This is a genomic window from Dysosmobacter sp. Sow4_B12 (assembly GCF_052116665.1).
Taxonomy (GTDB): Bacteria; Bacillota; Clostridia; order Oscillospirales; family Oscillospiraceae; genus Oscillibacter.
The window spans coordinates 54683-165352 of record NZ_JBQKKR010000002.1 but is presented as its reverse complement, the minus strand read 5'-3'; the positions used below and the strand labels follow the sequence as shown (position 1 = coordinate 165352).

Annotated in this window: 118 protein-coding genes, 5 tRNA genes and 1 riboswitch (1 of these 124 running past the window's edge); of the genes, 50 read left to right on the top strand and 73 right to left on the bottom strand. The window is 54.4% G+C overall.

Annotated features, from left to right (window positions below; all coding sequences use genetic code 11):
• Together ACTQ4R_RS04775 and ACTQ4R_RS04770 are read right to left on the bottom strand one after the other, a co-directional pair.
• Nucleotides 1-2138: the 5' portion of an AAA family ATPase gene (locus ACTQ4R_RS04775; RefSeq protein WP_441626348.1), read on the bottom strand. It extends 625 nt beyond the left edge of the window; only the first 2138 of its 2763 coding nucleotides appear in the window; the start codon lies at nucleotides 2136-2138; its stop codon lies beyond the left edge, outside the window.
• A complete protein-coding gene (locus ACTQ4R_RS04770; RefSeq protein WP_441626346.1) occupies nucleotides 2135-3271 on the bottom strand; it encodes an exonuclease SbcCD subunit D in 1137 nt (378 codons plus the stop codon). The genes ACTQ4R_RS04775 and ACTQ4R_RS04770 overlap by 4 nt, the downstream gene beginning before the upstream one ends.
• A gap of 410 nt (nucleotides 3272-3681) precedes the next feature.
• Here ACTQ4R_RS04770 and ACTQ4R_RS04765 point away from each other — a divergent pair, with 410 nt between their 5' ends.
• The 3 genes from ACTQ4R_RS04765 to ACTQ4R_RS04755 all read left to right on the top strand — a co-directional run bounded on the left by ACTQ4R_RS04765 (nucleotide 3682) and on the right by ACTQ4R_RS04755 (nucleotide 4605).
• Nucleotides 3682-3912 (top strand): hypothetical protein, encoded by a 231-nt coding sequence (locus ACTQ4R_RS04765; protein WP_302633640.1) that lies wholly within the window; start codon nucleotides 3682-3684, stop codon nucleotides 3910-3912.
• The gene (locus tag ACTQ4R_RS04760) at nucleotides 3905-4276 is read left to right on the top strand and encodes a hypothetical protein (RefSeq protein WP_298024256.1); all 372 of its coding nucleotides are present in this window, start codon (nucleotides 3905-3907) and stop codon (nucleotides 4274-4276) included. Before ACTQ4R_RS04765 ends, ACTQ4R_RS04760 begins: the two co-directional genes overlap by 8 nt.
• A gap of 107 nt (nucleotides 4277-4383) precedes the next feature.
• Nucleotides 4384-4605, top strand: coding sequence for a helix-turn-helix domain-containing protein (locus ACTQ4R_RS04755; protein ID WP_298024254.1), 222 nt, complete (start codon nucleotides 4384-4386; stop codon nucleotides 4603-4605).
• A gap of 397 nt (nucleotides 4606-5002) precedes the next feature.
• Here ACTQ4R_RS04755 and rpsI read toward each other — a convergent pair whose 3' ends face one another.
• From rpsI to ACTQ4R_RS04735, 4 genes are all read right to left on the bottom strand, one after another.
• Nucleotides 5003-5407: a 30S ribosomal protein S9 gene (rpsI, locus tag ACTQ4R_RS04750; RefSeq protein WP_441626344.1), complete on the bottom strand. Its 405-nt coding sequence runs from the start codon at nucleotides 5405-5407 to the stop codon at nucleotides 5003-5005.
• A 17-nt stretch (nucleotides 5408-5424) separates the two neighbouring features.
• On the bottom strand, nucleotides 5425-5853 hold the full coding sequence (gene rplM / locus ACTQ4R_RS04745) for a 50S ribosomal protein L13 (protein ID WP_441626342.1): 429 nt from the start codon (nucleotides 5851-5853) through the stop codon (nucleotides 5425-5427).
• 228 nt (nucleotides 5854-6081) lie between these two features.
• The gene (locus ACTQ4R_RS04740) at nucleotides 6082-6345 is read right to left on the bottom strand and encodes a pro-sigmaK processing inhibitor BofA family protein (RefSeq protein WP_441626341.1); all 264 of its coding nucleotides are present in this window, start codon (nucleotides 6343-6345) and stop codon (nucleotides 6082-6084) included.
• A complete protein-coding gene (locus ACTQ4R_RS04735) occupies nucleotides 6336-6638 on the bottom strand; it encodes a DUF2508 family protein (RefSeq protein WP_441626339.1) in 303 nt (100 codons plus the stop codon). Before ACTQ4R_RS04735 ends, ACTQ4R_RS04740 begins: the two co-directional genes overlap by 10 nt.
• A 78-nt stretch (nucleotides 6639-6716) precedes the next feature.
• Here ACTQ4R_RS04735 and ACTQ4R_RS04730 point away from each other — a divergent pair, with 78 nt between their 5' ends.
• Nucleotides 6717-7178, top strand: coding sequence for a nucleoside deaminase (locus ACTQ4R_RS04730; protein ID WP_441626338.1), 462 nt, complete (start codon nucleotides 6717-6719; stop codon nucleotides 7176-7178).
• Nucleotides 7179-7405: 227 nt separating this feature from the next.
• Here the strand turns inward: ACTQ4R_RS04730 and ACTQ4R_RS04725 are convergent, their stop codons facing one another.
• Nucleotides 7406-8221 (bottom strand): hypothetical protein, encoded by an 816-nt coding sequence (locus ACTQ4R_RS04725; RefSeq protein ID WP_441626336.1) that lies wholly within the window; start codon nucleotides 8219-8221, stop codon nucleotides 7406-7408.
• Between the two features lie 151 nt (nucleotides 8222-8372).
• Between ACTQ4R_RS04725 and spoIID the strand changes: the two genes are divergently transcribed.
• The 6 genes from spoIID (at nucleotide 8373) to ACTQ4R_RS04695 (ending at nucleotide 15331) form a co-directional block, all read left to right on the top strand.
• Entirely contained in the window at nucleotides 8373-9419 is a 1047-nt protein-coding gene (gene spoIID / locus ACTQ4R_RS04720) for a stage II sporulation protein D (RefSeq protein ID WP_441626334.1), read from the top strand.
• Between the two features lie 48 nt (nucleotides 9420-9467).
• Nucleotides 9468-10622, top strand: a complete 1155-nt coding sequence (locus ACTQ4R_RS04715; protein ID WP_441626332.1) for a polysaccharide deacetylase family protein — start codon at nucleotides 9468-9470, stop codon at nucleotides 10620-10622.
• A 94-nt stretch (nucleotides 10623-10716) separates the two neighbouring features.
• Nucleotides 10717-11433, top strand: coding sequence for a response regulator (locus tag ACTQ4R_RS04710; protein WP_441626330.1), 717 nt, complete (start codon nucleotides 10717-10719; stop codon nucleotides 11431-11433).
• Entirely contained in the window at nucleotides 11430-12884 is a 1455-nt protein-coding gene (locus ACTQ4R_RS04705; RefSeq protein ID WP_441626328.1) for an ATP-binding protein, read from the top strand. Before ACTQ4R_RS04710 ends, ACTQ4R_RS04705 begins: the two co-directional genes overlap by 4 nt.
• Before the next feature lie 7 nt (nucleotides 12885-12891).
• The gene (locus ACTQ4R_RS04700; RefSeq protein ID WP_441626326.1) at nucleotides 12892-14190 is read left to right on the top strand and encodes a S1C family serine protease; all 1299 of its coding nucleotides are present in this window, start codon (nucleotides 12892-12894) and stop codon (nucleotides 14188-14190) included.
• A gap of 31 nt (nucleotides 14191-14221) precedes the next feature.
• Nucleotides 14222-15331: a glycerol dehydrogenase gene (locus tag ACTQ4R_RS04695; protein ID WP_441626461.1), complete on the top strand. Its 1110-nt coding sequence runs from the start codon at nucleotides 14222-14224 to the stop codon at nucleotides 15329-15331.
• Between the two features lie 34 nt (nucleotides 15332-15365).
• Here the strand turns inward: ACTQ4R_RS04695 and ACTQ4R_RS04690 are convergent, their stop codons facing one another.
• From ACTQ4R_RS04690 to ACTQ4R_RS04665, 6 genes are all read right to left on the bottom strand, one after another.
• Nucleotides 15366-15728, bottom strand: coding sequence for a TSUP family transporter (locus ACTQ4R_RS04690; protein ID WP_441626324.1), 363 nt, complete (start codon nucleotides 15726-15728; stop codon nucleotides 15366-15368).
• Nucleotides 15725-16078: a TSUP family transporter gene (locus ACTQ4R_RS04685; protein ID WP_441626322.1), complete on the bottom strand. Its 354-nt coding sequence runs from the start codon at nucleotides 16076-16078 to the stop codon at nucleotides 15725-15727. The genes ACTQ4R_RS04690 and ACTQ4R_RS04685 overlap by 4 nt, the downstream gene beginning before the upstream one ends.
• A gap of 47 nt (nucleotides 16079-16125) precedes the next feature.
• The gene (locus ACTQ4R_RS04680; protein ID WP_441626320.1) at nucleotides 16126-16317 is read right to left on the bottom strand and encodes a DUF1540 domain-containing protein; all 192 of its coding nucleotides are present in this window, start codon (nucleotides 16315-16317) and stop codon (nucleotides 16126-16128) included.
• A 129-nt stretch (nucleotides 16318-16446) separates the two neighbouring features.
• Nucleotides 16447-16791, bottom strand: a complete 345-nt coding sequence (locus tag ACTQ4R_RS04675; RefSeq protein WP_441626318.1) for a DUF1294 domain-containing protein — start codon at nucleotides 16789-16791, stop codon at nucleotides 16447-16449.
• 70 nt (nucleotides 16792-16861) lie between these two features.
• Nucleotides 16862-17791, bottom strand: a complete 930-nt coding sequence (locus ACTQ4R_RS04670; protein WP_441626316.1) for a pseudouridine-5'-phosphate glycosidase — start codon at nucleotides 17789-17791, stop codon at nucleotides 16862-16864.
• A 57-nt stretch (nucleotides 17792-17848) separates the two neighbouring features.
• Nucleotides 17849-18928: a PfkB family carbohydrate kinase gene (locus ACTQ4R_RS04665; protein WP_441626315.1), complete on the bottom strand. Its 1080-nt coding sequence runs from the start codon at nucleotides 18926-18928 to the stop codon at nucleotides 17849-17851.
• A gap of 148 nt (nucleotides 18929-19076) precedes the next feature.
• Here ACTQ4R_RS04665 and ACTQ4R_RS04660 point away from each other — a divergent pair, with 148 nt between their 5' ends.
• Complete coding sequence (locus ACTQ4R_RS04660) at nucleotides 19077-19862, top strand: hypothetical protein (protein WP_441626313.1); 786 nt, start codon at nucleotides 19077-19079, stop codon at nucleotides 19860-19862.
• A 54-nt stretch (nucleotides 19863-19916) separates the two neighbouring features.
• Here ACTQ4R_RS04660 and ACTQ4R_RS04655 read toward each other — a convergent pair whose 3' ends face one another.
• Nucleotides 19917-20330: an EamA family transporter gene (locus tag ACTQ4R_RS04655; RefSeq protein WP_441626311.1), complete on the bottom strand. Its 414-nt coding sequence runs from the start codon at nucleotides 20328-20330 to the stop codon at nucleotides 19917-19919.
• Between the two features lie 272 nt (nucleotides 20331-20602).
• Between ACTQ4R_RS04655 and asnS the strand changes: the two genes are divergently transcribed.
• Nucleotides 20603-21997, top strand: a complete 1395-nt coding sequence (asnS, locus tag ACTQ4R_RS04650) for an asparagine--tRNA ligase (protein ID WP_441626309.1) — start codon at nucleotides 20603-20605, stop codon at nucleotides 21995-21997.
• Nucleotides 21998-22023: 26 nt separating this feature from the next.
• Here the strand turns inward: asnS and ACTQ4R_RS04645 are convergent, their stop codons facing one another.
• Entirely contained in the window at nucleotides 22024-22191 is a 168-nt protein-coding gene (locus ACTQ4R_RS04645) for a ribbon-helix-helix domain-containing protein (RefSeq protein WP_441626307.1), read from the bottom strand.
• A gap of 839 nt (nucleotides 22192-23030) precedes the next feature.
• Between ACTQ4R_RS04645 and ACTQ4R_RS04640 the strand changes: the two genes are divergently transcribed.
• Both ACTQ4R_RS04640 and ACTQ4R_RS04635 read left to right on the top strand, forming a co-directional pair.
• The gene (locus tag ACTQ4R_RS04640) at nucleotides 23031-23828 is read left to right on the top strand and encodes a ZIP family metal transporter (protein ID WP_441626459.1); all 798 of its coding nucleotides are present in this window, start codon (nucleotides 23031-23033) and stop codon (nucleotides 23826-23828) included.
• Between the two features lie 83 nt (nucleotides 23829-23911).
• Nucleotides 23912-25186 carry an L-cysteine desulfidase family protein gene (locus ACTQ4R_RS04635; RefSeq protein ID WP_441626305.1) on the top strand — a complete coding sequence of 425 codons (1275 nt, stop codon included), beginning with the start codon at nucleotides 23912-23914 and terminating at the stop codon, nucleotides 25184-25186.
• A gap of 40 nt (nucleotides 25187-25226) precedes the next feature.
• On the opposite strand, the gene ACTQ4R_RS04630 is transcribed toward ACTQ4R_RS04635, so the two are convergent.
• On the bottom strand, nucleotides 25227-25874 hold the full coding sequence (locus ACTQ4R_RS04630) for a DUF624 domain-containing protein (RefSeq protein WP_441626303.1): 648 nt from the start codon (nucleotides 25872-25874) through the stop codon (nucleotides 25227-25229).
• 284 nt (nucleotides 25875-26158) lie between these two features.
• Between ACTQ4R_RS04630 and ACTQ4R_RS04625 the strand changes: the two genes are divergently transcribed.
• From ACTQ4R_RS04625 to ACTQ4R_RS04570, 12 genes are all read left to right on the top strand, one after another.
• On the top strand, nucleotides 26159-27148 hold the full coding sequence (locus ACTQ4R_RS04625; protein ID WP_441626301.1) for a LacI family DNA-binding transcriptional regulator: 990 nt from the start codon (nucleotides 26159-26161) through the stop codon (nucleotides 27146-27148).
• Nucleotides 27149-27271: 123 nt separating this feature from the next.
• On the top strand, nucleotides 27272-28111 hold the full coding sequence (locus tag ACTQ4R_RS04620) for a carbohydrate ABC transporter permease (protein ID WP_441626300.1): 840 nt from the start codon (nucleotides 27272-27274) through the stop codon (nucleotides 28109-28111).
• Nucleotides 28112-28174: 63 nt separating this feature from the next.
• Nucleotides 28175-29425, top strand: a complete 1251-nt coding sequence (locus tag ACTQ4R_RS04615) for an extracellular solute-binding protein (protein WP_441626298.1) — start codon at nucleotides 28175-28177, stop codon at nucleotides 29423-29425.
• 88 nt (nucleotides 29426-29513) lie between these two features.
• Nucleotides 29514-30458 carry a carbohydrate ABC transporter permease gene (locus ACTQ4R_RS04610; RefSeq protein WP_441626296.1) on the top strand — a complete coding sequence of 315 codons (945 nt, stop codon included), beginning with the start codon at nucleotides 29514-29516 and terminating at the stop codon, nucleotides 30456-30458.
• Between the two features lie 6 nt (nucleotides 30459-30464).
• The gene (locus ACTQ4R_RS04605) at nucleotides 30465-31460 is read left to right on the top strand and encodes a ComEC/Rec2 family competence protein (RefSeq protein ID WP_441626294.1); all 996 of its coding nucleotides are present in this window, start codon (nucleotides 30465-30467) and stop codon (nucleotides 31458-31460) included.
• Between the two features lie 339 nt (nucleotides 31461-31799).
• The gene (locus ACTQ4R_RS04600; protein ID WP_441626292.1) at nucleotides 31800-32525 is read left to right on the top strand and encodes an MgtC/SapB family protein; all 726 of its coding nucleotides are present in this window, start codon (nucleotides 31800-31802) and stop codon (nucleotides 32523-32525) included.
• Nucleotides 32526-32543: 18 nt separating this feature from the next.
• Nucleotides 32544-33236, top strand: coding sequence for an MgtC/SapB family protein (locus ACTQ4R_RS04595; protein ID WP_441626290.1), 693 nt, complete (start codon nucleotides 32544-32546; stop codon nucleotides 33234-33236).
• A gap of 85 nt (nucleotides 33237-33321) precedes the next feature.
• Entirely contained in the window at nucleotides 33322-34203 is an 882-nt protein-coding gene (locus tag ACTQ4R_RS04590) for a PfkB family carbohydrate kinase (protein WP_441626289.1), read from the top strand.
• 255 nt (nucleotides 34204-34458) lie between these two features.
• Nucleotides 34459-34551, top strand: a riboswitch (glycine riboswitch).
• A gap of 94 nt (nucleotides 34552-34645) precedes the next feature.
• Nucleotides 34646-36052 (top strand): alanine/glycine:cation symporter family protein, encoded by a 1407-nt coding sequence (locus ACTQ4R_RS04585; RefSeq protein WP_441626287.1) that lies wholly within the window; start codon nucleotides 34646-34648, stop codon nucleotides 36050-36052.
• Nucleotides 36053-36270: 218 nt separating this feature from the next.
• Nucleotides 36271-36750, top strand: coding sequence for an NADH-quinone oxidoreductase subunit NuoE family protein (locus tag ACTQ4R_RS04580; protein WP_441626285.1), 480 nt, complete (start codon nucleotides 36271-36273; stop codon nucleotides 36748-36750).
• Entirely contained in the window at nucleotides 36747-38651 is a 1905-nt protein-coding gene (locus ACTQ4R_RS04575; protein WP_441626284.1) for an NADH-ubiquinone oxidoreductase-F iron-sulfur binding region domain-containing protein, read from the top strand. Before ACTQ4R_RS04580 ends, ACTQ4R_RS04575 begins: the two co-directional genes overlap by 4 nt.
• A gap of 3 nt (nucleotides 38652-38654) precedes the next feature.
• On the top strand, nucleotides 38655-40358 hold the full coding sequence (locus ACTQ4R_RS04570; RefSeq protein WP_441626282.1) for a [FeFe] hydrogenase, group A: 1704 nt from the start codon (nucleotides 38655-38657) through the stop codon (nucleotides 40356-40358).
• 43 nt (nucleotides 40359-40401) lie between these two features.
• On the opposite strand, the gene ACTQ4R_RS04565 is transcribed toward ACTQ4R_RS04570, so the two are convergent.
• A complete protein-coding gene (locus tag ACTQ4R_RS04565; protein ID WP_441626280.1) occupies nucleotides 40402-41097 on the bottom strand; it encodes an RsiV family protein in 696 nt (231 codons plus the stop codon).
• A gap of 205 nt (nucleotides 41098-41302) precedes the next feature.
• Between ACTQ4R_RS04565 and ACTQ4R_RS04560 the strand changes: the two genes are divergently transcribed.
• The 8 genes from ACTQ4R_RS04560 to ACTQ4R_RS04525 all read left to right on the top strand — a co-directional run bounded on the left by ACTQ4R_RS04560 (nucleotide 41303) and on the right by ACTQ4R_RS04525 (nucleotide 43908).
• The gene (locus tag ACTQ4R_RS04560; protein ID WP_441626278.1) at nucleotides 41303-41599 is read left to right on the top strand and encodes a YerC/YecD family TrpR-related protein; all 297 of its coding nucleotides are present in this window, start codon (nucleotides 41303-41305) and stop codon (nucleotides 41597-41599) included.
• Nucleotides 41596-42351 (top strand): class I SAM-dependent DNA methyltransferase, encoded by a 756-nt coding sequence (locus ACTQ4R_RS04555; RefSeq protein WP_441626276.1) that lies wholly within the window; start codon nucleotides 41596-41598, stop codon nucleotides 42349-42351. Before ACTQ4R_RS04560 ends, ACTQ4R_RS04555 begins: the two co-directional genes overlap by 4 nt.
• 17 nt (nucleotides 42352-42368) lie before the next feature.
• A complete protein-coding gene (gene hslO, locus ACTQ4R_RS04550) occupies nucleotides 42369-43259 on the top strand; it encodes an Hsp33 family molecular chaperone HslO (RefSeq protein ID WP_441626274.1) in 891 nt (296 codons plus the stop codon).
• Between the two features lie 77 nt (nucleotides 43260-43336).
• Nucleotides 43337-43413: transfer RNA gene (locus ACTQ4R_RS04545), tRNA-Val, on the top strand.
• A gap of 11 nt (nucleotides 43414-43424) precedes the next feature.
• A tRNA-Asp gene (locus ACTQ4R_RS04540) sits at nucleotides 43425-43501 on the top strand.
• Between the two features lie 86 nt (nucleotides 43502-43587).
• Nucleotides 43588-43663: transfer RNA gene (locus ACTQ4R_RS04535), tRNA-Phe, on the top strand.
• 3 nt (nucleotides 43664-43666) lie between these two features.
• Nucleotides 43667-43742 (top strand) — tRNA-Gly (locus ACTQ4R_RS04530).
• A gap of 91 nt (nucleotides 43743-43833) precedes the next feature.
• Nucleotides 43834-43908, top strand: a tRNA-Cys gene (locus tag ACTQ4R_RS04525).
• A gap of 133 nt (nucleotides 43909-44041) precedes the next feature.
• Here the strand turns inward: ACTQ4R_RS04525 and ACTQ4R_RS04520 are convergent.
• The gene (locus tag ACTQ4R_RS04520; RefSeq protein ID WP_441626272.1) at nucleotides 44042-45256 is read right to left on the bottom strand and encodes a tyrosine-type recombinase/integrase; all 1215 of its coding nucleotides are present in this window, start codon (nucleotides 45254-45256) and stop codon (nucleotides 44042-44044) included.
• A 33-nt stretch (nucleotides 45257-45289) separates the two neighbouring features.
• Nucleotides 45290-45784 carry a hypothetical protein gene (locus ACTQ4R_RS04515; RefSeq protein ID WP_441626270.1) on the bottom strand — a complete coding sequence of 165 codons (495 nt, stop codon included), beginning with the start codon at nucleotides 45782-45784 and terminating at the stop codon, nucleotides 45290-45292.
• A 225-nt stretch (nucleotides 45785-46009) separates the two neighbouring features.
• Between ACTQ4R_RS04515 and ACTQ4R_RS04510 the strand changes: the two genes are divergently transcribed.
• From ACTQ4R_RS04510 to ACTQ4R_RS04500, 3 genes are all read left to right on the top strand, one after another.
• Nucleotides 46010-46324, top strand: coding sequence for a hypothetical protein (locus tag ACTQ4R_RS04510; RefSeq protein ID WP_441626268.1), 315 nt, complete (start codon nucleotides 46010-46012; stop codon nucleotides 46322-46324).
• A 138-nt stretch (nucleotides 46325-46462) separates the two neighbouring features.
• On the top strand, nucleotides 46463-46717 hold the full coding sequence (locus tag ACTQ4R_RS04505; protein ID WP_441626266.1) for an HK97 gp10 family phage protein: 255 nt from the start codon (nucleotides 46463-46465) through the stop codon (nucleotides 46715-46717).
• Nucleotides 46614-47969, top strand: coding sequence for a phage tail protein (locus ACTQ4R_RS04500; RefSeq protein ID WP_441626465.1), 1356 nt, complete (start codon nucleotides 46614-46616; stop codon nucleotides 47967-47969). The genes ACTQ4R_RS04505 and ACTQ4R_RS04500 overlap by 104 nt, the downstream gene beginning before the upstream one ends.
• Nucleotides 47970-48309: 340 nt before the next feature.
• Here the strand turns inward: ACTQ4R_RS04500 and ACTQ4R_RS04495 are convergent, their stop codons facing one another.
• The gene (locus ACTQ4R_RS04495; RefSeq protein WP_441626264.1) at nucleotides 48310-48525 is read right to left on the bottom strand and encodes a hypothetical protein; all 216 of its coding nucleotides are present in this window, start codon (nucleotides 48523-48525) and stop codon (nucleotides 48310-48312) included.
• 194 nt (nucleotides 48526-48719) lie between these two features.
• On the opposite strand from ACTQ4R_RS04495, the gene ACTQ4R_RS04490 reads away from it, so the two are divergent.
• Nucleotides 48720-48929 carry a hypothetical protein gene (locus ACTQ4R_RS04490; protein WP_441626263.1) on the top strand — a complete coding sequence of 70 codons (210 nt, stop codon included), beginning with the start codon at nucleotides 48720-48722 and terminating at the stop codon, nucleotides 48927-48929.
• 174 nt (nucleotides 48930-49103) lie between these two features.
• Nucleotides 49104-50087: an Abi family protein gene (locus ACTQ4R_RS04485; protein ID WP_441626261.1), complete on the top strand. Its 984-nt coding sequence runs from the start codon at nucleotides 49104-49106 to the stop codon at nucleotides 50085-50087.
• Between the two features lie 720 nt (nucleotides 50088-50807).
• On the opposite strand, the gene ACTQ4R_RS04480 is transcribed toward ACTQ4R_RS04485, so the two are convergent.
• The 5 genes from ACTQ4R_RS04480 to ACTQ4R_RS04460 all read right to left on the bottom strand — a co-directional run bounded on the left by ACTQ4R_RS04480 (nucleotide 50808) and on the right by ACTQ4R_RS04460 (nucleotide 54636).
• Nucleotides 50808-52319: a recombinase family protein gene (locus tag ACTQ4R_RS04480; protein ID WP_002575864.1), complete on the bottom strand. Its 1512-nt coding sequence runs from the start codon at nucleotides 52317-52319 to the stop codon at nucleotides 50808-50810.
• 94 nt (nucleotides 52320-52413) lie between these two features.
• Nucleotides 52414-52605 carry a hypothetical protein gene (locus tag ACTQ4R_RS04475; protein ID WP_321118048.1) on the bottom strand — a complete coding sequence of 64 codons (192 nt, stop codon included), beginning with the start codon at nucleotides 52603-52605 and terminating at the stop codon, nucleotides 52414-52416.
• Between the two features lie 4 nt (nucleotides 52606-52609).
• Nucleotides 52610-53554, bottom strand: coding sequence for a MobV family relaxase (gene mobV / locus ACTQ4R_RS04470; protein ID WP_002575862.1), 945 nt, complete (start codon nucleotides 53552-53554; stop codon nucleotides 52610-52612).
• A gap of 173 nt (nucleotides 53555-53727) precedes the next feature.
• Nucleotides 53728-54123, bottom strand: coding sequence for a replication initiator protein A (locus ACTQ4R_RS04465; RefSeq protein WP_002575861.1), 396 nt, complete (start codon nucleotides 54121-54123; stop codon nucleotides 53728-53730).
• A gap of 99 nt (nucleotides 54124-54222) precedes the next feature.
• Nucleotides 54223-54636: a cysteine-rich VLP domain-containing protein gene (locus tag ACTQ4R_RS04460; RefSeq protein ID WP_002575860.1), complete on the bottom strand. Its 414-nt coding sequence runs from the start codon at nucleotides 54634-54636 to the stop codon at nucleotides 54223-54225.
• Nucleotides 54637-54864: 228 nt separating this feature from the next.
• On the opposite strand from ACTQ4R_RS04460, the gene ACTQ4R_RS04455 reads away from it, so the two are divergent.
• Together ACTQ4R_RS04455 and ACTQ4R_RS04450 are read left to right on the top strand one after the other, a co-directional pair.
• Complete coding sequence (locus ACTQ4R_RS04455) at nucleotides 54865-55128, top strand: hypothetical protein (protein WP_002575859.1); 264 nt, start codon at nucleotides 54865-54867, stop codon at nucleotides 55126-55128.
• A gap of 78 nt (nucleotides 55129-55206) precedes the next feature.
• Nucleotides 55207-56007: a helix-turn-helix domain-containing protein gene (locus ACTQ4R_RS04450; RefSeq protein ID WP_002575858.1), complete on the top strand. Its 801-nt coding sequence runs from the start codon at nucleotides 55207-55209 to the stop codon at nucleotides 56005-56007.
• Between the two features lie 80 nt (nucleotides 56008-56087).
• Here the strand turns inward: ACTQ4R_RS04450 and ACTQ4R_RS04445 are convergent, their stop codons facing one another.
• The 3 genes from ACTQ4R_RS04445 to ACTQ4R_RS04435 form a co-directional block, all read right to left on the bottom strand.
• Nucleotides 56088-57308 carry an MFS transporter gene (locus tag ACTQ4R_RS04445; protein WP_002584949.1) on the bottom strand — a complete coding sequence of 407 codons (1221 nt, stop codon included), beginning with the start codon at nucleotides 57306-57308 and terminating at the stop codon, nucleotides 56088-56090.
• 375 nt (nucleotides 57309-57683) lie between these two features.
• On the bottom strand, nucleotides 57684-57920 hold the full coding sequence (locus ACTQ4R_RS04440) for a hypothetical protein (RefSeq protein ID WP_014080336.1): 237 nt from the start codon (nucleotides 57918-57920) through the stop codon (nucleotides 57684-57686).
• Nucleotides 57921-58504: 584 nt separating this feature from the next.
• Nucleotides 58505-59269, bottom strand: coding sequence for a hypothetical protein (locus ACTQ4R_RS04435; RefSeq protein WP_441626256.1), 765 nt, complete (start codon nucleotides 59267-59269; stop codon nucleotides 58505-58507).
• A 219-nt stretch (nucleotides 59270-59488) separates the two neighbouring features.
• On the opposite strand from ACTQ4R_RS04435, the gene ACTQ4R_RS04430 reads away from it, so the two are divergent.
• From ACTQ4R_RS04430 to ACTQ4R_RS04410, 5 genes are read left to right on the top strand one after another with little or no spacing between them, the layout of a single operon-like run.
• Nucleotides 59489-60544: an FAD:protein FMN transferase gene (locus tag ACTQ4R_RS04430; protein ID WP_441626255.1), complete on the top strand. Its 1056-nt coding sequence runs from the start codon at nucleotides 59489-59491 to the stop codon at nucleotides 60542-60544.
• On the top strand, nucleotides 60528-60923 hold the full coding sequence (locus ACTQ4R_RS04425) for a NusG domain II-containing protein (protein ID WP_441626253.1): 396 nt from the start codon (nucleotides 60528-60530) through the stop codon (nucleotides 60921-60923). The genes ACTQ4R_RS04430 and ACTQ4R_RS04425 overlap by 17 nt, the downstream gene beginning before the upstream one ends.
• A 12-nt stretch (nucleotides 60924-60935) precedes the next feature.
• Complete coding sequence (locus ACTQ4R_RS04420; RefSeq protein WP_441626251.1) at nucleotides 60936-61451, top strand: Gx transporter family protein; 516 nt, start codon at nucleotides 60936-60938, stop codon at nucleotides 61449-61451.
• A gap of 4 nt (nucleotides 61452-61455) precedes the next feature.
• The gene (locus ACTQ4R_RS04415) at nucleotides 61456-62541 is read left to right on the top strand and encodes an AAA family ATPase (protein WP_441626249.1); all 1086 of its coding nucleotides are present in this window, start codon (nucleotides 61456-61458) and stop codon (nucleotides 62539-62541) included.
• A gap of 2 nt (nucleotides 62542-62543) precedes the next feature.
• Nucleotides 62544-63533 carry a 2-hydroxyacid dehydrogenase gene (locus tag ACTQ4R_RS04410; RefSeq protein ID WP_441626247.1) on the top strand — a complete coding sequence of 330 codons (990 nt, stop codon included), beginning with the start codon at nucleotides 62544-62546 and terminating at the stop codon, nucleotides 63531-63533.
• Between the two features lie 44 nt (nucleotides 63534-63577).
• Here the strand turns inward: ACTQ4R_RS04410 and ACTQ4R_RS04405 are convergent, their stop codons facing one another.
• Nucleotides 63578-64285: a hypothetical protein gene (locus ACTQ4R_RS04405; protein WP_441626245.1), complete on the bottom strand. Its 708-nt coding sequence runs from the start codon at nucleotides 64283-64285 to the stop codon at nucleotides 63578-63580.
• 4 nt (nucleotides 64286-64289) lie between these two features.
• On the opposite strand from ACTQ4R_RS04405, the gene ACTQ4R_RS04400 reads away from it, so the two are divergent.
• On the top strand, nucleotides 64290-65060 hold the full coding sequence (locus ACTQ4R_RS04400; protein ID WP_441626243.1) for a formate/nitrite transporter family protein: 771 nt from the start codon (nucleotides 64290-64292) through the stop codon (nucleotides 65058-65060).
• Nucleotides 65061-65094: 34 nt separating this feature from the next.
• Here ACTQ4R_RS04400 and ACTQ4R_RS04395 read toward each other — a convergent pair whose 3' ends face one another.
• The 9 genes from ACTQ4R_RS04395 to ACTQ4R_RS04355 form a co-directional block, all read right to left on the bottom strand.
• Nucleotides 65095-65556 carry a glycosyl hydrolase family 18 protein gene (locus ACTQ4R_RS04395; protein WP_441626241.1) on the bottom strand — a complete coding sequence of 154 codons (462 nt, stop codon included), beginning with the start codon at nucleotides 65554-65556 and terminating at the stop codon, nucleotides 65095-65097.
• 74 nt (nucleotides 65557-65630) lie between these two features.
• Nucleotides 65631-67316 carry a recombinase family protein gene (locus tag ACTQ4R_RS04390; protein WP_441626239.1) on the bottom strand — a complete coding sequence of 562 codons (1686 nt, stop codon included), beginning with the start codon at nucleotides 67314-67316 and terminating at the stop codon, nucleotides 65631-65633.
• 79 nt (nucleotides 67317-67395) lie between these two features.
• On the bottom strand, nucleotides 67396-67548 hold the full coding sequence (locus ACTQ4R_RS04385) for a hypothetical protein (protein WP_441626237.1): 153 nt from the start codon (nucleotides 67546-67548) through the stop codon (nucleotides 67396-67398).
• A 440-nt stretch (nucleotides 67549-67988) separates the two neighbouring features.
• On the bottom strand, nucleotides 67989-68318 hold the full coding sequence (locus ACTQ4R_RS04380) for a sporulation initiation factor Spo0A C-terminal domain-containing protein (protein WP_441626235.1): 330 nt from the start codon (nucleotides 68316-68318) through the stop codon (nucleotides 67989-67991).
• Nucleotides 68319-68322: 4 nt separating this feature from the next.
• Nucleotides 68323-68583, bottom strand: coding sequence for a DUF6514 family protein (locus ACTQ4R_RS04375; RefSeq protein ID WP_441626233.1), 261 nt, complete (start codon nucleotides 68581-68583; stop codon nucleotides 68323-68325).
• 52 nt (nucleotides 68584-68635) lie between these two features.
• Entirely contained in the window at nucleotides 68636-69061 is a 426-nt protein-coding gene (locus ACTQ4R_RS04370; protein ID WP_441626231.1) for a sigma-70 family RNA polymerase sigma factor, read from the bottom strand.
• Between the two features lie 431 nt (nucleotides 69062-69492).
• Nucleotides 69493-69765: an HPr family phosphocarrier protein gene (locus ACTQ4R_RS04365; protein WP_441626229.1), complete on the bottom strand. Its 273-nt coding sequence runs from the start codon at nucleotides 69763-69765 to the stop codon at nucleotides 69493-69495.
• 27 nt (nucleotides 69766-69792) lie between these two features.
• Nucleotides 69793-71508, bottom strand: a complete 1716-nt coding sequence (gene ptsP, locus ACTQ4R_RS04360; protein ID WP_441626227.1) for a phosphoenolpyruvate--protein phosphotransferase — start codon at nucleotides 71506-71508, stop codon at nucleotides 69793-69795.
• Between the two features lie 64 nt (nucleotides 71509-71572).
• Nucleotides 71573-72448: an aldose 1-epimerase family protein gene (locus tag ACTQ4R_RS04355; protein ID WP_441626225.1), complete on the bottom strand. Its 876-nt coding sequence runs from the start codon at nucleotides 72446-72448 to the stop codon at nucleotides 71573-71575.
• 112 nt (nucleotides 72449-72560) lie between these two features.
• Between ACTQ4R_RS04355 and ACTQ4R_RS04350 the strand changes: the two genes are divergently transcribed.
• Nucleotides 72561-73280: a GntR family transcriptional regulator gene (locus tag ACTQ4R_RS04350; RefSeq protein ID WP_441626223.1), complete on the top strand. Its 720-nt coding sequence runs from the start codon at nucleotides 72561-72563 to the stop codon at nucleotides 73278-73280.
• Between the two features lie 46 nt (nucleotides 73281-73326).
• Here ACTQ4R_RS04350 and ACTQ4R_RS04345 read toward each other — a convergent pair whose 3' ends face one another.
• The 7 genes from ACTQ4R_RS04345 to ACTQ4R_RS04315 all read right to left on the bottom strand — a co-directional run bounded on the left by ACTQ4R_RS04345 (nucleotide 73327) and on the right by ACTQ4R_RS04315 (nucleotide 78151).
• Complete coding sequence (locus ACTQ4R_RS04345) at nucleotides 73327-73734, bottom strand: transcriptional regulator GutM (RefSeq protein ID WP_441626221.1); 408 nt, start codon at nucleotides 73732-73734, stop codon at nucleotides 73327-73329.
• Nucleotides 73735-73747: 13 nt separating this feature from the next.
• Nucleotides 73748-74110, bottom strand: a complete 363-nt coding sequence (locus ACTQ4R_RS04340) for a PTS glucitol/sorbitol transporter subunit IIA (protein WP_441626219.1) — start codon at nucleotides 74108-74110, stop codon at nucleotides 73748-73750.
• A gap of 18 nt (nucleotides 74111-74128) precedes the next feature.
• Complete coding sequence (locus tag ACTQ4R_RS04335; RefSeq protein ID WP_441626217.1) at nucleotides 74129-74665, bottom strand: PTS sorbitol transporter subunit IIB; 537 nt, start codon at nucleotides 74663-74665, stop codon at nucleotides 74129-74131.
• Nucleotides 74666-74677: 12 nt separating this feature from the next.
• Nucleotides 74678-75046, bottom strand: coding sequence for a PTS sorbose transporter subunit IIB (locus ACTQ4R_RS04330; protein ID WP_441626215.1), 369 nt, complete (start codon nucleotides 75044-75046; stop codon nucleotides 74678-74680).
• Nucleotides 75047-75087: 41 nt separating this feature from the next.
• Complete coding sequence (gene srlA / locus ACTQ4R_RS04325; RefSeq protein WP_441626213.1) at nucleotides 75088-75672, bottom strand: PTS glucitol/sorbitol transporter subunit IIC; 585 nt, start codon at nucleotides 75670-75672, stop codon at nucleotides 75088-75090.
• 165 nt (nucleotides 75673-75837) lie between these two features.
• Nucleotides 75838-77400 carry a hypothetical protein gene (locus ACTQ4R_RS04320; RefSeq protein ID WP_441626211.1) on the bottom strand — a complete coding sequence of 521 codons (1563 nt, stop codon included), beginning with the start codon at nucleotides 77398-77400 and terminating at the stop codon, nucleotides 75838-75840.
• Between the two features lie 4 nt (nucleotides 77401-77404).
• The gene (locus ACTQ4R_RS04315) at nucleotides 77405-78151 is read right to left on the bottom strand and encodes a glucosamine-6-phosphate deaminase (RefSeq protein ID WP_441626209.1); all 747 of its coding nucleotides are present in this window, start codon (nucleotides 78149-78151) and stop codon (nucleotides 77405-77407) included.
• Nucleotides 78152-78604: 453 nt separating this feature from the next.
• Between ACTQ4R_RS04315 and ACTQ4R_RS04310 the strand changes: the two genes are divergently transcribed.
• A complete protein-coding gene (locus ACTQ4R_RS04310; protein ID WP_441626207.1) occupies nucleotides 78605-79267 on the top strand; it encodes an HAD family hydrolase in 663 nt (220 codons plus the stop codon).
• 84 nt (nucleotides 79268-79351) lie between these two features.
• Here the strand turns inward: ACTQ4R_RS04310 and ACTQ4R_RS04305 are convergent, their stop codons facing one another.
• The 3 genes from ACTQ4R_RS04305 to ACTQ4R_RS04295 form a co-directional block, all read right to left on the bottom strand.
• Entirely contained in the window at nucleotides 79352-80137 is a 786-nt protein-coding gene (locus ACTQ4R_RS04305) for a hypothetical protein (protein ID WP_441626205.1), read from the bottom strand.
• Between the two features lie 169 nt (nucleotides 80138-80306).
• Nucleotides 80307-81398 carry an S-layer homology domain-containing protein gene (locus ACTQ4R_RS04300; protein WP_441626203.1) on the bottom strand — a complete coding sequence of 364 codons (1092 nt, stop codon included), beginning with the start codon at nucleotides 81396-81398 and terminating at the stop codon, nucleotides 80307-80309.
• Between the two features lie 57 nt (nucleotides 81399-81455).
• A complete protein-coding gene (locus ACTQ4R_RS04295; protein WP_441626201.1) occupies nucleotides 81456-82742 on the bottom strand; it encodes a C40 family peptidase in 1287 nt (428 codons plus the stop codon).
• Nucleotides 82743-82874: 132 nt separating this feature from the next.
• Here ACTQ4R_RS04295 and ACTQ4R_RS04290 point away from each other — a divergent pair, with 132 nt between their 5' ends.
• Nucleotides 82875-83456 (top strand): hypothetical protein, encoded by a 582-nt coding sequence (locus tag ACTQ4R_RS04290; protein WP_441626199.1) that lies wholly within the window; start codon nucleotides 82875-82877, stop codon nucleotides 83454-83456.
• On the opposite strand, the gene ACTQ4R_RS04285 is transcribed toward ACTQ4R_RS04290, so the two are convergent.
• The 25 genes from ACTQ4R_RS04285 to ACTQ4R_RS04165 all read right to left on the bottom strand — a co-directional run bounded on the left by ACTQ4R_RS04285 (nucleotide 83427) and on the right by ACTQ4R_RS04165 (nucleotide 110645).
• Nucleotides 83427-85754, bottom strand: coding sequence for a VirB4-like conjugal transfer ATPase, CD1110 family (locus tag ACTQ4R_RS04285; RefSeq protein WP_441626197.1), 2328 nt, complete (start codon nucleotides 85752-85754; stop codon nucleotides 83427-83429). The two genes, ACTQ4R_RS04290 and ACTQ4R_RS04285, sit on opposite strands and share 30 nt — an antisense overlap.
• Complete coding sequence (locus ACTQ4R_RS04280; RefSeq protein ID WP_441626195.1) at nucleotides 85747-86091, bottom strand: PrgI family protein; 345 nt, start codon at nucleotides 86089-86091, stop codon at nucleotides 85747-85749. The genes ACTQ4R_RS04285 and ACTQ4R_RS04280 overlap by 8 nt, the downstream gene beginning before the upstream one ends.
• 20 nt (nucleotides 86092-86111) lie before the next feature.
• On the bottom strand, nucleotides 86112-86951 hold the full coding sequence (locus tag ACTQ4R_RS04275) for a hypothetical protein (protein WP_441626193.1): 840 nt from the start codon (nucleotides 86949-86951) through the stop codon (nucleotides 86112-86114).
• Between the two features lie 104 nt (nucleotides 86952-87055).
• A complete protein-coding gene (locus tag ACTQ4R_RS04270; protein WP_441626191.1) occupies nucleotides 87056-87400 on the bottom strand; it encodes a glutamyl-tRNA amidotransferase in 345 nt (114 codons plus the stop codon).
• The gene (locus tag ACTQ4R_RS04265) at nucleotides 87397-88176 is read right to left on the bottom strand and encodes a type IV secretory system conjugative DNA transfer family protein (protein ID WP_441626457.1); all 780 of its coding nucleotides are present in this window, start codon (nucleotides 88174-88176) and stop codon (nucleotides 87397-87399) included. The genes ACTQ4R_RS04270 and ACTQ4R_RS04265 overlap by 4 nt, the downstream gene beginning before the upstream one ends.
• Nucleotides 88177-88262: 86 nt before the next feature.
• Nucleotides 88263-88427 (bottom strand): transposon-encoded TnpW family protein, encoded by a 165-nt coding sequence (locus ACTQ4R_RS04260; RefSeq protein ID WP_441626189.1) that lies wholly within the window; start codon nucleotides 88425-88427, stop codon nucleotides 88263-88265.
• Nucleotides 88428-88680: 253 nt separating this feature from the next.
• On the bottom strand, nucleotides 88681-90030 hold the full coding sequence (locus tag ACTQ4R_RS04255) for a VapE domain-containing protein (RefSeq protein ID WP_441626187.1): 1350 nt from the start codon (nucleotides 90028-90030) through the stop codon (nucleotides 88681-88683).
• Entirely contained in the window at nucleotides 89963-90580 is a 618-nt protein-coding gene (locus tag ACTQ4R_RS04250) for a CHC2 zinc finger domain-containing protein (protein WP_441626185.1), read from the bottom strand. Before ACTQ4R_RS04250 ends, ACTQ4R_RS04255 begins: the two co-directional genes overlap by 68 nt.
• Before the next feature lie 66 nt (nucleotides 90581-90646).
• Nucleotides 90647-92242, bottom strand: a complete 1596-nt coding sequence (mobQ, locus tag ACTQ4R_RS04245; RefSeq protein WP_441626183.1) for a MobQ family relaxase — start codon at nucleotides 92240-92242, stop codon at nucleotides 90647-90649.
• A 297-nt stretch (nucleotides 92243-92539) separates the two neighbouring features.
• Nucleotides 92540-92845, bottom strand: a complete 306-nt coding sequence (locus ACTQ4R_RS04240) for a DUF3847 domain-containing protein (protein ID WP_441626182.1) — start codon at nucleotides 92843-92845, stop codon at nucleotides 92540-92542.
• Nucleotides 92846-92929: 84 nt separating this feature from the next.
• Nucleotides 92930-94795, bottom strand: coding sequence for a hypothetical protein (locus ACTQ4R_RS04235; RefSeq protein ID WP_441626180.1), 1866 nt, complete (start codon nucleotides 94793-94795; stop codon nucleotides 92930-92932).
• A gap of 2 nt (nucleotides 94796-94797) precedes the next feature.
• Nucleotides 94798-96375, bottom strand: a complete 1578-nt coding sequence (locus tag ACTQ4R_RS04230; RefSeq protein WP_441626178.1) for an ATP-binding protein — start codon at nucleotides 96373-96375, stop codon at nucleotides 94798-94800.
• Nucleotides 96376-96390: 15 nt separating this feature from the next.
• The gene (locus tag ACTQ4R_RS04225; protein ID WP_441626176.1) at nucleotides 96391-98088 is read right to left on the bottom strand and encodes an ATP-binding protein; all 1698 of its coding nucleotides are present in this window, start codon (nucleotides 98086-98088) and stop codon (nucleotides 96391-96393) included.
• Nucleotides 98089-98100: 12 nt separating this feature from the next.
• Nucleotides 98101-99261, bottom strand: coding sequence for a hypothetical protein (locus tag ACTQ4R_RS04220; RefSeq protein ID WP_441626174.1), 1161 nt, complete (start codon nucleotides 99259-99261; stop codon nucleotides 98101-98103).
• A gap of 16 nt (nucleotides 99262-99277) precedes the next feature.
• Nucleotides 99278-99484, bottom strand: a complete 207-nt coding sequence (locus tag ACTQ4R_RS04215; protein ID WP_227148691.1) for a helix-turn-helix domain-containing protein — start codon at nucleotides 99482-99484, stop codon at nucleotides 99278-99280.
• A gap of 298 nt (nucleotides 99485-99782) precedes the next feature.
• Complete coding sequence (locus ACTQ4R_RS04210; protein WP_441626172.1) at nucleotides 99783-100067, bottom strand: ferredoxin; 285 nt, start codon at nucleotides 100065-100067, stop codon at nucleotides 99783-99785.
• Between the two features lie 13 nt (nucleotides 100068-100080).
• On the bottom strand, nucleotides 100081-100377 hold the full coding sequence (locus tag ACTQ4R_RS04205) for a molecular chaperone (protein WP_441626170.1): 297 nt from the start codon (nucleotides 100375-100377) through the stop codon (nucleotides 100081-100083).
• Nucleotides 100355-100654 (bottom strand): ferredoxin, encoded by a 300-nt coding sequence (locus ACTQ4R_RS04200; protein ID WP_441626168.1) that lies wholly within the window; start codon nucleotides 100652-100654, stop codon nucleotides 100355-100357. The genes ACTQ4R_RS04205 and ACTQ4R_RS04200 overlap by 23 nt, the downstream gene beginning before the upstream one ends.
• Nucleotides 100655-100747: 93 nt before the next feature.
• Nucleotides 100748-101047, bottom strand: coding sequence for a hypothetical protein (locus ACTQ4R_RS04195; protein ID WP_441626166.1), 300 nt, complete (start codon nucleotides 101045-101047; stop codon nucleotides 100748-100750).
• A gap of 10 nt (nucleotides 101048-101057) precedes the next feature.
• On the bottom strand, nucleotides 101058-101339 hold the full coding sequence (locus ACTQ4R_RS04190; protein WP_441626164.1) for a DUF6809 family protein: 282 nt from the start codon (nucleotides 101337-101339) through the stop codon (nucleotides 101058-101060).
• Between the two features lie 14 nt (nucleotides 101340-101353).
• Nucleotides 101354-101701 carry a TnpV protein gene (locus ACTQ4R_RS04185; protein WP_441626163.1) on the bottom strand — a complete coding sequence of 116 codons (348 nt, stop codon included), beginning with the start codon at nucleotides 101699-101701 and terminating at the stop codon, nucleotides 101354-101356.
• Nucleotides 101702-101703: 2 nt separating this feature from the next.
• Nucleotides 101704-103575, bottom strand: a complete 1872-nt coding sequence (locus ACTQ4R_RS04180) for a DUF4368 domain-containing protein (protein ID WP_441626161.1) — start codon at nucleotides 103573-103575, stop codon at nucleotides 101704-101706.
• Nucleotides 103576-103595: 20 nt separating this feature from the next.
• Nucleotides 103596-104594: a type IV secretory system conjugative DNA transfer family protein gene (locus ACTQ4R_RS04175; RefSeq protein ID WP_441626159.1), complete on the bottom strand. Its 999-nt coding sequence runs from the start codon at nucleotides 104592-104594 to the stop codon at nucleotides 103596-103598.
• Between the two features lie 56 nt (nucleotides 104595-104650).
• A complete protein-coding gene (locus tag ACTQ4R_RS04170; RefSeq protein ID WP_441626157.1) occupies nucleotides 104651-109627 on the bottom strand; it encodes an MSCRAMM family protein in 4977 nt (1658 codons plus the stop codon).
• A gap of 268 nt (nucleotides 109628-109895) precedes the next feature.
• A complete protein-coding gene (locus ACTQ4R_RS04165) occupies nucleotides 109896-110645 on the bottom strand; it encodes a CAP domain-containing protein (protein ID WP_441626155.1) in 750 nt (249 codons plus the stop codon).
• Nucleotides 110646-110670 lie beyond the last annotated feature (25 nt).

Sequence of the window (110670 nt, the reverse complement as noted above, 5' to 3'; positions counted from 1 at the left end):
TGGAGGTCCTTCTGGGCTTTCGTAATATCATTTTTTCGGGCGATGAGGTCCGCTTTCCGGGCTTCCAGGACCTCCGCGTCCGCCTCCGGTTCCGCGGCCAGCTGGCCCCGCAGCTGCTCCATGGCGGCGCGGATACCCGCCAGCTCCTCTTTGCAGGCGCTGTGGGCGGCCTCGGCGGCGGTCAGCGCGGCTTTCAGCCCGCTCCGCTGCTTCTCCAGCGCGGCCTTCTCCGTTAGGGCGGCGGCTTTGTCCGGGAAGGGCAGCCTGGAGCGCAGTGTGCCGATCTGGGCGTTCAGCTCCGAAAGGGAGGCGGAGAGCCCGGCAAGCTGCGCCTTGGCGTTGGTAAGGGCTGTGTCCAAGGTGAGCAAGGCTGCTTCCTTTTGCGGGATGAGACCGTCCAATTGGGCTTTGCGGGACGCCTGCCGCCGCAAAAAGGCCAGCTTCTGCTCCACGTCCGTGATCTCCCCGGTGAGTGCGGCTTCCTGGGCCTTGGCGGCAGCCTGCGCATCCTCCAAGGGCATTTCTCCCAGCAGCGGCACAATGGCCTTTCGGATGGCGTCCTCGGCGGAATTCACGATGCCCCGCTGGGTGCTGGCATTTCCGCTGGCCTGCTCGGTTTCTCTCTGGGCTTTTTCGTAAGCGGCCTTCGCGGCTTTCACCTGGGCTTCCGTGGGCGCGTCCTCTGAGAGGACCGCCAGGTGGGGGTGCTCCGTGGAGCCGCACACCGGGCAGGGCATCCCGACAGACAGGGAGGAGGCGATGATGCCGGCCTGCTCATCCAAAAACGCCTTGTTCTGGGCGTCGTAGTCCCGGCGAAGCCGGGAGGACCTGGCTTCCGCTGCCAAGTACGCCTTTTGCAGCCGATTCAGTTCCGCCTTCTGGCGGCGCAGCGCATCCATGTCCGCCGCCAGGCCCCGGAACGTTTCCCTGCGGTCCAGAAGGGTCTGCTTTTGCCCCTGGAGCTTTTCCTGTTCGGCACTGACGGACTCCAGCCCTTTGCGCTCTTCCTTGAGGGCGGCGATTTCGGCGGTCAGCGCGGCGCTGCGCCGCTGGGCATCCTCCTGGGCCGCGGCGGTGTCCGACAGGGCTTTTTCCTTTTTTGCCAGCTCCCCGGTCTTGGCGTTCAGCTCATCATAGGACGGCAGCAGAAGCTCCATGGATGTGATCTGCTTTGCGATGGCTTCCTGCTCCGGTACTGTGGCCTGGGCGGCAGCCAATGAGGCTGCCAGCTGCTCCAAAGACGCGGCTCTTTCCGCTTCCTGGAGGGCTTTTTCGGCCAAGGAACGCTTCGCGGTCCGGTACGCCGCGGCTTTTGCCAGCTGCGCCACCGCCGTTTCCAGCTGCCCGTCCAACTGGGAGAGCTGCCCGCTGAGTGCCTCCTGGGCGGCGGTATCCTCCTTCAAAAGCCGCTCCAAAAGACCTTGGATCTCTGTGATGGGCAGGCCGTTTTCCTTGGCCTTCTTCACATCGGCGGCCAGCAGGGAGTCCTCATGGCAGGCGATGCCCTCCACATACTGGCGGATGCTGACATCCGCCTGCTCCCGCTGGATTTTCAGCTCCGTGGCCTTGGCCTTCAGCTGTTCCTGCAGCGTCACATACAGACCTGTGCCGAAGATGTCCCGGAAGATTTTTTGCCGCTCCCGGGTGTCCGCCTGCAGCAGCTTGCGGAATTCCCCCTGGGAGATCATGGCCACCTGGGAAAACTGCTCCCGGGTTAGGCCAATGATGCCCTGGACCGCCTGGTCCACCTCTTTCGTTTTGGTGACGGAATGGCCGTCCGGGTAGGTCAGCTGGGCGCTGGCCGGCTGTTTGGTGGTGCCGGTGCCTTTCGCCTTGGCCCGCTCGTATTCGGGGTTCCGGCGGACGGTGTACGTTTTGCCGCCGTAGGCGAAGGTCAGCTCTACGAAGGTGGGGTCCTCGTCCCGGGCGTATTTGGACCGCAGCATGTCCGCGCTGCGGCTATCGCCGCTGGCCTCCCCAAAGAGGGCGAAGGTGATGGCGTCGAAAATGGTGGTTTTTCCGGCGCCGGTGTCGCCGGTGATGAGGTACAGGCCCCGGTGGCCCAGGACCGCAAAATCCAGCTCCTGTTTTCCCGCGTAGGGGCCGAAGCCGGCAATGGTCAGTTTCAGCGGTCTCATACGTTCCCCTCCTGGATAGACTCGATGAGCTCTTGAGTAAAGGCTCGCTGCTCCCCGCTCATGGGCTGGTTGTTCTGCAGCGCGTACAGCTCCTCAAACAGCTCCAGCGGTGACTTGCTTTTCACGTTCTCCGCGCTTCCCACCACCTGGTCAGTACGGGTACGGGTGTTGTCGTAGCTGAGCTTCATAAGGTTGGGATAGATCACCCGCAGCCGGCCCACAGCCTCCGCCACATCCTCCTCATCGGTGAGGATGATGTGAAGATAGTCCTCCGTGCCGGCGGTGGAATAGAAAGCCTTGTCCGTCAGCTCCGCGAAGGTGCCCGTGATCTCCCGCAGGTCATGCCGGGGCGTTAGGGGAACGGTGCGCAGCCGCAGGTCGTTCTTTTCTCCCAACTCCACCACGGTCACGCTTTTATAGTGGCCTGCCTCGGAGAAGGAGTATTTCAAGGGGGTGCCGCAGTAGCGGACGCGGCTGGAGCCGACGTTCTGGGGACCGTGGAGGTGGCCCAGGGCCACATAGTCGAACCCGTCGAACACGGAGATGTCCACATTGTCGGAGCCGCCCACGCTGATCTCCTCGGATTCGCAGGTGGCGGCGCCGGTGACGAACTGGTGGGTCACCAGTACGTTCCGGCCGGTGAAGTCCACGCCCATGTGCTCGACCGCGGTGCGGAGGGCGTCCGTGCAGCTTTCAATGCCGGCGTCGGGGAAGCAGTGCTTCACATGGACGGGCTTTATGAAGGGCAGCAGCCAAAAGCGGACGTCGCCGTGGCTGTCGGAGAGGGTGACCGGCTCCACTATGCCGTCATAGACGGGGGCAAGGTGGATGCCCGACCCTGCCATGAGCCGGCCGCCGAAGGCCAGCCGCTCCGGGGAGTCGTGGTTGCCGCTGATGATGAGCACGGGGAGACTCCGTTTTGCCAAGCGGCAGAGAAAGTCGTCAAACAGCGTTACCGCCTCGGCGGGAGGGATGGATTTGTCGTAGACATCCCCGGCGATGACCACCGCGTCGGGGCGTTCCCCGTCGATGATGCGGATGATTTGGGTCAGAATATATGCTTGATCCTCGATCATGGAGATCTCGTTGACCCGTTTGCCAATGTGCAGGTCAGACAGATGGATGAACTTCATAGGGCGGCCTCCCAAAGGTTTTCGTTGCTACCATTATAGAGATATTTCCGAAAATGGGCAATGATAAAAGCATGGCGGGCGCTTCAAACGAATGAAAAAGAGCCATCCCACTTGGGATGGCTCTTTTGAAAAGGCTCGCAGCAAAAATCAGCGCTTGCTGAACTGGGGAGCACGACGGGCGGCCTTCAGACCGTACTGCGCCGGCCCACAAACTCGTATCCATTGTGCCGCAACGGTTTCAGGACTTAAAAATGTTTCCCACCGCAAATTTAACCTCAAACAAAGGGGGGGATCAAAGAGGGCATCCTCGCGACCTGCCGCACAATTACGCATACACCATAGAATGAGAGAAAAATGGGGCTTCATGATCTGGATTCTCTCTGGTATAATAATATCAGATTTTTAGCCAAATGTTTGAAATCTACTTTTCTGACCTGACACCGGAGGCACAAGAGCGTTTCTTGGCCTCCTGTGGCCTTTCCAGCGCTGCTGAGGGCAATTATGATGTGTTCCCGATAACAGCCATCCCCACTCCGGAAATGGACAGGGAGAGCGCAGGAACAAGCGAAAACGGGGCCTGTAATGAGGAATCTACCAAAGCCTCAGATATTGTGGAATGGGAGGAACCCTGGCATGAATGAAGTCAAACACGAGCGATTTCGGCGTATTGTCGAAAAGAGAATGACGGGCATCATCAAGGATCTAAAGAAACTCGGGAATTGCGCTGAGCCAGCATCGTATGAGTACACGGAAAGAGAAGCAGAGCAAATAATTGCGGAGCTTGAATTACAGATTTTTCACCTCCGGGAGCGGTTCGCCGGCAGAAAGCGGTTCTCGTTGAGAAACGAGGACAATACAGCCAACGACACACCAGATAACGCGGCTTCCTTTGAAGTTGATTGCGGGGTTGGCGTTATTGTAGTTGATGAACTCCTGAGCGGCCCCCATCCTGGAGTAAGAGTATTCTTCAAACTCCCTGATTGTAACCGTCCCGAAGAAAACTAATTTGAACTTATTTGCCATTAGGGGGTTTCATTTGCCCCACCTTTTTCTCCATTTATAGTGAAGGGGCATTTGCCCACAAATCCATTTTTTTGAAGGAGCAAATTACGATGGAACTGTTTAACCGAAGAGAGACGGCAGCCATTCTTGGAGTATCGCTAACTACCTTGGATAAAATGCGTGAGAACAAGAAAATCGGATACTATCAGTCCTGCCCAGGCGGTAAGGTTCAGTTTACCAGAAAACACATTGAACAATACTGGGAGCGGATTGAGAGTGAGCCGCGAGAGAAGTATGCGAGGAAGCCTAAGAAGGCAAAACTGATTTTTTAATGGAGTGGGCCGTTGCAGAATGCCAAATTCTGCAACGGCCCTTTTTCTGCGCTCAAATTCTGTTTTCAGATGGGGGACGATCATTCGAGATTCAGAGCGAAGAACAAACCATTGCTCATTATCCATAGAACGCAGGATGAAGAAAAACAGAGTCGTGATTAGATGTGCGGATACCAATTTCTGGGCGGTTTTCCCACCGCAAATTTAACCTCAAACCCTCAAAAAAAGGCTTCCCACCGCAAATTTAACCTCAAAAATTGTGCTATAAAAGGTTACGCACCACAATATATTGTGGTGCGCTTTTTGAAAAAATAGACCCCTTAGATTTAGGTATCGTAACTTTTGACATAAGAAAACCCCGGAAAACCGAAGTTTTCCGGGGTAACTGATAACAAAATCAGCGCTTGGAGAACTGGGGAGCACGACGGGCGGCTTTCAGGCCGTATTTCTTGCGCTCCTTCATACGAGGATCGCGGGTCAGGAAACCGGCCTTCTTCAAAATGGCGCGGTTGTCCTCGCTGGCCAGCAGCAGGGCGCGGGAGATGCCGTGACGCAGGGCGCCGGCCTGGCCGGAAACGCCGCCGCCGGCGACGGTGGCAACGATATCCATCTTGCCGGTGTTGCCGGTCAGCTCCAGGGGCTGACGGACGACCATCTTCAGAGTATCCAGGCCGAAGTAATCGTCGATGTCACGGCCGTTGATGGTGATGGAGCCGGTGCCGTTGGGGAACAGATGGACGCGGGCCACGGAGGACTTCCGACGGCCGGTGCCATACAGGTAAGGCTTCTTAGACTGATACATTCTCTTAATCCTCCTTATTAAACTTCCAGAGCCACGGGCTTCTGCGCCTGCTGCTCGTAGTTCGCGTCAGCATAGATGTGCAGACGCTTCAGAGAATCCTTGGAGACGGTGTTCTTGGGCATCATGCCGCGGATAGCCACCCGCATGGCGACTTCGGGCTTCTCCTGCATCAGAATGCGGTAGGGAGTCTCCTTCAAGCCGCCGACCCAACCGGAGTGGGTCCGGTAGATCTTCTGGGTGCCCTTGTTGCCGGTCAGGACAGCCTTGCCGGCGTTGATGATGATGACGTTGTCGCCGCAGTCGGCGTGGGGAGTGTAGGTGGGCTTGGTCTTGCCGCGCAGCAGGTCGGCAGCCCGGACAGCGGTCTTGCCCAGGGGCTTACCGGCGGCGTCCAGGATGTACCACTTACGCTCGATGTTGGCCTTGTTTGCCATAAAAGTGGACATGGTGTTTCCTCCGTACATATATAATTTGCTTCGCTTTACAAATCAAGAGCTCCGGGTTAAAATCGGAGCAAGGATATTTATAACACAGGGAGCGGAACGTGTCAACAAAAAAATGATTTATCTCTGTGAAATCTTTGATTTTCTTTGAATAGCTCCTAATAGCTCTTGAAATCTCATATTCGATTTTCAAAAAGAAACCGCGGAGAGGGCGAGACTCCGCGGATATGGCTATAATACCCATTGTGTAAGCAGCAGCAGCACCAGTCCCGGCACCCCCAAAATGCCCACCACCAGGGCGTTCCAGAGGTTGACGCCCAGGGCGATGCCGGTGATGCCGGCAGTGGCGTGGACGGCCCACAGGGCCGCGAAGCCCAGCAGTGTGTTCACCGCCAGGCGAAAGGCCAGCCGCAGCGGCGCCCGGAATACCCGCAGCAGGGCGATGAGGAGAAAGCCGCCCACCAGGGCGGCGATGATTTTCTGATTCAAGTCCACAGGGCGTCCTCCTCGTCAGATGCAAAGGCGCTGCGCTGCTGGCTGCCGGTCCGCGGTTCGCCAGCTGCGCCGCGCTGGGGGGTGCGTTCCTTGATGACACGGATGAGATAGTCGCACCGGGCCTTGGCGGCGCTGATCTGGTAGATGCAGCACTCCACCAGCTCCGGCGCCAGAGCCTGGTCGAACTGCTGGTAGGCGAAGGCCAGCTCCCCCTGGGCGGCCAGCAGCTCCGCCTTTAGGACCGGGAGCTCCGGGTCCGGCTGGGGCTTTTTTGCGATCAAAGCGGTTTTCATGGCGTTGTCCCTCCTGGTTCATAACTATGGAGAGTTTGGACAAATATGCCAGCTTTCATGCGGACAAGGAGGAAAAACATGCCACAAAAACAGGAAGTGTACATGCGCCAGGCCCTGGAGCTGGCCCGGGAGGCCGCTGCCGCCGGAGAGGTGCCGGTGGGCTGCGTCATCGTTCGGGGGGACGTGGTGGTGGGCCGGGGCCGCAACCGCCGGGAGGAAAAACGCGCCACTGCCTCCCACGCGGAGATGGAGGCCATCGCCCAGGCCAACGAGACCCTGGGCACCTGGCGGCTGGACGAATGCGAACTGTACGTGACCCTGGAGCCCTGCCCCATGTGCGCCGGAGCGATCCTCAACGCCCGGGTCCGCCGGGTGTGGTACGGGGCCAGGGACCCGGCCATGGGGGCCTGCGGCGGTGTGACCAACCTGTTCATGGAGGATTTTCCAAACCGGCCGGCCCTGGTGGGCGGCATTCTGGGGGAGGAGTGCCGGCAGGAGCTGGCGTCGTTTTTCGCCGCCCTGCGGGAGAAAAAGAGTTGACATAAAAATATTCTCGGATTTAAGACTTTTGTAACAATTCTTGCTGGTTTGGTTAACAACTCTTTTGTAGAGTGATACTTGCAAGAGACAAAACTTCTTTTCATCCAATCTTCCAAACAATACGGAACAGGGCCAGCCGCAAGGCTGACCCTGTTCCGTATTGTTGTAAAAAAGAGGACCTCCGTCGAAAAGTCTTTTTTCGGCGGAGGTCTTGTGGTAAACTGTCATCAATTGCTCCGGGAGAGGGCGCGGCTGTCCAGCCGCAGCAGCAAAAAGCCCAGAACGGTCACACCGGCGCCGGCGAAAAACAGGGTGTCATACAAGGGACGGCTGTCCGCCAGCGCTGCCAGGCACAGTACCACGGCGGGGACGGCGTACAGCAGGAACCGCCGGGTCTGGCCGGCCCGAAAGGCGAAAGAGGACAGGCGGTAAAAGGCCAGCGTCAAAAAAACCAGGGCCAAAATATCGATATAGTAGGCCTCCAGCGCCGGATTGGTGGAGTCCGTCCGGTAGGCTATCACCAACCGGACTACCAGCATGGCCACGACCACCAGCAGGAAATTGCCGTTGGCATCGTGGCGGACGGACGGAGCGGCCTCCCGGGCGCCGCTGCGGCGGCAGGCGGGGAGGACCGAGAGGAGGCACACGGCGGAGGCGAGGGTCAGCGCTCCCTGGAGAAGGCCCAGGCGCCCGGCGGGGCCCTGGATCAGACCCAGCGCGGCGGCCACCTCCAAAAGACCGGAGAGGGCCAGCAGGAACATGCCGGCCGTCAAGAGCATCAGAAGAAAGGAACTCTGGGTGGCCAGGGCGGCGGAAAGCGAGGAGAACGCGTCCTCTTTTTCCGCAGGCAGCTTTCGGGACAGTAAAAAGCAGGCAAGCCCCATCAGCACCAGCAGACCCACCAGCAGGCGTCCCCACAGGTTTCCGGCCATCGGCAGGCCGGTGGCGGATTCAAACCCCGTGCGGTCCTGGGCCAGGCGCAGGGCGAAAGCGGCTCCGCCGCCGGCCAGGGCCAGGGCGGGAAATACGGCATGATTTTTCATACAGGCGCTCCCTTCCTCAGGAGGATTCATTCAGCTTGCCCCAGTATACCACGGACCGGGCTGTTTGTCCATTGACGGCGGCGTATCTTTCCGCTTCCCGCCGCATACAGTGAAGGGACAACCTGTTGCGGCGCAAAAGAGGAGGCAGTCCATGAAACGAAGATCGCAAATCCGGCAGAGCATCGCGGTGTCCGCGGTGCTGATGGTGCTGCTGTTCGCCCTGCCCTTGGCGGTGATCGTCCCTTTCCGGGAGGAGCTGTTCGGCGGAGAGCGGGCGGCGGACGAGACGGAGGGGGAGCCCTTCGTCCCCGGCGAAGCAGACGGCGGCGTGACGCTGCGGGTGCTGGATGGGGAAGAGGTGCGGGAGATGACCCTGGGGGAATACCTGGTGGGCGTGGTCCGGGCGGAAATGCCGGCGTCCTTCCAGCAGGAGGCCCTGAAGGCCCAGGCGGTGGCGGCCCGGACCTATACCCTGTATAAGATGGAGACCGGCGGCAATCACGGCTCCGCCGCCGACATCTGCACGGACCCCACCTGCTGCCAGGCCTATAGCTCCGAGGAGCGGGCCAGGGCCAACTGGGGCGAGGAGGCCGGCGCCAACGAGGAAAAGGTGGAAACGGCGGTCCGGGATACCGACGGCCAGGTCATCCAGTACGATGGGGAGCCGATCCTGGCGGTGTTCCACTCCTGTTCGGCGGGACAGACCCGGGCGGCGGGGGAGGTGTGGCTCCACGACCTGCCCTACCTGCAGTCGGTCTCCTCCCCGGAGGACACGGAGGCCATCCCCAACTATTACAGCCGGGCGGAGTTCACAGCGGAGGAGTTTAGGACCCGGGTCCTGGCGGTCCGGCCGGAGGCGGACCTCTCCGGCCCTATGAGCGGCTGGCTGCAAAGCGCCGTCACCGACAGCGCCGGCAGTGTGGAGACCGTGACGGTGGGCGGCACCGCCATGAAGGGCAGCACCCTGCGCAGTGCCCTGGGCCTGCGGTCCGCCTGCTTCACCTGGGAGGTCCAGGGGGAAAAGCTGGTGTTTTTCGTCACCGGCTACGGCCACGGCGTGGGCATGAGCCAGTACGGCGCCGACCGCATGGCCCGGGAGGGGGCGGACTTCCGGGAGATCTTGACCCACTATTATACCGGCGTCACCGTGGGCCCCTGGAAGGGGCTGGACAGCTTTACAAACCGGGCGGAACCGTGATAAAATAATACAATTGATAATTGATCTGAGGGGAAAGGAGGAGCCCGGATGAAGAAAAGGTGGACGGCCCTGGTGCTGGCACTGGCGCTGCTGGCGCAGATGGCCGTTGTGCAGGCCGGCGCCGTCAAAAACGTGTATTTCACCGCCATCAACGACAATGTCCTGCCTGTGAGCGACGACACCATGCCCTTCTGGTCCGGCGGCTACCTCTATATTCCCGGCTCCGTGTTCACCGGCTATGTCCGGGAGGATTCCGGCATCGCCTATACCTACAACGCCTCCAAGAAAATGGCGGCGCTGTACGAGGCGGGCAAGTCGGGGAGATCCCTGGCCTTTGATTTGACCAAGACCTATGCCCAGGACAACCAGGGCAATACCTATTATCCCACGGCCATCCGAAAGGGAGATGTGGTATTCGTGCCGGCGGCTCTGGTGGCGGAGGTGTTCGGACTTAGCTATTCCACCATCAGCCTCACCGGCTCCAACGCCGTTACCGGCAGTGACAAGGGCTGGCTGGTGTGGCTGCGGGACGCGGACTATGTGCTGCAGGCCGGCCAGTTTGCCGATGCCGCCAAGTCCCAGATGAGCGCCCGGTATGAGCAATACCTCAAGAGCAAGGAGCCTTCCGCCCAGACACCGGAGGCGGGGCAGGCGGAGGAGAGCTTCGACGGCAAGAGCGTGTACCTGTGTTTCCGGGCCACAGAGCCGGAGACGGTCTCCGCCCTGCTGGACGCCCTGGACCGGCAGAACTGCCAGGCGGCGTTTTTCTGCACCGTGGAGTTTCTGGAGAAGCAGGGCGACCTGCTGCGGCGGATGACGGCCACGGGACAGGCCGTGGGCATTTTGGCGGAGGGAACGGACGGCGAGGCCATCCGCCGGCAGCTGGAGCAGGGCAACGCCGCGCTGTACAGAGCCACCTGTGGCCAAAGCAGGCTGGTGTACCTTCCGGAGGCGGATGCCCCCACGGCGGCGGAGCTGGAGCGCCAGGGCTGGTGCTGCCTGGACGCTGACATTGACCGCACCGGCTACAGCCTGCGGGGCAGCAGCAATGCGTCCGCCCTGCTGCAGAAGGTGTCCTCCCGCCGGGGGGACCTGTCCGTCTGGCTGGACGGGGATGTCAGCGGCGCGGGGCTTGGCGCCTTTTTGACTGCGGCGAAGAACGCCGAGGACCGGTGCCTGGCTTTGACAGAGCCGGCTGCGTGAGATACGTATGCCGGGAATTTACAGAAAATTCAACACCCCGGTCCATGAGCGGGTATAATGTAGATAACCAAATGCAAAAACGGGAGGGAGCGCCATGGGACGCAATATTTTGGTGGTCGAGGACGACCGTAATATCTCGGAACTGATCCAAATGTACCTGGTGAAGGAGGGCTTCGACGTGCGGGCCGCCGGGGACGGCGGACGGGCCATCGAGGAGTTCCAGAAGCAGGAGCCGGACTTGATCCTCCTGGACATCATGCTGCCGGTCATGGACGGCTGGGCCGTCTGTGCCAAGATCCGGGAGACCTCCAAGGTCCCCATTATTATGCTGACGGCCAAGAGCGAGGTCTTTGACCGCATCCAGGGCCTGGAGATGGGCGCTGACGACTATATCGTCAAGCCCTTTGAGATGAAGGAGCTCATCGCCCGCATCAACGCGGTGCTGCGGCGGACGGAGATCCCCAACGACACCTCCAAAAAGCTGACGTTTGATAAGCTGGTCATCAACCTGGATTCCTACGAGCTCATTGTTGACGGCAAGAAGATCGACACGCCCCCCAAGGAGCTGGAGCTTTTATACCACCTGGCCTCCACCCCCAACCGGGTGTACACCCGCAACCAGCTGCTGGACGAGGTGTGGGGCTTTGACTACTTCGGCGACAGCCGTACCGTGGATGTGCACATCAAGCGCCTGCGGGAGAAGGTGGAGAACGTATCCGACCAGTGGGCACTGAAGACCGTCTGGGGCGTGGGCTACAAGTTTGAGCTGCTGGGTGCCGCCCAGCAGACGGAAAAGAGCGGGAAAGCATGAGCAAGCTACGCAAGCAATTCCACGGCCTCTACTGGCGGCAGATGTTCGTCACCGCCGGCATGGTGCTTTTGACGCTGCTTCTGCTGGGCGCCTCGTTCTTTTCTCTGAGCTATAACTATGCCCGGGGCCAGAAGAGCGAGGAGATCATGACCAAGGCACGGGTCATGAGCCAGCTGTCCATCAACTACCTGGAAAACGGCCGCTACATGGACATCGAGGACCTGCGCAGCGACCCGGACTTCCAGCAGCTGGCCTCCTTTGCCGCCATCGTCTCCGACGTGCACTTCATGATCTGCGACACGGAGGGCCACGTTCTCCTCACCACGGACCAGAGCCTGGAGGGGAAGGTGGTCACCATGCCGGAGTCCATGAGCCGGGAGATCCTGGAAAAGGGCGCCTCCGCCCGGCGGGACAGCCTGGGCGGACTGTATGAGACCCGGCGCTTCGTGGTGGGCGTGCCCGCTGTGAATCCGGAGACCCAGGAGGTGGTGGGCGAGGTATACGGCGTGTCCACGACGACCTCCCTGGACTCCATGTGGCAGGGCTTTATCGGGCTGTTCTTCATGACGGCCTTTGTGGTGCTGATGATCTCCTTCATGGCCTCCTCCATTACCACCATGCGCCAGGTGCAGCCTATCCGGGAGATGGTGCAGGCCACCCGGCGCTACGCCGAGGGAGACTTTGACATCCGCATGAACGACTACGGCCGGGACGATGAGATCGGCGAGCTGGCGGCGTCCTTCAACGCCATGGCGGAATCCCTCCAGCAGACGGAGCGCCAGCGGCGGGAGTTTATTGCCAACATTTCCCACGAGCTGAAGACCCCCATGACCACCATCGCCGGCTACACCGACGGTATTCTGGACGGCACCATTCCTCCGGAGCGGGAGAAGCAGTACCTGCAGATCATCTCCGATGAGAGCCGCCGCCTTTCCCGCATGGTGCGGCGGATGCTGGACGTGAGCCAGCTGCAGGCCATCGACCCCTTGAAGTCCGGCAGCCACTTTGACATCTGCGAGAGCATGCGCCGGGTGCTGATCTCCATGGAAAAGAAGATCACGGACCGGAATCTGGATGTGGAAGCGGACATTCCCGAGGAGCCGATCCTGGTGCTGGGGGACAACGACATGATCACCCAGGTCATTTACAACCTGCTGGAAAACGCCACCAAGTTCGCCCGCACCGGCTCCACGCTGTACCTGGGCGTCACCACCATCGACGGCAAGGCCCGGGTGACCGTGCGGAACCTGGGGGACACCATCCCGGCGGAGGAGCTGCCGCTGCTGTTCGAACGGTTCCACAAGAGCGACAAGTCCCGCAGCGAGGACAAGGACGGCGTGGGCCTGGGGTTGTACATCGTCAAGACCATTTTGGAGCAGCACAAGGAAAAGATCAATGTGACCAGTGAGAACGGCGTGACCACGTTCACCTTCTCCCTGGCCATGGAATGAGGACCGCATGGACGAGAGAAAAACGACCGGCCGGGAGGAAAACACCCTCCCGGCCGAAGTGGTGGAGACCTACCGCCAGCCCCGGTGGAACGAGGTGGTGGAGACGTATGCCCGCCCCCTGCCTCGGCGGATGGCGCCGCAGACGCCAAGGGAAGAAACACAGAGGCCTTACCGCCGGAAAGGCCGGAAGGGCCTTTGGATATTCCTGGCCTGCCTGATGGTGATCGTGGCGGTGGCCGGCGGCACCTGGCTGTGGAACCGGAGCCAGGCGGACTACTGGGACCCCTTCGACTATTATTATGACGAACCGGACAGCCAGCCCTCCCGGGAGATCACCATCCCCACCTATCCTTACGGCCAGGGCGCTGCTTTGACGGTGGAGGAGGGCCACGGCGCCCCGCTGACGGCCCAGGAGGTCTACCGCCAGGTGAACCCGTCCGTGGTGACGGTGATGGTGCAGCTGGGGAAGGAGAGCGCCAGCATGGGCACCGGCGTCATCTTCTCGGAGGACGGCTATATCCTCACCAACTACCATGTGCTGGAGGGCGGCAGCGACTGCACCATTTACCTGGAAAATGACCACGGCTACGCCGCCTGCTATGTGGCCGGCGACGCTGACAGCGACCTGGCGGTTTTGAAGGTGGACAGGACCGGCCTGCCCGCCGCCCGGTTCGGCGATTCGGAAAAGCTGACGGTGGGAGATAAGGTGTACGCCATCGGCAACCCCCTGGGTTATGAGCTGCGGGGCACGCTGACGGATGGCATCGTCTCCGCCATCAACCGGGACGTGTGGGTGGATGGCCGGACCATGACCCTCATCCAGACCAACGCCGCCTTGAACTCCGGCAACTCCGGCGGTCCCCTCATCAACGAATACGGCCAGGTGGTGGGCATCAACACCATCAAAATGAGCTCCTCTTACTCCAATGTCGAGGGCCTGGGCTTTGCCATTCCCGCCTCCACCATCCGGCGGCTGGTGAATGACCTCTTGACCAGCGGCCAGGTCCAGCCGGAGCCGGTACTGGGCGTCACGGTGATGAGCTTGGGCACCCAGCTGGGAGAGGAGCTGTGGGGCGTGGAGGTCCAGTCCGTGACCCCCGGCTCCGCCGCGGAACAGGCCGGCGTCCAGGTGGGCGACTTCGTGGTGGCCGCCGGCGGTATCGATGTCGTCGCCAGCCGGGACCTGCTGCGTGCCCGGCGGCAGTACCACGTGGGCGACGAGATGCCCATGACCCTCTGGCGGGACGGCACACTGGTGGAAGTGACGCTGGTGCTGGAGCAGGCCGACGGCGAAAATACGCCTTGAGGGACCCGGTTAGAACGATGGAGGAAGCATGATGAGCAAAGTGTTGAAAAGTCCGTCCAAATATGTGCAGGGCCCAGGTGTGCTGGGGGAATTTGACCAGTATCTGCGGGGAATGGGCCGGCGGCTGCTGGTCATCATCAGCAGGTCCGGCGTCCAGCGAATCTGCCCTACTCTGGAGACCTGCTTCGCGGGAAAGGATTACCAGCTCCACTATGAGATCTTTTCCGGCGAGTGCAGCCAGAGCCAGATCGACCGCCTGACGGCGGCTGCGGCGGAGCAGCAGGCCACGGCGGTGGTGGGCATCGGCGGCGGCAAGATCCTGGATACCGCCAAGGCCGTGGCCCACGAGACCGGGCTGCCGGTGGTCATTGTGCCCACGGTGGCTTCCACGGATTCTCCCTGCAGCTCTCTCAGCGTCATTTACCGGGACAGCGGGGAGTTTGAGCGATACCTGTTTTTGGACGCGTGTCCCGATATGGTGCTGGTGGACACGGCGGTCATTGCCAAGGCCCCTGTCTCTCTGCTGGTGGCAGGCATGGGCGACGCCATGGCCACCTGGTTCGAGGCCAGGGCCTGCCGGGCTTCCGGCAGCAACAACCAGACCGGTGGCAAGCCCACACGGGCGGCCACGGGCCTTGCCGCCATGTGCTGGGAGTACCTGCGGCGGGACGGCCTGCGGGCCAAGCAGGCTGTGGAGGCCGGCGCCTGCACGGAGGCGGTGGAGACCATTGTGGAGGTGAACACCTATCTCTCCAGCGTGGGCTTTGAAAGCGGCGGACTGGCCGCCGCCCACGCCATCCAGAAGGGCTTCACATTCATTCCGGAACTTCACGACCTCTACCACGGCTGCAAGGTGGCTTTCTGCACCCTAGCCCAGCTGGTCATGGAGGACGCCCCCCGGACGGAAGTGGAGGAAGTGCTGGACTTCTGCTGCCAGGTGGGTCTGCCGGTATGCTTTGCGGACATGGGCTGGCCGGACATCGACCACGGCCTGCTGTGCCTGGCGGCGGAAAAGGCCTGCGTGCCCGGCGCCACCATCCATCATATGCCCTTCCCGGTGACGCCGGATATGGTGTACAACGCCCTGCTGGCGGCGGACGCCATGGGCCGGGCTTGGCACCGGCGCGAAGAAAGGAAATAAAAGGAACTGACCGCTGCGGACAGATCCGCGGCGGTCAGTTTTTTCTTGGCCAGAGGAGGCTCACACCGGACAGCAGCAGGTAGACGCCAAAGGGCCTGCGCAGCACCGCCACGTCCACCGCCGTGGCGGCCCAGGCCCCAATCGCCGCGCAGACCACGGCCGGCGGTACGGCGGCGCGGAGGGTGGGCTTGTCCAGGTAGCCGCCCCGGATGTGGCACACCAGGGCGCTGAGGGCGGTGGGCAGGAAGAATAGCAGGTTGATGCCCTGGGCGGTCCGCTGGTCCACCCCCAAAAACAGCGTCATTACCAACAGCAGCAGCGTTCCGCCGCCCACGCCCCAGGCGGAGATGACGCTGGCACCCAGCCCGCAGAGAAAGGGAAGCACCCAGTCCGTCACAGCAGGTATTTCACCCCCGCGTAAAAGAGAAAGGCGGCGAACAGCCACTTCAAAAGCTTCGTGGAGACCCGGCCGTACAGCTTGCCGCCGAGAAAGCCGCCCACCAGCCCGCCGGCCAGGTAGGGCACCGCCTGGGAAAGGGGCACGCCGCCCCGGACGAGGTACACCCCGGCGGACACCAGGCACACCGGAAAGATAACGCCCACGCAGGTGGCGTACAGCTTCCGCTGACTGAGACCTCCCCACCGGGAGAGAATAGGCAGAAATACCATGCCGCCTCCGCCGCCAAAGCAGCCGTTGGCCAGGCCGGCCGCGCCGCCAGCCAGCCGGGCCGCCCACTTGTTTTCCATGCCGCCACCTCCTATGTACCGGGGGAGGCCCCCCGGCGGCTGGGATGTTACTTCAGCTTGAAGCTTTCGCAGTCGGTGCATTTGATCTCGGTGGGGTTGGCCTCGTGGGTGCCCACGGTGATGCTGTCCAGACCGCAGTAGTTGCTGTCCTGGCAGTGGTGGGCACAGTTGTTGACCGTGCATTTGATGCTCTGGTTGGGGGTGCAGGCGCAGCCGCTGTTGGTGCAATCCTTGTTCATGAGATACATCCTCCTGCAAGAAATAAGTTGGCTTTCGCCGAGGCATAGTGTGCACCGCCTGGGAAAAGCTATGCGCGCAGGCGGAAAAAAGAGCGAAAAAAAGATTCCCGCCGGTCAGCGGGAACCCTTTTACCGAAAGACGCGGAAATACAAAAACAGCCCCAAAGCCAGCAGCAACTGGCAGAGGAAAATGGCGGGAATGCCGAAGCGGAAAGACTTGTGCAGCGTTTTGTGGCGCCAGACCTTCATGCCCAGCCACGCGCCGACGCTGCCGCCGACGATGGCGGTCAAAAACAAATTCCGCTCCGGGATGCGGCGGGCGCCGGGGCGCTTGGCCTTCCACTTGTCCACACCGAACATTACAAAGGCCGCCAGATTGATGACTGCCAGCCACAGCGCCAAAAGGCCCCAGGGATTTCCCACCACCGCGAACAGCGTCACCGCGGTGCCCTCCGGCTGATACAGTGCTTTCATAGCCGCGCCTCCTTCCAATTTCAAAAAGACTGGCCGGGATTTTTCCGGCCAGTCCAGTTTAGCAGAAAGCTCAGCCCTTGGCAAGAGCGCACAGCTCACCGGCGGTCTTGGCGGCCAGCCGGGCATTGTTGTACACCAGCTGGATGTTGCTGGCCAGGGAGTCGCCGCCGGTCAGGTCCTTGATCTTGGCCAGCAGGAAGGGCGTGGTCTCCTTGCCGTGGATGCCCAGCCGGTTGGCCTCGGCCACGGCCTCGTCGATGGCCTTGTTGATGACGTCCGCGTCCATGGAGAACGCCTCGGGGATGGGATTGGTCACCAGCATGCCGCCGCCCAGGCCCATGTCCTGCTTAACATAGAAGGCCTTGGCCAGGTCCGCGGGGGTGTCGATGCGGTAGTCCACCTTGAAGCCGGACTTGCGGGTATAGAAGGCGGGCAGCTCCTCGGTGCCGTAGCCGATGACAGGCACGCCGTGGGTCTCCAGATACTCCAGGGTCAGCCCCAGGTCCAGGATGGACTTGGCACCGGCGCAGACCACCATGACGGGAGTGTGGGCCAGCTCCTCCAGGTCGGCGGAGATGTCCATGGTGGTCTCAGCGCCCCGGTGGACACCGCCGATGCCGCCGGTGGCGAACACCTGGATGCCCGCCATGTGGGCGATGATCATGGTGGTGGTGACGGTGGTGGCACCGTCCCGGCCCTGGGCCACCAGCACCGGCAGGTCCCGGCGGCTGGCCTTGGCCACGGCGGTGCCGGTCTTGCCCAGATAGTCGATCTCCTCGGCGCTGAGGCCGGCCTTCAGGCGGCCCCTAATGACGGCGATGGTGGCGGGCACGGCGCCGTTGTCCCGGATGATCTTTTCCACGTTCAAAGCGGTCTCCACGTTCTGGGGATAGGGCATGCCGTGGGAGATGATGGTGGACTCCAGCGCCACCACGGGGCGGCCCTCCTCCAGGGCCTTGCGTACTTCGGGAGCAATGTCGAGATACTTGTTCAAAGCCATGATAAATTCCTCCAAATGATAAATATATTGATAGTTTTAACTTTTATATTAGATAATTTACAGGCCGGCCCGCGTTGTTAGAGCTTGAACACTCAAAGCGGGATTGATGGTTTCGCTTCCCTCCATGGCAATGGCGGAAGCGGCGAGGCCCGCCATGGCGGTGTCCCGCAGGTCCGTGCCCCGTAGGTATGCCCAGGCGATGGCGGCCATGAAGGCGTCGCCGCAGCCGGTGGTGTTGCGCATCTGGGCGGGCAGCACCGGCAGGCGGAGCCGGGCGTTGTGGTCGGCGGCGAACACGCCGTCGCTCCCCAGGGAGATGAACACCCGCCGCAGTCCCGTGGCCAGCAGGGCGTCCGTCGCCCGGTTGAGGCTTGCTTCGTCGGTGATGGGCACGCCGGAGAGGAGCTCCGCCTCCATGCGGTTGGGCTTTAAGGTGTGGAGCCGGCCCAGCACCCCTTTCAGCTTCACGGCCTTGGCGGTGGACACCGGGTCCGCGAACAGGGGCACGGTGCTGTTTTCCGCCAGCCAGCGGATGCTCTCCTCGGGAATGTTGGTGTCCAGCACGATGACCTGGCTGCCCATCAGCAGCTTCTGCCGAGCCGAGAGCGCCTGGGGCGTCAGGTGGCGGTAGATGTCCATGTCGCTGACGGCCAGGGCCATGTCGCCCTTTTCATCGTTGATGAAAAGGTACGTGCTGGTCCGTCCGCCGGGGACCACCGGGGATTGGGAGATATCAATGCCCAGCTCCCCGCAGCTGGCGGCGATCTTCTGGGCGTTGGCGTCGTCGCCGAACACGGTCAAAAGCCGCACATCCAACTCTAAAAGGCTCATGTTGTGGGCGATGTTCCGGCCCACGCCCCCCAGGCTCATGGACACGGTGCCGGGGTTGGAGTCCTGGGGTACCAGGGCGCGGTCCGAGCGGCCGCCGATGTCCATGTTCACCCCGCCCACCACCGTCACATACGGCGCGGTGCGGACAATGTAGCCCTTCCCGGTGATATACCCCTTTTTCATGAGGTTGGAGATGTGCACCGCCACGGAGGAACGGGTGATGCCCGCCTTGTCCGCCAGCTCCTGCTGGGAGATGAGGGGATTTTCCTCGATCCAGTTCAAAAGCTGCCGTTCCCGCTGGGTCATGGGGCCACCTTCTTTCTAAGCAAAAATTAAAACACTAATCTATTGCTTATAATACGGATATTTCCGCAAATGTCAATACGGAATTTTAGAAGGGATGGAACCAAACGGCCGGCGCAGCCGTCCGAATAGGCAAAGGGAGGCGTTTTCCATGAAAAAGTGGTGTCTGTTTTTAAGCGTGTACCTATGCCTGTGCGTCCTGGCGGCCTGCGGTGCCGCGGGAAGCGGCGCTCCCGTCCCCGGCGGCACGCCCTCCGGGGAAGCGCAGGCCGGCGGCGAGACAGCGCAGCCCGCGGCCGTTACCGTCACCTGCCGGGTGGTCGCGGCGGAGGACGGGCAGCTCCTGCTGGCGGGACAAGGCGACGATACCAATATATACACCCTGTTCCGGGAGGAGGATGACTTGCACCCCGGCGAAGTGGTGAAGGTGTGTTACAGCGGCGGGCTTTTGGAGACCTGGCCTGTCCAGTTTGGCGGCGTGGCTTCTGCGGAAGTCTGCCCCGGCGGCTTCGACGACCTGTGCGTCCTGTACCTGCGGGTGCTGGAAGACCTGTGGACCGTGGACCCGGGACTGAACGGAGAGGGTCTGACCTACATCGGCGTGGACCTCTCCGACACCAGCCTTTCGGACAGCGAGCAGGCGGCGGTGGCCTGGACTTTTGCCGCCCGCCACGGCGGAGAGCCAGTCACCGGCACCTGGGAGGAGCTGGCGGACCAGGGCTATATTGACAAAGAGCACCTGCAATGGGAGGATGGCTGCCTGTTCACCATTACGGAAAAGCCCGTGGTGGGCAGCTACGACCTGCGGCCCATCGCCTTTGACGCCCAGAAGTGGCGCAGCGGCACGGGGGCCTATTTCTTCAGCAGCTGCACCGCCACCCAGTCCGCTGACGGACATTGGGGCGATTATTCCGTGGGCAGCGAGGCCATTTCGTAAATGTAAAATGTAGATGGAAAACGCCCGCCGTGGAAGCCCACGGCGGGCGTTTGGTTACAGGACCATAATGAGGGTGCCGGCGGTGATGAGGACGGCGCCCACGGCGGATTTGACGGTGAACCGCTCATGCAGGAACACAAAGGCCAGCACCAGGGTGATGACGACGCTGAGCTTGTCGATAGGCACCACCTTGGAGGCCTCGCCGATCTGCAGAGCCCGGTAGTAGCACAGCCACGAGGCGCCGGTGGCCAGACCTGACAGAATGAGGAACAGCCAGCTCTTTTGGCTGATGGAGGAGATGCCGCCCTGGACATTGGTCAGAAATACCATGCCCCAGGACATAGCCAGCACCACGCAGGTGCGGATGGCAGTGGCCAGGGTGGAGTTGACTCCTTCAATTCCCACTTTGGCCAGGATGGAAGTCAACGCGGCGAACAAGGCGGACAGCAGCGCGAATACGAACCACATGAAAAGGCCCCCTGTCAATGAAAATATCGGTGTCTATATATAGTAGCACGAACGCGGCGGGAGTCAATGCCCTTGGGCGGTGAAACGGGAAAAAATGTAAAAAAAAGGCGAAAGTGTGGAAAAAGTGGAGGCAAGAGCCGGTTTTCCTCTTGTAAAGCAAGGGAAAATGCGGTACAATACAACTTAATTATGCGCCATACCGTCCGCTTGCGGAGAGGACCCGTGCCTTTTTCACCGGCGGATGATCAAAACAGGAAAACAGGTGAATTTCTATGAGCTACACAAAAATCGCGGCGATTTACGCCGACAGCGAGACCCTGTCCGGCCAGACGGTCACCGTGGGCGGCTGGGCCCGCACCATCCGGGACATGAAGAACTTCGGCTTCATTGAGCTGAACGACGGCTCCTGCTTCAAAAACCTGCAGGTGGTCATGGAGGCCGGCACGCTGGAAAATTATAAGGAGATCGCCTCCCAGAACGTGGGCGCGGCCCTCATCGTCACCGGCACCGTGGTGCTGACGCCGGAGGCCAAGCAGCCGCTGGAGCTGAAGGCCACCGCCATCGAGGTGGAGGGCACCTCCTCTCCCGACTATCCCCTGCAGAAAAAGCGCCACAGCGTGGAGTTTTTGCGGACCATCCAGCACCTGCGTCCCCGGACCAACCTGTTCTCCGCCGCCTTCCGGGTGCGGAGCGTGGCGGCCTACGCCATCCACCAGTTCTTCCAGGAGCAGGGCTTCGTCTATGTCCACACCCCCATCATCACCGGCAGCGACTGCGAGGGTGCCGGCGAGATGTTCCAGGTGACCACCCTGGATTTGAACAATGTGCCCAAGACCGAGGACGGCCAGGTGGACTGGTCCCAGGACTTCTTCGGCAAAAAGACCAGCCTCACCGTGTCCGGCCAGCTCAACTGCGAGAACTTCGCCATGGCCTTCGGCAATGTGTACACCTTCGGCCCCACCTTCCGGGCGGAGAACTCCAACACCCAGCGCCACGCCGCCGAGTTCTGGATGATCGAGCCGGAGATGGCCTTCTGCGATCTGAAGGGCTACATGGACGTGGCCGAGGCCATGATCAAGTTCGTCATTAAAGAGGTCATGCGCAAGTGCCCCGATGAGATGGCCTTCTTCAACAGCTTCGTGGACAAGGGCCTTATCGACCGCTTGACCCACGTGGCAAACTCCGACTTCGGCCGGGTGAGCTACACCGAGGCCGTGGAGATCCTGGAGAAGAACAACGACAAGTTCGACTACAAGGTGTTCTGGGGCTGCGACCTGCAGACGGAGCACGAGCGCTATCTCACCGAGCAGGTGTACAAGCGCCCTGTGTTCGTCACGGACTATCCCAAGGAGATCAAGGCCTTCTACATGCGCCTCAACGACGACGGCAAGACCGTGGCGGCGGCGGACTGCCTGGTGCCCGGCATCGGCGAGATCATCGGCGGCAGCCAGCGTGAGGAGCGCATCGACATTCTGGAGGGCCGCATCAAGGAGCTGGGCATGAATCCCCAGGATTACTGGTGGTACTGCGACCTGCGCCGCTACGGCAGCTGCAAGCACGCCGGCTACGGCCTGGGCTTCGAGCGGATGGTCATGTATCTCACGGGTATCAACAACATCCGGGATGTGGAGCTGCATCCCCGCACCGTGGGCAATGCGGAGTTCTAAAAGGAATGAAAAAAGAACGGCTGGGATCAGCCGTTCTTTTTTTCGTACTTTTTTAGAAGGTCCTCGATGGCTTCGTCCAGCAAGCGGGACTTGGGGACACGGGTCTGCTTGGACAGCATATCAAAAGGCTCCACCAGCTCATTTGCCAGAGAAGAGACAAATTTTTTCCGATTGACCAAAACGGCTTCTCCCATATGACGCCTCCACATACTGTCTATGTATGTACTATATCATCTCCATTTTTTCTTGACTAGTGGTACATATATAGTATATATATGGTATATATGGAGGTGAAAAAATGGAAGTAACCTGCGGTATGTGCAAGCATTTCCGGCGGCATTACGTCAAGTGCGGGTGGCGGTATGAGCCCATTGACGACGGACATTGCGTCAAGCCCAGGTGCAAGATGCGCAGGGCAAAGACTCCGGCGTGCGGGTATTTTCAAAAAAGAGAGGAGGCATCCTCTCAGGATGGGGGACAGCCATGATGATGGCTGGGCATGTGCGCCCCCCATTTTCTCCCCGTGGAGAAAACGGGCCGCGCCCGGTCCAAAAGACACGCCAGGAGGGGGATTTCGGTCTCCCCCTCCTGGACCTCCCCTTCAAACGACACAAAGAGGGGGCTGCGGCCCCCTCTTTGGAAACTCCCCCCACGGAGCGGCAGCGGGAAGAGAAGCTGGACGCATTGACAAGCACCCTGGAATGAGATATTACGTCGCAGCTTGCGGCATAAACGTGGGTGGACAGGAGCGTTACAGCGCACCTGGATGGAGCTGGGCAAATCTGCGGAAAGCTGGCTATCAGCCGTTCGCATCCCCAAACTTGCCCGGATGGGCAAGTTTGGACGAAAAGCGTTTTTCTTTTGGACCGTGCACGGCCCGTTTTCTTTGGCAAGACCAAAGAAAATGGGGGGTGCATCTCTCCAGCGCAAGTCTGCGCTGTCCCCGTCCATGGCAATGGACACCCCTCCCCAAAAATCCCTCTGGAAAAATCCGTCCGGACAGGGTATGATGGACCTATCGGGAAAGGAGTGCATGATGCTGTATCGAGAATTGTTATACGCGGCCCTGGGCACCGGCTTCACCTGCCTTGCCACCGTCCTGGGCGCCGCCATGGTATTTTTCTTCAAAAAGGACCTGTCCCACACGACCCAAAAGGTGTTTCTGGGCTTTGCCGCCGGCGTGATGATCGCCGCGTCGGTGTGGTCGCTGCTCATTCCCGCCATGGAGATGGCGGAGGGCGCGGGAAAGGGGATCTTGCTGCCGGTGGGCGGCGGATTCGTCCTGGGCGGCGCCGCGCTGATGCTGCTGGACGGCCTGCTGCCCCATCTTCACATCGGCAGTGATCAGGCGGAGGGCCTGCCGGCCCACTGGAAGCGCACCACCATGATCGTCCTGGCGGTGACCCTCCACAACATCCCGGAGGGCATGGCCGTGGGTCTGAGCTTTTCCGTGGCGGCCATGGACACCGCCCCCGGCGCCCTGGCCGGCGCTGTTGCCCTGGCCCTGGGCATGGGCCTGCAGAACTTCCCGGAGGGCGCCGCCGTGTCCCTGCCCATGAAGTCCCAGGGAGTGGGCCGGACGAAGGCCTTCCTCTGCGGCGCCGCCTCCGGCGTGGTGGAGCCCATTTTCGGCCTTTTGACAGTACTGGTGGCCGGCAGCATCACCGGCGTCATGCCCTGGGTGCTGTCCTTTGCCGCAGGCGCCATGATCTACGTGGTGGTGGAGGAGCTGATCCCGGAGGCCCAACTGGGAGAGCACTCCCATGCGGGCACCATCAGCGTGATGGCGGGCTTTCTCGTCATGATGCTGCTGGATGTGGTTCTGGGCTGAAACGCGCCCGGCCCTTGTACCGCCGGGCAAAGAAGCATATCATCGAAGGTGGAGACCAATCCGCCGTATAAGGAGGAGGACGTATGGAAAAAACGCCCCATTATGACAGCTATGTGAAGATCCTGGAGGAGGAGCTCATCCCCGCTATGGGCTGTACGGAGCCCATCGCCATCGCACTGGCCGCCGCCAAAGCGCGGGAGACCCTGGGCTCCATGCCCCTGGCCTGCCGGGTGGAGGTCAGCGGCAACATCATCAAAAACGTGAAGGCGGTGACGGTGCCCAACACCGGTGGTCTGAAGGGCATCGAGGCCGCTGCCGCCGCCGGCATCGTGGCGGGAAAGGCGGAGCTGGAGCTGGAGGTCCTCTCCCAGGTGACGGCGGAGGAGATCGCCGCCATGGCGGAATTTTTGAAGGACTGCGAAATGACCGTGGTGCCGGCCCTGGGAGACCGGGTGTTTTACATCTGCGTCACCGCCGAGGGCGGCGGCCACAGCGCCAGCTGTGAGATCGTGGATTACCACACCAACATCACCTGCATCCAGAAGGATGGTAAGGTGGTCTTTCAGTCCCAGGGCGGCAGCGGGGAAAAGCAGGAGCAGACGGACCGCTCCGTCCTCAGCGTGGAGGAGATCATCCGGTTCGCCGACTGTCTGGATACCGCCGACGTGGCGGAGGTCATCCGCCGGCAGGTGGCCTACAACAGCGCCATCTCCGCCGAGGGACTGAAGGGCGGCTGGGGAGCCGAGGTGGGCAAGACCATCCGCGATGTCTACGGCGACGATGTAGCCGTCCGGGCCAAGGCGGCGGCCGCCGCCGGCTCCGACGCCCGTATGAGCGGCTGTGAGCTGCCGGTGGTCATCGTCTCCGGCAGCGGCAATCAAGGTATGACCACATCCCTGCCGGTCATCGAATACGCCAGGGACATGGGGGTGGACGAGGACGCCCTCATCCGGGCCCTGGTGGTGGCGGACCTGGTGACCATCCATCAAAAGACCGGCATCGGCCGCCTGTCCGCCTTCTGCGGCGCGGTCAGCGCCGGCTGCGGCGCCGCCTCCGGCGTGGCCTATCTGAAGGGCGGCCGATACCGGGAGGTGGCCCATACCATTGCCAACGCCCTGGCCATCTGCTCCGGCATGATCTGTGACGGGGCCAAGCCCTCCTGCGCGGCCAAGATCGCCGCCGCTGTGGACGCGGGCCTTATGGGCTACCACATGTTCATGAGCGGCCACCAATTCGTGGACGGCGAGGGCATCATCAAAAAGGGCGTGGAGAACACCATCGGCAACGTGGGGCGCCTGGCCCGGGAGGGCATGCGCCGGACGGACGAGGAGATCCTCCACATCATGGTGGGCCAGTGAGATGAAAAAGACATCCGATGCACCGCACCGGATGTCTTTTTTACGGCTTTTTTCGAAAAACGGGCTCCTGGAGCGCCATGATCAGCCGGGCCGCCAGGGCGAAGTACACCAGCAGCCACAGCGGCGCAAGACGCAGGAATGTCCGGGCATAGAACAGGAATACAATACCGGGGAGCACCCACAGCGCCAACGCCGCCAGGGAGCGCCACAGCTCGCCCAGCCCCAGCAGGAAAGCGGAGCGGAGGACCTGTCCGATGGTGCCGCCCCGCCGGACCAGAACAGGAAGCAGCCACACCAGCGTCACGCCCCACAGGGCGGCGGCCAGCAGCAGAGGCGTCAGCAGCAGGACGCTGTTCATCATCTGCCGCAGCAGAAGCAGCCGCAGGTCCAGGGCCAGCAGGATGCCCAGCATCAAAAAGGGCAGCCACAGCACCGTGGCCTCCCGGGCCCGAATCCGGAAAGCCCGGAAAAACGCGAAGGGCGCGGAGAGGTAAGAATACTCCTCCGACTGCAAAACCGCGTACAGCGCGGCGGTGGAGGCCCCCGCCGTCACCACCGGCAGGCAGAGCGCCAGCCAGCACACGTTCAGCACCACCAGCAGGGCCCCTTTGCCCACCAGGGTCATAAACGGGGAGGAATCTCCGAAAAAATCCAGAATATGCTGCTTCAAGGGCTTCTTTTCCTTCAAAAAACGCACTCCTTTCTGAAAGGGGAACACCTTCAGTATAGGCGGGGCGGCAGGCCTTGTCAACGGGAAGGGTACGCTGCGGCAAAATGCAAACGCTTACATTAAAACTGTGAAAATGACCAATTAAAAGCGAATAAAATTATAATAACTATATAATTTTACGAAAACTCTTGATTTTTTAAACGAACGATGGTAAATTCTAACTAGAAAAGCGTTGCGGGAAACTGCGGCGCTTGTATCATTTCAAGAGTTTGAAACCGCTTACATGCAGGGAGGACAGAGTCTTGAACCCCACGATCTACGATGTTTCCCGCCTGTCCGGCGTGTCCACCGCCACCATTTCCCGGGCCTTTTCCAACCCGGAGCTGGTGCGGGAGTCCACCCGGCGGAAGGTGTTTGAGGCAGCGGAGGTGCTCCACTATTACCCCAACGCCATCGCCCGGGCCATGGCCCGCCAGCGGACGGACAAGATCGCCTTCCTCATCTGCAAAAAGGACGCCACCATCCTGGACGAGTTTTACGCCGGCATCTGTGAGGGCATCATGCGGGAGACCAACAAATCGGTCCACCAGCTGGTGATCTCCACCGCCGCGGACTGGGGCGCCATGCCCAGCACCGCCCAGAACAAGCAGGTGGAGGGCGTCATCCTGGGAGGCAACGCACCGGCGGATATGGTGACGGATTTTCAAAGCCGCGGCATCGCCGTGGTGCTGGTGAACAACCGGGTGGCCGGCATGGAGCTGCCCTGCGTCATCTCCGACGAGTACGAGGGCGTGCGCCTGGCGGTAGAGCATCTCATCAGCCGCGGTCACCGGAACATCGCCATGATCGCCGGCCGCTTTTCACCCTACATCGTGGGGGAGCGGTACAGCGCCTTCTTGGCCGTCACCCGGGAGCACGGCATCCGGGTGGACGCCCAGCATGTAAAAATGTGCGACGCCGCCGTGGAGAGCGCCGCCCAGGCCGCCATGGACCTGCTGCGCAGAAAGGACCGGCCCACCGCTGTGTTCGGCGCCAACGACGTCATCGCCGTGGGCGTCATGAAGGCGGCCCGCCGCCTGGGAATGCGCATCCCGGAGGATGTGTCCGTGGTGGGCTTTGACGATTCCTCCGTGTGCACCATGCTGGAGCCCGAGCTGACCAGTGTCCACATCAACTGCCGCCGCATGGGCGAGCTGAGCGTGGAGCGGCTGCAGGCGTTGCTGTCGGGAAAGGGAGAGTGCCAGATGACCACGGTGGTGCCTACGGAGCTGCGGGTCCGGGGCAGTACCTGAATGTAAAATCCCGCTTTACGCGGTTTTGCGGAAACCTTGATAGATTGCCGGGAAAAAACCCGGTATACTCGGATGGTCAAAAGCTTTTGAATGACCACCCTGGGAACGCGAGGAGGCGTGCGTATGAAACGGAAGATGAAAGCCAGCACCGTTGTCAAGGGCGTTGTCTGCGCCGTGCTGCTGCTGGTGGCCCTGTTTCCCATTTACTGGCTGGTGGCCATGGCCATCCGGCCTACCAGCGAGATGACGGGACACATCTCCGTCATCCCGGCGTCGCTGACCATGGAGCATTTCCGGCAGCTTTTCACCGCCAAGGGCTTCGGCAAGGCCATCGTCAACAGTTTGCAGACCACGCTCGTTTCCACGGCGCTGTCGCTGATGATCGGCCTGTGCGCGGCGTACATCATCGCCCGGAGCCGGTTCCGCCTGCGGGTGAAAAAGCCCCTCACATACTGGATCCTGCTGGTTCGCGTGCTGCCGCCGGTGGCCTTTACCATCCCGCTGTACGGCATGTTCTCCAAGCTGGGCGTGCTGTACACAAAGATCCCCGTGGTCCTGGCCTGCATCCTTATCAATATCCCCCTCATCATCTGGTTTATGATCAGCTTCTTCCAGGATCTGCCGGAGGATATTGAGGAGTCCGCCCAGATCGACGGTGCCACGGAATGGCAGCTGTTCCGCAAGATCGTGCTGCCCCTGGTGGCGCCCGGCATCGCGGCCATCGCCATGCTGAGCTTCATGTACGCCTGGAACGAGTACACGTACAGCATCATTTTCGTCCAGTCTCCCAGCAACTACACGGTGCCGCTGGCGCTGGCCGTGCTGAACACGGAGGACAATCTCACCAACTTCGGCCTGGTGGCCGCGGGCGGCGTCATCTCCGTGATCCCAATTACCTTGTTTGTGATCTTTGCACAGAACTACTTGATCTCCGGATTGTCAAGCGGCGCTGTCAAGGAGTAACAAAATCGGAAGAACATACAGAGAGCACCATCAACAAGATCTGCAAGATTAGGAGGAAAAGAAATGAAAAAACTGTTCGCGCTGATCCTGACCCTGGCAATGGTCCTGTCTCTGGCCGCCTGCGGCGGGAAAAAAGAGGAGCAGAAGCCTGCCGAGGGCGATGCCCAGACTTCCGGCGAGCCCACGAAGATGACCCTCATCCTGCGGGGCGGCACCTACGGCGAGGTCATTAAGGCCGCTCTGCCCGCTTTCGAGAAAGAACACAACGTCACCTGCGAGGTCCTGGACCTGAGCTTTGACGACCTGCACACCAAGATCGCCCTGAATGCCCCCAATCCCAAGGGCGAGTATGACCTGTGCATGGTGGACGGCTCCTGGATGGCTGAGTTCACCGCCAACAACGTGCTGGCCAACCTCAGCGAGATGGGCTACAGCTTTGACGACGACATCATCCCCGCCACCACCGACATTTGCATGGTGGACGGCGACATCTACCTGGCCCCCTACTTCGGCAACGTGACCGTCATGCTGTACAACAAGCAGCTCATCGCCGACGCCGGCTATGCCCCCGAGGACATCGACACCTTCGCTGATCTGAAGGACATTGCTGAAAAGACCAACGCCGCCGGCAAGAAGGGCTTCCTCATCCGCGGCGGCTCCGGCGACAACATCGTCTCCGACTTCATCCCCCACCTGTTGGTCCACGGCGGCTGGGTCGTGGATGAGAACAACCAGCCCACCGTGAATACCCCCGAGTTCAAGGCCGCTTTCCAGAACTACATCGACCTGTACAAGCTGGGCGACACCATGGACAAGGATGACATCGTGGCCGCCATCGACAACGGCGACGCAGCCCTGGGCCAGGGCTGGCCCGGCTGGTACGTCCCCACCGCCGACTCCAATGCCAACTACACCGTCATCCCCACCAAGCTGGACGACAATGACACCCCCAAGAACACCTCCATGTACGGCGTGTGGACCATCGGCGTCTGCGAGAACAGCCCCAACAAGGAGTTGGCTCTGGAACTGTTGAAGTATTTGATGGACCCCGAGGTCCAGCTGGCCTCCATTGACGGCGGCGGCGTGCCCTGCCGGTACAGCTGCCTGCTCAACGAGGACGTCCTGGCCAAGTATCCCCACCTGGAGACTGTCTGCTCCGCTCTGGAGACCGGCGTGTATCGCCCCGTCATCGAGGAGTGGGCTGAGTTTACCAACATCCTGGGCATGGAGATGGACGCCGTTATCCAGGGCACCAAGGACATGGACACCGGCCTTGCTGACGCCCAGGCCGCTCTGGAGGCCCTGCTGGCCTGAGCGATCTTCCGCTCTGTAAACTGAACGAAAACACATAAACCGCCCTCCCGGCGCCGCCCTGGCGCGGCGCCGGGAGGGGAGAACTACCATGATGAACTGTGCCGTGTACCGCGGCAGAATGGGGGACCTTATGAAGCAAGCCGTCTTGAACAGAAAGCGCGCCAGGGAGCCCCACCTGGGCGAGCGCACCTTCCCCCGCCTGATGCTGGCACCCACGCTGGTGGTGATGGCCATTCTGACGGCGTATCCGCTGATTTTCACTTTTGTTTACAGCTTTACCGATTACCAGTACCTCAAGGGCGCGGAGAACGCCTCTTTCGTCGCGCTGAAAAACTATACCGATCTTATTCAAAACGTCTATTTCCGCCAAGCGGTCTGGAACACCGTTAAATTCACCATTCTGGCTGTGTTTTTTGAAATGGTGTTCGGCCTGCTGATCGCGGTTTTCATCAATAGCCTCAAGCGGGGCCAGAAGGTCATGCGCACGCTGCTGCTTCTGCCGTACCTGCTGCCGGCGGTGACGGTGGCCCTCAGCTGGCGCATGATGCTCTCGTCCAACTACGGCATTATCAACCAGGTGCTGGAGTCCCTGCACCTGCCGGTGTTCAACTGGTTCATGGATACCCGGACCGCTTTTGGCACCATTTTGCTCATCGACGTGTGGCAGAACGTTCCCTTCGTGTTTTTGCTGCTGTACGCATCCCTGCAGTCCGTGTCGGAGAGCCAGTACGAGGCCGCCCGCATCGACGGTGCCGGCGTCATCCAGCAGTTCTGGTATGTGACCATCCCCAACATCAAAAACGGACTGGCCCTGTGCGCCCTGCTGCGGACCATCGACACCTTCCGCCTGTTCGAGAAGGTGAATATCCTCACCGGCGGCGGTCCGGCCGGCACCACCTCCACCATTACCCAGTACCTGTACAACTACGGCATCCGGAACTTGAAGTTTGGCTTCGGCAGTGCCGGCGCCATCGTTATGACGCTGTTGGTGCTGATCCTGGCCAGCGCTTACATCAAACGTGCCATTAAATAACTGCCTATGGAAGAATGCAAGCTGACATTTGTAAATGTAGGGTACGGCGAGGCCATGGTGCTGCGGTGTCCGGCGCCGGAGCGCCCCGGCGGTGTGTTCGTCATGGCCATCGACGGCGGCAGCGCCGAGGCGGAGGAGTATGCCGACCGCACCTCCGGCCGGCTGACGCTGGCGGAATACCTGCGGCGGACCGGAACAGACCATATCGACTGTATGGTGTCCACCCACATCCACGAGGACCATGTCTGCGGCCTGCTGGCAGCGGCGGAGCTGTGCCCGCCGGCGGAGCTGTGGCAGACGCTTCCGTCGGATTTTTACCGGGGCACCATGCGGATTCTGGATACCACCCTGGCGGAGACTCCCTCCCAAAGTAAATTTCTGCGGGCGTTCAACGACTATCAGCGGCTCTGCGCCGGTGTGGAGCAGGGCGGCGGCGCCATCCGCACCCTGGGCGCCGGGGACAGCGGGCAGCTGTGCCCGGACCTGCGCTGGCAGGTGCTGGCCCCCGGCCCGGCGGATGCCGGTGAGCTGGAGCGGCGCTGCCGGGACCTGTTCGCGGAAGAGGAGCCCCGGGCCTTTTTGCAGGCGCTCAACGCTCTGGACGCCCGGATGAACAATTTCAGCCTCATGCTGCTGCTGGAATACCGGGGCGTCCGGCTGCTGCTGCCCGGCGACACCAACCGCGCCGGATACGGCGCCGTCCCCCCGGAGCTGCTGCGGGCGGACCTGTTCAAGGTGGGGCACCACGGCCAGCGGGACGGCGTTTCCCCGGCGCTGCTGGAAGCTGTCCGGCCCGGAATGGCGGTGTGCTGTGCCTCCAGCGACCGCCGCTATGACAGCGCCCACCCGGATACCCTGGCGATGATCGCGGCGGCGGGTGCCGAACTGTACTTTTCCGACTGCCCTCCGGTTGCATCCGGCCGTCCGGCGCCCCATGAGGCCCTGGAGTTTGCGGTGGGCGGGCGTGCGGGCTTGTCCGCCCGGTATGTGGAACATGTGTGAAAAGAGCCCGGGCTTTCACAGCCCGGGCTTCTGCCGCGCGAAAAGTCAAACGTTTGCTGAAAGGTGTCGGTGAGAAGTGGGGAAAGAGACTGGAAATGGGATTTGCTTTCGTGCATTTCTACAAAAATAAATGGTTAACCAGGAAACACATTGACATTTTCCTGCATAAATGGTACAAATAATAAAACGCTCCGCCGACAGGGACGGAGTGTATTTACGCAAGCGTTTTCGTTGCGGCGGGCGATCAGCCTGCCGCATTCCATACCAAAGGAGAAGACGGCCCGGCTGTTTTCCCCGCCATATCCCGGCACCCTGTCCGGAGGAAAGGAGCGCGGCACTGTGTTTGCTTTTTTTGACCAGCTGCGGCAACTGAATTTCGTATCCATTTTGCTGCGGCTGACGCTGGCCATGCTGTTCGGCGGCTTGATCGGGCTGGAGCGGGAGCGCAAGCGCCGTCCGGCGGGCTTTCGGACCTATATGCTGGTGTGCCTGGGCGCGGCACTGACCATGCTGCTGAGCCAGTATGAATATTACATGGTGACCCATGACTGGGCGGAGCTGGCGGGTCAGATCGGCATCCGCACGGATGTGTCCCGCTTCGGCGCCCAAGTCATCAACGGCATCGGCTTCCTGGGTGCCGGCACCATCATCGTCACCGGCCGCCAGGAGGTAAAGGGCTTGACCACCGCGGCGGGCCTGTGGGCCTCCGCCTGCATGGGTCTTGCCATCGGCGCGGGCTTTTATGAGTGCGTGCTGCTGGGCTTTGTGCTGATCTTCTTGGCCATCCGCCTGCTGCCGCAAGTGGAGAATTACATTATTGAAAGCGCCAGGAACATGAATATTTATGTGGAGTTCCAGTCGCTGGACAACGTGGGCGCCATTATCAACCGCATCAAGGCCCAGGACGTGCAGATCTACGAGGTGGACATTGCCCGGGGCCGGGAGGAAGACCTCCGGCGCCCCAGCGCCGTGTTCAGCATCCGCCTCCACCAAAAGCAGGCCCACACCCGTGTGCTGGCGGCCATTTCGGAAGTGGACGGCGTCTACACCATTGACGAGATCTGAGGAAGGGGGAGAACAGCCATGATACCTTTTTTTGACAGCCTGCGGGACATCAATGTGCTGTCGGTGTCCGTGCGGATGCTGCTGGCGGTCATTTGCGGCGGCGTCATCGGCATCGAGCGGGAGTTCAAGCGCCGCCCGGCTGGCTTCCGCACCCACATCCTCATCTGTCTGGGCGCGGCCATGACCACCCTCACCAGCCAGTACCTGTACCTTTACATGCATTATTACACCGACATGGCCCGCCTAGGCGCCCAGGTGGTGGCCGGCATCGGCTTCATCGGCGCCGGCACCATCATCGTCACCCGCCAGCAGCGGGTGAAGGGCCTGACCACCGCGGCGGGCCTTTGGACCTCCGCCATCGTGGGATTGGCCCTGGGCGGCGGCTTTTACGAGGGCGGCATTCTCACCACGGTCCTCATTTTGCTGGCGGAGCTGCTGTTTGCCCGGCTGGAGTACCGGATGCTGGAGAACGCGCCGGAGATCAACCTGTATATGGAGTATACGGACAAGGCTTGCCTGGAGAACATCTTGAAGCTGTTCCGGGAGCTGAACCTGAAGATTTTGAACCTGGAGATCACCCGCCCCACCGGCAGCGAGCACCACAATGCCTGCGCCATTTTTTCCCTGCGGCTGAACAAGAGGTGCCGGGTGGAAAAGCTGCTGGCGGACATCCATGCCACCCAGGGCGTATTGTCTGTGGAGGAGCTGTGAAAGCGGCGGAGGGGCTTTACGCTGCGGGCGGGAAATGGTATAATCAAACTGACCCCGGCAAACCAATCAGAAGGGAGCCCTCAATATGAAACAAGAATATGATGTGCTGGTCATCGGACCCGTGTCCCTGGACCACAATATCGACTATCAAGGCAACGAGCGCAAGGAGGTGGGCGGCGCTGTGGTGGCCTCCGGCTTCGCGGCGGCCAAAAGCGGCAACCGCACGGCGGTATTCACCAAGCTGGACCCCGCCGACGCCGATGTGGAGGCCCGGTTCGCCGGCTCCGGCGCCGATGTGTATTGGAAGCCCTCCAGGGCTACCTGCTCCATCCGCAACCAGTATTTCACCGCTGACAAGGAGAAGCGGGCCTGTACCTCCATGGGCGTGTGCGATCCCTTCCGGTTTGACGAGCTACCGGATGTGGATACCAAGATCTACCATTTCGCCGGCCTGGTATACGGCGATTTTGACGGCGCTCTGTTCGCAGAGGCCGCCAAGCACGGCAAGGTGGCGGTGGACGTGCAGTGTCTGCTGCGGCACGTGGAGGCGGACAAGACCATGGCCTTCCATGACTGGGCGGAGAAAAAGGAGTATCTGCCCTGCATCGATTACCTCAAGACTGACGCCGCCGAGGCGGAGATCCTGACGGGCCTCACCGACCGGGCGGAGGCTGCCCGCCTGCTGCACCAATGGGGGGCCAAGGAGGTCCTCATCACCCACAACACCGAGGTCCTGGCCTATGACGGCAAGGCCATCTACACCTGCCCCATCAAGGCCCGGAACCTGTCCGGCCGCACCGGCCGGGGGGATACCACCTTTGCCGGCTACATCACGGAACGCCAGCGCTCCGGCATTGCCGAGGCCTTGCAGTACTGCACGGCCCTGGTCTCCTTGAAAATGGAGACACCGGGTCCCTTCCAGGGCACCCGCCAGGATGTGCTGGATTATATCCACACCTTTTATTGAGACCGTCCCCATCCCCGCCTGCCCGACAGGCGGGGATGTTTTGCGGACAGGTTTGGAGAGTTTGTCCATATATTGAGAATATCCGTCGCTGCTGCACGGACAATTTGTGAAAAAGCGCAATTGACATCCGGACAGCGGCGTGGTAAGGTAGTAACACAATTAGATAACGGCAAACGAAGTCCGTAGGGGAATGGCGCAAGCCTGCCGAAGGAGTAAAACTCTCAGGCGCCCGGATACCGGGTGGGGACTATGGATGGATGTGGCTCTGGAGAAGCCCGATGACGGGTACCGAAGGTGCAAGGCGGCAAGGCCGCTGAATCTCTCAGGTAAAAGGACAGAGTGGATCAGCGCGGATAAGGGGTCCGCGTGTGTCTGTGTTTTCTTTTCCGGAGCAGCTGTGTGTTCAGCTGGTCCGTTTATTTTTTCGGGAGGGAAACAAATTATGTTCGCATCTGTGGAATCCGCGCTGCTTGACGTTGTCGTCAAGATCAACACGTACCTGTCCAACTACATTCTGGTATTTTTGCTGGTGGCTGTTGGCCTGTGGTACTCCATCAAGACCCACTTCGTGCAGGTACGCTGCTTCGGCGAGGGTATGAAAAAGGTATTCGGGAACCTGTCCCTGCGGGGCGGTAGACAGGAACGGGGCATGAGCTCCTTCCAGGCGCTGGCCACCGCCATCGCCGCCCAGGTGGGCACCGGCAACATCGTGGGTGCCTCCGGCGCCATCCTCACCGGCGGCCCCGGTGCCATCTTCTGGATGTGGATCATCGCCTTCTTCGGCATGGCCACCATTTACGCGGAGGCCACCCTGGCCCTCAAGACCCGCGTGGTGGACGACGATGGCACCATCCACGGCGGTCCTGTCTACTATATCACCACCGCCTTCAAGGGCGCTTTCGGTAAGTTCCTGGCGGGCTTCTTCGCCATTGCCATCATTCTGGCTCTGGGCTTCATGGGCTGCATGGTCCAGTCCAACTCCATCGGCTCCACCTTCCAGACCGCCTTTGGCATCCCCTCCTGGATCGTGGGCATCGTGCTGGTGGTCATTTGCGGCGTCATCTTCCTGGGCGGCGTCCAGCGCCTGGCCTCCGTCACGGAGAAGATCGTTCCCATCATGGCGGCCATCTTCCTGGTGGGCGGCCTGGTCATCCTGGTGGTCCGCGTGAAGTACATCCCCGCCACCTTCGGCATGATCTTCAAGTATGCCTTCCAGCCCCAGGCCATCATCGGCGGCGGCTTCGGCTACGCCATCAAGACCGCCGTCAGCCAGGGCGCCAAGCGGGGCCTGTTCTCCAACGAGGCCGGCATGGGCTCCACGCCTCACGCCCACGCCCAGGCCAACGTGGCCGACCCCCACGACCAGGGCGTGGTGGCCATGATCGGCGTGTTCATCGACACCTTCGTGGTGCTGACGCTCAACGCATTGGTCATTATCTCCACCCTGTACACCAGCGACGGTGTGCTGGCCGGCGGCTACACCGGCGCCGTCACCGAGACCATCAACAAGGCCAACCTGGCCCAGACGGCCTTCGGCACCGTGTTCGGCTCCAGCCTGGGCGCCGCTTTCGTGGCCATCTGCCTGTTCTTCTTTGCCTTCTCCACCGTTCTCAGCTGGAACCTGTTTGGCAAGATCAACGTCATCTACCTGTTCGGCAAGCATTCCGCCAAGGTCTATTCCGCCATCGCCCTGGTGTTTATCTTCCTGGGCACCGTCATGAGCAACGACCTGGTGTGGGAGCTGACTGACATGTTCAACAACCTCATGGTCATCCCCAACGCCATCGCCCTGTTCGCCCTCACCGCCATGGTGGTGAAGTCCACCCACGGCGTCGGCGTGAAAAAGTAAGCCGTCAATGGCTGCCAAGTAAAGAAACCGTCATGAAAATCCGCCGCCCGAAAATACGGGCGACGGATTTTTCTGCTTTTTCCACAAAAAGAGTACAACGAAAACGTTTGAATTAACAAAAAAATAAAATATTTTGACACCTTATTTGTGGGATTGTATAATTATTAACGGGAAAATCAGAGCGCCGGAGGGCGCCGATGAGAAAAGGAGATACGCCGATGAGCAACGAACTGACCCGGGCAAGCGAGATCATCGACAGCTACGGCTGTCAGCAGTCCAATCTCATTGCCATCATGCAGGAGATCCAGGCGGAGTACAAATATCTCAGCGAGGAGGCGCTGACTCTGGTGGCGGAAAAGCTAGGCATCAGCACCGCTAAGGTGTACAGTGTGGCCACCTTCTATGAGAACTTCTCCCTGGAGGCCAAGGGCAGACACATCGTCAAGGTCTGCGCCGGAACCGCCTGCCATGTCCGCAAGTCCCAGCCCATCTTTGACGCCATCCATGAATATCTGGGCTTGACCGGCAAGAAAAAGACCTCCGCCGACGGCATGTTCACCCTGGAGACGGTGGCGTGCCTGGGCGCCTGCGGTCTGGCGCCGGTCATGACCATTGACGGTGAGGTCCACGCGAAAATGACACCCGAGGCGGCCCTGGCGCTGCTGGAGGATATCCGGAAGGAGGAGAGCGGGAAATGATCCAGACGAAACTGACGCGGGACAGCTTTCACGTGTTCCAGGCCAATGCCCGCAACGCCCTGAAGCAGAGCGAGCAGGTCCCCTCCGTCCTCATCTGCGCCGGCACCGGCTGCATCGCCGGCGGCGCCATGAAGATCTATGACAATATCAAGAGCGAGTGCGAAAAGCGCGGCCTCCAGGTATATGTGGGCCTCAAACACGACACCGACGAGGAGAAGAGCCTCCATGTGAAAATGAGCGGCTGCCACGGCTTCTGCGAAATGGGCCCCCTGGTCCACATTGAGCCCATGGGCATCATGTACATTCACGTTAAGCCGGAGGACTGCCGCGAGATCATTGAAAAGACCGTCCTGGGCGGTGAGATCATCGACCGCCTGGTGTACCATCTGGACGGAGTGGCCTATCCACGGCAGGAGGATATCCCCTTCTACAAAAAGCAGCACCGGGTGGTGCTGGAAAACTGCGGCCGCAGCGACGCCGAGGACATTGAGGAGTATATCGCCAAGGGCGGCTACGCCGGCTTTGAAAAGGCCCTGTTTGAAATGACGGGGGAGGAGATCTGCAAGACCATCACCGACTCCGGCCTCCGGGGCCGCGGCGGCGGCGGTTTCCCCGCCGGCCGCAAGTGGGAGGGCGCCCGGAAGCAGACCTCTCCCAAGAAATACGTGGTGTGCAACGGCGACGAGGGCGACCCCGGTGCCTTCATGGACCGCTCCATCATGGAGGGTAATCCCCACAGCGTGCTGGAGGGCATGATGATCGCGGGCCTGGCTGTGGGCAGCGACGAGGGCTATATCTACGTCCGCGCCGAGTATCCCCTGGCCGTGAACCGCCTGAAGGCCGCCATCGCCAAGGCGGAGGCCTACGGCCTGCTGGGCGACCACATCATGGGCACGGAGTTCTCCTTCCGCATCCACGTGAACCGGGGTGCCGGCGCCTTTGTCTGCGGCGAGGGCAGCGCCTTGACCGCCTCCATTGAGGGCAACCGCGGCATGCCCCGGGTCAAGCCGCCCCGCACCATCGAGCACGGCCTCTGGGCGGAGCCCACGGTTTTGAACAACGTGGAGACCTTTGCCAACGTTCCCCTCATCATCCGAAACGGTGTGGACTGGTATCACTCCATCGGCACCCGCACCAGTCCCGGCACCAAGGCCTTTGCCCTGACGGGCAATGTGGTGAACACGGGCCTCATTGAGGTGCCCATGGGCACCACCATCCGGGAAGTGGTGTTCGACATCGGCGGCGGCATCCGGGGCGGCAAGAAGTTCAAGGCCGTCCAGATCGGCGGCCCCTCCGGCGGCGCCACCACCGCCAGCAAGGAGCACCTGGACCTGCCGCTGGACTTTGACTCTTTGAAGGGTATCGGCGCCATGATCGGCTCCGGCGGCCTGGTGGTCATGGACGAGGACACCTGCATGGTGGAGACCGCCCGGTTCTTTATGGAATTCACCCAGAAGGAATCCTGCGGCAAGTGCGTTCCCTGCCGGGAGGGCACCAAGCGGATGCTGGAGATCCTGGACCGCATCATTGCCAACAAGGGCACGTTGGAGGACCTGGCCCTGCTGGAGGAGCTGGCGGACACCATCACCAACACCGCCCTGTGCGGCCTGGGCCAGAGCGCCTGCAAGCCCGTGCAGAGCACGCTGAAATACTTCCGCAATGAGTATCTTGCCCACGTGGTGGACCATCACTGCCCCATCTGCAACCGGGAAAAGCCCCATCCCACCATCGACGCGGACAAGTGTAAGGGCTGCGGCAAGTGCCGCAAGAACTGCCCCATGGAGGCCATTTCCGGCTCCGTGAAGCAGGTCCACACCATCGACCCGGAGAAGTGCATCAACTGCGGCGCCTGTGTGGGCAACTGCCCCTTCGGCGCCATCACCGCCGCAAAGGAGGGCTGAGCAATGGCAAAGGGAATTATGTACATCGACGGCCAGCGTGTGCCCTTCGACGGGGAGAAAAACGTTCTGGCGGTCATTCGGAAGGCCGGTATCGACATGCCCACCTTCTGCTACTATTCGGAGCTGTCCACCTTCGGCGCCTGCCGCATGTGCGTGGTGGAGGATGAGCGGGGCAAGATCGACGCATCCTGCTCCATGGAGCCCCGGGACGGCATGAAGATCCGCACCAACACGGCGCGGCTTTTGAAGCACCGCCGGATGATCCTGGAGCTGATGCTCTCCTCCCACTGCCGGGACTGCACCACCTGCGAAAAGAGCGGCAAGTGCCGCCTCCAGGACCTGGCGCTGCAATTCGGCGTGCGGCGTGTCCGGTTCGAAGATACCCGGCCCCACTATGAAAAAGACCTCTCTTCCCCCGCCGTGGTCCGGGACCCCAACAAGTGCATCCTCTGCGGCGACTGCGTCCGCATCTGCGAGGAGATGCAGGGCATGGGCATTTTGAACTTTGCCCACCGGGGCAGCGACTTGATGGTCACCCCCGCCTTTGACCGGCAGCTTTCCCAGACCAACTGCATCAGCTGCGGCCAGTGCGCCGCCGCCTGCCCCACCGGCGCCATCACCGTGAAAAACGAGATCGGCCAGGCCTGGCGGGAGCTGTACGATCCCAATAAGCGGGTAGTGATCCAGATCGCCCCCGCCGTCCGCGTGGCCGTGGGCGAGGCCTTTGGCCTGGAGCCCGGCGTCAACGCCATCGACAAGCTGGTCTCCGCGCTGAAAATGATGGGCGCCGATGAAGTGTATGACACCAACTTCGGCGCGGACTTGACGGTCATGGAGGAGTCCGCCGAGTTCCTGGAGCGGCTGAAGAAGGGCGGCCCCTTCCCCATGTTTACCAGCTGCTGCCCCGCCTGGATCAAGTACGTGGAAAAGGAAGCTCCCCAGTTCCTAAAAAATGTGTCCACCTGCAAATCTCCCATGGAGATGTTTGCCGCCGTGCTGAAGGACCAGTACAAGGCCAAGGACGCCGAGGATGGGCGCACCACCTACCATATCGCCATCATGCCCTGCACCGCCAAGAAGATGGAGGCTGCCCGGGAGGAGTTCCGCCACGACGGCGTGCCCGATGTGGACCTGGTGCTGACCACCCAGGAGATCATCATGATGATCAAGGAGTCCGGTATCCGCTTCACGGAGCTGGAGGGTGAGGCCCCCGACCTGCCCTTCGGCATGGGCACCGGCGCTGCCACCATCTTCGGCACCACCGGCGGCGTGGCGGAGGCCGTGGCCCGCCGGGTGGTGGAGGACAAGTCCAAAAACACCCTCCAGGCCATCCAGTTCTCCGGCCTCCGGGGTACGGATACCATTCGCTCCGTCACCCTGCCTGTGGGCGACCGGGTGTTGCGCATCGCCGTGGTCCATGGCCTGGTAAACGCCAAGAAGCTGCTCAAGGACATTGAGGAGGGCCGGGCTTATTACGACCTGGTGGAGGTCATGACCTGCAAGACCGGCTGCGTCGGCGGCGCAGGCCAGCCCTATGGCCTCATCCCGGTGAAGCGCCAGCGGGCGGAGGGGCTGTACGAGGCGGACCGCGCCTCCCTCATCAAGCGCTCTGAGCGCAACCCCATCGTGACGGAGCTGCTGAACAACGAGCTGAAGGACCGCACCCACGAGCTGCTCCACGTCCACTACAAAGACCCCAGAAAGTAAAAGAGCTTTCGCAAGGCCCGACACAAAAGTGCCGGGCCTTGCCTTATGGGGGCGGCTCTTGTGTCGGCTGCCGCAGCCCCGGCGTGCCGTAGGGCAGAGTGAACACGGGAATGCCCTCCGCGGAGGGAGCGATGGCGTACATGGGATAAAAAAAGGCCAGCCCATCCTCTGTTAAGTAGTAATTCTGCCCGTTGAAGTGCCGGCGCAGCGCCTGGCGCCAGTGCTCGTGGTAACGGGCCACGCCGGCGGCCTCCTGCCGGGTGATCTCGCCGGCGGCAAAGGAGAGCAGCGTCCGTTTCCATCCCCGGACACCGGGGAAAAAATCCTGCAGGGGGATGGGATAGCCTGCCGATAAGTCCCAGGTGTCGCCCCGGCGGGTCAGCAGGGGCGCTCCCGCGGGTCCTGCCTCCCGGGTGTGAGTGTACAGGCTCCAGAGGCCTCCCTGGTTCCAGGTGACGCAGTATCCCAGCTCCGCCCGGAAACAGGGCAGGGGGCGGCTGGCGTCCAGGGCGGCGTGGTACTCCGCCCTGGCCTGGGGCAGCAGCCAGGCCTCGCAGTACTTGAAAAAGCACCGCCGCTGCAGCTGGTAGTACCGGCGGATGCGGCGCGCGGCGGCGCTTTGGACCATCGCCGGCTGGGGCAGGGAACAGGTCGCGGTCAGCACCGGGATGCCATCCTCGGTCCATTCCCGCTCCGTGACGAGGGGCTGCGTGGGCAGCTGCGCCAAAGGTGCTTTCATGGGATGCCGTCTCCTCCTTCGCGCAATGGCGTTTGCTCCAGTTTATGGCGGGCGGCGTGTCCCGGTGAAAAACGGCGCATACTTTAAAGTGTAAAAAAATTTCATGGAACTCCTCTTTACTTTCATGCAGTAGAATGGTAAAATACAAAATGCTGGCAGGAATGCCGGTGAAAATATCAGAACATTCACAAAAGAGGTACGTGATATGGTCAAGATCGGAAAAAAGGAAAAGAGCGACCAGCTGTATAAGGCCATCTTGATGCTGAAGGACGAGCAGGAATGCTATGATTTCTTCCAGGACCTGTGTACGGTTTCAGAGCTGCGTTCCATGGAGCAGCGGTTCGAGGTGGCGTCCCTTCTGGACGATGGCATGATCTATAACGAGATCCTGGAGCGTACCGGCGCCTCCAGTGCCACCATCAGCCGGGTAAACCGGTCTTTGAGCTATGGCACCGGCGCCTACGCCAAGCTGTTTGAGCGGATGAAGGAACAGAAAAAATGAGCAGCTATGACGCGCTGGCCGCCAGCTATGACCAGCTGATGGCCGATGGCAGCTACCGCAAGCGGGCGGATTTCCTGGAGCGCCTGTTTCAAAAAAGCGCCATCCCGGTCCGCACGGTGCTGGACCTGGCCTGCGGCACCGGCACCATCGCGTGCCTGCTGGCCCAGCGGGGCTACCAGGTGACCGCCACCGACGGCAGCGAGGAGATGCTGACCCAGGCTATGCAAAAAGCGGCCGCCCTTGACGGGCAGCCGCCTTTGTTCCTGTACCAGTCTATGCCCCGCCTGCGGCTCATCGAGCCGGTGGACACGGTGGTGTCCACGCTGGATTCCCTCAATTACCTGACCCGGGAAAGGGACATCCGGCAGACCTTCTGCCGGGTGCACCGCTGGCTGAAGGACGGCGGGCAGTTTATTTTCGATGTGAACACCCCCTACAAGCTCCGCCGGATGGACGGCCAGATGTATATGGACGAGACGGAGGAGAGCTTCTGCGTCTGGAGGACTTTCTTTTCGGAGCGGACGCAGGTGTGCACCTACCAGGTGGACCTGTTCCGGTTGAACGGGGACGGCACCTGGGACCGGGACTTTGAGGAGCACCGGGAGCGGGCCTGGACGCAGGAGCAGCTGCGGACGTATCTGACGGACGCGGGCTTTGTGAATATCCGCGTCAGCGGCGATCTGACCACCCGGCCGCCGAAGCCGGAGGAGGACCGCTGGATCGTCCGGGCGGAAAAGCCCGGAAACGTTTGATGGAGGAATTTTGCGCAATGAGCGATCAACTGGTACGCGCCATCTCCAAGGATGGCTTTGTGAAGGCGGTGGCGGTGTCCACCCGGGACTTGACGGAACGGGCACGGCAGATCCACCACACCCTGCCTGTGGCCACAGCAGCTCTGGGCCGGACCCTGGCGGCGGCGTCCATGATGGGCAACGCCTTGAAGGGGGACGGCGCCTCCGTGACGCTGCAGGTCAAGGGCGGCGGGCCTCTGGGCACCATTCTGGCGGTGTCTGACAACGAGGGCAACGTCCGGGGCACCGTGGATAACCCTTCCGTGGACATCCCCCTGCGGAGCGACGGTAAGCTGGACGTGGGCGCCGCTGTGGGCTGCGACGGCACTCTGACCGTTATCCGGGACCTGAACATGAAGGAGCCCTATGTGGGAAGCGTGGGACTGCTGGGCGGCGAGATCGCCGAGGACCTGGCGGCCTACTTCGTGGAGTCCGAGCAGATCCCCACCGCCTGCGGCCTGGGGGTGCTGGTGGACCGGGACCAGAGCGTGCTGGCCGCCGGCGGTTACCTCATCCAGCTGCTGCCCGGCGCCGGGGAGGACATCATCACCAAGGTGGAGGGCGGCGTCATGGCTGCCGGCAGCGTGACCGGCCTCCTGCGGGAAAACGACGATCCCGAGGCCATTTTGCGCAAGGTCCTGTCGGATTTTGACCTGGAGATCCTGGAGAAGACTCCCGTGGAATACCGCTGCTACTGCAGCCGGGACCGGATGGAACGGGCCCTCATCAGCCTGGGCCCCCAGCAGCTGGAAAGCCTTATCCAAGAGCAAGGCAGCGCGGAGCTCTCCTGCCAGTTCTGCGACAATGTGCAGACCTTTACACGTCAACAGCTGGAAACGCTGCTGTCGAATATGAAGAAAAAAACCTAAAAAATTTAAAAAATGGGTTGACATACCGGGCACCTTTGCGTATAATAACTTTTGCCGTCTGACGAGAGCGGCGACCTGGGAGCATAGCTCAGCTGGTTAGAGCACCTGCCTTACAAGCAGGGGGTCACTGGTTCGAGTCCAGTTGTTCCCACCAGAGTTTTATATGGCCCGGTAGTTCAGTTGGTTAGAACGCTAGCCTGTCACGCTAGAGGTCGACGGTTCGAGCCCGTTCCGGGTCGCCATCTCCCACGAGATGGAGTTCCATCTCGTGGGTCCCCCTTGGGGTTGAAATTCCCCGGCCACGCCGTTCCGGCGGGTCGAAAGATTTGCCCAGATAGCTCAGTTGGTAGAGCAGTGGACTGAAAATCCACGTGTCGCTGGTTCGATTCCGGCTCTGGGCACCACATGCGGGCATAGCTCATCTGGTAGAGCGCCACCTTGCCAAGGTGGAGGTAGCGAGTTCGAGCCTCGTTGCCCGCTCCAGATGATGCCCACACGAAAGTGTGGGCATCAAAAATCTAAAATAAGTGTGGACTTTTTCGCAAAAGCCGCATATAATATAAATGTCCCCGATGGTGACATAGCCAAGTGGTAAGGCAAGGGTCTGCAAAACCCTGATTCCCCGGTTCAAATCCGGGTGTCACCTCCAAATGAATCCCTAGAGCCGCAACGGTTCTAGGGATTTTCTTTACCCTGAAACACGTTTTTAGCCTTATTTTTAGCCTTACCAGCTTCTTGAAGCACTGCGCGGCAACCGCTGCGGGGATATGAAAACGTGCGAGTTAACCACCAGAGACGCTTTTGATATATTCCTCCATGCGGGCTGCGCTGGCCTGCTTCATCTGCATCGTGACATGACCGTAAACGTCTAGCGTGAAAGATGCAGTAGCATGGCCCAGATTGCCCTGTACGGTTTTGATATCATCACCGGAACGAATGGAGGCAACGGCGTAAGAATGTCGCAGATCATGGAACCTGGCATCGGGGCGGCCAATGGCAGCAGCAAGCTTCTTGAACTCTCGATAGACTGTCGGCTTGGTCAATGGAAAGCCTAACGGGTCAGTAAATACCAGATTGTCGGTATTCCCCCATGCAGAACCAGCCATTAACTTTTGCTGCGCCTGAATCATACGATGGCGTTTCAGAAGCGTCATAACAGTCGGAGCGGCAACGATGGAGCGAGCCTTGTCGTTCTTAGTGGGGACCAGATGGTAGGCCTTGCAGCCTTTTTCTTGGTGGAGCTGCATCTGTTTGTCGATAGTGATGATGCTGCGATCAAAGTCAACGCAGTCCCACGTAAGCCCAAGTATCTCGCCTTCACGGACACCAGTGAACAAAGTGACAACAAGAAGTGTCTCAAAGCGGTTCCCCTGTGCCTCTTTCAAAAAGGCAGTGATCTGTTCGTCATCAAAGGGCGTGATTTTTGCCTTCTCGATACGCGGCAGAATGCAGGCATCGGATGGGTTAAAACGGATATACCCAATCAGGACAGCCTGCTGCAAAGCCTTGTGAAGGACACCGTGGACGTTTTTGATCGTCTTAGGGGAAAGACCCTTGGGGTGCTCTTTGGAGGGCCTCAGAAGCTTGATATAGGCTGCTTGAATGGTTGGAGCATCCAAAGCGTCCAGACGTACGGCACCCAAAAGAGGTTTGATATGCAGCCGGATGTCGGACTTGTAGATATCAAGGGTGCGAGGCTTGATATTCAGCAGGTAAGTATCCATCCAAGTGTCCAGCCATTGTCCAAGGGTTTGCTTGTTCGGCTCAATATAGGAACCGCAATCAATCGCTGTGGTAGTGGCTTTTAACTTTTCGGCAACTTCCTTCTGCGTTTTCCCCGAAATGGAACGCTGGATTTGCTTCCCTGTACCAGGATCATATCCAACGGTGTACCGGGCTTGCCAATATGTGTACTGCTTACCGTTTCTGGTGGTCGTAATTTTTCGAATCGAGCCGGTACCGCTGGCACCTTTGCTCGTTGTGCTCTTGCGTGGCATAATAACCTCCTTCCGCCACGCAGGACATACCTGCTATTTATGTTCAAAATCTGGCGGTGGTTCTATCGCTTGGAGTTTGTCCAAATCTGAAATGTGCTTATCGACCCAAAGTTGATACAATTCTTCATCTATTGTATATGAATTTTGGAGCATTTTTATTTTTTGCCAATCTTTTATGAAAGAACACATATTGCCAGATGAGAAAACAATAGCTGGATATTCCACATCGAAATCCTCGTATTCTGGGTATTCACCCTTGAAAGAAATGCACTTCCGTTCTGTCCTGGTTACTGAGCTGAAGAAAACTCCAGTCATATTGTCCATATACATAATTTCACGCGCAATATCTCCGAGCGTTTTTTCCTTTTCGGAATCATCGGCTTCTACGTTGCGACCACAAATCCAGTCAATAGCAGTTTCGCACAGCGGCTTGATGAGGCTTTCAAGGCCGCACGGGATGAATACGCCAAATCCTGGGAAACGTTCCAGGAAGCAAAGAACCGTTTTGAAGAGGCCGGACGTTGGCACTCCGGAGAAATCCAGGCAGAGCGAGAGCTGAATACGGCAAAGGCAAAAATCGCGTTTATTGAAGCGCAGACGGACTTTGAAACCAAAGGCAATGCTGCATGGGCTGCGTTCAACGAAAAGCGCGCAGAACTGCGCCGGGGGCTTGAGAAAGAGGTTCGCGCCGCCTCCCTTGTTGACCCTGATGCAATCGATCAGAATGCCATCAAGCTGATGGAGAGCGGCATTATGGGGCCGGATGACTATTACAAATTGGTTGAGAAATTTGACTCGAACAGCACAATGACGAGGCTGATTGCCAGATATGCCAAAGCCGCAGCGGAGGACACGGACGACCGCAAGAGCCGTGCCGCATTTAACGAGATTGCATTGACTTGCGCTGATGGCCTGGGCAGCGTTATGCGGGCTTGGGATGGGCTTTCCAAGCTTTCAGATTATTGCAGCGGACAGTCCCACGTGGGCCGGAGAAATTCGCCGGAACAGGTTATTGCTATGGGCCGATGGTGGGAAGAACTTTCCCAGGATACCGTGAAGAATTTTTAAGGGGGTAGATTAAATGATGCTTATGCTTGTCGGTGCTGCGGTTTTCGCTGTTGGCTGCTTCTTCGGAGCGGTGCTTGTTGAGGTTGGCCGGATTTATGAGCGGCGGAAGTAAACTGTGCTTGTTATTCACGGCTGTTATTGAAAGGTGGCGATGGTACGGAAATCAAACTTGTAGACAATACAGGAGAGATCCTTGAAGCTGTTCATAGAGCATCTGTCATCGCGCTAGAAAAGTGCGGTCTGACAGCGGAGGGATATGCCAAAACCAATTTGACAAATAATGGCTCTGTTGATACTGGCAGACTTCGGAACAGCATTACACATGTTGTTGACGAAAGCGAACTATCTGTTACAGTCGGTACGAACGTGGATTATGCGAGCTACGTTTGGTAAAGCAACAGCCGCTGGAAAGCTGTCCGGCGATACCGTCCAGCAGATGATTGACGCAGGATGGAACCCGCTTATCCAAATCAGCCAAGCCGCAGGAGAGACGATGGAGGAAACGCAGAAGCGCATGAGCGCCGGAGCAATCTCCGTACAAGAACTGCAAGCGGCTATGGAAGCCGTAACTACTGGAACAGGCCAGTTTGCAGGAGGTATGGAATCTGCGAGCCAGACAACGCAGGGACTTATTTCCACGTTGCAGGACAACGTAAAATCCAAAATTGGAGAAGCGTTCCAGTCTGTTTCCAATATCCTGCAATCCGAAGTTTTGCCGAGAGCAATAGAGTTTGTTAATTCCGTCAATGTTGATTCCGTCATTGAAAGCGTCAATGGCCTTGTAAGTACGTTTGTGGAATTATCCCCGGTCATTGCAGCTGCTACGACTGCCACGCTTGCCTATAAAGCGGCTGTTTCTATCAGCGGAGTGATTGATGCGGTAAAGAAGGCAACGGAAGGACAGACCATTGCGCAGGCTGCGTTAAATGCCGTTATGAACGCGAACCCGTGTGTTTTGGTAGCAACGCTGATTGCTGCGGTAGGTACTGCCCTTGTCACTCTGTATATGACCAACGAGGATTTCCGAAACAAGATCAACGCCGCATGGAGCACCGTAAAAGACACGATTTCCAATGTTGTGTCCGCCCTGAAAACGTTCTTTACCACAACGCTTCCGAACGCAATCGATACGGCTGTTGATTGGCTTGAAAACCTTCCTGATAAATTCCGTGAGGTTGGAGCAAATCTGTTGACGGGGCTGTGGAATGGAATTTCTGATAAGATCGCATGGCTGAAAGATAAGGTTTCCGGCGTTGTGAATACCATCAAAGGATGGTTTACAGGGAAAGACGGTTTTGACGAACACAGCCCGTCCAAATGGTCAAAACAGGTGTTCCGCTACGTCATGGAGGGCGGCGGAGAAGGTCTTGACGCCGGATTGCCTGGTTTGATGCAAAGTGTTGGCTCTGTTACTGGAATGGTAAAATCAGGCCTTGACTTTGGAACTGCGTCCGTTGACTTTTCTTCCTCCGGGCTTGGTAGCATTGGAAAAACCATTATTTCAGGCGCAACAAACAATGCTATGAATGACCGCCCAATTTACACAAATGTAACGATTGAGCTTGACGGTAGTGTTGTTGCAAGAAAACTATTCGGGCCGCTTAGAAACGAAGAGAGAAGACGGGGTACAAGCTTTGTTTACTAAAACGCAGCGATGTGAGGTGATTTGCGGGTCAACGTCCCAGGGAAAGCCTGGGCGCAAGATGGAGGGGCCGCCCACCCCACCGCCAAAGTCCAGACATAAAGTAATTTGTCTGGCCGTCTGCCGAAGCACTGTCGGATGTTTTGCGAGTGCCATTTCTGTCTCATAAAATAGAGAGGGGAGCCGCCCGACGGGGTAGCTCCCTTTTCACGTTTAACGGGTCTGTGAGCCGTTTTTAGCTGTGGTAATGAGCAAGCACCACCGCCGCCGCAAAAGCCGCCACAGGGCCACAGAATGGCGAAAGCCGGGGGTTATTGCCCCCGGCCTATTGCTTTCGTGGCTTTTAATCCTTGTGCATAGATTCCTTAATCGGCTGCATTTCAAGCTCAAGTTCAAAAGTGTTCATCTCGCAAGCCTGGAAAATCTTATGTACCTTGTAATCGCCGAAAGCCTCCATTTCAAGGATGCTGTGCGGGTTGAATTGGATCAAAGTACCGTCCCAGGCGATGTAAAGCGCCTTCGCATTGGAAAGGAGATTCGCGGCTTCTCTTACGTTCATGTGTATTCCTCCTTGATTTTGTCGTTCCTGAACTGTTTTCGTTTGTCTCTTGCTATGGTTGCATTATAGTTCACTTAATAAGTGAATACAAGATGGAATGCTGCACAAATTATTAAGTGAATGTTTGTACAAATTATTCACTTGTTAAGTGTATGCTTATTTGATACACTTAATAAAAGAAGGGAGGGGTGAAGTTGCCTCCGCAGAAATACACAGACGCCCGCAAAGAGGGGAACCGCAAATGGGACACGGCAAACCTTGACAGAGTATCTATCGCAATGCCAAAAGGAAAGAAAGATGATATAAAGGCCGCTGCCTCCGCCGTTGGCGAAAGCATGAACCAATATATTATCAATGCGGTGGAGCAGAGGATGGAGCGGGACAACGAAAAAGCCGGGGAGTAGCATCCCCGGCAAATTTTTTTGAGTTTGTTGCACAAAAACGTGCAACTTTTTGTGTTGGGAAGCTATTAGTGGGAAAGTGCTTTTGATGATTAAATAAGACCATTGTTTTCTTGATTTACTACTCCAATAGGAATATAATGATTGCAAATAAAAGAAACTATTGGGGGCATTTAATTGGGATATAAAAGCGTTGACGGCTTAATGCGTCATTTGAGAAATAATGGAATCAAAATAGCTGGTAGTAAACAAAAAAGACAATTGAGAAACACTGGCTATTTTCACGGGTATAAAGGATATCGCTTTTTTGGGCTGTCCAGTCAGCGCATACCCTTTACAACGTATGATGAGATATATGCAACAATTAAATATGATTCCAAGCTAAAGGCGTTGTTTTATGAAAAAATTATGTTTATTGAAACAGCGGCCAAAAATGTTGCGCTTGAATGTATTATGAAGAAAGCCGGTTCCGAAAGCATTCAAGATATGTACAAAAATGCAGTGTGCGGATATCATAACGCTCCTGCTGGCTCTGATGTAAAAACAAAGAAAAATTTACAGGAGCGGAAACTTCGCTTGGAAGGAATGATTCAATCATATTTGTCAAGGGCGTACAAAGATGGAAATCCCAAAATCACCCATTTCTACAATAATATGAGTTATAGTGGGGTCCCGCTCTGGGCGCTTTTTGAAATTATGACGATGGGGGATTTTGGCTATCTGTTGTCTTGCTTGACATTTGATACGAGAGAATCTATTTCAATAGAAATGTCTCTTTCTGATGCATCGGTCGATACGAACAGAGAACTGATCTACAAGTATATTTACACGTTGAAAGATCTCCGAAATGCGGTTGCCCACAATTCCGTTGTATTTGATACAAGATTCAGAAAAATTGACCCAACACCAGCTATGCGAAAGTGCTTGATGCAGGAATTCGGCCTCCCATATTTGAATTTCAAGACTATAGGAGACTATTTGATTCTAATTTGTTACTACTTGAAGATATTTGGAGTTCCAAAGACGGAAGTAAAGGCATTTATCCGAAATTTTGAAAATATTACAGATGAATATAGGGGTTCCGTAAATGCAGCGGTTGCAGCAAGGGTGCTACACCCCGATTTGCCGAGCAGATTGTCTATCCTAAAAAGCCAAATTTAGTCAAGTTTTTCTTGCAATAATTTCAATATAGCTGTATACTATAGTTACTAATTGGGGTATGCGTTTTCGGATGCATACTTGAGAGAGTCGGAGAAATCTGGCTCTCTTTTTTACCCCATCTTTTACCCCTTACAGCTTTTTCAACGTTTTACAATATTTTACGCTGAAACCCGCAAAGTATTGAAAATACAGGCTTTTTCTAATTGCCATTTACATCATTTTACACGACTGGTTCAATTCAAATCCGGGTGTCACCTCCAGCTCGTCGCAAGCGTCATATCGCTTGCGACGATTTTTTATGCTTCCGCATCAAAAAATCGTCCTGCGCTCATTCTGCTTCTCCTCGCTTCCGAACCGGATTCGCTGCGCAGCCGGTGGCGGCTTTTCCGCCTTACGGATGCTTCGCTGGATTCCGGTTCTGGTTAGGAAACGAAAATATCCGGAATGAAGCCATCCGGCGGAAGGAAAGGACCTGCTTTTTGCAGGTGCTTTCCTTTTTCTTAGTGTCTTATCATAAAAGCCCCCAGTTGAACTGGGGGTGAGAAAAACTTTTATACGCGAGAAAAACCTCCTGTGTTAATCTAATGATGGTCTGGCAACCACAAAAGAAAACACAGGAGGTTTTGTCATGCAAGATGGCGGAAAAAGCTTATCACACAGTAAAGTACAGTTTACAAGGGACTACACAGGGTAGGTATCTGACGGGAGGGGTGCCGCCAGTCAGATTTTCCATGTGATGTTCAAGCTGTCGCTTGTGGCGGCTATGGTGGTGATCATCAAATCCACCACACGCCGCTTGTCATCAAAAGATACATTCTCCCAGGTATCGAGGTAGCCGGAAATCTGGCTGACCTGTTCCGGGCTGATGGCCTCCACAGTCAACTCCGCTATCCTTGCCAGAAGTTCCTGCTTGCGCCCGTCCAGTTCCGCTATCTTCACATTCACATAGGAGAACAGGACATTGTTTGCCCCCGTCAGACTGTCCACCAGCTTTTCAATCTCGCTGTCTACATGGGCAAGTTCCACTTGCAGGGCGGTGATTTTCGGGTTTGCCTTTGCCGCTTTCTTTTTTCCTGTCAGCGTCTTGTAGCTTGCCAGCTTCTTTACCATCTGCTGATAAACAACCGCTTCCAGTTCCGAAGTGATGATTTTCCCACAGCCAGGACAGCTTTTATTGTCCAGCCGTTTCGTGCAGCGGAGATACTGTTTGCCGGAGGGATTGTAGATACTCATAAGAGCATACCCGCAATTCCCGCACTTGATTTTTCCTGCCAGCCATGTGTGGGTGGCTTTCCGGGCAGACTGGATTTTCATGTTGTTCATCAGCTTCTTGCGGCAGGTCAGCCAGGTGTCGGAGGGGACGATACCCTCATGGGGAGCCAGTACCAGCATTTGGTCTTTTAAGTCGTTTTTCTTGCTGGCCTTTACATCTCGCCCTTGATACAGATAGCAGCCGTTCATGCCCGTAAAATCGGCAACGTCATTGACAATGACTGTACCTTGACTTTTGAAAAATTCGTACACATCAAGGTCTGCCTGCACATAGACAGGATTGCGTAACATCTGCGCCAGCGTGGGGCGTATCAGCTCTTTGCCATGGAACAAAATCCCCTGTTCGGCAAAGTACCGGGTAATGTCCCCGTAGGAAGTTGTGGGCTGGGCGTACATCTCAAACATCAGCCGGATATTGGCCGCTTCCTCCGGGTTTACCACCAGCTTCTTTGTGTTGATACCGTCCATCTTGATAGGCTCCGTATGGAAGCCGTAAGGGGCTTTCCCGCCCATCTTAAAGCCCCGCTGACTGCGGGAGTAGTAAGCGTCCGTTACCCGCTTCTGTATCGTTTCCCGTTCAAGCTGGGCGAACACGATACAGATATTCAGCATGGCCCGTCCCATCGGCGTGGAGGTATCAAACTTTTCCGTAGAGGACACAAACTCCACATTGTACTGCTGGAACAGCTCCATCATGTTGGCAAAGTCCAGAATGGAACGGCTGATACGGTCGAGCTTGTAAACCACGACCTTTGCAATCAAGCCCCGCTTGATGTCCCGCACCAGTTCTTGAAACTTCGGACGGTCTGTGTTCTTGCCGCTGTACCCTTTGTCTGTGTATTCCTTGCAGTTACCGCCTTTCAACTCGTATTTGCAAAATTCAATCTGGCTTTCAATGGAAATGCTGTCCTTTTTGTCTACCGATTGTCTTGCATAGATTGCGTCTATCCGATTGTTCATATTGTCGCTCCTTTTCTTAAAAAAGAAACGGAGCTGCTGACAGTTCTATTATACCGCCAGCAGCCCCGCAAATCAATGATGGGTTTGGAAAACCTTATGTCCCGGCTTCCTCACTCTCCCGCTTGTCGGCGTACTTGCGGAACACCTCATAAAGCTGCTGTTCCAGTTCCCGGCGTTTGGCTGCTTCCTGTTCCGGCGTGAACACCGGGGAGAGATTTTCCAGTGTGATTTCCTTTCCCTGAAAAGTCACGATTTCGATTTCCTTTTTGTATCTGATATTACTTATAAGATCACCTTTCCTTTCCATGCTGCCGCTGTTGCCGTTTCAGTTCCGCTAAAATCTCCGGCGGGATACGGTCAACCAGCCGCCGCATATCGTCCAGTTCGCTTTTTAACTTCGCCCGTTCCATCGTGTCATTCATCTTGCCTTTTTCGCTGGCCTTTGCCCTGACTTCCAGCTTTTCATTTTCCGCTAACAAGTCATTGATTGTGACCTTGTATTTTTTCAGTTGCCCGGAGAAGTTCTCCATCTGCGGAAACCACTTTTTCAGCATGGAGAGGGCTTCCTCTTTCTTCTTTCCGGCGTTCAGCGGGGTAATGCCGGAGAGAACCGCTTCAATGGCCCTCGCCTGTTTGGAGAGGTTGACCGCCTGTTTGAACAGCCGGGTGGGGATATGCTTCCGGCCCGTCTTGCTGGCGCTTTCCCCACGCTCCAGGTCGGGGTACTGCTCCACCATACAGGCGTGAAAATCGTCCTGCCACTTCGTCAGATTGGCCCGGTTGCCGATAATTTCTTTGGCGCACAGGCGGTTGTCCTTTGTCAGCGGCACAAAGACCAAGTGCAGATGGGGCGTTTTTTCATCCATGTGTACCATAGCCGAAACGATGTTCTCCCGGCCCACCCGGTCAATGAGGAAGTCCGCCGCCCTCTGGAAGTAGGCCGCTATCTCCTTTGGGGACTTGCCCTTGAAAAACTCCGGGCTGGCGGTAATCAGCGTGTCCACAAACCGAGTGCTGTCCTTGCGGGTGCGGCATCTGGCCTGCTCGATGCGGCTCTGAATGAAATGGTAGTAGCGGCCATCCGGCTTGACGATGTGGAAATTGTACTTGCTCCGGCTGGTGTCAATGTCCGGGTTGCTGGCGTACTGCTCCTTTTTCCGTTCATGGTGGGCTTCCAGCGGCCCCGCCGGGTGGCCCTTGTGCTTCTCAAATCGCAAAATTGCGTGTTGTGCCATTGAACTCCTTTCCCCATTCCATTCCTTTCCGGCGGGTTTTCCCGCCGAAAATATCTCTGATAGGATTGGAATGGAATGAATGTAAATAGATGGTTTTAATCTCTGTATTTCTATATACCGTCAGATTTCCGTACTTCAAGAGGATTGATTTTCGTACTCGCCAAGTACGGTTTTCAGCCCTCCGGCGTACCATAACCGGATTTCTTGAAGTCGGTGTTTGGAACCGCTTCATAGGATTTCGGGTAAATGCGGTTGGGTTTTCCACAGCCCTGTTTCTGGATTTCCACCAGCCCCGCATACTGCAACTCCCGCAGGGTGTTGACCGCTTTCTGCCGCCCGCAGCGGAGCAAAGCGACCACCTCGCAGATGGGGTAGTACAGGTAGACCCGCCCGTACTCGTCCGCCCAGCCGTTCTTCCGGGACAACTCCGCCCGGCGCAGGACAAAGGCATACAGCACCTTCGCTTCGTTGCTCAAGGGCTGGAATGTGGGTGCTTCAAAAAGGAAATTGGGGAGCCGGGTGAAACTGAACGCCTTTTCCGGCTGGTGAATATAAATCGTGTTTGTCATAGCGTGTTTTGTGGACGGTTAGAGGCCCGTTTTCCGGGGCGAATGATAAATGCCGGTTGAGGGCTTGCGGAGCCTTGCAAATCAAGGCTTTTCCCGCTCTTAACTGTCCACAGCAGACCTCCTTTTCCGTTCACTTTCTGTTTTCTGCCGCCTGTGAACTCTGGCGGCGCAGTCCGGGCAGTATTTGCCCCGGTTGGACTTCGGGACGAACACACCGCCGCACTCCGCACAGCGTTTCAAGTCCCTGTCCCGGTAAATCTCCGCTTCCAGCGTCCTGTCCAGCGGCAAGACCGCCCAGCGGAACCACTTGCAGCAGACGGAGAACGAAATCATCTGCGGACAGGCGCAGGTGTCGCCATCGTCCAGCGCAAGGCAGTTTCCGTCCTCGCAGTTGCAGCACTCCCGGCGTATCAGGCCGCTGGCTCGTCTCTTCTGGGGCGGGGTTATGCGGTAGGGGGAGCCGTCCGGCCTGTGTTCCAGCGGCGGCAGGTGTTGATAGGGTCTTTTGCTCATGCGTCCCTCCGTTTTCTTTGGCGTGTTCTGTTTCCAAGGTGCTTGTCCATCGATGAACTATCCCAAGTCTACACCTTTTTGACCGCCTGTGCCGTATATCCAAGAGGTAGGAAATCAGCCTGAAAAACTCCCTATTTCCACGCTCTCGGATTTGTGATATAATCAAAAAAAGATAAAAGACAAATTCAGGTTTCTGGTCTTCTTGCACAAAATAAAGGAGGAGCTATTATGCAAATTGTTTATATTCCAAGCGAATCAATGTCTGTTCAAGGTAAAAAAGATGAAATCTATAAAAGATATGGGAAAGACTGGAATATTAGAGAACAGGGAGGAGGTAACGGAAATTGGTTGTTGACCAGAAAAAGTGATGTGCTTGTAGATGGAAAAAGTTATCGTACTTTTGTACTTGAACACTACGGTAAATCCAAGCTGACAGCGAAGCTTGTTGATAAATTTCGTGAAGATGTAGCAAATGGTAAAATAAAACTGTAAATGCCTATGCCGTTATGCTATGAGCATAGTACATAGCATAACGGCTTCTCTTTCGTTGAGCTAGCAAGGAGGGTGAATATGTCTTTATCCATACAAGAGCGATTAAAAGACCTACGTGTGGAGCGTGGCTTGACGCTGGGGCAGCTTGCGGAGCAGACCGGGCTTTCCAAGTCTGCGCTGGGCAGTTACGAAACGGAAGACTTCAAGGACATCAGCCACTATGCCCTTATCCGGCTGGCGAAGTTTTACGGTGTGACCGCTGATTATCTGCTGGGGCTGTCTGAAATGAAAAATCACCCAAACGCCGATCTTGCAGACCTGCGTTTGAGTGATGAAATGATTGACCTGCTGAAAAGCGGGAGGATAGACAATACCCTGCTGTGTGAGCTGGCGGCGCACCCGGATTTCCCCCGGCTGATGGCTGACCTTGAAATCTATGTGAACGGAACGGCACTGAAACAGGCGCAGGGTGCAAACGCCATAGTGGACACGATGAGCGCAACTGTTATAAAAAAGCATAATCCTGGCATGAGTGATACGCAGTTAAGACAGCTTATCACCGCCCATATTGATGAGGACGAGTTTTGCCGCTATGTGATACAACGGGACATAAACGGGATTGCCCTTGCTCTGCGGGAAACACACAAGGACGATTTTTTCAGCGTCCCAGAGGATAACCCGCTAAAAGAAATGCTGGAAACTGCTGGTGAAATCGTCAGCCAGGACAGCGACACGGAACAAGCGTACTTGGCGTTTATCTGCAAACGGCTCAAGCTGAATTTTAGGAAGCTGTCAGTAGAAGAACGGAAGTGGCTGAAAAAGATTGCGGAAAAATCCGACTTGCTGAAGAATCCAAAACCGCAGAGAGGACGAAGATAAAAAATGCCTGAACGGCGGTTCTGGTTTTTCAGAACCACCATCCAGGCATTTTGTTTAGTAATAGAAAAAGGTGCAGTTGATTATTGCGTATTGTCAATCTCTCTCAAACCGGGTAGTAAAAATACGGCAAGCGCAACGATGATAATGCCAATTCCGCAAATGACAAACCATTTCTCAACTCCCAGCCGCTCCGCCAGAGGCCCGGAAATGACAAGGCCAAACGGCATGGCGAGGGAAGCGGCGCTTGTCAGTAGAGAAAAAACTCTCCCCAGATATTCTGGTTTGACCGTTTCTTGAAAAATCGCATTTTGCACACCGTAAAATGGAGCGGAAATTCCCATAACAGTACAGCACACAACAAAGACAAGAAATGCGTCTGGCGGCAAAAGCCCGGAGAGCATATTGCTAACGCCCATCAGGAGAACGGAAAGACCGATGGTGTACCGCCGTTTCTTAAAACCGCCCCAAATGCTCAGAATGACTCCGCCAAGCAGCATACCAACCGCAAAAGCAATTTCAGCGGCAGAGGCATGGGCCGGTGTTCCTTTGAAGTATGACATACAGATGAGAGGAAAAAGCGTACTGATTGGCATATAAAAGAACATATAAATTACACCAATCCAGAGCAGAGCAAAGAGGCCCCTGTTTTGCTTTAATACCACATACCCCTCTTTCATATCCTGTAAAAACTGTTGTCTTTTCGTTTCTGGACATAGTTCAGGCGTTGGTATGGACGAAATCGCAACAGTCACACAGGCAAGGATTGCACCCACAATATCTAACAATATAATTGCATTAAGAGGCCAAACAGCATATAAAAACGCTGCGGCAGCTGGACTGATAATCGCACTTACTGCTTGCATGGTCTGCGTGTAACCAGCGCATTTTGTAAGTTCCTCTTTTGGCACAATCATAGGTGTTGCTGCGCTGAATGCTGGAGAATGAAAAGCAGTTCCCGCACTTCGGATTAACAGGACAACCATAATAGACCATACGGGCAATTCCATGTAAAACGCCACCAGCGCCAGAATACCGCCAGCGGCGGCAATTATCAAATCCGCACCAATCATTACGCTTTTACGGCTGTGCCGGTCAACAAAAGCACCTGCAAACGGGCCTAAACAGGCTTGCGGCAAAAATCCAATCAGTGTTGCCGCCGTCAATATGATTGCAGAATTAGTTTTCGCAACCAAATAAAAGATAATGGCCATTTGCAAAATACCGCTGCTAATAAAGGATATTGCTTGTCCGGCAAGAAGTGTAAAATAAGTTTTTCTCCATGAATTGTTGTTTTGGGTCATAATGCGAACCTCCTTTTTTATTGCATTGTTCCTTTGTTTCTGCAATAAAAAGCAGGCGTTGTCCCACAGAGAGGGCAGACGCCTGCATAACAACAAAGCACGAAAAAACACCACGATACAGTTCAAAGACTGCTCGTGTCAAACCTACGTGTTCCTTTGCATACGCACGCAAAAAAAGCCCACCATCATGTGGAAAGGTACTTCTACTTTTTATTGCTTATTAGCGTACACAAATTAACACACGTAAGCCTCCTTCCAATCTCAAACTGTCGCACAGTATAACACACATCCGATAGACTTGTCAACCATTTTTAACCTTGTTTTCCATCTTGTTTTTCCATCTCTTACGGGCAGTAGCAAAGCCAGGCGAGCCAGTCAACGGTCAAGATGAACGGCGCTTTCAGCGCCGCCGTTGACAGTCTCGCCCGTCTTTGCTAATGGGTAATCAAGGCGGGAAAGCCATTTTAGGGCTTTCCCGCCCATTTCAATTTTGGGAGAAGAAAGGCCCCAAAATGAACGAGTGCGGCCAAACACTTTTAGGGATTGGCCACCTTGTCCACCCATCCAGCGGGGCGGCGGGGAACGGTCAAGGCCGGGCGTCAGCCCATTCATTTCAGCCTTGACGGTTTCCTGCCGTCCTGCTACTTTTCCCGGAGTGTGGCCACACATCTGGTCACGGTGTCCAGAGCTTTGGGACTTTTTGTCCCATAGGCCGGGGGCGGAGGACGAGGGACGGGGGCTTTCATAATACGCCCTGTCTGCTGCTGAAATCAGCCCTTTGTTTCCGGCTTACCAGCCCCAAACAAAGCCCTGCTTTCCTGCCGCGTCAAATGCCCTTGCCCTCCCCGGCGGCAACGGTATTTTCAGGGCAACGCCGACAGAGCGTATAACACACTACACTTTGCTCCGCAAAGTCGTGTGCCAAATGGGGCGCTGCCCCCTTTGGAAACCCCCGCAACAAACAGGTGCTATGCACCCAGCCGGGAGCATAGCGCCGTTTGTTGTCAGCAGCCCGTTTCACGGTCTGCGTGTAGTTCCTTGTAAACTGACCTAAATGGCGGTGAAAGTATCATCGTGTTCGCGCCGAAATATCGTCGGCAAATCTTTCCGGGCTCCTTTTAAGGGGCATTGTCCGTGTAGGGACTGTATAGGACTGCGAAAGCCTCCGGCTGAGCCGGAGGCTTTTGATATTGAAATTATAGCTGCTTGACGGTGTAATACACGGCCAGGGCGAACACCACCATGGCCAGGACCCACATGGCATAATAGGCAACGGAGATGCTGACAAGGGCACAGGCCATCGCCGCGGCGGACAGGGCACAGGCCACATAGATGGGCATGGTGTCGGCATCAGCGGGCAGCAGCTGGAGCTTGCCCACCATACCGCCGCTGCGGCTGGCTTTCCGGGTCAAGAAAGCGGCCAGGGCCAGCAGCAGGATATACACCACAACAGCGACCTTCACATAGGTGCCCAGATACAGGTTGGAAAGCTCCCGGCGGCAGCCCCACAGGGCCACCAGAGAGATGCTCAGGATCGTCAAGGCATAGGCGCATTCCCGGTCATAGAGGCTCCAGAGAATGCCCAGCAGCATGGCCATGGCCACCAAGACCGTGAGAAAGGTCAGCGCGGGGGCGTTCAGCTTCCAGATCAAGAAGGAGGCGGCGGCAAGGAAAGCACCGCCCGCGGCAACGTACCAGCCCACGACCCGCTTCTTCTGGTCGGCCCGCCACACCGCGCTCAAAACAGCGCCGGCGGCCAGGATCACAAGGCCGGCAATGGAGAAATAAAACAGATAGTCGAACCAGGCGATCATCTGCACGGCGGTCCCGTTCACATAAAAGCGGCGGATAATGAGAAGATACAGCTCAGCCACCAGACCGGCCAGGAAAAACTTCATGGCGCCGTTCATGGGGTCGTCCCGCTTGACCGGCTTGGATTTTCTGATTGGATTCTTCGCCATATGATAACAACCTCCGAAGGGTTTTTCAAAATTGATGCAGCGCCAGAAAAAGACGCTGCCGACATTCCTTGATAGTATAGCAGACTTTCCGGACATTTGCAAGGAAAACCTAGGGACAGAGGTCAAACTTCCCGGAAAGAAGCGGATTTTCGGTTGAGATGTGAGGGGGTTCGTGCTATACTGGTCAGCAAGATTACGAAATACCGGGGAGCGAATGGCATGAGAGCAAAACGAATCGGGGCGCTGCTTCTGGCGCTGGCGGCGGTGAGCGGCCTGGCGGGCTGCGGGACAAGGGACCCGGACGAGGCTCAGGAGAGCATCCAGGTCATCGCCATGGATACGGCCATGGTGTTCACCGCCTATGGCGAAAGATCCACCAGGGCGGTGTACGACGCGGAAGAGGAGGTGCGGCGCCTGGATGCGCTGCTCTCCCGCACCAGCGAGAGCAGCGAGGTCAGTATGCTGAACGAAGCCGGCGGAAAAGCGGTGCCGGTGGGCGCGGAGATCTGCGGCTTGCTCCAGACTGCCGCAGACTACGCCCAGGCCACGGACGGAGCCTTTGACATTACCATCGCGCCGCTGGTCTCTGCCTGGGGCTTCACCACCGACAGCTACCAGGTGCCCGCGCAGGAGGAGATCGACGGCCTTCTGGCGCATGTGGGCATGGAGCATGTGCACCTGTCCGGCGGGGATGCCAGCTTAGACGAAGGCACCATGATCGACCTGGGCGGCATCGCCAAGGGCTACGCCGCCGACCAGGTGGCGGAGATCTTCCGCAGCCGCCAGGTGCCCAGAGGAAAGATCGAGCTGGGCGGCAACATCCTGGTGATCGGCGACAAGCCTGACGGTACCGCCTGGCGGGTGGGCATCCAGGACCCCAAGCGGGCCGACGCGGCCGACGGCCTGGTGGGTGTTTTGAACTTGATGGACGCCTTTGCCGTTACCTCCGGAAGCTACCAACGGTATTTTGAGCAGGATGGGAAGATTTATCACCACATCATCGATCCGGCCACCGGCTACCCGGCGGACAGCGGCTTGACCTCTGTTACCGTGGTGGCGGACAGCGAACCGGGAAACGGCACCATGTGCGACGCATTGTCCACTGCCCTCTTTGTCATGGGCGAGGAGAAGGCTCTGGACTTCTGGCGGAGCGGCCGGTATGATTTCCAGCTGGTGCTGGTGACGGCGGATGGCCGGGTGGTGGTGACCGGCGGCCTGCGGGACAGCTTTGTGGAGCTGGAGGAGAGTGGGTACGAGTATGAGTACGTCTCCTAAGCTGCGGCCCGGCATCTGGGACGCCCTGGTGGCGCTGACAGTGGCAGTGCTGGCGGTGGCCTGCGCCTGGACTGTGTGGGGCGGACAGGACGAAAGCGGCGCGTTGACGGCGGTGGTCAGCGTGGATGGCGTGGAAACGGAGCGGCTGGCGCTGGAAGAGGCGGAGCGGACCATTCAAGCCGGAGGATACACCCTTCGCCTGCGGCTGACGGAAACAGAGGTGTGGGTGGAGTCCTCCGACTGTCCCACCCAGGACTGCGTCCACACGGGACATATTTCCCGGAGCGGGCAGAGCATCGTATGCCTGCCGGCCCGGGTCATCGTCCGCCTGGAGGGCGGCGAGACCGTGGATACCGGCGTGGACGCCGTGATCGGATAAGGGGGCGGGACGTTGAAACTGACCACAAAGCAGCTGACGCTGTGCGGAATCCTGACTACCCTGGCCCTGGCGCTGTCAGTGGCGGAGAACCAGATCCCCCTGTCTCTCGCCATTCCCATCCCCGGCATCAAGTTGGGGCTTGCCAATATCGTGACGGTGTTCGCCCTGTACGCCCTGGGGCCGGCCCAGGCGGTGATGATCCTGCTGGCCAGATGCCTGCTGGGGGCGGTGTTCGCCGGCAATATGAACGCGCTGCTGTTCTCCCTCATGGGGGGCTTTGCCGCCATGGGGGTGATGATCCTGCTGTCCCGGGTGAGGGCGCTGTCTGTCTACGGCGTGTCCATCGGCGGCGCGGCGGCCCACAACTGCGGTCAGATCGCGGCGGCGGTGCTGTCCCTGGGGAACACGGCGCCCCTTTACTACCTGCCCATTTTGCTGGGCGTGTCTCTTTTGACCGGGGCGCTGACGGGACTGATGGCGGCGTGCCTGTTCCGGGCGCTGGCCCACACGGATCTGATGAAGGGGTGAGGGTATGGACCCAAAGAATATCAGCAAAAAAGACCAGGTCATCCTCCATCAGCTGGAGGTCATCCGCACCATGACGGAAAATAACCTGAACCGCATGGGCTCGGATTTCTGGGGGACGCCGCCTTTGCGGACGGACCGGCCGGAGGAAAAAGCGCCGGAGAAGAATACCGCCGCCTCCACCGGAGACGACGGCACCAAGGCGCCGGAGGCGGAGACGCTGCCCCCGGAGAAAATAGAGGACCTGCAGGCGGAGCTGGACAGCTACATCGGCCTGGGAGCCGTGAAAAAAGAGGTGCGCAACCTCATCAACATGGTGCGGGTGCACCAGATGCGGCGGGAAAACGGATTGCCGACAACCGACTTGAGCCTGCACATGGTGTTTTCCGGGAATCCCGGCACCGGCAAGACCACCGTGGCCCGGCTCATGGCCCGCATCTACCACGCCCTGGGCATTTTGTCCAAGGGGCAGCTGGTGGAGGTGGACCGCAGCGGCCTGGTGGCGGGCTACGTAGGCCAGACGGCCCTCAAGACCGCCAAGGTCATCGAAAAAGCCCTGGGCGGCGTGCTGTTCATCGACGAGGCCTACGCCTTGAACGGCAGAGCGGAAAACGACTTCGGCCAGGAGGCCATCGACACCATTTTAAAAGCCATGGAGGACCACCGGGACGACCTAGTGGTCATCGCCGCGGGATATGACGGGCTTATGGATGACTTCATCCACTCCAATCCGGGACTGGAATCCCGGTTCAACCGTTTTTTGCACTTTGACGACTACTCTGTGGACGAGATGATGGACATTTTTAAAATGCAGTGCAAAAAGGGCTGCTACACCCTGGCGGACCAGGCGGAGGAGCAGGTGCGGGACTTTATTCGCCAGGAGAACACCAACGGCGTTTCCTTCGGCAATGCCCGGGGCGTGCGGAATCTGTTCGAGCAGATCCTGGTCCACCAATCCAACCGTCTGGCAGAGCTGGAGCAGGTGAGCCGGGAGGCCCTCATGGAGATCACAGCGGAGGATGTCCGGATGGCAAGGGGTCTGGAGGCGCCTGCGGCCTCCGGCGATGGAGAAAACACGGAGGAGAAGGCGTGAGCATGAAAGTACTGGTATTGGCGCCAAGGGAGCGGTATGACGCTTTCAGCGCCAACAATCCGGTCCGGCAGGCGGCGGAGCTGGTGTTCTGCGACCGCAGCGGCACGGCGGAGCAATGGCTGGCCGCCGGCGGCGACGCGGAGGTTTTGGTGGTGACGCCGGTAACATGGGTGGACGAGGGCCTCCTCAGCCGGATGCCCAAGCTGAAAATGGTGCAGTGCGAGGGCGTGGGCGTGGACCGCATTGACCTGGAGGCTGCCCGGAAACGAGGCATTTATGTGTGCAACAACGCCGGGTGCAACGCCGCGGCGGTGGCGGAGCTGTCCATCATGCTAATGAGCATGCTGCTCCACCGGACGCTGTGGGGCCACCGGATGGTGCTGTCCGGCCGGCAGCTGGAGGCCCAGCGGGAGCTGGACTGCCATGCGCCGCTGGACCTGGCGGCGGCGAAGGTGGGGCTCATCGGCTTCGGCGCCATCGCCCAGGCTACGGCGGAGCGGCTGCGGCCTTACGGCAGCCAGGTGTATTACTACGCACGGCACCGGAAGGCACCGGAGACGGAGCGGGCTTATGGTGTGGAGTATCTGCCCCTGTATGAGCTGGCGGAGACCTGCGACTTCATCAGCCTTCACCTGCCTGCCACGGCGCAGAGCCGCCACCTGTTGGACGGGGCGTTTTTCGACCATGTGAAGCCGGGGGCCTTTTTGGTGAACACCGCCCGGGGCGCCGTCATTGATGACGAGGCCCTGGCGGCGGCCATCCGGTCCGGGCGGCTGGCCGGGGCGGCGCTGGACGCCTACGACCCCGAGCCGGTGGAGGCGGACCACCCCCTGGTGGCGCTGGCCCGGGAGTTCCCGGACCGGATTGTGCTGTGTCCCCACCAGGGCGGCATCGCCCAGTCGGCCTACCGGAACGTGTACCGGATGCTGTTTGAGAATTTAAAGCGCGTCATGGACGGCCAGCGGCCGGAGCGGATCGTCAACGGACTGTAAAAAGGAAGACCGCCTTGGAGGCGGTCTCCCTTTTTTTGAACACGTCACTCCGGCCGGTCACAGGTCCAGAAAAACTTCGCCGTGACCCAGCCCAGGGCCAACAGGCCGGCGCAGAGAATGTACACCAGATTTATTTCCGCCGAGCCGATGCCGGGGGAGGGGACAGAGTCGTCGGCGGCAAGATAGTCCTGCCGGGCCAGTTCTTCTCCCCTGGCGTCATACAGGTGGATGTCCGGGAAGTAGTCCCGGTCTGTTTCGTAGACATGGAAGAAATCGGGGGCAGTCACATCCCCCTCCGCCATGAGGGTGGCGTCGTTTTCCAGGTTGGCCTGGACCTTGTAGTGGGCAATCTCCGGGGGACAGTGGGCGGCGTAGACCACCCGGAGGTCTGTGTCCTGGATGCGGGTGGACTGAATGGCCGGTCCGGCGCAGTAGGAGGCCTTCAAAGGCTGCCAGCCGCCCAGAATGCCCCGCCGGAACTGTATGCTGCCCAAAAGATTGGGAATCTCGCTGTCGGTGAAGGTGAGGATGCGGCGGCTGCCGAAGGTTTTGTCGTGGAGGACCACGGGGTGGAGCACGGCCCGCAAGGTGTGGGTGTCCTCCGGGTCGGCGGAGGCGTATTCCGCAATGGCGTGGACCTTCTGTTCCTCCGTTTTCAAAGACCAGAAGTCCCCCTTGTACAAAAGCCATGTGCCCAAAAGCGCGGCACAGGCCAGGGCAACGGACAGAGCGCGGTAAAATTTCCGTATCATCGGGATGTCCTCCTTATTTCCCTTCTATAATATCATACAACGGCCGCCGCGAAAACCCATGAAAATTTTCGGAACGGGAGATTTACAGGGCGGGAAGAGGAATGGTATCATGGAAAGGTACTACAACCTGGGAGGCGCCTCTATGAAAAAGAAAGCGGCATCATTTTTGAATTCCGTGCTGGGCGGCGTGTGCATTGGCATCGGCGGCGTGGTGTTTTTGTCCTGCGAAAACAAAGTGGTGGGAGCGGTGTTCTTCTGCCTGGGCCTGTTCGCCATCTGCACCTTTGGGTTCAACCTGTTCACCGGAAAGGTGGGGTATGTGTTTGAGCAGCCCTTATCCTACACGGGGTTCGTGCTGTCCGTGTGGCTGGGAAATCTGGCGGGCACCGCCGCCGTGGGCTACGCCGTCCGGGCCACCCGCATCGCCGGCATTGCCGAAAAGGCGGCGGCTATGTGTCAGGTAAAGCTGGAGGACAGCCTGGTGTCCCTTTTCATCCTGTCGGTCTTTTGCAATATTTTGATGTTCATCGCCGTGGATGGATTCAAGAACAATCCCCACCAGGCGGGCAAGTACATCGGCATCTTCCTGGGGGTCACCGTGTTCATCCTGTGCGGCTTTGAGCACTGCGTGGCCAATATGTTCTACTTCTCCGTGGCCAATGTGTGGAGCCTGCGGACGGTGGGGTATCTGCTGGTCATGTCCGTGGGCAACGCCTGCGGCGGTGTCATCATTCCCCTGTGCCGGCAGCTGCGGCTGCGGGCCGAAGCGGCATGAAAAAAGCAGCCTGCCTTGTGGCAGGCTGCTTTTTTTACCGGATGTCGTACAGGGCGTCCGCCGCCAGCCACAGCTGGGAGAAGGGGCGCATCAGATTCCACACGCCGGCGCCCAGAAAGCCGTACTCCGCGATGAGGCGCAGCTTGGCGGAAAGGCTCCGGGCGTCCTCAAACCAGACTTCGTGAACGGTCCCGGCGGTATCGGTATAGTGGAAGTAAGGCGATTGGGCGGTCTCGTCGTACTGGATGGCGATGTCGTATTGAATGGCCAGCTCAATGGCCCGCTGGTTGGAAATGGACTGGGCCCGGGTGACGCCTTGAACGAAAGGCAGCGGCCAGTCATAGCCGTAATTGGGGACGCCCAGCAGAATTTTATCCGGCGGGATCTCCGTGACGGCGTAATCCAGCACCGCCCGGACATTGGGCAGCGGCGCCACCGCCATGGGCGGCCCGGCGGTGTAGCCCCATTCATATGAATGGAGTATATTAGCACACATTTTCTTTGTAATGTCTTTAGCTGCTGTGTAGCTTTGTGTGCTAATATACTCCATTCCTTGAGGTATGTTGTCGATTAGCACACACTTCTGTCAATTTGCATTTCATCCTCGATGTTCTTGGCGAAATCGAGGATTTTTTGGCGTTCTGCGGAAAATTTGAAGTAAACATCAATCTGCGTAGCATCTGTCACTTCAATATGGTCTAACAGGCGATTCAACACATCACGGTCAATAGAGGAAATATTGCCAAATTCTTTGAAGAACGCAATGAACTCGTCATCTTGCCTGCGGGCTTCTTTGATCTCCGCCATGTCATTTTGCAATTTTGCAATTTGTTTCTCTTGCTCCGCTATTTCTGCTGTATACCTTGCTTTGAATTGGACATATTCCCCTTGGTCAATGATGCCTTTTTCAAAGTTGTCATACAGGCGGAACTTTGCTTCGGCTAAACGCTTTTTTTCCCGTTCAGCACGATTAAGAGATAGTAGGTATTCATTTTGCGAGTATCCAGAAGGCTGCTCTTTGCGCGCTGCGTCAATAACAGCTTTAGCATCGACCAACTCTTGGATTTGCTGTCGGATAGCTCTCAGTAACACATCTTCCAGCAGGGATTCTTTTACAGACGGACATTGGCATTTACCTGGGGCCAAAGTACGGGTTTGACAACGAAATCTCGGGAATCCTTTTGATGTTACTCGATTCATTCGGCCCCCACAATGAGCGCATTTGACAAATCCAGAAAGCAGATAACTGGTCTGCCGTTTTGGGGATACTCTGGTGTGTCTGGCAAAACGGTCATGCACAATAGCGAAAACTTCATCTGAGATAATAGGTTCGTGGGTTCCCTCAATCACCGTCCACTCACTTTCATCCGTTGGAACCATTTTTTTAGTCCGATACGATGCGCTTTTGAATTTCCCTTGTACTAAATTTCCAATATAAACTTCGTCCTTGAGAATGGAGTTTACCGATGTCAACGCCCATACGTTTTTCTTTACGCCGCCGCTGGAGTGTTTCACAAATCCCTTACAGCCATTTTGGGTTTTGTAGACCGACGGCGGGATAATTTGCAAAGCATTGAGTTGCTTGACGATACCGCTTGCAGACATACCATCGGCGTACCAGTTGAAAATCATACGGACAATTTCAGCCGCTTCGGGATCAATGATAAGTTTATGCTTGTCCTCCGGGCTTTTCATATAGCCATACGGTGCGTAGTTGCCGAGGAACTCGCCTCGTTCACGTTTCATGGCAAAGGTGCATTTGATTTTCAGGGAAAGCTGTCGGATGTAGTCATCGTTCATAATGTTGGAGAACGAAACGATAGCACTGCAATATCCTTGGGGGTCTTTCAGACTGTCAATGTGGTTCAGGACAGAAATAACACGGACACCTTTCTGTGGGAAATATTCTTCCATAAGACGGCCAAGTTCCGGGTAGTTTCTGCCCAGTCTCGAATTATCCTTGAATATGACGCAGTTGATTTTTCCAGCTTCAATATCTGCAATCATTCTCTTGTAATTTGGGCGCTCAAAATTACCGCCGGAATAGCCGTCATCAGAGTATATTTCAACGGAAGCAATGATTTCCCCTTGCCCTTGCAGATATTTGATGTGTTGCTCAATGATGCCTTTCTGATTTTGAATACTGTCGCTTTCTAATTTGTCCCCATCTTCTTTGCTGAGCCTGACATAAATAGCTATGTACCATTCAACAATAGATATTTCGGTTTTCTCTTTCTTGTTCCGCACAAAGGTCATGTGTACTCCTTTCTGCCGAAACCCTCATATTTGCGAAACAATATCTGCAATTATATTATAGCAAATATGCAGAGAAACGTCAAAAATTTGCATTTTTGGACATATGAGTGCTGAGTATTGAAATCATGCAAGATTCCAAACTTGGCCCATTTTCTTGGTAATGGATCGTTACCCTTACTTCTTTCGACTGCAACAGATTATTCGTGGTTTTTGATGCGGGTTTTTCTGCCATAACAGATACCTCCTGCTTATTCGATGATATGGCAAGAGTGAAATAAATATGTGTTCATTTATTTTTGAACACCATTGAATGCACGCAAGGCCATGTCCTCATGCAGACATGGCCTTGATGGTAAAATGCCGTTCTCCCCAAATCCGTTCCTGCCCCTGCTCAATATTCAGCGGCGTTTTGCTTCCCTTGGTACGCAAATGCGATACTTCCCCGGAAATCATATCCGATTTGGACGGTCGTTCACTTTTCAAGGTACATATCCTTGCTGATTGTTCCACAGCAGACATCCAGGCTGTCGCCAGCCCGCACAGATGCGTCTCAATGAACGCACCTGTGCCGATGGGCGACGGTGTCGAAATGTGTCTCAATTTGAGACCTATTTTCGGGGAACCGGCCCAGACAGAAGATAATCTGTCCGGGTCGGCTCCTTTTTGCGGAAATCAGCTTTGACCCTGCCGCCGCAGATACGCGGCGGTCATATCCAAAAATTCGCGGTTGGTCGGCTGACGGTATAGATGGATTCCCGCAACTTCCTCCAAAAGCGTGTGATCGGGCCAATTCCAGCAGGCTCGAATGACGGTTCGCAGGTTTCGTTCCACGGTACTGGGTGAAGCGTCAAAATGCTTTGAAGTCTCCGGGTAGAGCCGTTTCGTGATGAGTGCGGCAGCGGCAGGATTGTCCTTTACCTGCTCAATCATATAGACTGCCTGATAAAAGCCTTTCAGCTTGCCGGTGACTCCTAACCTTCGCAAGAGCTGTTCTGCGTCCATGCGGTCACTCCTTCCAGTCCGCTAAAACATCCGGCAGCCCAGTTGGCGTAACGGTATTTCTGGCCAGCTTGTCCAGCAGATCAAAAACACGCTCGGACCGCTCCGACAAATCAAGGGCAACTGCATCATCACCATTCGACCGTACTTTGATGCCGTATCGGTTCCTGCCGTCCGTTCCTTTATTCATCAGAATAAAATAGGATAGATGCAGGTACTGTCCATCTTCTGCGTGGGTCTGTCTCTGTTTGTAAAGGATCTCGCGCATATCATCACCTCCTAATAACCGTGAGAAAAAGGCAATGAAAGTTGCCCCCCTGTTACCGCAAATTTTTCAGATATTTTTTAAGAGATTCCAGTGCCCGGTTAATAGAGCGGCTCACCTGGCTTTTGTTGACTCCTTCGGCTCTGGCGATCTCCGCCTTGCTCATGCCCAGGAAGTAATAGGCATTGAGCCGTTTGGCCTGTTTATCCGGCAGGGTGGTAATTGCCGCATGAAGCTCCTCCAGCGTCAACTTTCGCTCATAGACCTCCCAGGGTGTAACGGAGAGGAACAGGGCGTCATACTCGATCCCATCCCCGCGGTCCAAGGAATAGTACGCTTTGTGGTAATATGTACGCCGCCGGTAGGCTGCTTCTTTGCGCTCATATTCCTGCATGAACGCGGCTACTTCATCGGGAACCTCAACATAGGTATCGGTACTATAAAAATCGGGATACTGCTCCCGCAGATTGATCGTTTTCATATTGACCTCCATTCGATTTGTTTTGGACAAATCGAATGGAGGCGGGCCACGACATCGAGGGTGCTTTAATCCCTGTTTATTCCAGGTGAATTGCGATACACTTTGAAATCCGCACTGACCTAATACAAAACATTGAAATTCATGTTTGATTGGTCAGTAGTAGTCCATAATAAACGCAATTCGCCAACTCCCCTTTCATACAAGAGGTGTATTTTGGTTCATATAAGAGGCGTATCCTGCTGGCCCATATCCTCTGTCTTTTTCTGGAATGAGAGATAGTAAACAGTTGTCATTCTAATAAAAAAGCAAATGGAAGCGCACAACCAAGACGGTCATATACGCTCCCACTTGCCCTTAGTCTTGTGATAGTTGTTATCTACCAACAAGTAGTGATGGAGATGTGTTAATGTCGAAATATGTACTATTGCGCCTTACTCACTGATATTGTCAATCAAAGTGATCAAAGCCTCAACAGCCTCAACCTCATCTTCGCCTTCACCACAGATTTCTACGCGGTCACCACACGCAAAAGCTGACGTCAGCAAAGTTACCATGGACTTAGCATTGTCCATCTTATTGGGGGTTCCCCCTACGCGATGGATCGTCAATTTAGACTTAAATTGTCCGGCGCATTTGATGAAATCTGATGCAGGACGGGCGTGTAAACCTGTTTCATTTCTGATAATAGTATCCTTCTTATACATATCTCATTCTCTCCTTTTAAGTATGTATTATTGGGGCATAATCTCCTTCAAGCGGTTTTGAACCTCATCAGCCGTCGGTGCCATACAAATATCTTTCACACATTTTTGGGCTTTTTGAATATCGAGGGTACAAACCAACTTTTTAATCGCTGGCACAGAAGCTGCTCCGGCTGATAGGGTCCGAATACCCATTCCAAGAAGCGCTGTCGCAGCTACAGGGTCACCGCCCATCTCACCACAGACAGAAATCCCCTTTCCTGCCATACGAAACTCTTGGATGATATAATTGAGCAGCCGCATAATTGCAGGATGGAAAGGCCGGTAGTATTGTGAAACAGCCGGATTCACACGATCTACAGCAAGCGTGTACTGAACCAAATCGTTCGTTCCAATACTGGCAAAGTCCACCTCTTTTGCCACCATGTCAGCCATCAACGCAAGGGCCGGAATTTCAATCATGACGCCTACTTCCATATCATGATTCCAATCCATTCCCCTTTCGACCAGTTGGGACTTAGCCTTTTCCAGAGCCGCTTTAGCCCTGTGAATGTCCTCAATACTGCTGACCATCGGGAACATAAGTTTTACTTTTCCATGGATGGATGCCCGTAGAACTGCTCGAAGCTGCGTCAGGAACACATCTTCCCGATCAAAGCAGAGTCGAAGTGCTCGATTACCAAGGAACGAGTTCTCCTCTGCTGGCAGTTCCAAACAGTCAGCCTTTTTATCTCCGCCAATGTCCAGTGTACGCAGCGTCACTGGATTGGGCGAAAATGCCTCAAAAACTTTACGATAGTGCTGATACTGTTCTTCTTCACTGGGAAGTTCACTTCTCCCCATATACAAGAACTCTGTGCGGAACAGTCCCACGCCATCAACCACTCCAGCACAGGAAAGTTCCTTTTCACTGCCTGTTCCAATATTTGCAAGAACCTGAACGCGCTCTCCAGTCACTGTGCATGCCTTAACTGTCGAATACTCCTGTTCATCCTTACGCTGCTGTAAGAAGGCTAACCGCTTCTGTTCATATTGACTTACTTCTTCAGGATTTGGATTTGTAATGAGCTGCCCCTCCGAGGCATCCACGACCACCATGTCCCCGTTCTCCAAAAGATTGCACACATTTTGAATTCCAGCTAATGCAGGGATCCCATAGCTTCTTGCAATAATAGCGCTATGGGATGTTGCACCACCATACTCTGTGATAATAGCCTGTACCATTTTAGGATCTAACACAGCAGTATCGGAAGGCAATAAATCTTGTGTAACCAATATGACAGGTTCTTTCAAGGTGGCCAATTCATTTTCGGGCTTGTTCTCCAAACAACGTAACAATCGATGCCGAACATCCAGCATGTCAGCAGAGCGTTCGGAAATCAGTTGATTAGGAGATGCTTTCAAAATATCCGCATATTGAGTATATACGAAATCAACAGCCTGATTTGCATTCCAGCAGTTTCCCTCAATCACCCCCGTGATTTCATCGACCATAACAACATCGTCTAAAATATCCATATGCGCCTGGAATATTTTAGCTTGATTTTGATCACGTTCAAGCATTTTACTCAGTAGAGCGTTCAATTCATCCTTAGCTCTCTCATGTGCCTTGTGGTATCGATCTATTTCCTTTGTAATATCAGAGTCAGAAATCTTCACATGGTCGATAGTCGGTATATACGGACTATATAAAAACACCCGGCCAACTGCAATTCCCTGGGCTGATACAGTACCCGCATAGTTCATAACGTTCTCTCCACTTCATCAGAATTTAATGCAATACTATTGGAGGGTAAAATTATGCAGCGATTTATTCTTCCACTCCAATTTTATAGGCCTTCTGGAATATCCCGCTCTTATCAAGTCTGGTAACTCTTGCTTTTCGGGAGATGTCTTCTTTCGTTTCCCCACACAAGGCGTTAATTCCGCACCATGGTTCCAGACATATAAACTGTGCCTGTTTGACCATATGAGGATCAGTCCACACTGCAACAACAGGAAAATCGGGAAATTCAATCCAAAGCCCATATCCTCGCTTTTGATTGCGTAGCGTTATTCTTTGAATGCCGGTATCCTCAAGGATAATAGCATCTTTTTCCATTAGTTCCGCAGACAAGGGGAGTACATTGCATTGATCGACCAGGACTTCCTTCTCCTCTGTCAAATAGCGTCCAATTACACGTCGCGTTTCAATACGAATGTTTTTATCGAAGTAGAGTGCATAATCACACAGGCTGCTGTCTGGCAAAAGCTTAAACCCCGGGTGTGCTCCAATAGAAAAGTACATTTCATTATCCCCACAGTTTATTACCTGCCAAATAACATTTAAGCCGTCTTCATCCAGAGCATATGTAATATCCAGTTCAAACTCAAACGGGAAATAAGTGGCAGTCTGGCTATTGCTATGCAGTGCAAAAACCGCTTTGCTATCCGTTTTTTCTTTTAGAGCAAAGTCCATATCTCTTGCAAAGCCATGAGCCGGTGCAGGATACTCCTTTCCCTGAAACACAAATTTTTCATCCGCAAGTCCGCCGATATTTGGGAAGAGAACCGGTGCGCTACGTTTCCAGCTTCCATTTCCATCCCACAAATAGTCTATTCCTGTTTTTTTGCTCCGCAGTTTTTTCAGTTCCGCACCATGTAGAGCAATTTCCGCATGGAAAGCATGATTTTCGATTCTTACCAAATGAATCATCCCTTTCTGTTGTTTTCACAGAACTAATGTGATATATTTTTATATATTTATCTCATACGGCAATGCCGAATGACTGTCTTCAAAACCAAGCGGGAGGTGTGCTATGGCAAACGGAGCTGAAAACAAAAAGAACCAACAGGCGAGAGACTATATTATGGATATTATTCTTTCATCGCCTCCCGGCACGAAGCTTCCTTCAGAGCGAGAACTAATGGATCACCTGAATTTTTCAAGGCCAACAATCCAACATGCGATTGATGATTTGGTGCTCGCTGGATATATATATAAAGTGCAGCGTCAAGGTGCGTTCATTGCCAATACGAATCATTGCACAAATTTGAATCGAATCAGCAGTTTTACAGAAACCGCACAGGAACTGGGTGTTGTAGCTTCTACAGAAATTATAGAGCAAACAACGGTTCCGGCAAACGATTATATTGCCCTGAAAATGCAATGTGCAGTAGGAAGTCCCATGCATTTCTTTGTTCGCCGCCGCAATCACGTTGATACTCCCGTTATGCTGGATTACTCCTATTTTGCCGATTTTGCTGTATCAAATATTCGTAAAAGGGATGCTCAACATTCGATTTATCAATACATTGAACAGGTTAAGCGTCTGACGATTGGCTCAAGCGATGTTAAAATCGAAGCTACACTGCCTGAACCGGAAATTGCAGATTTACTGAAAATTGCTCACGATGAGCCGCTCATTTTAATGGAGCGTTTTTCACGCTTGGCAGACGGGCGAACCTTTGAATATACAATTAGCTATGCTGTCTCAAAGTATAATAAGTTCGCACTTACATCTGTCCGCAGAGGATAAAACAAAGGGGGGAATAGATCAATCTATTCCCCCTTTATTTTTTTTGCTATTCCGGGGAACAAGCACTGTCTTTGGAAAGGCCGTCTACCAAATAGTTTGCCGCTGTAAGGTATGCACGTTCCTGTGTTGTTGCCTTTTTCTTTCCCTCAAGAGCACGTTTTGCCTCATAGCAATCACTATACGGAAAATGCTTGTCCAATTTATAGCCGCTTGCAATGCTTCGGCCCTGGACATGATAGGCTTCAAGTATCCTACCATCTTTGTCAGCAATTAAAACCGCAATGCGAGTACCAGTGATGGATTTTTCCACAGCAACACTACTAACTGGTCCTCTCTTTTTCAATCGAATCAGTTCCTTATTCAGGCGTATCTGCTGCGGTACAGCCAGCATTCGGTTAAGGAAAATCATAAATATAAATGCGGCGGCAACAATGAACAGCTCTTGCGATCCCATAATGCATCCTCTTTCAGCAATAGAAACAAACAGATTCCCCTACCACGACTTCCGGCAATACTTTCTCCTCTACATGGATTACTCCGGGCAGAACAGGCACAGGGCGTCCGTCAAAGTGAATCGTGCAATGCCCCAAAAGGCGAAAAGTTTCCATTGCCTTGCTACCAATCGCAGTCACCTTGTATTCGCTTTTTCCAAAGCGCATGGTATCCCCCGGCACTATATCTCTAATAGGCTGCGGCATAGTAATTTGCACGCTGTATTCCTCAATGCCATTGCCCACCTGATCGCTGAAAAGAATCAAAATCTTGTCCTCAACGAAATCTAACGCACCGGGCCCCATGCCTGTAATTTTGCTTTCAGAAATGACTTGCATAGCTATACCTCTTATCCCTTAGAAAAGAAGCATACCAACGATAATAGCAAGTCCAACTTCAATCGGAGCAATAAAGAACTTACTGTAAAGAACGGCAGGAACACCGATTTCGATAGTCTCAGGCTCAGCCTCCGTGAGGGACATGCCGACCGGGACGAAGTCAGAACCGCAGGGCTGGTGGATGGCAAAGACCGCAGGAAGTGCCAGAGACAGGGGCACAGAACCAGCGCCAATAAGTCCACCGACCAGTGTGCCAATAACGGAGGAGATCACGGCACCTGGCCCAATAATAGGGGAAATCAGCGGAAAACTGACAATAAGAGACAGAATCAGCAGACCAATAGCCGAATTTGCGAGAGTAGACAGGCCATTAGCAATCAAGTCGCCGACTCCGGTCTGGAGGATAAATGTAGAAATCGTAGCGATCAGAACCATGAACGGAATAATGTTTGTCAAAACAATCTTAACAGATTTTTTGGCAGATTCAAAGATGATCATTACGAATTTACCGATGCCAGAGGAAATAGCAACCGCGATCTTCTCAATTCCTTTCATATCACACACTCCTTATTCTTGCTTCGATTCGATGTTTCTTACCGCCACACCGGAAACATAGATACCCGGCTTGACAAAAGCTGCGAAGGGACCGCTGGGGCCAGCAGGGTTGACATTGATTGTTTTGAGCCCCTTCTTCGGGAACATTCCGAGGCGAAGGCTACCACCGCAGTTCACGATAACGCAGGCGGTTTCCTTGTCTGGAATGACCTTTCTGAATCCATCGACGGCAATACCGCCGGTAATATCGGCGATCTTTTGTGCAACCGGATGAATTCCCGTTCCGGTCATGGACACGATTTTATTTCGTGCTCCCTCAACAGAGATTTCCAGCGGAGTGCCAAATCCGCCGCTACCTTTTGAAACAACTGCAATACCCATGACAATTTTCCTTTCCTAACACGCCAATCGTAATCTAAAGCTCACATGACATCCGCGTAAGCGGCTTCACCCTTGTTCTTCTCAATTTCATCAAAGTCAACGCCTTGACGCTTAGCAAGGAACATGGACATCTTCTCAACAATCAGGCCAATGAAACTGGATGTGCAGAATGCCAGAACAAATGTAGCAACGGCAAGCGTGGCGCCGACACGCTCTCCCGCGACCTGAACAACACCGTTATAGACACCGAGCCATACGAACAGCTCACCAGGGTTAACATGGGGAAACAGGCACATCATGGGTGCCATGTTGGTACGGTTGCAGACCTCATAATAGCCAGCCTTGTATTTCTCATGCAGATACTTGCCGAAGGTAAAAGAAGTGGGACTGCCGACCATGAAGTTTGCCAGATACGGCAACAGGGTGTAGCGAGCGAAAAAGTTTTTAGTCAGTCTTCTGGCCGCAGAGTCAAACCGATCCTCACCAATCAGAGCGACGGCGGTATTGAGGACAGTCAACGCCACCAGGACAAGGGGAACGATTCCAGACATAGTGCCAACAAATGATTCTCCGGCTGCCGAGAAAAATCCCGTAAAGCCTTCCGCGATGCTAACGATGAAATTCATTTTTCTACCTCCTAATTCGTTTATGTGAATTGCGTCTGCAAGGGAGAACTATGTGACGAATTATTTGTGAATAAGGCAGGCATATTGTGCTGAGGCGAATTGAGTCACAATATGCCTGCCTTGGAAAGGGGAGAGTACTTGCAAAAATACAACGAATCAGCATCCCTAGCTTACGACGTATTTTTCAACACCCTTGTTCGGATTTCCATCATAATCACACGGGAAGTCCTTGTAATACGCCGCCAGCGCATCTTTAATCCATTTCTCCGACATATCCTTGGCGCTGATAATGGTGTAGCGATAACTTTCACCAGTCAAGTATGCTTTCACACCACGCAGGCATTCTTCCAATTTTTCGGGAGTAACCTTCTCATTATTAGCCGCAACTACCGCCAAATTGTTCAGCGTAATATCGAGTTTCAACCGTTTGATCATGCTAACGGCACGTTCATGTTCATTTTCCTGCAGGAGGGACATAAAATACACGCAAAGGCCAATAATTTGACCATGCTTGAATTCCACGCCACACAGATATTCCATATAGTCGAACATACCGTGTTCGCTGGCACTTTCCCACATTGTGTGCTGCATAATCCAACTCTGCTCCGCCACCCAGTGATACGCCATACAAAGGAAACGAAGACCTGCGCCAGCTTGATGCGCAATTTCGCCATTCGCCTCTTGTTGGAGAACTTCGTAGTGTGTCTTGCCGTTCTTATGCTCTCCGGTCAAAATCGAAGCATACGTTCTCATTGCGTTGAGATTGTCGATGTTCTCTGCCAACAGGCCAATCAATTCCAAAGCTCCGTCGCAAACTTCCTGGTTGAAAGCCTTAGAGACATCCTGACCATTGGGGCTATAATTTCTTGCTACCAAGCTATTGAGTTTCCAGTCGAATGAAGCTGTCAGGCAGGAAAGCAAATCACCGGAACCGACCACATTTAACTCGCCCGCAGTCAAAATAATATCCGGATCCATCAGAAGTACATCCGGTTGCACCAAACTCGAATCATACTTCACTTCATAACTTTTGCTTATGGGATTCAGCCGCCGCATAGCTGCTTTATAGCAGAACGCCGCGTTGACCGAAAGAACCGTGGGCACACAAATGAATACAAGTTCTTTTCCCAATGCCTCACCCAATTTGGTAGCTATGTACTGTCCGGCATCCATTGCAACGCCACCGCCAAGCGCAATAACCGTCTCAACCTGATCAGTGTCAATGCATTCGCTGAGATAATATTTATCCAGCTTTTCTTTGCCCTTCTCAGCAACAATGCTCTCCAGTTCTCCAACCTGTTGCCAGAGTTGATCTTCTTCAGGGAATCCGGTTCCCGGATCCTCCTGTCTGCGGAAAATATAATCAACCAGTGTTTGTGCTTGTTCCCAAATTTCTTTGGCAGTCTCCGTGTATTCAGGCGTACTACACTCTTTAACGAATTTATCGAGTTTGTCCGTCTTGGTGTCGGTAACATAGGTAAAGTAGCAATCTTTAGGCAGCTTTGCCGCAGCCGACTTTTGTGCGCGTGGGCTTGTTACGAGCAGGCATTTTTTCTTGATGAGTCCCTTATCCCTGAGACTATCCATGACATTCTTCAGGTTGCACTCAAATACGCGGAAGCAATAGTTTTCCTTTTTAACATACGGACGAATATTCAACATCTCTATTTCGTGAGTGTCATTCGCCGTAGCAACCGCATTAACAATCTCTTTTTTGAACTGACTCATCTCATTATTTCTCCAGTTCCTTATAGTTGCACTTCTCTGCCAGTTCGCGATCAATCACGATGGTCGCATCGCGGTGCAGTTTCAACACAGAAACCGGGAGTTCCGAGGTTACGGCATCATCTGCCAACAACTTAGTGATAACAGGAATCTTGCTGTCACCAGTTGCAATCAGGATGATTTTCTCGGCCTTCATAATGTCACCCACGCCCATGGTAATCGAACGAGTCGGGACATCCGCAGGGGAATCAAAATAGCGAGAATTGGCCTGGATTGTGCTTTCATCCAGTTCCTCAATATGGACACCCGCAACCAGATGATCGCCCGGTTCATTAAAACCGATATGCCCGCTGACACCTACACCCAGCAGTTGAAAATCCAGGAGCTTATCGCCATAGAGCTTTTCATTGAAAATAGCAATTTCTTCTTCAGGATCATTCAGGCCGCTGGCAACATAGGTATTAGCCTTGTCAATATTAACATGGTCAAAAAACCAAGTGTCCATGCACTTCCGATAACTGACGGGGTTTTCGGGACTCATACCCAGATACTCATCGAGGTTGACTGTAGTGACTTCGGAGAAATCGACCTTGCCATCCTGATACGCTTTAACCAAATGCGGATAGACCTTTTCAGCGGTGCCGCCAGTAGCCAGACCTAACTTTGCGGTAGGGTTGGCATTAACTAGAGCCACCATCTCCTGTGCAACATAAGCACAGGAGTCCTCATAGCTTTTCGTCACGACAACATTCATGAAAACATTCCTCCTATGTTTGACTGTGTATATTGATTAGGATCCAGCAAAATCGCTTCTGCTTGCTCTTATTGTACTTTCCTGGATATATCCAGAAATAGTCTCCACGGGCTTGTTTTTTATTTTTGTAATAATCCACAATGAGTTTGCTTTTAATTTGGTTATTTATTATATGCTTTTTACATTTATCCAAAAAAACGAGCAATTCTATTTGTGCATTCCGCCTAGTTATTTCCGGTTTTTTGTAAAGAAGTAATCTCTCAAAAGCACTCTGGATATATCCAGAGTACAATCTGTGAAACAAAAGTCTGCACTTCTGCCGATGGTTTCCCCTATCACAACTATCCATTTTCTGAAAATGTCTTGTATATCCAAAAGGTATGTGATATAAGTTCAATGAAATGCTTGTCGCACAAACAATAGAAAGGATCGTGGGCTACGGCTCCTCTTCGTATGAAAAAGTATATTATCTTCGATATGGATGGAACTCTTCTCGATACAGAACTTTTAATGATTCACTGTTGGGAAAAAGCGGCAGAAAAATATGGCATTTTAGGGGTTGCAGATGTCTGTCATGAATGCATTGGAACAAACTCGGCAGAGACGGAACATATTTTCCAAAAGCATTATGGGCAAGTGTTCCCCATTCGTGAGATTCGAGAGGAAGTCATCTCTGATTTTAAGACTCGTGTTGATGCAGGGCCTCCGTTAAAACCTTTTGCCAAAGAGATTTTGCAATATCTGAAAGGCGCTGGCTTCCAGATTGCTGTAGCTTCATCTACTGTGTCTGATATGGTTAAAAAGGAATTATTAGCAGTCGGATGTCTTCCATACTTTGACTATGTTGTTGGAGGAGATATGGCCGCCCATGGTAAACCAGCTCCTGATATTTTTCTTGCTGCCTGCAAGGGGCTTGGTTGTAATCCAAAGGAAACACTTATTATCGAAGATTCTTTCTATGGAATACAAGCCGCTCATGCTGCCGGCGCAATTCCGCTGATGGTTCCTGACCTGATTCAGCCTTCTTTCGAGATTCGCAAATTATGCCGTGGGGTTTTTGCGGATTTGCTGGAAGTGCAGAAATATATCGAAGGTCTTTGCACAAATTATTTTTAATTGTTTCATCAAAAGTGTTTGAGCTACCTATATAGGCGAAAAGCGTCTCAATTCGAGACTCATTTTTCGACGGTATTTGCGTTTTCAAAAGCCGTTCCAGATACGCTCTTTATGATATAGGAAGGTCTGGGCATCCTGGCATTCTTCCGGTGTCAGCTCTCGCAGTCTCTTTCGTGACTTGGATAAAAACAATTTGCTTTTCAGCGGTGGGTGGGCCTGTTTTGCTTCCACCAGCTCGTCAATTTGCAGAGCGCAGGAAAAGCACTCCGGTTCATGCTCCCGGATATGTTTGTAAAAATAGTTGGTGTGATAGGGGCAGAACAGGCAGCAGTTCGCTTTGGTATCAAGTCCCCATACATCCCGATTATAGGCATAGCAATCAGGGCGGGTCCAGCCCATTTCCACAAGCGGAAATCGGTTGGTAAATAACACCTGTGTACTCTCCTTGGCCCGGTGGCGCTCCTCCCACATGATGCCCATGTGCATACGGTGAAATTGCCTGTCCGCCGCAATCGTGCGCTCTCTGGGACGATAGCCCAACAGTTCATAGCGGACAAACCGTTCTATGGCTTTGATCTTGTAGTCATAGGTGCACTGGCGCGGCATCCGGCCTTTCTTGCCATCGTCAGTCAAGGTCCAGAACGGGATGCTGGAAACGCGGGCGTTTCCAAAATTCCGGGTGAAGTCACCGTATAGGCCAGTCTCCAGCGTATAGTAAGGAATACCGGCCCGGCGGCATAGCTGCTCTACAAAAACAGCCTGCTCATAGACCCAGTTCGGTTCTCCATGCAGGTCACAGAAGATCACAGCGTCGTACACCGGCACCAGCGGCCGGACAGGTTCCCCACGGATGGCATTTTCCGCAGACATAAGGGCAAGGCTTGTACTGGGAGTTCCAGCCCCAAAACTCAAGATTTCCAACGGTTCCCATGATAACATTGCTTCATCCCTCCATAGGAATACGCTACCATGCTTTTAGCAAAAGCGCAAAAAAACGCCCCTCGCCGCCCAATGGCAGCGAGGGGCAACGTATTTCACATCACTTAGCTGGAAGTGCCCAGTTATTTGTCGTCAGCACCGTAAAGTATTCATAGGTTTTCGGTGTTATCTGCTGCATCTGCTCCGCTTTCTTGGCATCGCCATGGTTGTTCAGCCAATAGGTAAAGTATTCCGCATAATATTCCCGGCAATTTGTTTGTGCATAGTCCCGGAGAAACGCAGAGGATGCCTGAGCTTCTTCTGCATAGAAGGATGTACTTGTGGACGGGAAGCCTTGCACACCGTCCAGAAAGTGGCCAAACTCATGGACTGTGGCCTTGGCCTCTGACACATAGATCCTTTTGCTGGTATAGGAAGCCGCACCGATACAGGTCATGTCGTACCGCTCACTCAAATCCGCCAGATATTGAAAGTTGACGGTATAGACCCATCTCTTATCCTGGAACTGCTGCAAAATTGGCTCCGGTACGCGGCGCAGTTCCAGCAGATAGTCGTTCATGTTCACTCCCTCGTCATTCTGAATGGGAAGTTCCGTGAGCATGGGCGGCTCGTCCACGGAAAATTCCTGTGTCAGAATCGCGTGGAGCAGAGCAGCGGCCTCGCCGCGGGTAACGATCTCCAGCGGCTCTGCGTCCTCCGGGCATAGTCCCAGTTCCGCTCCGATCCGCAGGCAGTTTTCATAGGTGGACAGGGTCTCTCCGCCAGGATAAAGGATGTAATCATAGACAGGCAGGCCAGCCACCGAAAAGGCGCTCTGAAAAAGCGACCCCCTGCACATCCGCGTGTCCGGTTCTGTCAGGGCTTCCACGGATAGCCAGCCGTTGCTGCAAGCCTCTGTGAGACAAGCCGCGCCAAATTCACCCTCTGACGCCAGAGCTTCAGACTTATCATAAGCCCGGCATAGCATGACCGCCCATTGGCGGGCTGTAATTGGCGCGTCAGGAGAATATCGGCCCTCCCCAGTCCCGGCGGTGATCCCGTGCTCCGCAAGATACATCACGCTTTCATGCCACGGAGAATCAGTGGGAACATCACGAAATTCCAGTTCCGCGGCAAAGGCTGGAATCGTCAGCAACAGTGTCATCATCAGAATAATCATACCGGGAAACAGCTTTTTACATAAGGTTCGCATATCGAACATCCTCCTAAACGGAAAACGCGTCTCAATTTGAGACGCGTTTCGACAAGTTTACTCGTTATAAAAGTCCGGCCTTGCCACGGAGACAAAGCCGGATATGCCTGTAATCACCACGTTATTTGCACTGCTGGCACAGTGGATCACCAGCAGGCTGCCGTCCTCGTCCCTGCCGCAGACAATCCCAACGTGCTCATCCTCTGGGTAAAACGCCAGATCGCCGGGGCGGGCTTCATTCCATGTAATTTCGGTACAGTAGGTGTGCTGGGCATGGGCGCCTCCACCGTGGCCGATGAGATATTCGCCGCCGCTCATATTGTAGAATACCCAGTCGATGTAGCCTGAACAGTCAAGACCGTAGGGACGGTAGGTGCCGGTGGTGGGACTTCCCTCTGCCGTAACCTTTCGGAGCTGGCCCCAACGACTATCCCAGCCTAAAACCAGTGATTTGCCGCCCCAAAAGTAGTTGACTTTACCGTATAGCTTCAGGGCTGTTTCCACCACGGCACGGCGCTCTGGGGAAAGGTCATCAGGCAGGCCGTTCAGCACTGCTTGCGCATCGGCGTTGGTGATGGTCAGGCTTCCGGCCAGCGTAGCCAGCGCCGCCCGGTCAGCCAGCAGCTCGTCCATGGCGGTGTTCTGATAGCTGGTGAAGGTATAGGCCGTCCGCATATCATCGGCTCTTTTCGGCGTGATGGTGATATGCAGAATATACTCTGTCCAACCATCATCCCCGTCGCCGTCACCGGGATGGTCAATCGTCTCTACCCAGGAAGTGATCTCCGTCATATCCCAAAATACAGCCGTCAGGCGGGCCACCCGGTCATCATCCATGGTGGCAACATCCACTCCATCGTCCGCTCCTGCGGTTTTCGATGCGAATACGGCCAGCACATCCGGCCAGTCAGGAGCCTGTCCCTCCACAGTGATGCCGTCATAATCCCCGGCCTGCAATTCCTCCAGTCTGGCGTTGTACGCCATATTGACTTGTGCCACGGCCTCGGATACGGATACAGTATCCGGGGCGTTGCGTTCCTCCGCGAAGAACAGGCCGAAGGGAGAATTTGCGACAGCGGCGATGATGATAATGACGATCAGGGCAACCAAAACAACGGCGCCGCCCACCATTCCCGTAACGGCCCCAGCCACGGCAGCGGCAGCCTTCGCCACAGCCTGTATTGCCCGCTTGAACACAACAGCGGTGTTCTTAGCGGCTTTCCTGGCCTGCACTGCCGCCTGGCTTCTCATGTGCTGCGGGACTGTGCTGAAGGACTTGCGGACCGCTGCCTTTTCGGGCAGGTCACGCACTTTCGGCCCCGGCGGTGTCTTTTTTGCCGGCATTTGAACGTTTCTCTTTTGGACCGCCGTCTGCCGTTCCTTTGGCAATACGGCCTTTTGGCCTGCGCTGGACGCAGGGGCACCCGCGGACCGTGGAGCCCCGACCTCCGTGGACTGGTAAAATGCGGATGCGCCGTGCCGCTGATCGTTCAAAGCAGATTGGCACCGCACTTGCCTTTCCTGGATGAATCGTCTGCGGGCCAGTTCTGTGCGCCGCCATTCCTGAGAGTGCTCGGGAGCAGTCGGTGCGGCGTTCTCCACAACCGTTTCGCTGGCAGCCGACGCTCTGCGGCTTTTCAGCGTGTCGGCACCCCGCTTCTTTTGCCCCTCCTGCTTTGGGACGGTTTTTTCTCGCCTTTCCCCGGAAGCGGACGGTTTTTCTTTGATGGCTCTTTTCTCCTGGCGGTGCGGGTGCGGTGTGTGGGCGGTCAATTCATCCATGGCCCATCTTCCTGCTTCCTCTATCTGACCGACGGCCTGCGTTTCTGTATTCTCCGTCCCCTCCGGGCGCTGGTCCAGCTCCTGAAGGTATTTCTCTTTCATGATCCGGGCCGCTTGCTTGGGAAGCAGCATATCCCGGCGTTTGACCTTGGGTTCGCCCATTTTGGGCTTTTCCTTGAACTCTGGCAAAGCAGTCACCTCAAAAAAAGAAATGCGTCTCAGATTGAGACGCATTTCGACATTTTTTTACCTGTCGTTGGGATTGGTACTCCATAGTCGGTACAGATCTCCGCCCCGTGGGAACTCGTTGGCAAAGGGGACGATGGAGCCGCCGATTTTCAGCAGGCCGTGACCTGCTTCTGCATTGGTAACGTGCCCCATCTGTGTTTCAGAGATGTTCAGCAGCTTGGCAAGCTCCGCCCGGTCGGTGGCCGCCTGGTTCAGCAGGATCAAAAACTCGCTGTTGGCGAACATGAGCCGGGCCGTATCGGACCGCAGACATTCCTCCACGTTCTGCGTTGCCCCGGTCATTGCCGCGGAATATTTCCGAAACCGCTTCCAGCACTTGTAGAGGAACTGAGCGGAGTAGAAATACTTGAAAAACAAGTAGATTTCGTCAATAAAGACCCATGTGTATTTTCCGGCAAGTCGGTTTGCGGCCACCCGGTTTTGAATGGACTCCAGCACCACGTTCATAGCGGTGGGCTTGAGCTGCTCACCCATCTCATAGAGGTCAAAGCAGATCATGCGGTTGGTAATATCAATGTTTGTCTCATGGGCAAACATATTCAAGCTGCCCTCCACGAACAGCTCCGACGCAAGGGCCAGCTCCTGGGCCTCTCGTTCCGGCTGCCGCTTGACATCGTTGCGCCAATCGGGCAGGGTGGGCTGCCGGGCCTTGCCGCCGCTCTTGATAAGGTCACGGTAGATGTTGGCGGTGCAGCGGTCAATGATGGATTTATGGAAGGCCCCCAACTGGCCCGCGCCCATCTGCTGCTCGCAAATGCTCATCATTAGCTCGGATTTCATAGCGATTGGGTTTTCACCGGCGCCGTAGCCCTTGTCGATGGCCAGAGGGTTGAAATGGTTTGGACTGTTGGGCGAAACCTCCAGCACAGTCCCATGGAGGGCACGGGTCAGTTCCCCATACTCCCGTTCCGGGTCGATGATGATAATATCATCGTCGGTGGACAGGGCGATAAAGGTAATGGCCTCCTTCATGGAAAAGGATTTGCCGGAGCCGGACACGCCCAGGATAAAGCCGTGAGGGTTCAGCAGCTTCTTTCGGTTGCAGATCAGCAGGTTTTTGGAGACAGCGTTGACGCCATAGTAGATGCCCCCGGCATCCTGGATCTCCTGAACACGGAAGGGCGTCAAAACGGCGGCGCTTTCCGTGGTAAGGGTGCGGGTGGTCTTGATCCGCCGCAGGCCATAGGGCAGAGCTGTATTGAGTCCGTCCTCCTGCTGATAGCGGAGCACCGCGAACTGGCAGAGGTGCTTGCGCCCTATGGATTGCAGCGTCTCGGTATCGGCGCCCAACTGCTCCAAGTCGTCGGCCAGATGGACCAGCGTGACATTGGCAAAGATCATGCGCTGGTCGCGGGTGCTCAGATCGTCCAGGAACTCCTTTGTCTCGCCCCTCAGCTGCTCCAGCTCATAGGGAACGGTGGCCGTAAAGTTGTTCTTATCATTCTGGCGCTGCTGCCAACGGGTAATGTCGCTCTCAATGCCCAGTATCCGGGACTGGACTTCCTTTACCGCCTCGTCGGTGGGGATTGGCAGAATGTCAATGGAAAGCATGAGGTTCCGGGAGAAGTCGGACAGCTCCGCGATCATGCTGTCCTTGATATAGCTGGCATACTCCCGAAGGAACAGAACACGGCCCACCTTGCTGCCCATTTGGAAGTGGTCGGCCTTGAACTGCATCCCGTCCGGGGCGATGTAGTCCCGAAAATCATGGCCCTTTTTCATCGCTTCAGAGAGGTCGAATTGGAAGTACGGCTCCTCTCCGGGCCGGAAAAAGTCATGAAACAGCCGCAGCCGCTCATGGTTATCCAGGGGCCGTGCCCCACTGTCCAGCCGTCCGAAGCTCTTACCAAGGTCTGCATCCACCCGGCTGAAAAAGGCACGGGCTTCCTCAATGTTTTTTCGCGCCACGGAGACGGTGATATACTTATCCTGGATCAAGCCGTTGCTGTCGGCGGTCTTTTCCGTGAGAACGGCATTGTATTCCTCGCGGTATCTATCCAACCCGTCGCCCCTGCTTTTCATCAGGACACTGCGCTGGAAGTCCACGCCATTCAAACGCCGGTTGTTGATGGTGATTTTGGTGGTGGCGTCGGTAGGCAGGCTGTTCAGAACGCCGCAATAGGCGGTAAACATATCTCGCTGGTCCTCATAGGACGCCAGGGCGTAGTTAATATCCGCAAAGCGCCAGGTGCGGCTGTACTTATTCCCCACCTGCCAGATACCGTCCCGGAAGATACAGCGGATGGGGATGGACTGCTGGACGCTGCGGGGTATCTTAAAGCGTTCTTTCTCACTTCTGTTTGCGGCAGCCAAGGTCTTAATCATCGTATCGCGCCCCCTTTCCAGACAGAGCCATACAGTAGATATTTTCCGCACGGAACACCCTGGGCGCAGCGCACAGGAACTGAGATTTGATAAAGGCCCATACGAACTGTTCAAAGGTCAGGCTGTTGTAATGGAAGAAGCCCGCGACGGCCACGGGCGCCGCCGCCACGATGCAGGCCCAGCTTGCCGTTTCACGGCCCAGCACATTCCGCAGGGCAAAATAAATGCTGACAGCGACTGCAACGGCCAGAGCCGAACAAATCAACTGCCGGACGGACAGGCCGAAGAAAATACTTTCCGAGTGCTGCCGCACTTCTTTCGGGATTTTGATTTCCATGATGATCTCCTTTTCAAAAATTACAGGCCAAACATCTCTTTGACAATTCGTTCCGCCCCTTTGACCAGCCCCACCAGAACGATCATGTTAAAAATTGTCTCGCCCACATACTGCCAGCTCATCGTGACAGCGGACAACGATGTATCCAGCACCGGCGCACTCCCGGAGATAAAGGCGGTATAGATCAGACAGGCCAGGACGATAACCGCTCCCTCCAGACAAACGCCGGTGTAGGACTTGATAAACGTCTTTCCGATAAAGCTGGTTCCCTCACCGGCAAAGGAGGACAGCGGCAGCGGCGCCAGGGCTGTAAACATATACAGGCGGAAAAAGCGGCCATAGACGGTCATAATCAGAATGAAAGACAGAATGGTGATGAACAGGCTGCCCAGTACCGTTACCAGCCAGAGGGGAATACTCTCCAAAAAGCCGATGCTCTCTATGGTGTCTACCATTTCCTGCGGGACAGAAACGGCAGCAGAGGCCATACCGCCCACACCGCCCATAATGCTTTGAACGATACCGCCGCAGATATTGAAAATGGCAAGCATCAGTTCCATGCCGTATCCGATGGCGGTCTTTGCCAGGATAAAACGGATGAAGTGGCGCAGGGCAAATTCCGGCCGCTGAAAGTCCCGGAAGCTGGCCGCACTCTGGAAGATGCCCATGGCAAAAAACAGCACCAGCAGGCCGTAACCCACAGCCTGCAGTCCGTCATTGATATTGACGATGGCCGTCCAGATACCTCCGCCCCGGAACTCCTGGGGCGTTGTGGTAATCAAGGCCCATATCTCCGCCAATTTATCGTTCCAGGTATGAAAAGCGGATTGCAGATTGCCTACGATCCAGTTGTCACTCAATAAAGTCACCTCCTGAAATGCGTCTCAAATGGAGACACATTTCGACAAAATCCAATGTTGCCGCAAAAGAGAGAAGGGCGGGCCATGCGGCCCGCCCCTCTGTATTACACTGCACCGATGGCGGTCAAAATCTCCTTGGCAAAGGCGATCATCAGACCACCGAACAGACAGAGGAAGCCCTGCGTGCGCTGGCTGGCATCATGGGACTGGATGGACATACCCACCTGCACGATGCCCCAGCCCAGGATAATGACGCCCAGGGCCTTGATGATGGAAAAGATGAAGTCGCTCATATTGTTTACGATGGTCAGCGGGTCGCTCCCAGCGGCCAGCGCCGGGCAGGTCAGAGCGCCACAGAGCACAAGCACCAGAACGCCGGACGCATAGAGGCGGCGGGCGCGTCTGGCCTGCTGGTCGATGTGGGTATTCCGCTGTTCGGTCTTTTTCATGTTGTTGGAACCTCCTCAATGATTTCAATGTCATCCAGATCATCCACGGGTATGCTCAAGTCGGGCAGCACATAGGACAATCCGGGGTGGTGGATATAGGGCTGTGCCCCGCCATCCTCGGTCAGTTTGATATTGGGATGCTTGAGAATATCGTACTTGCGGTCCATGACAGGCAGCTCACCCCGGATAAAAAGAATCTCATAGTCGTTATCCATGGCCCGCACCTCGTCCGGGGTCATTAACTCCCGGCCCGTCTGCTGGTGGCTGACGGAGCTGGAGCCATGGGAGCCGCGGGTAGTGCTGCGGTTGCGCGTGTCCAGTGTCTCCTTGCCCAGCATTTCAGAGATATATTTATGGGTGCTTTGCTCATTTCCACCCAAATATACCAGCGTGTCCGCATTTCCCATCAGGCCCTCCCAATCGTCCTTAAACAGTGCCTTCAGTGCGGAGATGTTTTGCAGGACGATGGTGGACATGATATTTCTGCTTCGCATGGTAGCTTGGAGCTTGCCAAAGTCATCCGGCAGGGAGACATTGCAAAACTCATCCATCATCAGACGCACGGGGACAGGCAGCGCCCCCTGGTGCACCTTGTCGGCCTGATAGTAAAGGGCCTGAAAAGCGCAGGTATAGAGCATACCCACGATGTAGTTGAAGGTGCCGTCGTTGTCAGGGATGACCGCGAATACAGCCTGCTTGCGCTCGCCCATCATGCCCAGTTCCATATCGTCCCGTGATGTGATGCCGGTGATCTCCGGCAGGATGAACGCAGACAGGCGGACAGCGGCGGTAATCAGGATGGACTTGGCAGTTTTCCCTGATGCAAATTGTCAAGGACTTTTTAATCAAATTCACAAAAAAGTCACATCTTCGCCACCTCCTCACGGAGCAGTCGCTTGATTTTGTCCTGCATGGTCTCTTTCGCTGTTTCGCTGAAATGGACACGTACAACATAGGTGGTCTTGTCGATGGTCTTGCGGAAACAGGGCTGTGTGTTGTTTGCGGTCTGAATTGCTGTTGCGTTCATTGAATACCTCCTTGAAATGAAAAAAGCCCGACAAGGAAAGGTCTGACAACGAAGTACCGACAACGGGCTTCGAAAAACTCTTTTTCTTAATCGGGCTTATCTACTTTTTTATAATTTACTTTTTCTTTTATATTTCTGTTGCCATTGTTGTCAGAGAAAGAAAAGTCCAGTAATATCAATGGATTTTCGATTTCTGCCCGACAACAGACCGACAACCAGCTCGACAATCTACCCGACAACGAAAAGGGATTTTTCATCGTAACCATTCTTCTGGAAGTTCAAGCTGTTGCATTTCTGCTTCCGTCAGTTCGTGAAATTCTCCTGTGTTGTTGTCAGGCTCGTTGTCGGTGGGGATGCGTTCCCAACCTCGCTGTCTGCGGTAAGGCTCCGGGAAGTATCTCGGATTTGCAAATGCCCTCCAACCTGTGACAGCATTATTCATAATGTCATTGATTTCTCGAAGCTCCCATTGCTTCGGCTCGTCATAGTCATGCCCTAATGCTTCACGGTAAAGTTGCTTGGAGCAGACCATGTTGCCGGAATAGTGCTCCAGATAATCAATAATCTGTCCTGCTTTGGTGTCCTCTGGCATGAACTCTCTTTGATGGGCTTTCAGAAATGTGTCTGTCTCTCGGCTGAGTTTCAGCTTGAAATTGCCGCTTCGGTAAATCTCCATGACCTCTGCCCACATCTGAATGATATAAGCTCTGGATGCAGCTTCATCTTCCAGTATGTGAACCTCGGACTGTTCCGGGCATACCATGACTGGAAGAAAACGGCGGTTGCCTGTTCGGTCAAGGGGAAGAAAATCAAGCGTGTTGGAAGAACCGCCAAACACACATTGTCGCAGTCTGTCTGCCGGATGGGTCTCATACGGTATCTTGTAGGTTTCCTTTTGTCGGCTCAGAAAGGACTTGATTTCTTCAATGCTCTTGGCGTTGGCTGTGGCAATCATTTCTGACATTTCGATTATCCAATGCCCCTGCATCTTGCGGTACACATTGTCATCGTCCAGTTTCTTCAAATCGTCAGAGAACCAGTCATCATTGACGGCAAGCAGACGGAAGAACGTGGACTTTCCTGCACCCTGTCCACCGACAAGGCAAAGCATGACTTCAAATTTGCATCCGGGCTTGAATACTCTGCTGACAGCTCCCAACATAAAGAGCTTCAGGGCTTCATAAGTGTACTCGTTTTCCTCTGAACCAAGGAAATGATGCAGACAATGACGGATGCGTACCTGCCCGTCCCATTGCAGGGAATTAAGGAAATCACATACTGGATGATAGCGGTTTTCATTGGCGATCACCGTTATTGCATCCACGATTTTCTTTTCTACGGTCAGTCCGTAATTTTCTTCAAAATACAGGAGCAGATATTTTACATCCATATCGGTCAGCGTGGTACTGTCACGCTGCCAGCCGAGGGGCTTCACAATATCAATGCGTTCTGTCAGCATATTCTTTCGGATTGCTCCTTTCAGCAGCGGGTCGTATTGCAGAACCTTTTTATAATTGGCTGCTGTGTTGTAGACCTTACCTTTCTGGCTCTGCTCCAAACTGTTTCGGACTTCCTCCACGGTGTTCTGCAAATCGCTGTTCAAGTTTCATCACCTCTTTTCTTTGCTCAGCAACCAGAGCTTTCTTTTCTTCGGGAGTGCCATATAGGAGAATATCAAGCAGATATTCGATATAGCTTTCTCTTTGCAGGGCTTCCACGAACAGAGGATGCCATTCATCCTCCGGCTGTTTCGGTGCGTACTGCTGTTTCCATTCTCGGAGAAGATGGAAGTAATCGGTCAGCACCTTGTAGCAATGGTTTTCTTCCTGCTGATACTTCTGCTCCGGGGTGGGTTCTCTGATCTTCGGTCTGACAGATGGCTTCTGTCTGCTGTCATAGCAGATACCAAAATCATCTGCCAGTTTCATAGCGGCTTCTTTGCTCGGCAATCCGAACAGTCGGGAAACAAAATCAACTGCATCGCCGTCCGCCTGGCAAGCGAAGCAATGGAAACGCATATCCACTTTCATACTCGGATTTCTGTCATTGTGGAATGGGCAGACTGCCATGCCGTGACGGTTGACACGGATGCCGTACATCTCTGCCGCCTGTCGGGTAGTAACGGTCTGCTTAACTGCTTCAAATACATTCATTGCATCATCCTTTCAGGAAACAAAAAAGGCACTCGACATTTTCAAAGAGAAAACGGCAAGTGCCTGTTAGAGTTCCATATTCTGTTTTTTGTGCTGCGGAGATTTCTGCTCCGGCTGTTGTTTCTTCTGTTCCTGCTCAAACTTCAATCGCTCGGTTAAGGAGTGCTTCGGTTCGGGCTTTTTCTCAACTGCCTGTTCCGGCGTGAGGACTTTGCCGACCCAGTATCGAATATCTTTCATCGGCTGTAATTCCTCTTTGACGGTAGCAAGCTGTCCGGCAAGCTCGGCGTGAGCTGCCTGGAGCGTGTCATATTCTGCTTGCAGGGCTTCCAGATCGACATTCAAATCCACACCCTGTTTTTTGAGATAACGGTATGCTCTATTAAAGCTGTCCAGTTCGTCCTTGTGGCTCTCAGCGAAAGCAGCCTGCCGGGATTTCCAACCGATTTTCAGATACTTGTCATGGACAGCCTTGTGGGTCCGGCAATCTGCCACGGCATTTTGTATGCCGGTAATGACTTTCATTCGGGCAGATGCTTTCTTCATATCGGCGTTGATGGCTCCGGCTTTTTCATTCATACCTTGCAGGGTTGTGTCCAAATCTTCCAGAGTGAAAAGCTCATGTTCTTTCAAATAGATCAGAGCTTTGGAGACTGCTTTCAAATCATCGGCTGTGCCTTTCTGCTGTCCATACCTCGACCAGTCGCTGCGCTCAGCCTTTCGCAAATTCATATAATCACGGAGCAGAGTGGAGAGGTCGGGCGAAGCGTTTTTCTTTTCGGCTTCCATTTCCGCAAACGCTTCTTTGGTGGCAGACACAATATCAGCAATCCAGTCTCGCAGACTTTTGATGGTACTGCGGATAGCGTTCATCATGCGGTTAGCGGCTTTAATGTCTCGGTTGAGATTGCCGATGTTGGTTTCAATGCCTTTGCGTTCCAGCGCACAGACAGCAGCTCCCATGTGAACGGTCGGGATAATATCAAGTCCCTGTCTTTCATAGGAACGCATATCCACACGCTCCGCACTTCCGGCAAGTTCCAGATATTTATTCTGGATAACTTCCCATCCGTGTCTCCATTCCTCGGCGTGGTACTGCTCGTTCCAGTCAACGGTATCTTCCTTATGGCTTTTCCATCTGCCGGAGGGGAGCTTGATGCGTTCGCCGTTCTCGTCAAGGTCATAAACCTTGCGGCTCTTGGGAAGCCACTTCCCATTTTCATCAATGGCTCGCATCGTCAGCATGATGTGGCAATGGGGATTGTGTCCCGGTGGATCGGGGTCATGGATTGCAAAATCACAACACATTCCCTTGGACACAAAATATTCTCGGCAGTATTCCTGCAACATCTGCGGACACATTTCAAGAGGCACTTCTCTGGGCAGGGCAACAACAAATCGCCTTGCAAGCTGTGAGTTCCATTGCTTCTCTACTTCCTCGGCAGAGTTCCAGAGCATTGCCCGGTCTGCATATTCCGGCGGTGCATGGGACGGGAGCATGATTTCAGTGTAAACAACCTCATGCTGTTTCCTTCGGTGGTCTTTCGATTTCTGGTCATACTCGGAAAACAATTTTTCTCCGGCTTGGTAGGCGGCTCCGGCAACAGCAGAGCTGCCTTTGCTTCGCTGAACAATTCGTATTTCCAGATGGGGTACAGGCATTTTGTTTGAACCTCCTTTCTCGGTGCAATAAAAAATGACCGATACTTTTCAGCAGCGGTCAGATGGGGAAAGTATAAAACTTGCTGACGGTGAATGATTGCTTGCAATCGTTCATCGGTGGCAAGTCCACAAAAGGGTAGCTGACAAAGCCAGCGCAGGGGAAGTGTAGCTTCCTCTGGATGATTGGAGCAAAGGACTTTTGCGGAACTCATCAAGCTCCCTGCAAGGGGCTTTCGGCAGAACGCAATCACCATCTTTAGGTGGTGTATAATTGCGCCCTGTTTTACAACAGGGTTTTCAGCTCCTGTTCGGTTGCTCTACGTTCTTTCGGTTCTCAATCAGCAACTCCAGCTTCTTTTGAACCGCTTCGCTGTGGAAGATGAAAGTCAAAAGCTCCATCACATCATCGTCCGTCAGGATGGTCGGTTCTCTCAAAAAAGTTTCCAACATCCCGGCACGGGTACAAAGGCGGTGGGTTCTCTCGCTACGGGTCAGGCGCTTGATTTCGTTTTCCAGTCGCTTTTCCTTGTGCTTGGCTGCGGTCAGCTTTTTCTCCGCAACATACTGTTCTCGTTTCAGCTTTTCCAGTTTTTCATTGGGCATCGGGTCAACTCCTTTCAGATTTTTGATAATGGACAAAACAAAAGACACTAACTTTTTTACGGTTAGTGCCTTTTGGCTTGGTCATTATTCTGTTTTGTTTTGCTTGATGAGTTCCTCGGCTTCGTCTCTTGTAAACTGATAGTAAGTCAACACATCTCGCACTTGCTCATCGTACTGGCTCATATCCAACTCTTTGAATTGGTTTAGTGCTACAATTTCCTGCACAGTTTTTAACTTGTCGGCAGGTAAGCTCCAGAATTTTTCTTCCCATTCTTTTGCAAGATTGTCCTTAAACATAAATCTGTAAATGATAAATGTTTCCGGCATCCAGAGGATCGTCCAGAAGCGATGCTCGTCTGCTCCAAACGCTTCTTCAAAGAATGTTTTTCCTTTGCCAACCTTGCCCTTTGTCGAATTAAGCACAGCTTGAATTGCTCTAATGAATTTTCTATTCCAATGCTTTCCGATGAAATCTCGATTCATGAAAAACTCTGGGTCGTTGATTGGGTGGTATTTCATCGGGAACGAATAAATGTTGGCGGCAAGTTCATCACACATATCAACATTCATCTTCATTCTGTAGTAAAGATGTTCCGGCTTATCGTGGAAATTATAAAGCATATAGTTGGAAAGGTTCGTAATTCCATTTGATACTGCCGTTTTGATTGCTCTTTCATAAATATCCTTCTGTTCCCAATGGTCAAAAGCGACACGCAACGGATAGATATTTACTTCGGATAATTTTTTCATGTTAGCATCTGTGATAAGACGTGCATCAATGCCTTGATTAAAATCGACGATGCGTTTTAACCCTTTTTTGTGCTTGAAGTGCTTCTCATACAACGGCGCAACATATTCGTCCAATGACAATATATCTTCTTTCGTTGCAGTCTCATGATGCAAGCAGTCCACTTCTTCAAGTTTGAGATAAAACTCTGTTTTTTCTTCAGACGGTAATTTTTCCATCAAAGCCTTGTACAGTACCACACATTTCCGAATGTATGCTCTGTCATTAAATCCGTCTCTCAGATTACGAATTGCAATCTCATATTGGTTTGGTGGAATGTAGGTTGCACCTTTCCCAAATCCACACTCCTTAATCTCATCAATGATTTTGTCATAGCACTTTGACGCAAGAACATTATTATCGAGAAGAAGCAAATCTCTTTGCTCTCCAAAGCGTTCCCTTGCTATATTTATCTGTTCTTTTAGACCGATATAATCACAGTAGGTCGGCTCGAGTGTAGGTACTGCACAAAAAGCACAGTGATTGATGCAACCTCTGGTCATATATGCGAAATAAGCATTGTTCGCAGGATATTTATATTCAATCTCGTCCAAAATCGAGTAATCCAGCGGTAATGCATCAATAATTGTTGTATCACCTTCATCAATGTCTCCGGGATGATTAAGTAATCCAATAAAAGGGTGGATGCCCGTTGCTTGGTAAACTTCTTCCGGCAACAATGTAGACATGATACCGCCAACCATAACATCTTTTTCGTCCTTGCATAATTGCTTGACGAAGTTGATGGTGTCTATTGTTATGTCCCAATAGAAAGTAAACAATGTCGTGATGCCAACCTTATCAAAGGGAGGATTCTTGAAATAATCTTTTCTCTTGTATGATAAGCGAGCATCTTTTGCAAGCTGATACGCCATTGCATTTGAAGCAAACGCTTCGCATTCATCTAATGCAGATGTATTAGCCTTGCGGATATAATCAATGAGAACCAATTTGTATTTCTTCCACTTTGTATCTGGGTCGATAGAAGAAAGCTGCTCAAGCAAATCTTCAATAACCAAATCAGCGGCAAGGTCTCTCAAGTCTCCTTTGAAAAAGCGAACATCATCGCCAGATTGACGGTAATAAGTCGCCAACTTCATAAGTCCCATTGGCGGATACTTGTTCTTGTAATTGGGTTCAACCAAAAGAACTTTTCTGTTCATGATTATCTAAACTCCTTTTCTATTGCTGCTTGAATTTCCTCAGCGATATTCTCAGGAGCTATTTGGCTAACAATCCCCATTATTTGTCCTACGAGTTTACGCTTACTCTTGTCGAGCTTTGAAAGGTTGTCTGTGAAATATTTGGATTTCTTTTCTTCCTTCTGCTCAACAATCTCCGTTTCTTTCTTTTCTGCTTTCTGTGTAGCAGAAGAAACATTCTTTTTCTCAAATTTATACTGAATCTCTTTTTGAACACGCTGTTCTGGGGTCAACGTGCTACTTGTCGTCAGAGTTTCAACAGTCTTTTCGAGCTTCTTTTTGGCAGCATCTTTTTTCTTTCTTGCATCTTCAACCGTAGCTTCCATGCGGCTCTGCTCTTTTTTGTCAACAAAACCTTTTGCGTGTTTCTCTTGAAGTTTTGCAACAGCATCATTATAGGCTTCCAACTTCCTATAATGGTTTTTGGTCTCGTTAGCCACATGATACAAACGATGAAGCTCATCATAGAAAAATACTCTAAGCTGTTCTTCCAGATTTATTCTTGCCGGAGTTTCGTTAAAGTAGTTTCTCTGAGAGTTAGGAATAAGATTCTTATCAACAGTAAAAATCTCTCCTATAAAATAGCTGTTTCCTCGGTCCTCCTTGAATAAGGACGCAACAGCCGTATTATCTCCGATTTGGATATTTCCTTGTCTCAATCTAAATCCATACATAGGATTTAATGCCTTGGGAATAGCCTTTTCAAATCGGCACAAACCATACCATGCCCACGCTATCAATGTTTTTCCATCGTAAAAATCCTTAAACTCTACGCCAAAAACATCGTCATAGATTTTTCGTGCATTTTCTGCACCTTCATATAAACGAGTTTTATATTCCTTAAATAGCTGCGCTCCATTAACGGTAACCTTGTATTCGTCAATGGTAAAGCCGAGTTTTTTAGCATGACCATAAATATCATGCCTATAATGGAACTTGTTTGTATACGGAACAGGGGCAACAAAACTCAAATAATCACGCACTCCAGCGGTGTCAAGCAAATCAGTATTTTCGTGGTTAATATCAATCAGCTCGACCTTGAAGTAATGTTTGTCCTTTTCTTCCGTGTCAGTTTCAGTTGTTACGATTGCATCAAGAATTTCATCAACGGTATACTTCTTGTCCGAAATCAACATCTCACGCATCAGCTTCGCATCAAAGCTCATTCGAGAAGCTACCGTTTCTCCTGCGTATGATGTTGTAAATACTAAAGTCCGGCAATATGCCAAACCGCAAAGTCGTCCAATACCACGGAAACCCTTGTCTACACCAATCTTTTTGTCGGAGTTTGCAATGTCACCCAACTGTGCAACGAAATCTTTTTCTCGTACACCCGTAGCATTATCTTCAATCGAAACATATCGTTTCTTTTGGTCGATGAAGATTGCAACTTCTGCTAATTCGGGAGTTACAATTCCGCTATCTATTGCCTTGTCAATCTGGTCACAGGCATTCTGCACATATTCTCTGTAGGCTACCTTTGAGTCTAAATACATACCCGTTGTCAGATTTTCAAGAATATTCTTTCCTATCTTAGCCATGTCATTTCACTTCCATCATTTTATCTGTTTATAAATTGGCTTCGGGAATTTGATGTGCAGCATAGACCTAAAGATAGGATTTTGCACAATGTATTCGCCTTGCTTTAATCTTGTCATCATTGTCTTATATACAGCCGGAACACTCTTGTAATCACTCTTTGTAACCTCGATAGAGTTTGTTCTTCCGTATGCATGAGTAGAACAGTTACCCGTTACTCTATCATGGATTGCACTTCTGAACTGTTCTGCAGCAAACAGAACCACACCTAACGAACGACCTCTTTCAGCAACATCGAGGATCTGCTGAAGAATCGGAGAGTGACGAGGTGCATCTTTAGAGGCATACTTGTTCAGCTCGTCGATAAAAATAACAATTCTGGACGGAGGTGCTACGCCCTCATCTCCGTTGTATTCACCAAGCTGCAAGTTATACAGTGTCCTAACTGCATCACCAAATACATACGCTTGCTTATCTTCAGAAAGTTTTGCGATGTCAATGACATGGACTTCGTTCTTTTGGATGTACTTCAACGAATCACCAAGTCTTGTTTCTGCCTTGCTTTCATCAACAGCTCTTGCAAAAATGGCGGTCTTGTCGTTAATCGCCTTATTTACAATACGGTAGAACTTTCGCCAGCTTGAAATAGGAATTTCCTTGTCGCTTGTTCCGCCAGCATTACATTTTTCTTTAATGGCTTCAAGGAACTCCTGCCAATCATTGACAGAACTAAATTTACCTTGACCAGCCATAATATAATTGATGATTGCATCCATTGTCTGAGTGGTATCATCAATATTGGAGAACATCAAATCCAAGTTATTGCGGTCATACTTGTAGATATACTTGAATTTCTTTGCTTTTTTCTTCTTTACATTGTCAGCTACTTCTTCCGGCTTCAAATACGTATTCCAGTATTTTTCAGTGGAATAAGGATAGTAATATGTTACATTTTGGAAAGGCTCTGCTGACAAGCCTAATTCCTCATACATAGCAAGGTTTTCTTTTCGTGCCTGTTCCGGATTATCTTCGTCGCTGTAATCATTTGGCTGGTCAATGGTTAAAAGATCTCTGCCCTTAACATTAAACATTACAAACGCAACGGAATCTTCCTCATCCTCGCTATTCAAATATCTATCCTGGATTGCTTTCATCAAGAACATTGCATAGGATGTTTTTGCAGCAAGTCCAGAAATACCAGAGATATTCAGATGTGCGCCCTCTGGTCCGATAATAAATTTAGAGTTCAACCGTACAGGAAGCATTACCTTTTCACAGCCAGCGGTTCCTTCGTACATTTCAAGATAGCCACATACCAACGGATTGCGAATATCTTTTAAGCCTAATGCGTATTCAATTTCGTTGGCTGTTGCAAGGTACACCTTTGCATTGCTTTGACAAGGGATGTAGATGTTCTTGGTATTACATACAACTTTAGCTTGAACATAGTTCATGCCAACACGCAAAGTAGGACTTTCTACACCCACATCACCGAAATCACTTGAAATGTAATTTGTTAAAAAGCTCGCTGCATCGGTAATATGAGATATATCCTCAATCATACCATATGAAAAAGAGCCATTAACGTGTTCGACTTTTACAATGTCAAACGGATTTAATATCAGCGTCGGATTAGTCCAAAACGCAAAATTATCAATAGTCGTAGGGGCTTTTTCTGTTGCCAACACTCGACCTATAATCTTAGAATCTGTCACAATATTTCCTCCTTAGAATAAGTGCAGAAACATTTCTGTACTCATGTATTTGCTTTTCACAAAAGATTCTGTCAAGAAAACGGGGTAAAGATGGTTTGCCCATCTCTTGTCCGTACCATAACACGTTGGAGTTCGCTCATTTATCAGCGTAGCACTCAACAAATCAATTTCATCACTGTCTATGCCGATACCATATTCCTCATCCATAAGTATCTTTTCGACCTTAATCACACCATCAAAAGGAGTTCTGGTGTGTTTCTTATCTCTGATTCTTATATACCAGACTGCAAACTGGACATCTCCCAAAAAAGCCTTGTTTTCATAGAGCGCAACTGGCGTTCTATGAAATAGAGGAAGGTCAGCGATGTAGTTCGCATTCGGTTTACCAGTATGGTCTAAGATGCTTTCGGGATTAAAGGATTTTGAAACACCTATAACCCAACGATAGTTGTGCTTTATCTTTTGAAGTTCTCGTAAATCGCCCCTGCCGGTTTTCATCGGTTTGTATTCAAGAGAACCATCTTTCAGCAAATAATTATTCTGATTGATTCTGCCTGCTTTCACAAGCTCTGCAACCATTTCCTTTTCAGACTGTATCATGTAGTCTTGGATGCAAGCTATGCCGCTATCCTCGACTTTGCCTTTTCTCTTGTCTTTTGGCATTGTGTACGGAAGAATAGCAGAGAACTCAATCCCTAATCGCTTCAACTCAGCACTCTTGTTTAGCTTTACTGTTTTTGCTGCGAAGAACTCTTCATCGCCCCACCCATCTGCATTGCATACATTGGGCAATGACAATACGAGCCTTCTGTAAAACTTCTCGGCGTGCATAACGCCATCTACTCGTCTGCAACATCCAACACCAACTTGTCCAGCTACAACTGGATAAACTTGCTTGTTGTATGAAATATCGTCAACTTTATAGGCATGGCGTGAACCGTCTAAGAAATAGCTGATAACAGGGGGACTACCAGCTAACTGTCTTGCATAGTCTCCGAGGGGGACTGGCTTTTTGTGACGTGTGGTCTCGCCAGATACTTGCCATTTCATTATTTTACTGCCATCATCGTCATAATCAAACGATGGCATTCCTATGGTATCAAACGAATACTTTTCTGTATTATAGCTTTTGCCATTCGTTTCTTTGGCTATTATCTGCATTATCTTTGCCATAGTGTTACCTCCTCAATTAAGTATCATCTTCGTCAAAATCAACCTTAATTGAGTTAGCATTGCAAAAAGCACTGATTTTTTTCATAGCAGCATAGTTCGGTTTTGACTTCCCACGCTCCCAACGATTCACTGTTGAGAACGATACACCTATCTCTTTTGCAAAAGATTCTTGACTAAGATAAGCGACCTTTCGGATGTATTTAATTCCTTCTGAAAAATTCATATTCTCACCTCTATAATATGCGGTGTTTATACAATAACTCACTATAAATTATAGCAAGTTTGCTATGGAAATGCAATAGCAGAGCTATGAAATTACGAAAGAATTTACAAATCTCCACCTCTAAAGCGGCTTTTCAATAACATTATGCTACTTGATACTCTATACCTTGCTATGTAATTGCGGTCAAAACATCAAGTAGAGACCTGACATTTTGACCGCAAATCAACCTTTATTGATACATTACTTCATCATTCGTCTGTAACGGTCTCTGCGTTCGCTCAAATGGTCTTTCATTCGTTTATGATAGGTCTCTGATGGACATATCCACGGGAACCGGCTGACTGTCCGGCACATACTTGTGGTGGGGTACTCGCTCAACCTCCAATCTCATATTGTAGAAGAAGTTGCGATATCCGTCATCGGTTGCTTCTTCGTTCAGCATAACAGCCAGACGGAAGAAGTTTTTCTTTGCAGTCGGGTCAACTGCCAGAGCTGCGGCGTGGCGAAGTCTTGTAACGGTCAAGCCACGGTTCGGGCATCCGAAAGTGAACAGGATTTTCTTGTCATTCATACTCATCATCATTGTGTTGTCCTCCTTAGTCGTTGTCGGATTTTGCATTAAATCTATTCTGTTTTGCGTATTCACTTGCTTTCTGTCTGCGTTCCTCGCTCATCGGAGGTTGCAGACGAATGGATAATCTGGACTTTTCCAGAACATAAGAAACCCCGCCTTGCTCACAGGACTTTTCCAGTCGGCACAAGTCGGGGTACTTCTTGCTGAAATTCGCCAGTCGCTTTCGCAATCCGGCATTGTAGGTGTAAATGCTTGCTGTGTCCTCGCCCTCATTGAACAGGACAATGGTTTCTTTCTCATACTTCGTTAGCTTTGCCATATTCGTCCTCCATGTCATAGGTGCTAAGTTCTGCCAGTTTCATGGTCAGCTCGGCATCGTAGTAACTCTCCATTTCCTCTCGGAGAGTGCGGAAGAAGCACTGATACCAACGCTTCGCATCGTCCGTGTCCAGCTTGATTGCCAGTCCCAAGAAAAATTTCTGGGTCTCGTAGTCGGGAGCAATCGCCGCAATCATCTGGAGACGGTCAACCGTTGCTTCGTGATTGGGGCATCCGAAAGAGTACAGAGCCTTCTTCTCAAAAATGTTCATCTTCATTGTGTTTTCCTCCTAAGATTTTGAAAAATTAAAAGCGACAGAGACTTCACAAGGAAATACCTGTCGCTTTGTTGTCGATATGAAATTGTTGGGTCAGGACTTGATGAATTCACGCAGTCCGTAATTGATAGCGGCTATTCTGATAATCAACCATTCAGCAATATGAGGGATGATAAAGACCACAAAGGCAACCGTCAGCATTCGGAGTGTATCTGCTCCTGTGCCGATGCCAAACATCCATCCGGCAACCGCTATCAGGAACATCAGCCCTGCAAGCAGATTGAATATGACGGTCGAGAACTGCGTGAGGAAGATACCGACCCATTGTATCAGGGTGACTGCCACAATCAGCGGCAGTACCAGCAGCTTTAAAAACATCTTTATCAGAGCCATGTTTTTCTCCTTACTCGGTATGTGGGAAGAATGGACTGTGGAAGATTTCGCACATCAGCAAAACGCCCATTGTGAACCCATACTTGAACTGACACTCATTTGTCATGTTGCCCTCGTCTGCGTAACTGTCGCAGAGCTTTTCAAGCATGGCATAATCCTCCGGGGACAACTTGCCCTCAAAGTATGTCATAGTCTCGGAGATATGTGCGGAAGTCTCTTTGAACTGCTCGGATTTCGGCACAACATTCTCACTTGCATAAATATCTCCGTTGAATAATGCTTCTAATAACATAAAACGCTCCTTTCTCAGCAGTATATCAATTCTGCCTTGATGATTTCCTCTGCCTGTGCTTTGCAGGCATTCATACGGCGAACCCATTCGAGTTGGTTTTCAGCTTTCAGCCTTTCCGTGATACCGTCTCTTTTTGCAAGTTCCGGCACGATCAGCTCCATGCGTGTTCGTGCGGACTGCTCAATCTCTGCACAATGCTCATAGAGCTTTTCTGTCAGCACCAAATCCGTGTAGAGGATAGGACGGTATTCTTTCAGAAAAGCCTTTCGGAGCATACCGTAGTGTCCCAGACGGATATTCGGTTTTTCCAGTCGGATGTCGGGAATGAAATAGTCCCCACACTTAATATAATTCAGTTCCATAATCATGCTCCTTTCCTCGGTGCGATTTTCGGCTCTAACTTCGGCATATTGCAGACGGGAACAAATACGCCCTTTGCCACATCCTCTGCACGGATTGCTTCTTTCTTGGCATCCATTTCAGCCTTTTTCTTGGTTTTGATTTTATCCTCATAGCGTTTCTGTGCCCCGCTTGCTTTTCGCTTCAAATAATTCTGATGCAGTCTGTCCTTGCGTTCTTCACGCTTGCGGATTTCTTCCAGTTCTTCCGGGGTCAGCTCCACTTCCATGAAATGGGGTGGAACAAACTTACCAACGAAGTTGAAATAAATCTCGATTTCCTGCGTAGTCTCTCGGCTGCCCTTGCGATCACGCTCATGGACGAGGATTTTATCAATAAATTCGTTCAGCATGGCAATAGTCAGATTGTCGAAGTTCTCATATTTCTCAATCAGAGAAATAAAGCGTTCTGCGGACTTCTTGTTTTTCTCGTGGTATTCCAGAAATTCTTCCAGAGCTTTCACCTCGGATTTCAGTTCAGCCTGTTCCTTGCCGTACTGTGCATCCAGAGTGGCATATCTGGCATCCGGCAGCTTGCCCAGGATGTTGTCCTCATAGATTTTGCAGAGCAGGACTTCCAGTTCATTCAATCTGTTCTGTGCTGCGATCATCCTGTTTCGCTTCTTTTTTACATCGGATGCAAAATGACTGTCCTGTGCTTCCTGCACCACACGGACAAATTCGGCTCGGTCATGCTGTGCATACTCGGCAATGGCTTTCAGCAAATCTGAAATCAGTTCCAGAACCACATTTTCATTGATGCGGTGCTGTGTTTTGCAGAGCGTCCCGCAAGGAACTTTGGTGTACTGGGAACAGGTGTACTGTGAGATACGCTTGCCATTGTTGGTACGGTGAACATACATCTTGCCACCACAATCCGCACAATACATCAAGCCCGTCAGCGGTGCGACCTCGCCCCATCCGTCTGGGTATCTGCGGACTTTGCTTCTGACTTTCTGTGCAAGGTCAAAAGTCTCCTGGTCAATAATGGCTTCGTGGGTGTCCTCAAAAATCGTCCATTCATCTTCCGGCACATAATGACTTTTCTTGTCCTTAAAGTGCTTTCGGGTCTTGAAATTGACGGTATGACCGAGATATTCACGCTTATCCAGAATGTTGACGATGGTAGAAGAACCCCAACCATATACATCCTTGAATGTCTTGTTTTTGTTCACGCCCTCATTGTGCGTTGCCAGATAAGCAGAGGGAATGAGTACCTTTTCTTCTTTCAGCCTGCTGGCAATCTGATAAGGACCCATGCCCTCGATTGTCATGGCGAAGATACGCTTCACAATCCCTGCGGAATATTCATCCACAAGCCATTGGTCTCTGGTTTCATTCCAGAGATAGCCGTAAATGACTGTCCCTGTGACGTGCTTGCCGGATTTTCCTTTGGACTGGAAAGTGGAGCGAATTTTTCGACTTGTATCTCGTGCGTAATACTCGTTCATAATGTTTCTGAACGGGGTAAAATCGTCGTCCCCTCTGGCACTGTCCACGCCGTCATTGATGGCAATGAGACGGACACCTTTCTGTCGGAGAATTTCCATTATCTGACCGACTTTCAGATAGTCACGCCCAAGGCGGCTCATGTCCTTTATCAGCAGATATTCCACTCGTCCAGCTTCAACTTCTTTCATCATTGCCAGAAATCCGGGACGGTCAAAGCAAGTGCCACTTATGCCATCGTCCGTAAAATGGACTGGATTCGGGAAGCCCTGAGAACGGGCATAGTCTTCCAACTGGCGTTTTTGATTGGATATGCTGTTGGATTCGCCCTCTAAGTCATCATCACGGCTTAGTCGCTCGTACAGGGCAGTTATCATTCTTGTATCCATGCGATTTCTCCTTTCTTCGATTATGTAAGGTTGTATGTTTTAGGCGACTTCCTAATCGACTGATTAAGAAGTCTTCTAAAGCATACAGCACCCGCGGCCTGCTTGAAAATCTTGTATTCCCGGACGGCGATGTGTTCCGGTTCTTCCTCCTCCAGTGCTTCAAAGAGAAGGTCCAGAGGGGATTGGAAATCATCATCGTCCTCTCTGGCGCCGCCGTTCTCGATCATATACATGACCATCTCAAAATTCTGTTCTTCCGGCGGGGCCTCATGGAGCAGGTACAGGATCAGGGCGGTATCCAGGGCAATTTCGGACTTCTCCCAAAACGGGTCATTCTGCTGCGCTCCTTTGGGCGTGGTGTTTTTGATAAGGCTGTTGACCAGCTTCATTGCGTCCTTATCGTCCCGGATGTAGGGGAACGGATTAAAGGCGTCGGAGTGGCTTGGATCAATCAGGTCAAATACCTTGATGACATAGCCTTTCTCAATGAGCAGCGGCGCGATGGCCCGCAGCACCTCTCCTTTGGGATCGGTGACGAGAAAGCTGCTATTGGCCTGCATCAGATTGGGCTTGACGAAGAAGCGGGTCTTGCCGGCGCCGGAGCCGCCGATCACGATTTGCAGAAGATTGCGCCGGTGCTTTTTTCCGTCCAGTCCCATGCGGACATTTTGACTGAGGATTGTGTTTTTCATTGGGTCTTTGTCTCGGTACTTTGCGTTGAGCTGTCTGGCACTGCCCCATTTTGCGCTGCCGTGTTCCTCACCCGGCCTGCGGTTCTCCTTCGAGGACTGATACAGCACGATTGCAAAGGCATAGGCCACCAGCGCCCCCAACATGAAGCGCAGGGTGTACGGCGTCCAGCGGACGGAAAAGGGACGCTCCACCAAAGCAGTGAAGCGTCCCATCAGGTCAAACACAGTCATTCCTTCCTCATAACCATACGCCAGAATGGCCGCCAGCCACAGAACAGGAACGGTCAGAAGTACCCACGGCAGAAAACTGTTGTCATTCTTTTTCATGTTTTATCAAAAAATTGAAGCTGTCGAAATGTGTCTCAAATTGAGACGCATTGTGTTTAGTAGCCGGTGCGGGGCAGCTTTGCGGGCTTACCGTAGACGGTCGTCACCCAGCGGGTCACAGCCTGTACCCACTGCCCGTTGTAGACGCCGCCTGCATCTGCCACGTTGACAAAGCTGCTGCCGGCGGCAAGGCCAGAGGCAGCGGTGCAATAGAGGGCGGGGGCTTCGACCTGAGCAAAGCCGGCCGGGGCTTGGCCAAACACAAACATGACCTCCGTTACCCGCTCATTGGCGGCAAGGCCCAGAGCTGCCGGGGACGCAACAAGGGAATAGTTCTGCCGGGTGCTCAGATTGTCGGCCAGCGTGCGATAATCTCCGGCGCCGTTGACCTTGTAGACGATCTTATAGCTACCAACAAAGTTGTAGGTTCCGGTCACAACTTTCTCCAGCCTTACAGCGGTGGGAAGTGTGTCGCGCCAATAGAAATTTTCAAGGCGGGTGTTGGAACGGTTGGCGATCCCGGAGAACACATAACGAACGGGCTGGCCGCTTACCACTTCCTTGGGGCCGGTCTTGACGATAGAAACGCCGGTAATAAGAGATTTGTTGGTGACTTCAAAGGTGACGATCTGGCCTTCGTGTTCCAGGTAGGCCGTCAGCACATTTTCAGAGACTCCGTAGTTTTCCGGGGCCTTGACCTCCCGGGTGGTGTACCGGGACAGCGGGAGCTGCTTGGATACCGCACGACCCCGGCTATCGCTCCGAATGGTGTCCACCACATTTCCGGCCTTGTCGTAGATTTCAAACACTGCTCCTTCCAGCAGTGTCCCCGCAGGCAGGCCATTGGTGGGATTGTAGTCCGCGGACTTCTTGATGAGCTGAATTTGCGCTGTGATAGGCGTGTTCTTCCAGGTGATCTCCGTAGTCTTACCAGCGGTCACATAAACGGTTTTGAGCTGGGTGTCCGGGATATATCCTTCGTTTTCCAGCTCCCGCAGGTAATAGCGGCCACCGCTGGGGAGGTCGTCGATGTAGACATATCCCCGCTGGTCGCTTACATATTCACCGATGGGATTTTTCCCGCTGTCGTACAGCAGGAAGGTCACACCGTAAATGCCCTTGCCGGTGGTGGAGGAAATCTTGTGGATCAGGATGCCGCTGAACGCCTTGTTGGTAACGGGCAGCTTCGTGGGCTTTCCATCTTTCACGGTAAAATAGTGCGGGGTATCGTCCAGCTTGTAGCCATCAGCCGCCTGGGTCTCAACGGCGTAATAATCCCCATCCTCCAGAGTCAGGAACACTCTGCCGTTTGCGTCTGTGGTAACAGTGTCCACCAGCCCGTCATCCATCCTCCGAACCTCAAAGGTCACATTGGGGATTCTGACCTCCGGGTGGTCTGCATCGGTTTTGATGATCTCCACGCCGCCCACGGGCTTGTTGTAAAAGTAGAGCGCTTGGGTATCGTCCGGGTTCACCACAACGGTCTGCGTCCGGGTATTCTCGTCGATGGTGTAACCGGGGATGCTCTCCAGCTCCGTTACGACCAATGTGCCCGTGACCCCTTTCAGGATGATTTGGCCTGCGGCGTCCGTGTAGTACAGGCCGTTGCTGCTGACCTTGCCGTTTTCATCGGGGACAAACTCGCCATTTGCCGTAGTAATTTTGAAGGTCACGCCCTCCAGCGGGGTCTTGCGGTCCGTGCTGAGCTTGTTGATGATAAGGCAGCCCACAGGGGCGTTCTCAAAGATGACGCTGTTGGGGGTATCTGCTTTGATTAAAATGGTCTTGGGCGTGGTATCCCGGACGTAGCCTGCCGGGGCCTTTTCCTCAGAGATCACCAGTGTCTGGCCCGGCTGGAGACCCGTGATGGTGACAAGGCCGTTGCGGTCGCTGGTGTAGCGGCCATTGTTGGTGCCGATGGCACGGCCCTCCGCGTCTGTCACCAGGAACTCCGCTCCGTCCAGAGGCTTCTTGTCCGTGCTCTGCTTCAAAATCGTCAGCGCGCAGTCCCGCTTGTTCCAGAACGTCAGATTCTGTGCGGGGCCAGCCTTGATAAGAATATCCTGGGGTGTCCCATCCAGCACGAAACCGTCCGCAGTCTTGATCTCACGGGCAATAACAGTGGTGCCGGGTTCCAGGCCGGTGAGGACGATTTCACCCGCCTTATCCGTGTAGTACACGCCGTCATCGGTGCCAACGGCGGCACCGCTGCCATCGACCACCTTGAAGGCAACGCCAGACAGCGGCTCGTTCTCCGTGCCCTCGATGTACTTGTGGATGACCAGCGTGGTGGCAGGCTCATTGTCAAAGGTCAGGCTGTTGGGGACGCCGCTTCTGACTACAATGGTCCTGGGCGTTTCATCCTTGATGTAACCGATGGGAGCCTTATCCTCGGATACGATGATGGTGGAATTGGGCGTCAGGCCCGTGACGGTCACAGTGCCGTCGGAGCCGGTGACAAACCGCCCGTTGTCCGTGCCGATGGGCTTACCCTCGCTGTCTTTGACGATAAACTCCGCTTTTGCCAGCGGCTTCTTTGTCAGTGCGTCCCGCTTCAAAATGGTAAGGTTGCAGAGGGGTTTATCGTAAAAGGTCAGCGGGGAATTTTCACCCGCCTGCACTGTGATGGTCTGAGGGGTGCCGTCCAATGCGTAGCCCTCCGGTGCGCGTATCTCCTTTGCCACGATGGTCGTCCCGGCAGGCACCTTGGGAAGCTGGATGGAGCCAGACTTGTCCGTGGTGAACTCGCCGTTGGAAGTGCCGATAAAGGTTCCCTTATCATCGGTGACAAGGAAGGTGGCTCCCTCCAGCGGCGTCTTGTTGGCATCGTCCGCCAGCTTCTTGACGAGGGCGGAGCCATAGGGCTGATTGCTGAACCGCAGCGTCACAACGTCCTGGTCCTTGCCGGTCAGCAAAACCGTCTGGGGCGGGGTATCGATGGAGTAATAGGGGCTGGCTTTGGTTTCCTCGACAATATAGGTGCCAGCCTTTAGGCCCGTAACAACAAAGGCGCCGTTTTCCGAAGTGGTGTAGGTGCCAATGACCGTACCGCCGGTGCCGGAGGTGCCACCCAGGTAGCGTACCTGGAACTCTGCTCCCTGGAGGGCGGCCCCGGTCTTAGCGTCATACTTGAAAACCACCAATGCGCTGAGGGGACGGTTTTCCCAAATCTTGACCGCGCTTTCGTTTCCTGCCAGATAGAACTCCTGTGTCGGCTCATCCGCAGGGGCAAAACCTGCCGCCGGGGCTTCCTCCATCACTTTATACCAACCGCTGTTGAGCGCGTCACCCGTAAAGATGATTTCGCCGTTTTCATCGGTATAGAAACTGCCCAGGTCATCCAATGTGCCGGTCGTGGTGTTGTCGGAACCCCACCAGATATGGAACTTGGTGTTGGGGATGGGGTCCTTCGTGATCTCGCACCGCTTGATGATTTTCAGCGAAGGCTTGACTGCATTGAAAAACGTCACCGTCCTGGTCTCGCCAGGGCCGAGGGCGATGGTTTGCGGAATGTCGCAGAGGATCACATCGGAGGGTACATTGACCTCCGTGACTTTATAACTGCCCACGGGGATGTTTTCAAGGAAGATGCGGCCCTTGCTGTCGGTGGTGGCGGAGGTGCTGTAACCGCCGTCGATCTGCTCGATTTTGTAGGTCACATGGGCAATGGGGTCGCCCGTGGCGATGTTTTTCTTCAAAATCTCAAGGCCGGGCTTCTGGTAGTTGGTGAAGGCAGCCTCCACCGTCCCAGCTCCGGCCAGCAGGGCGATGTCCTGGTGGGTTCCGGTCTTGATGTAAGGCTCCTCGACCGACTGTTCGGTAATCCGGTAGACGCCGGGCTGGAGGTCCTGGAGGACCTTCTCTCCGTCCACGGTGACTGTGGTGGAGTAACTGCCGGTCAGGGATTCCACCAGGAAGGTGGCTTTGACCTTGGCGTAGGTCTGGGCATCTGCCTTGGTGATTTTCAGGCTGGGCAGAGGGCTGTTGCTGGCAGAGACAGTGTACTGCTTATTGCCGTCGGTCACATCCACATAGACGCTGTGGGGCGTGGGGTCCAGGGCATAGCCCTCCGGGGCCTCCACCTCCACAAACGTCCACAGGCCCTTGGTCACATCGTTGACTGTGATGATGCCGCCACCGGAGGTCACATCACTGCCGACGATCTGGCCGTCCCGGTAGATATTGTAGACCGCACCATCCAGGCCACGGGTGGTCCCGGCAATCACCTTTTTGAACGTGATGTCGCCATCACCGGCAACGGGAGGAGGCGGATTGTCTCCGCCCTCCGGCTTATCGTCTGTCACGACCTTTCGGGCTGCGTGGTAGGCAAAGAAGCTCTGGCGGCCGGATACGCCGGAGATAGCGAGAACGGCCCACTTGCTGGACGTATCCTCCACGATAGACGCCTGCTTGCCCTCGGCGGCGTACTGTTCCACCTGAGCCTGAAGCTCGGCATCCTCTTTGGCTTTTTGCTCCAGCATCCAGTTATAGTAGCCTACATACGTTTCGTAGGTGTCCGCATTGGCAAAGCCGCCTGCGTCAATGTCGCCAGAGGTATCGCCGCCCGCGGATTTGTCGCTCTGGTTGTCCCAGATGTAGGTCTGGAGCGCCATGAACAGGCTGCCGGGGATCTCTCCGGTGTAGTCCGCGATATAGGACATCATCCATTTAACGTTCTCCTTGGTAATGGCGTCCATCTCACCCAGTCCGGTCTTGGCGATTGCTTTCTCCCACAGAGCATCCGCATCCGCGCCGGTGGCGCTGGTGTAGGAGTAGCTATTGAGGAAGCTGGCCGTGCCATACCGATAGGAATAGCCCAGATCCATGCAGTAAAGCTGTTTGCCTGCGGCCATGGGCGGACGGTAGGAATAGGGCTGGCCGGTAGATGTCAGCCGGGTGGTCCAGCGGTTGGGGTCTGTGGTCGGCGTGATGCCGGTGCCGGTGGATGTTGCGGCGAAAGCAGCAGTTGGGATAAGCGTTAGTAGAATTAAAAACGCGAGAATAAAGTGTGAAATTTTTGTAAATTTCTTCATTTTTCGACTTTTCCTCCTGTCACAAATAAGTGCTTTATTTAGAATAAGTAATGCGCCTTTCAAAATCGTTGCATATAATTATTCTTAGAATTGAAACATCAATCGCAAATCATCATACATCAGAAAGGCGGATTGGCATGGTAACATATAGCGATCTGATTCAAATTGGAATTTTGGTAGTGGCAATCATCCATTTATGCTTTGCCATAACGAAAAACAAACAATGAGCAAGGACGCTTATCCTTGCTCATTGAACAATTAAGTTAAGTTAATAAGTGGCCCCATCTACCCACGTAATCACATAGCCATCATAAAGGAAAAGCTGAACGCAGTACCAGCTTTCCTCTCCGCTGGCGTTGACGCCTTTGGCGATACCCACGCCGATGGAGGATAGGCGGTCGTTGAGGATATTCCGCAAATGGGTTTCAGAATTAGCCCAGCCATCGACAGCCGCTTCCGCAAGTCCAACGCCATGCTGCGCCAGATACCGGGTGGCAATGCGGTGGATGTTCTCTGCTGTGTACGGACAATCTGTGACGGTGTAATACTGCCTGCCGTCCGGGCGGGTATGGCTGTAAGTCGTAGTCGATGCCATTTCCTCTGCCCGGACCTGCGCAGCCTCCATCAGCTTGTCGTTTGTGATGAAAGTAGACAGGCCGTGCTTCCGGCGCAGGTCGTTGGTCAGGCCTACGATCTCTTGGCAAACATCTTCCGTGTTCAGGACGGTTTCGTTCACCACCCCCTGTCTCGGTGCCTCGCCCGTATAAGGGGCATCGCTGTCTACCTGAACGCCGTCCTTCCAAAAGACATTGAAGCCGACAGCTTGTCCGACGTCCCGGAGTTTGACATAGTTATTGCCGTTGATCGTGTATGCCTCCATCTGCACCAGCTCGCCGTCCACATAAATGGGATGGTTGCTCCGCTCTGCTATGATCCCGGCGGCATAGGCAGTGGTCCCACCGAACAGAGCCACCCCCACCAGCAGCCCAGCGGCAAAGGATGTATATGATTTTTTCATTGTGTGCTTCCTCCTGTCATAAGAA

Bases quoted from the DNA above. Each gene is read 5' to 3' on its own strand.
- ACTQ4R_RS04370 (WP_441626231.1), bottom strand. From the start codon at position 69,061: ATGAAAACGATCAATCTGCGGGAGCAGTATCCCGATTTTTATAGTACC.
- ACTQ4R_RS04170 (WP_441626157.1), bottom strand. From the start codon at position 109,627: ATGAAGAAATTTACAAAAATTTCACACTTTATTCTCGCGTTTTTAATT.
- ACTQ4R_RS04725 (WP_441626336.1), bottom strand. From the start codon at position 8,221: ATGAAAAATCATGCCGTATTTCCCGCCCTGGCCCTGGCCGGCGGCGGA.
- ACTQ4R_RS04655 (WP_441626311.1), bottom strand. From the start codon at position 20,330: ATGTGGTTCGTATTCGCGCTGCTGTCCGCCTTGTTCGCCGCGTTGACT.
- ACTQ4R_RS04760 (WP_298024256.1), top strand. From the start codon at position 3,905: ATGAATGAAGTCAAACACGAGCGATTTCGGCGTATTGTCGAAAAGAGA.
- ACTQ4R_RS04555 (WP_441626276.1), top strand. From the start codon at position 41,596: ATGAGCAGCTATGACGCGCTGGCCGCCAGCTATGACCAGCTGATGGCC.
- ACTQ4R_RS04175 (WP_441626159.1), bottom strand. From the start codon at position 104,594: ATGAAAAAGAATGACAACAGTTTTCTGCCGTGGGTACTTCTGACCGTT.
- ACTQ4R_RS04180 (WP_441626161.1), bottom strand. From the start codon at position 103,575: ATGGATACAAGAATGATAACTGCCCTGTACGAGCGACTAAGCCGTGAT.
- ACTQ4R_RS04520 (WP_441626272.1), bottom strand. From the start codon at position 45,256: ATGCCACGCAAGAGCACAACGAGCAAAGGTGCCAGCGGTACCGGCTCG.
- ACTQ4R_RS04190 (WP_441626164.1), bottom strand. From the start codon at position 101,339: ATGTTATTAGAAGCATTATTCAACGGAGATATTTATGCAAGTGAGAAT.
- ACTQ4R_RS04615 (WP_441626298.1), top strand. From the start codon at position 28,175: ATGAAAAAACTGTTCGCGCTGATCCTGACCCTGGCAATGGTCCTGTCT.
- ACTQ4R_RS04350 (WP_441626223.1), top strand. From the start codon at position 72,561: ATGGCAAACGGAGCTGAAAACAAAAAGAACCAACAGGCGAGAGACTAT.
- ACTQ4R_RS04215 (WP_227148691.1), bottom strand. From the start codon at position 99,484: ATGAATTTTTCAGAAGGAATTAAATACATCCGAAAGGTCGCTTATCTT.
- ACTQ4R_RS04570 (WP_441626282.1), top strand. From the start codon at position 38,655: ATGGCAAAGGGAATTATGTACATCGACGGCCAGCGTGTGCCCTTCGAC.
- ACTQ4R_RS04680 (WP_441626320.1), bottom strand. From the start codon at position 16,317: ATGAACAAGGATTGCACCAACAGCGGCTGCGCCTGCACCCCCAACCAG.
- ACTQ4R_RS04445 (WP_002584949.1), bottom strand. From the start codon at position 57,308: ATGACCCAAAACAACAATTCATGGAGAAAAACTTATTTTACACTTCTT.
- ACTQ4R_RS04645 (WP_441626307.1), bottom strand. From the start codon at position 22,191: ATGGGAGAAGCCGTTTTGGTCAATCGGAAAAAATTTGTCTCTTCTCTG.
- ACTQ4R_RS04305 (WP_441626205.1), bottom strand. From the start codon at position 80,137: ATGTCTGCGGAAAATGCCATCCGTGGGGAACCTGTCCGGCCGCTGGTG.
- ACTQ4R_RS04310 (WP_441626207.1), top strand. From the start codon at position 78,605: ATGAAAAAGTATATTATCTTCGATATGGATGGAACTCTTCTCGATACA.
- ACTQ4R_RS04335 (WP_441626217.1), bottom strand. From the start codon at position 74,665: ATGAAAGGAATTGAGAAGATCGCGGTTGCTATTTCCTCTGGCATCGGT.
- ACTQ4R_RS04195 (WP_441626166.1), bottom strand. From the start codon at position 101,047: ATGGCTCTGATAAAGATGTTTTTAAAGCTGCTGGTACTGCCGCTGATT.
- ACTQ4R_RS04640 (WP_441626459.1), top strand. From the start codon at position 23,031: ATGATGCTGTATCGAGAATTGTTATACGCGGCCCTGGGCACCGGCTTC.
- ACTQ4R_RS04620 (WP_441626300.1), top strand. From the start codon at position 27,272: ATGAAACGGAAGATGAAAGCCAGCACCGTTGTCAAGGGCGTTGTCTGC.
- ACTQ4R_RS04300 (WP_441626203.1), bottom strand. From the start codon at position 81,398: ATGCGAACCTTATGTAAAAAGCTGTTTCCCGGTATGATTATTCTGATG.
- ACTQ4R_RS04660 (WP_441626313.1), top strand. From the start codon at position 19,077: ATGAAAAAGTGGTGTCTGTTTTTAAGCGTGTACCTATGCCTGTGCGTC.
- ptsP (WP_441626227.1), bottom strand. From the start codon at position 71,508: ATGAACTATGCGGGTACTGTATCAGCCCAGGGAATTGCAGTTGGCCGG.
- ACTQ4R_RS04250 (WP_441626185.1), bottom strand. From the start codon at position 90,580: ATGAATGTATTTGAAGCAGTTAAGCAGACCGTTACTACCCGACAGGCG.
- ACTQ4R_RS04590 (WP_441626289.1), top strand. From the start codon at position 33,322: ATGAAACAAGAATATGATGTGCTGGTCATCGGACCCGTGTCCCTGGAC.
- ACTQ4R_RS04425 (WP_441626253.1), top strand. From the start codon at position 60,528: ATGAGTACGTCTCCTAAGCTGCGGCCCGGCATCTGGGACGCCCTGGTG.
- ACTQ4R_RS04295 (WP_441626201.1), bottom strand. From the start codon at position 82,742: ATGCCGGCAAAAAAGACACCGCCGGGGCCGAAAGTGCGTGACCTGCCC.
- ACTQ4R_RS04495 (WP_441626264.1), bottom strand. From the start codon at position 48,525: ATGAACGTAAGAGAAGCCGCGAATCTCCTTTCCAATGCGAAGGCGCTT.
- ACTQ4R_RS04735 (WP_441626339.1), bottom strand. From the start codon at position 6,638: ATGAAAACCGCTTTGATCGCAAAAAAGCCCCAGCCGGACCCGGAGCTC.
- ACTQ4R_RS04435 (WP_441626256.1), bottom strand. From the start codon at position 59,269: ATGGCGAAGAATCCAATCAGAAAATCCAAGCCGGTCAAGCGGGACGAC.
- ACTQ4R_RS04665 (WP_441626315.1), bottom strand. From the start codon at position 18,928: ATGACCCAGCGGGAACGGCAGCTTTTGAACTGGATCGAGGAAAATCCC.
- ACTQ4R_RS04390 (WP_441626239.1), bottom strand. From the start codon at position 67,316: ATGACCTTTGTGCGGAACAAGAAAGAGAAAACCGAAATATCTATTGTT.
- ACTQ4R_RS04405 (WP_441626245.1), bottom strand. From the start codon at position 64,285: ATGATACGGAAATTTTACCGCGCTCTGTCCGTTGCCCTGGCCTGTGCC.
- ACTQ4R_RS04595 (WP_441626290.1), top strand. From the start codon at position 32,544: ATGATACCTTTTTTTGACAGCCTGCGGGACATCAATGTGCTGTCGGTG.
- srlA (WP_441626213.1), bottom strand. From the start codon at position 75,672: ATGAATTTCATCGTTAGCATCGCGGAAGGCTTTACGGGATTTTTCTCG.
- rpsI (WP_441626344.1), bottom strand. From the start codon at position 5,407: ATGTATCAGTCTAAGAAGCCTTACCTGTATGGCACCGGCCGTCGGAAG.
- ACTQ4R_RS04560 (WP_441626278.1), top strand. From the start codon at position 41,303: ATGGTCAAGATCGGAAAAAAGGAAAAGAGCGACCAGCTGTATAAGGCC.
- ACTQ4R_RS04430 (WP_441626255.1), top strand. From the start codon at position 59,489: ATGAGAGCAAAACGAATCGGGGCGCTGCTTCTGGCGCTGGCGGCGGTG.
- ACTQ4R_RS04240 (WP_441626182.1), bottom strand. From the start codon at position 92,845: ATGCCCAATGAAAAACTGGAAAAGCTGAAACGAGAACAGTATGTTGCG.
- ACTQ4R_RS04205 (WP_441626170.1), bottom strand. From the start codon at position 100,377: ATGGCAAAGCTAACGAAGTATGAGAAAGAAACCATTGTCCTGTTCAAT.
- ACTQ4R_RS04270 (WP_441626191.1), bottom strand. From the start codon at position 87,400: ATGAAAAAGACCGAACAGCGGAATACCCACATCGACCAGCAGGCCAGA.
- mobV (WP_002575862.1), bottom strand. From the start codon at position 53,554: ATGGCACAACACGCAATTTTGCGATTTGAGAAGCACAAGGGCCACCCG.
- ACTQ4R_RS04385 (WP_441626237.1), bottom strand. From the start codon at position 67,548: ATGGCAGAAAAACCCGCATCAAAAACCACGAATAATCTGTTGCAGTCG.
- ACTQ4R_RS04580 (WP_441626285.1), top strand. From the start codon at position 36,271: ATGAGCAACGAACTGACCCGGGCAAGCGAGATCATCGACAGCTACGGC.
- ACTQ4R_RS04380 (WP_441626235.1), bottom strand. From the start codon at position 68,318: ATGGACGCAGAACAGCTCTTGCGAAGGTTAGGAGTCACCGGCAAGCTG.
- ACTQ4R_RS04235 (WP_441626180.1), bottom strand. From the start codon at position 94,795: ATGAACAGAAAAGTTCTTTTGGTTGAACCCAATTACAAGAACAAGTAT.
- ACTQ4R_RS04765 (WP_302633640.1), top strand. From the start codon at position 3,682: ATGTTTGAAATCTACTTTTCTGACCTGACACCGGAGGCACAAGAGCGT.
- ACTQ4R_RS04315 (WP_441626209.1), bottom strand. From the start codon at position 78,151: ATGAATGTTGTCGTGACGAAAAGCTATGAGGACTCCTGTGCTTATGTT.
- ACTQ4R_RS04635 (WP_441626305.1), top strand. From the start codon at position 23,912: ATGGAAAAAACGCCCCATTATGACAGCTATGTGAAGATCCTGGAGGAG.
- ACTQ4R_RS04455 (WP_002575859.1), top strand. From the start codon at position 54,865: ATGCAAATTGTTTATATTCCAAGCGAATCAATGTCTGTTCAAGGTAAA.
- ACTQ4R_RS04400 (WP_441626243.1), top strand. From the start codon at position 64,290: ATGTCCTCCTTATTTCCCTTCTATAATATCATACAACGGCCGCCGCGA.
- spoIID (WP_441626334.1), top strand. From the start codon at position 8,373: ATGAAACGAAGATCGCAAATCCGGCAGAGCATCGCGGTGTCCGCGGTG.
- ACTQ4R_RS04565 (WP_441626280.1), bottom strand. From the start codon at position 41,097: ATGAAAGCACCTTTGGCGCAGCTGCCCACGCAGCCCCTCGTCACGGAG.
- ACTQ4R_RS04450 (WP_002575858.1), top strand. From the start codon at position 55,207: ATGTCTTTATCCATACAAGAGCGATTAAAAGACCTACGTGTGGAGCGT.
- ACTQ4R_RS04585 (WP_441626287.1), top strand. From the start codon at position 34,646: ATGTTCGCATCTGTGGAATCCGCGCTGCTTGACGTTGTCGTCAAGATC.
- ACTQ4R_RS04480 (WP_002575864.1), bottom strand. From the start codon at position 52,319: ATGAACAATCGGATAGACGCAATCTATGCAAGACAATCGGTAGACAAA.
- ACTQ4R_RS04365 (WP_441626229.1), bottom strand. From the start codon at position 69,765: ATGTATAAGAAGGATACTATTATCAGAAATGAAACAGGTTTACACGCC.
- ACTQ4R_RS04285 (WP_441626197.1), bottom strand. From the start codon at position 85,754: ATGATTAAGACCTTGGCTGCCGCAAACAGAAGTGAGAAAGAACGCTTT.
- ACTQ4R_RS04165 (WP_441626155.1), bottom strand. From the start codon at position 110,645: ATGAAAAAATCATATACATCCTTTGCCGCTGGGCTGCTGGTGGGGGTG.
- ACTQ4R_RS04185 (WP_441626163.1), bottom strand. From the start codon at position 101,701: ATGGAACTGAATTATATTAAGTGTGGGGACTATTTCATTCCCGACATC.
- ACTQ4R_RS04700 (WP_441626326.1), top strand. From the start codon at position 12,892: ATGGACGAGAGAAAAACGACCGGCCGGGAGGAAAACACCCTCCCGGCC.
- ACTQ4R_RS04695 (WP_441626461.1), top strand. From the start codon at position 14,222: ATGAGCAAAGTGTTGAAAAGTCCGTCCAAATATGTGCAGGGCCCAGGT.
- ACTQ4R_RS04280 (WP_441626195.1), bottom strand. From the start codon at position 86,091: ATGGAAATCAAAATCCCGAAAGAAGTGCGGCAGCACTCGGAAAGTATT.
- ACTQ4R_RS04510 (WP_441626268.1), top strand. From the start codon at position 46,010: ATGGGGCCGGATGACTATTACAAATTGGTTGAGAAATTTGACTCGAAC.
- ACTQ4R_RS04465 (WP_002575861.1), bottom strand. From the start codon at position 54,123: ATGACAAACACGATTTATATTCACCAGCCGGAAAAGGCGTTCAGTTTC.
- ACTQ4R_RS04730 (WP_441626338.1), top strand. From the start codon at position 6,717: ATGCCACAAAAACAGGAAGTGTACATGCGCCAGGCCCTGGAGCTGGCC.
- ACTQ4R_RS04710 (WP_441626330.1), top strand. From the start codon at position 10,717: ATGGGACGCAATATTTTGGTGGTCGAGGACGACCGTAATATCTCGGAA.
- ACTQ4R_RS04320 (WP_441626211.1), bottom strand. From the start codon at position 77,400: ATGAGTCAGTTCAAAAAAGAGATTGTTAATGCGGTTGCTACGGCGAAT.
- rplM (WP_441626342.1), bottom strand. From the start codon at position 5,853: ATGTCCACTTTTATGGCAAACAAGGCCAACATCGAGCGTAAGTGGTAC.
- ACTQ4R_RS04705 (WP_441626328.1), top strand. From the start codon at position 11,430: ATGAGCAAGCTACGCAAGCAATTCCACGGCCTCTACTGGCGGCAGATG.
- ACTQ4R_RS04460 (WP_002575860.1), bottom strand. From the start codon at position 54,636: ATGAGCAAAAGACCCTATCAACACCTGCCGCCGCTGGAACACAGGCCG.
- ACTQ4R_RS04340 (WP_441626219.1), bottom strand. From the start codon at position 74,110: ATGCAAGTCATTTCTGAAAGCAAAATTACAGGCATGGGGCCCGGTGCG.
- ACTQ4R_RS04345 (WP_441626221.1), bottom strand. From the start codon at position 73,734: ATGGGATCGCAAGAGCTGTTCATTGTTGCCGCCGCATTTATATTTATG.
- ACTQ4R_RS04675 (WP_441626318.1), bottom strand. From the start codon at position 16,791: ATGAAAGCACTGTATCAGCCGGAGGGCACCGCGGTGACGCTGTTCGCG.
- ACTQ4R_RS04200 (WP_441626168.1), bottom strand. From the start codon at position 100,654: ATGAAGATGAACATTTTTGAGAAGAAGGCTCTGTACTCTTTCGGATGC.
- ACTQ4R_RS04220 (WP_441626174.1), bottom strand. From the start codon at position 99,261: ATGGCAAAGATAATGCAGATAATAGCCAAAGAAACGAATGGCAAAAGC.
- ACTQ4R_RS04230 (WP_441626178.1), bottom strand. From the start codon at position 96,375: ATGGCTAAGATAGGAAAGAATATTCTTGAAAATCTGACAACGGGTATG.
- ACTQ4R_RS04440 (WP_014080336.1), bottom strand. From the start codon at position 57,920: ATGAATGGGCTGACGCCCGGCCTTGACCGTTCCCCGCCGCCCCGCTGG.
- ACTQ4R_RS04610 (WP_441626296.1), top strand. From the start codon at position 29,514: ATGATGAACTGTGCCGTGTACCGCGGCAGAATGGGGGACCTTATGAAG.
- mobQ (WP_441626183.1), bottom strand. From the start codon at position 92,242: ATGCCTGTACCCCATCTGGAAATACGAATTGTTCAGCGAAGCAAAGGC.
- ACTQ4R_RS04330 (WP_441626215.1), bottom strand. From the start codon at position 75,046: ATGGGTATTGCAGTTGTTTCAAAAGGTAGCGGCGGATTTGGCACTCCG.
- ACTQ4R_RS04755 (WP_298024254.1), top strand. From the start codon at position 4,384: ATGGAACTGTTTAACCGAAGAGAGACGGCAGCCATTCTTGGAGTATCG.
- ACTQ4R_RS04210 (WP_441626172.1), bottom strand. From the start codon at position 100,067: ATGATGATGAGTATGAATGACAAGAAAATCCTGTTCACTTTCGGATGC.
- asnS (WP_441626309.1), top strand. From the start codon at position 20,603: ATGAGCTACACAAAAATCGCGGCGATTTACGCCGACAGCGAGACCCTG.
- ACTQ4R_RS04410 (WP_441626247.1), top strand. From the start codon at position 62,544: ATGAAAGTACTGGTATTGGCGCCAAGGGAGCGGTATGACGCTTTCAGC.
- ACTQ4R_RS04260 (WP_441626189.1), bottom strand. From the start codon at position 88,427: ATGAACGCAACAGCAATTCAGACCGCAAACAACACACAGCCCTGTTTC.
- ACTQ4R_RS04670 (WP_441626316.1), bottom strand. From the start codon at position 17,791: ATGGCTTTGAACAAGTATCTCGACATTGCTCCCGAAGTACGCAAGGCC.
- ACTQ4R_RS04770 (WP_441626346.1), bottom strand. From the start codon at position 3,271: ATGAAGTTCATCCATCTGTCTGACCTGCACATTGGCAAACGGGTCAAC.
- ACTQ4R_RS04395 (WP_441626241.1), bottom strand. From the start codon at position 65,556: ATGTGTGCTAATATACTCCATTCATATGAATGGGGCTACACCGCCGGG.
- ACTQ4R_RS04605 (WP_441626294.1), top strand. From the start codon at position 30,465: ATGGAAGAATGCAAGCTGACATTTGTAAATGTAGGGTACGGCGAGGCC.
- ACTQ4R_RS04575 (WP_441626284.1), top strand. From the start codon at position 36,747: ATGATCCAGACGAAACTGACGCGGGACAGCTTTCACGTGTTCCAGGCC.
- ACTQ4R_RS04715 (WP_441626332.1), top strand. From the start codon at position 9,468: ATGAAGAAAAGGTGGACGGCCCTGGTGCTGGCACTGGCGCTGCTGGCG.
- ACTQ4R_RS04685 (WP_441626322.1), bottom strand. From the start codon at position 16,078: ATGGAAAACAAGTGGGCGGCCCGGCTGGCTGGCGGCGCGGCCGGCCTG.
- hslO (WP_441626274.1), top strand. From the start codon at position 42,369: ATGAGCGATCAACTGGTACGCGCCATCTCCAAGGATGGCTTTGTGAAG.
- ACTQ4R_RS04375 (WP_441626233.1), bottom strand. From the start codon at position 68,583: ATGCGCGAGATCCTTTACAAACAGAGACAGACCCACGCAGAAGATGGA.
- ACTQ4R_RS04415 (WP_441626249.1), top strand. From the start codon at position 61,456: ATGGACCCAAAGAATATCAGCAAAAAAGACCAGGTCATCCTCCATCAG.